General features: G+C 38.3%; 104 protein-coding genes, 1 other RNA gene, 6 pseudogenes, 2 riboswitches and 2 other annotated features (2 of these 115 cut by a window edge). Of the genes and pseudogenes, 17 read left to right on the top strand and 94 right to left on the bottom strand.

Going from position 1 to position 115343, the window contains the following annotated elements:
* The 9 genes from prmA to gpr form a co-directional block, all read right to left on the bottom strand.
* A protein-coding gene (gene prmA, locus M3206_RS00825) for a 50S ribosomal protein L11 methyltransferase (protein ID WP_251310611.1) crosses the window boundary here: on the bottom strand, positions 1 to 917 show its 5' portion. It extends 25 nt beyond the left edge of the window; the window shows 917 of its 942 coding nt (coding positions 1-917); it begins with the start codon at positions 915 to 917; its stop codon lies beyond the left edge, outside the window.
* 37 nt (positions 918 to 954) lie between these two features.
* Positions 955 to 2067, bottom strand: a complete 1113-nt coding sequence (dnaJ, locus tag M3206_RS00820; RefSeq protein WP_251310610.1) for a molecular chaperone DnaJ — start codon at positions 2065 to 2067, stop codon at positions 955 to 957.
* Between the two features lie 396 nt (positions 2068 to 2463).
* Positions 2464 to 4290 carry a molecular chaperone DnaK gene (dnaK, locus tag M3206_RS00815; protein ID WP_251310609.1) on the bottom strand — a complete coding sequence of 609 codons (1827 nt, stop codon included), beginning with the start codon at positions 4288 to 4290 and terminating at the stop codon, positions 2464 to 2466.
* Positions 4291 to 4319: 29 nt separating this feature from the next.
* Entirely contained in the window at positions 4320 to 4910 is a 591-nt protein-coding gene (gene grpE, locus M3206_RS00810; protein ID WP_251310608.1) for a nucleotide exchange factor GrpE, read from the bottom strand.
* Positions 4911 to 4934: 24 nt separating this feature from the next.
* On the bottom strand, positions 4935 to 5960 hold the full coding sequence (gene hrcA, locus M3206_RS00805; RefSeq protein ID WP_251310607.1) for a heat-inducible transcriptional repressor HrcA: 1026 nt from the start codon (positions 5958 to 5960) through the stop codon (positions 4935 to 4937).
* 80 nt (positions 5961 to 6040) lie between these two features.
* Complete coding sequence (gene hemW, locus M3206_RS00800) at positions 6041 to 7186, bottom strand: radical SAM family heme chaperone HemW (protein WP_251310606.1); 1146 nt, start codon at positions 7184 to 7186, stop codon at positions 6041 to 6043.
* A 70-nt stretch (positions 7187 to 7256) separates the two neighbouring features.
* Entirely contained in the window at positions 7257 to 9092 is a 1836-nt protein-coding gene (lepA, locus tag M3206_RS00795; RefSeq protein WP_285876621.1) for a translation elongation factor 4, read from the bottom strand.
* A 419-nt stretch (positions 9093 to 9511) separates the two neighbouring features.
* On the bottom strand, positions 9512 to 9856 hold the full coding sequence (locus tag M3206_RS00790) for a DUF3679 domain-containing protein (protein WP_251310605.1): 345 nt from the start codon (positions 9854 to 9856) through the stop codon (positions 9512 to 9514).
* A gap of 126 nt (positions 9857 to 9982) precedes the next feature.
* A complete protein-coding gene (gene gpr / locus M3206_RS00785) occupies positions 9983 to 11092 on the bottom strand; it encodes a GPR endopeptidase (protein ID WP_251310604.1) in 1110 nt (369 codons plus the stop codon).
* A 159-nt stretch (positions 11093 to 11251) separates the two neighbouring features.
* Here gpr and rpsT point away from each other — a divergent pair, with 159 nt between their 5' ends.
* On the top strand, positions 11252 to 11518 hold the full coding sequence (rpsT, locus tag M3206_RS00780; RefSeq protein ID WP_251310603.1) for a 30S ribosomal protein S20: 267 nt from the start codon (positions 11252 to 11254) through the stop codon (positions 11516 to 11518).
* A 146-nt stretch (positions 11519 to 11664) separates the two neighbouring features.
* Here rpsT and holA read toward each other — a convergent pair whose 3' ends face one another.
* Entirely contained in the window at positions 11665 to 12708 is a 1044-nt protein-coding gene (gene holA / locus M3206_RS00775) for a DNA polymerase III subunit delta (protein ID WP_251310602.1), read from the bottom strand.
* Positions 12709 to 12989: 281 nt separating this feature from the next.
* Between holA and M3206_RS00770 the strand changes: the two genes are divergently transcribed.
* The gene (locus tag M3206_RS00770) at positions 12990 to 13121 is read left to right on the top strand and encodes a YqzM family protein (protein ID WP_077359116.1); all 132 of its coding nucleotides are present in this window, start codon (positions 12990 to 12992) and stop codon (positions 13119 to 13121) included.
* Positions 13122 to 13162: 41 nt separating this feature from the next.
* Here the strand turns inward: M3206_RS00770 and M3206_RS00765 are convergent, their stop codons facing one another.
* From M3206_RS00765 to M3206_RS00755, 3 genes are all read right to left on the bottom strand, one after another.
* On the bottom strand, positions 13163 to 15388 hold the full coding sequence (locus M3206_RS00765; RefSeq protein ID WP_251310601.1) for a DNA internalization-related competence protein ComEC/Rec2: 2226 nt from the start codon (positions 15386 to 15388) through the stop codon (positions 13163 to 13165).
* A 66-nt stretch (positions 15389 to 15454) separates the two neighbouring features.
* Positions 15455 to 15910, bottom strand: coding sequence for a ComE operon protein 2 (locus tag M3206_RS00760; RefSeq protein WP_066291133.1), 456 nt, complete (start codon positions 15908 to 15910; stop codon positions 15455 to 15457).
* Positions 15911 to 15977: 67 nt separating this feature from the next.
* Entirely contained in the window at positions 15978 to 16604 is a 627-nt protein-coding gene (locus M3206_RS00755) for a helix-hairpin-helix domain-containing protein (RefSeq protein WP_251310600.1), read from the bottom strand.
* 96 nt (positions 16605 to 16700) lie between these two features.
* Between M3206_RS00755 and comER the strand changes: the two genes are divergently transcribed.
* Complete coding sequence (gene comER / locus M3206_RS00750) at positions 16701 to 17537, top strand: late competence protein ComER (RefSeq protein ID WP_251310599.1); 837 nt, start codon at positions 16701 to 16703, stop codon at positions 17535 to 17537.
* Positions 17538 to 17598: 61 nt separating this feature from the next.
* On the opposite strand, the gene M3206_RS00745 is transcribed toward comER, so the two are convergent.
* The 13 genes from M3206_RS00745 to M3206_RS00685 all read right to left on the bottom strand — a co-directional run bounded on the left by M3206_RS00745 (position 17599) and on the right by M3206_RS00685 (position 30276).
* On the bottom strand, positions 17599 to 18651 hold the full coding sequence (locus tag M3206_RS00745; protein WP_251310598.1) for a ribonucleotide-diphosphate reductase subunit beta: 1053 nt from the start codon (positions 18649 to 18651) through the stop codon (positions 17599 to 17601).
* Entirely contained in the window at positions 18641 to 20866 is a 2226-nt protein-coding gene (locus tag M3206_RS00740; RefSeq protein ID WP_251310597.1) for a ribonucleoside-diphosphate reductase subunit alpha, read from the bottom strand. Before M3206_RS00740 ends, M3206_RS00745 begins: the two co-directional genes overlap by 11 nt.
* A gap of 127 nt (positions 20867 to 20993) precedes the next feature.
* Positions 20994 to 21196: riboswitch (cobalamin riboswitch) on the bottom strand.
* A 69-nt stretch (positions 21197 to 21265) separates the two neighbouring features.
* On the bottom strand, positions 21266 to 22051 hold the full coding sequence (locus M3206_RS00735) for a 3-hydroxybutyrate dehydrogenase (RefSeq protein WP_251310596.1): 786 nt from the start codon (positions 22049 to 22051) through the stop codon (positions 21266 to 21268).
* 27 nt (positions 22052 to 22078) lie between these two features.
* Entirely contained in the window at positions 22079 to 23473 is a 1395-nt protein-coding gene (locus tag M3206_RS00730) for a GntP family permease (protein WP_251310595.1), read from the bottom strand.
* A gap of 310 nt (positions 23474 to 23783) precedes the next feature.
* Entirely contained in the window at positions 23784 to 25148 is a 1365-nt protein-coding gene (locus M3206_RS00725) for a sigma-54 interaction domain-containing protein (RefSeq protein ID WP_251310594.1), read from the bottom strand.
* 94 nt (positions 25149 to 25242) lie between these two features.
* Complete coding sequence (locus tag M3206_RS00720; RefSeq protein ID WP_251310593.1) at positions 25243 to 25983, bottom strand: class I SAM-dependent DNA methyltransferase; 741 nt, start codon at positions 25981 to 25983, stop codon at positions 25243 to 25245.
* Between the two features lie 2 nt (positions 25984 to 25985).
* On the bottom strand, positions 25986 to 26354 hold the full coding sequence (gene rsfS, locus M3206_RS00715; protein WP_251310752.1) for a ribosome silencing factor: 369 nt from the start codon (positions 26352 to 26354) through the stop codon (positions 25986 to 25988).
* Positions 26354 to 26941 (bottom strand): bis(5'-nucleosyl)-tetraphosphatase (symmetrical) YqeK, encoded by a 588-nt coding sequence (gene yqeK / locus M3206_RS00710; protein WP_251310592.1) that lies wholly within the window; start codon positions 26939 to 26941, stop codon positions 26354 to 26356. The genes rsfS and yqeK overlap by 1 nt, the downstream gene beginning before the upstream one ends.
* The gene (locus M3206_RS00705; RefSeq protein WP_251310591.1) at positions 26934 to 27512 is read right to left on the bottom strand and encodes a nicotinate-nucleotide adenylyltransferase; all 579 of its coding nucleotides are present in this window, start codon (positions 27510 to 27512) and stop codon (positions 26934 to 26936) included. Before M3206_RS00705 ends, yqeK begins: the two co-directional genes overlap by 8 nt.
* Before the next feature lie 12 nt (positions 27513 to 27524).
* Complete coding sequence (gene yhbY, locus M3206_RS00700; RefSeq protein ID WP_251310590.1) at positions 27525 to 27815, bottom strand: ribosome assembly RNA-binding protein YhbY; 291 nt, start codon at positions 27813 to 27815, stop codon at positions 27525 to 27527.
* A gap of 2 nt (positions 27816 to 27817) precedes the next feature.
* A complete protein-coding gene (gene aroE / locus M3206_RS00695; protein ID WP_251310589.1) occupies positions 27818 to 28645 on the bottom strand; it encodes a shikimate dehydrogenase in 828 nt (275 codons plus the stop codon).
* A gap of 15 nt (positions 28646 to 28660) precedes the next feature.
* Positions 28661 to 29764 carry a ribosome biogenesis GTPase YqeH gene (yqeH, locus tag M3206_RS00690; protein WP_251310751.1) on the bottom strand — a complete coding sequence of 368 codons (1104 nt, stop codon included), beginning with the start codon at positions 29762 to 29764 and terminating at the stop codon, positions 28661 to 28663.
* Positions 29761 to 30276 (bottom strand): YqeG family HAD IIIA-type phosphatase, encoded by a 516-nt coding sequence (locus tag M3206_RS00685; protein ID WP_251310588.1) that lies wholly within the window; start codon positions 30274 to 30276, stop codon positions 29761 to 29763. Before M3206_RS00685 ends, yqeH begins: the two co-directional genes overlap by 4 nt.
* A gap of 410 nt (positions 30277 to 30686) precedes the next feature.
* Here M3206_RS00685 and M3206_RS00680 point away from each other — a divergent pair, with 410 nt between their 5' ends.
* Positions 30687 to 30830 carry a sporulation histidine kinase inhibitor Sda gene (locus M3206_RS00680; RefSeq protein WP_251310587.1) on the top strand — a complete coding sequence of 48 codons (144 nt, stop codon included), beginning with the start codon at positions 30687 to 30689 and terminating at the stop codon, positions 30828 to 30830.
* Positions 30831 to 30849: 19 nt separating this feature from the next.
* Here the strand turns inward: M3206_RS00680 and M3206_RS00675 are convergent, their stop codons facing one another.
* A complete protein-coding gene (locus tag M3206_RS00675) occupies positions 30850 to 31266 on the bottom strand; it encodes a hypothetical protein (protein ID WP_251310586.1) in 417 nt (138 codons plus the stop codon).
* A gap of 177 nt (positions 31267 to 31443) precedes the next feature.
* Here M3206_RS00675 and M3206_RS00670 point away from each other — a divergent pair, with 177 nt between their 5' ends.
* The 7 genes from M3206_RS00670 to pssA all read left to right on the top strand — a co-directional run bounded on the left by M3206_RS00670 (position 31444) and on the right by pssA (position 37376).
* A complete protein-coding gene (locus tag M3206_RS00670) occupies positions 31444 to 33786 on the top strand; it encodes a Na+/H+ antiporter subunit A (protein WP_251310585.1) in 2343 nt (780 codons plus the stop codon).
* On the top strand, positions 33786 to 34124 hold the full coding sequence (locus M3206_RS00665) for a Na(+)/H(+) antiporter subunit C (RefSeq protein WP_251310584.1): 339 nt from the start codon (positions 33786 to 33788) through the stop codon (positions 34122 to 34124). Before M3206_RS00670 ends, M3206_RS00665 begins: the two co-directional genes overlap by 1 nt.
* Positions 34117 to 35589 carry a Na+/H+ antiporter subunit D gene (locus M3206_RS00660; protein ID WP_251310583.1) on the top strand — a complete coding sequence of 491 codons (1473 nt, stop codon included), beginning with the start codon at positions 34117 to 34119 and terminating at the stop codon, positions 35587 to 35589. The genes M3206_RS00665 and M3206_RS00660 overlap by 8 nt, the downstream gene beginning before the upstream one ends.
* A gap of 4 nt (positions 35590 to 35593) precedes the next feature.
* Positions 35594 to 36070, top strand: coding sequence for a Na+/H+ antiporter subunit E (locus tag M3206_RS00655; protein WP_251310582.1), 477 nt, complete (start codon positions 35594 to 35596; stop codon positions 36068 to 36070).
* On the top strand, positions 36067 to 36357 hold the full coding sequence (locus M3206_RS00650) for a Na(+)/H(+) antiporter subunit F1 (protein ID WP_251310581.1): 291 nt from the start codon (positions 36067 to 36069) through the stop codon (positions 36355 to 36357). Before M3206_RS00655 ends, M3206_RS00650 begins: the two co-directional genes overlap by 4 nt.
* Positions 36329 to 36682: a monovalent cation/H(+) antiporter subunit G gene (mnhG, locus tag M3206_RS00645; protein WP_425590689.1), complete on the top strand. Its 354-nt coding sequence runs from the start codon at positions 36329 to 36331 to the stop codon at positions 36680 to 36682. The genes M3206_RS00650 and mnhG overlap by 29 nt, the downstream gene beginning before the upstream one ends.
* Positions 36683 to 36830: 148 nt before the next feature.
* Entirely contained in the window at positions 36831 to 37376 is a 546-nt protein-coding gene (gene pssA, locus M3206_RS00640) for a CDP-diacylglycerol--serine O-phosphatidyltransferase (RefSeq protein ID WP_251310579.1), read from the top strand.
* Positions 37377 to 37437: 61 nt separating this feature from the next.
* On the opposite strand, the gene M3206_RS00635 is transcribed toward pssA, so the two are convergent.
* The 13 genes and pseudogenes from M3206_RS00635 to M3206_RS00580 all read right to left on the bottom strand — a co-directional run bounded on the left by M3206_RS00635 (position 37438) and on the right by M3206_RS00580 (position 51032).
* Positions 37438 to 39219 carry a M3 family oligoendopeptidase gene (locus M3206_RS00635; protein ID WP_251310578.1) on the bottom strand — a complete coding sequence of 594 codons (1782 nt, stop codon included), beginning with the start codon at positions 39217 to 39219 and terminating at the stop codon, positions 37438 to 37440.
* Between the two features lie 285 nt (positions 39220 to 39504).
* Entirely contained in the window at positions 39505 to 39786 is a 282-nt protein-coding gene (locus tag M3206_RS00630; protein ID WP_251310577.1) for an alpha/beta-type small acid-soluble spore protein, read from the bottom strand.
* A gap of 81 nt (positions 39787 to 39867) precedes the next feature.
* A pseudogene (locus M3206_RS00625) lies at positions 39868 to 40251 on the bottom strand (sigma-70 family RNA polymerase sigma factor); the annotation flags it as partial.
* 107 nt (positions 40252 to 40358) lie between these two features.
* Positions 40359 to 41867: a recombinase family protein gene (locus M3206_RS00620; protein WP_251310576.1), complete on the bottom strand. Its 1509-nt coding sequence runs from the start codon at positions 41865 to 41867 to the stop codon at positions 40359 to 40361.
* A gap of 234 nt (positions 41868 to 42101) precedes the next feature.
* Positions 42102 to 42326, bottom strand: a complete 225-nt coding sequence (locus tag M3206_RS19150; RefSeq protein WP_425590688.1) for a spore germination protein — start codon at positions 42324 to 42326, stop codon at positions 42102 to 42104.
* A 648-nt stretch (positions 42327 to 42974) separates the two neighbouring features.
* A complete protein-coding gene (locus M3206_RS00615; RefSeq protein WP_251310575.1) occupies positions 42975 to 43838 on the bottom strand; it encodes a hypothetical protein in 864 nt (287 codons plus the stop codon).
* An 11-nt stretch (positions 43839 to 43849) separates the two neighbouring features.
* Positions 43850 to 46261 (bottom strand): heavy metal translocating P-type ATPase, encoded by a 2412-nt coding sequence (locus M3206_RS00610; RefSeq protein ID WP_251310574.1) that lies wholly within the window; start codon positions 46259 to 46261, stop codon positions 43850 to 43852.
* Between the two features lie 78 nt (positions 46262 to 46339).
* Positions 46340 to 46546, bottom strand: a complete 207-nt coding sequence (gene copZ / locus M3206_RS00605) for a copper chaperone CopZ (RefSeq protein WP_251310573.1) — start codon at positions 46544 to 46546, stop codon at positions 46340 to 46342.
* Positions 46547 to 46561: 15 nt separating this feature from the next.
* Entirely contained in the window at positions 46562 to 46894 is a 333-nt protein-coding gene (locus M3206_RS00600) for a metal-sensitive transcriptional regulator (RefSeq protein WP_251310572.1), read from the bottom strand.
* A gap of 1019 nt (positions 46895 to 47913) precedes the next feature.
* Positions 47914 to 48375 carry a CarD family transcriptional regulator gene (locus M3206_RS00595; protein WP_251310571.1) on the bottom strand — a complete coding sequence of 154 codons (462 nt, stop codon included), beginning with the start codon at positions 48373 to 48375 and terminating at the stop codon, positions 47914 to 47916.
* A 446-nt stretch (positions 48376 to 48821) separates the two neighbouring features.
* The gene (locus M3206_RS00590; RefSeq protein ID WP_251310570.1) at positions 48822 to 49952 is read right to left on the bottom strand and encodes a polysaccharide deacetylase family protein; all 1131 of its coding nucleotides are present in this window, start codon (positions 49950 to 49952) and stop codon (positions 48822 to 48824) included.
* 366 nt (positions 49953 to 50318) lie between these two features.
* Positions 50319 to 50658 (bottom strand): annotated as a pseudogene (locus M3206_RS00585) (MFS transporter); the annotation flags it as partial.
* A gap of 254 nt (positions 50659 to 50912) precedes the next feature.
* Positions 50913 to 51032: an FbpB family small basic protein gene (locus tag M3206_RS00580; protein ID WP_251310569.1), complete on the bottom strand. Its 120-nt coding sequence runs from the start codon at positions 51030 to 51032 to the stop codon at positions 50913 to 50915.
* A 259-nt stretch (positions 51033 to 51291) separates the two neighbouring features.
* Positions 51292 to 51372, top strand: a riboswitch (glycine riboswitch).
* 158 nt (positions 51373 to 51530) lie between these two features.
* On the opposite strand from M3206_RS00580, the gene M3206_RS00575 reads away from it, so the two are divergent.
* Together M3206_RS00575 and M3206_RS00570 are read left to right on the top strand one after the other, a co-directional pair.
* The gene (locus tag M3206_RS00575) at positions 51531 to 52910 is read left to right on the top strand and encodes an amino acid permease (protein ID WP_251310568.1); all 1380 of its coding nucleotides are present in this window, start codon (positions 51531 to 51533) and stop codon (positions 52908 to 52910) included.
* A gap of 445 nt (positions 52911 to 53355) precedes the next feature.
* A complete protein-coding gene (locus M3206_RS00570) occupies positions 53356 to 55038 on the top strand; it encodes a NucA/NucB deoxyribonuclease domain-containing protein (protein WP_251310567.1) in 1683 nt (560 codons plus the stop codon).
* 327 nt (positions 55039 to 55365) lie between these two features.
* On the opposite strand, the gene M3206_RS00565 is transcribed toward M3206_RS00570, so the two are convergent.
* The 16 genes and pseudogenes from M3206_RS00565 to M3206_RS00495 form a co-directional block, all read right to left on the bottom strand.
* Positions 55366 to 55875, bottom strand: a complete 510-nt coding sequence (locus tag M3206_RS00565; protein ID WP_251310566.1) for a GrpB family protein — start codon at positions 55873 to 55875, stop codon at positions 55366 to 55368.
* Between the two features lie 502 nt (positions 55876 to 56377).
* Positions 56378 to 56743, bottom strand: a complete 366-nt coding sequence (locus tag M3206_RS00560; protein ID WP_251310750.1) for a cupin domain-containing protein — start codon at positions 56741 to 56743, stop codon at positions 56378 to 56380.
* A 489-nt stretch (positions 56744 to 57232) separates the two neighbouring features.
* On the bottom strand, positions 57233 to 58585 hold the full coding sequence (locus M3206_RS00555; RefSeq protein WP_251310565.1) for a glycosyltransferase family 2 protein: 1353 nt from the start codon (positions 58583 to 58585) through the stop codon (positions 57233 to 57235).
* A gap of 298 nt (positions 58586 to 58883) precedes the next feature.
* Positions 58884 to 59348, bottom strand: a complete 465-nt coding sequence (locus M3206_RS00550; RefSeq protein WP_251310564.1) for a DUF4188 domain-containing protein — start codon at positions 59346 to 59348, stop codon at positions 58884 to 58886.
* A gap of 171 nt (positions 59349 to 59519) precedes the next feature.
* Positions 59520 to 60656 (bottom strand): mannitol-1-phosphate 5-dehydrogenase, encoded by a 1137-nt coding sequence (locus M3206_RS00545; RefSeq protein WP_251310563.1) that lies wholly within the window; start codon positions 60654 to 60656, stop codon positions 59520 to 59522.
* A gap of 1 nt (position 60657) precedes the next feature.
* Positions 60658 to 61095, bottom strand: a complete 438-nt coding sequence (locus tag M3206_RS00540; RefSeq protein ID WP_251310562.1) for a PTS sugar transporter subunit IIA — start codon at positions 61093 to 61095, stop codon at positions 60658 to 60660.
* A 12-nt stretch (positions 61096 to 61107) separates the two neighbouring features.
* Complete coding sequence (locus M3206_RS00535; protein WP_251310561.1) at positions 61108 to 63207, bottom strand: BglG family transcription antiterminator; 2100 nt, start codon at positions 63205 to 63207, stop codon at positions 61108 to 61110.
* A gap of 218 nt (positions 63208 to 63425) precedes the next feature.
* Positions 63426 to 64841 carry a PTS mannitol transporter subunit IICB gene (locus M3206_RS00530; protein ID WP_251310560.1) on the bottom strand — a complete coding sequence of 472 codons (1416 nt, stop codon included), beginning with the start codon at positions 64839 to 64841 and terminating at the stop codon, positions 63426 to 63428.
* Positions 64842 to 65086: 245 nt separating this feature from the next.
* Entirely contained in the window at positions 65087 to 65314 is a 228-nt protein-coding gene (locus M3206_RS00525; RefSeq protein WP_251310559.1) for a hypothetical protein, read from the bottom strand.
* A gap of 128 nt (positions 65315 to 65442) precedes the next feature.
* A complete protein-coding gene (locus tag M3206_RS00520) occupies positions 65443 to 65880 on the bottom strand; it encodes a VOC family protein (protein ID WP_251310558.1) in 438 nt (145 codons plus the stop codon).
* 222 nt (positions 65881 to 66102) lie between these two features.
* Positions 66103 to 66483 (bottom strand): annotated as a pseudogene (arr, locus tag M3206_RS19065) (NAD(+)--rifampin ADP-ribosyltransferase); the annotation flags it as partial.
* A 552-nt stretch (positions 66484 to 67035) separates the two neighbouring features.
* Complete coding sequence (locus M3206_RS00510; protein ID WP_251310556.1) at positions 67036 to 67203, bottom strand: hypothetical protein; 168 nt, start codon at positions 67201 to 67203, stop codon at positions 67036 to 67038.
* Between the two features lie 266 nt (positions 67204 to 67469).
* Positions 67470 to 67919 carry a VOC family protein gene (locus M3206_RS00505; RefSeq protein WP_251310555.1) on the bottom strand — a complete coding sequence of 150 codons (450 nt, stop codon included), beginning with the start codon at positions 67917 to 67919 and terminating at the stop codon, positions 67470 to 67472.
* Between the two features lie 374 nt (positions 67920 to 68293).
* A pseudogene (locus M3206_RS19145) lies at positions 68294 to 68602 on the bottom strand (LysR substrate-binding domain-containing protein); the annotation flags it as partial.
* A 230-nt stretch (positions 68603 to 68832) separates the two neighbouring features.
* A complete protein-coding gene (locus M3206_RS00500) occupies positions 68833 to 69495 on the bottom strand; it encodes a Type 1 glutamine amidotransferase-like domain-containing protein (protein WP_251310554.1) in 663 nt (220 codons plus the stop codon).
* 188 nt (positions 69496 to 69683) lie between these two features.
* Positions 69684 to 71078 (bottom strand): aspartate aminotransferase family protein, encoded by a 1395-nt coding sequence (locus M3206_RS00495; RefSeq protein WP_425590687.1) that lies wholly within the window; start codon positions 71076 to 71078, stop codon positions 69684 to 69686.
* Between the two features lie 201 nt (positions 71079 to 71279).
* Here M3206_RS00495 and M3206_RS00490 point away from each other — a divergent pair, with 201 nt between their 5' ends.
* Positions 71280 to 72137 carry a MurR/RpiR family transcriptional regulator gene (locus M3206_RS00490; protein ID WP_251310552.1) on the top strand — a complete coding sequence of 286 codons (858 nt, stop codon included), beginning with the start codon at positions 71280 to 71282 and terminating at the stop codon, positions 72135 to 72137.
* 1002 nt (positions 72138 to 73139) lie between these two features.
* Here M3206_RS00490 and M3206_RS00485 read toward each other — a convergent pair.
* A pseudogene (locus M3206_RS00485) lies at positions 73140 to 73490 on the bottom strand (sigma-70 family RNA polymerase sigma factor); the annotation flags it as partial.
* A gap of 239 nt (positions 73491 to 73729) precedes the next feature.
* Between M3206_RS00485 and menA the strand changes: the two are divergent.
* Positions 73730 to 74620: a 1,4-dihydroxy-2-naphthoate octaprenyltransferase gene (gene menA / locus M3206_RS00480; protein WP_251310551.1), complete on the top strand. Its 891-nt coding sequence runs from the start codon at positions 73730 to 73732 to the stop codon at positions 74618 to 74620.
* 38 nt (positions 74621 to 74658) lie between these two features.
* Here menA and M3206_RS00475 read toward each other — a convergent pair whose 3' ends face one another.
* The 27 genes from M3206_RS00475 to M3206_RS00345 all read right to left on the bottom strand — a co-directional run bounded on the left by M3206_RS00475 (position 74659) and on the right by M3206_RS00345 (position 99697).
* Complete coding sequence (locus M3206_RS00475) at positions 74659 to 75450, bottom strand: glucose-1-dehydrogenase (RefSeq protein ID WP_251310550.1); 792 nt, start codon at positions 75448 to 75450, stop codon at positions 74659 to 74661.
* An 18-nt stretch (positions 75451 to 75468) separates the two neighbouring features.
* Positions 75469 to 76323 (bottom strand): GRP family sugar transporter, encoded by an 855-nt coding sequence (locus M3206_RS00470; RefSeq protein WP_251310549.1) that lies wholly within the window; start codon positions 76321 to 76323, stop codon positions 75469 to 75471.
* A 148-nt stretch (positions 76324 to 76471) separates the two neighbouring features.
* Positions 76472 to 76711 (bottom strand): YrhC family protein, encoded by a 240-nt coding sequence (locus M3206_RS00465; protein WP_251310548.1) that lies wholly within the window; start codon positions 76709 to 76711, stop codon positions 76472 to 76474.
* A 217-nt stretch (positions 76712 to 76928) separates the two neighbouring features.
* Positions 76929 to 78065 (bottom strand): bifunctional cystathionine gamma-lyase/homocysteine desulfhydrase, encoded by a 1137-nt coding sequence (locus M3206_RS00460; protein ID WP_251310547.1) that lies wholly within the window; start codon positions 78063 to 78065, stop codon positions 76929 to 76931.
* A 1-nt stretch (position 78066) separates the two neighbouring features.
* Positions 78067 to 78990 (bottom strand): PLP-dependent cysteine synthase family protein, encoded by a 924-nt coding sequence (locus M3206_RS00455; RefSeq protein WP_251310546.1) that lies wholly within the window; start codon positions 78988 to 78990, stop codon positions 78067 to 78069.
* Positions 78991 to 79002: 12 nt separating this feature from the next.
* Entirely contained in the window at positions 79003 to 79470 is a 468-nt protein-coding gene (locus M3206_RS00450; RefSeq protein ID WP_251310545.1) for an S-ribosylhomocysteine lyase, read from the bottom strand.
* Positions 79470 to 80171, bottom strand: coding sequence for a 5'-methylthioadenosine/S-adenosylhomocysteine nucleosidase (mtnN, locus tag M3206_RS00445; RefSeq protein ID WP_251310544.1), 702 nt, complete (start codon positions 80169 to 80171; stop codon positions 79470 to 79472). The genes M3206_RS00450 and mtnN overlap by 1 nt, the downstream gene beginning before the upstream one ends.
* Positions 80172 to 80187: 16 nt before the next feature.
* Positions 80188 to 80826 carry a class I SAM-dependent DNA methyltransferase gene (locus tag M3206_RS00440; protein WP_251310543.1) on the bottom strand — a complete coding sequence of 213 codons (639 nt, stop codon included), beginning with the start codon at positions 80824 to 80826 and terminating at the stop codon, positions 80188 to 80190.
* A gap of 255 nt (positions 80827 to 81081) precedes the next feature.
* Positions 81082 to 81690, bottom strand: coding sequence for a YrrS family protein (locus M3206_RS00435; RefSeq protein ID WP_251310542.1), 609 nt, complete (start codon positions 81688 to 81690; stop codon positions 81082 to 81084).
* Between the two features lie 79 nt (positions 81691 to 81769).
* Positions 81770 to 83530 (bottom strand): peptidoglycan D,D-transpeptidase FtsI family protein, encoded by a 1761-nt coding sequence (locus tag M3206_RS00430; protein ID WP_251310541.1) that lies wholly within the window; start codon positions 83528 to 83530, stop codon positions 81770 to 81772.
* Between the two features lie 268 nt (positions 83531 to 83798).
* Positions 83799 to 84275: a transcription elongation factor GreA gene (gene greA, locus M3206_RS00425; protein ID WP_251310540.1), complete on the bottom strand. Its 477-nt coding sequence runs from the start codon at positions 84273 to 84275 to the stop codon at positions 83799 to 83801.
* A gap of 147 nt (positions 84276 to 84422) precedes the next feature.
* Positions 84423 to 85064 carry a uridine kinase gene (gene udk / locus M3206_RS00420; RefSeq protein ID WP_251310539.1) on the bottom strand — a complete coding sequence of 214 codons (642 nt, stop codon included), beginning with the start codon at positions 85062 to 85064 and terminating at the stop codon, positions 84423 to 84425.
* 28 nt (positions 85065 to 85092) lie between these two features.
* Positions 85093 to 85737, bottom strand: a complete 645-nt coding sequence (locus tag M3206_RS00415) for an O-methyltransferase (protein ID WP_251310538.1) — start codon at positions 85735 to 85737, stop codon at positions 85093 to 85095.
* A 132-nt stretch (positions 85738 to 85869) separates the two neighbouring features.
* Positions 85870 to 86997, bottom strand: coding sequence for an endolytic transglycosylase MltG (mltG, locus tag M3206_RS00410; RefSeq protein WP_251310537.1), 1128 nt, complete (start codon positions 86995 to 86997; stop codon positions 85870 to 85872).
* A gap of 410 nt (positions 86998 to 87407) precedes the next feature.
* Complete coding sequence (locus M3206_RS00405; protein WP_251310536.1) at positions 87408 to 87707, bottom strand: DUF1292 domain-containing protein; 300 nt, start codon at positions 87705 to 87707, stop codon at positions 87408 to 87410.
* Positions 87708 to 87719: 12 nt separating this feature from the next.
* On the bottom strand, positions 87720 to 88148 hold the full coding sequence (gene ruvX / locus M3206_RS00400) for a Holliday junction resolvase RuvX (protein WP_251310535.1): 429 nt from the start codon (positions 88146 to 88148) through the stop codon (positions 87720 to 87722).
* Positions 88148 to 88426 (bottom strand): IreB family regulatory phosphoprotein, encoded by a 279-nt coding sequence (locus M3206_RS00395; RefSeq protein ID WP_251310534.1) that lies wholly within the window; start codon positions 88424 to 88426, stop codon positions 88148 to 88150. Before M3206_RS00395 ends, ruvX begins: the two co-directional genes overlap by 1 nt.
* Before the next feature lie 78 nt (positions 88427 to 88504).
* Positions 88505 to 91141 carry an alanine--tRNA ligase gene (gene alaS, locus M3206_RS00390; RefSeq protein WP_251310533.1) on the bottom strand — a complete coding sequence of 879 codons (2637 nt, stop codon included), beginning with the start codon at positions 91139 to 91141 and terminating at the stop codon, positions 88505 to 88507.
* Positions 91142 to 91197: 56 nt separating this feature from the next.
* Positions 91198 to 91415: a binding site (T-box leader), on the bottom strand.
* Between the two features lie 26 nt (positions 91416 to 91441).
* A complete protein-coding gene (locus M3206_RS00385) occupies positions 91442 to 92524 on the bottom strand; it encodes an AI-2E family transporter (RefSeq protein WP_251310532.1) in 1083 nt (360 codons plus the stop codon).
* A 55-nt stretch (positions 92525 to 92579) separates the two neighbouring features.
* Positions 92580 to 92759 (bottom strand): YrzQ family protein, encoded by a 180-nt coding sequence (locus M3206_RS00380; protein ID WP_251310531.1) that lies wholly within the window; start codon positions 92757 to 92759, stop codon positions 92580 to 92582.
* Between the two features lie 35 nt (positions 92760 to 92794).
* Positions 92795 to 92992, bottom strand: a complete 198-nt coding sequence (locus tag M3206_RS00375; RefSeq protein WP_251310530.1) for a hypothetical protein — start codon at positions 92990 to 92992, stop codon at positions 92795 to 92797.
* Between the two features lie 148 nt (positions 92993 to 93140).
* The gene (recD2, locus tag M3206_RS00370) at positions 93141 to 95471 is read right to left on the bottom strand and encodes an SF1B family DNA helicase RecD2 (RefSeq protein ID WP_251310529.1); all 2331 of its coding nucleotides are present in this window, start codon (positions 95469 to 95471) and stop codon (positions 93141 to 93143) included.
* Between the two features lie 13 nt (positions 95472 to 95484).
* The gene (locus tag M3206_RS00365) at positions 95485 to 96144 is read right to left on the bottom strand and encodes a tetratricopeptide repeat protein (protein ID WP_251310528.1); all 660 of its coding nucleotides are present in this window, start codon (positions 96142 to 96144) and stop codon (positions 95485 to 95487) included.
* Positions 96145 to 96312: 168 nt separating this feature from the next.
* Complete coding sequence (mnmA, locus tag M3206_RS00360) at positions 96313 to 97440, bottom strand: tRNA 2-thiouridine(34) synthase MnmA (protein ID WP_251310527.1); 1128 nt, start codon at positions 97438 to 97440, stop codon at positions 96313 to 96315.
* 40 nt (positions 97441 to 97480) lie between these two features.
* Positions 97481 to 98620 carry a cysteine desulfurase family protein gene (locus tag M3206_RS00355; protein ID WP_251310749.1) on the bottom strand — a complete coding sequence of 380 codons (1140 nt, stop codon included), beginning with the start codon at positions 98618 to 98620 and terminating at the stop codon, positions 97481 to 97483.
* A gap of 14 nt (positions 98621 to 98634) precedes the next feature.
* Complete coding sequence (gene cymR, locus M3206_RS00350) at positions 98635 to 99054, bottom strand: cysteine metabolism transcriptional regulator CymR (RefSeq protein ID WP_251310526.1); 420 nt, start codon at positions 99052 to 99054, stop codon at positions 98635 to 98637.
* Complete coding sequence (locus M3206_RS00345) at positions 98987 to 99697, bottom strand: YczE/YyaS/YitT family protein (protein WP_251310525.1); 711 nt, start codon at positions 99695 to 99697, stop codon at positions 98987 to 98989. Before M3206_RS00345 ends, cymR begins: the two co-directional genes overlap by 68 nt.
* A 154-nt stretch (positions 99698 to 99851) precedes the next feature.
* On the opposite strand from M3206_RS00345, the gene M3206_RS00340 reads away from it, so the two are divergent.
* Both M3206_RS00340 and M3206_RS18950 read left to right on the top strand, forming a co-directional pair.
* A complete protein-coding gene (locus tag M3206_RS00340; RefSeq protein WP_251310524.1) occupies positions 99852 to 101186 on the top strand; it encodes an AAA family ATPase in 1335 nt (444 codons plus the stop codon).
* 128 nt (positions 101187 to 101314) lie between these two features.
* Positions 101315 to 102103 carry an RsfA family transcriptional regulator gene (locus M3206_RS18950; RefSeq protein WP_349773983.1) on the top strand — a complete coding sequence of 263 codons (789 nt, stop codon included), beginning with the start codon at positions 101315 to 101317 and terminating at the stop codon, positions 102101 to 102103.
* A 376-nt stretch (positions 102104 to 102479) separates the two neighbouring features.
* Here the strand turns inward: M3206_RS18950 and M3206_RS00330 are convergent, their stop codons facing one another.
* The 10 genes and pseudogenes from M3206_RS00330 to secDF form a co-directional block, all read right to left on the bottom strand.
* A complete protein-coding gene (locus tag M3206_RS00330; protein WP_251310523.1) occupies positions 102480 to 103247 on the bottom strand; it encodes a tRNA threonylcarbamoyladenosine dehydratase in 768 nt (255 codons plus the stop codon).
* Positions 103248 to 103365: 118 nt separating this feature from the next.
* A non-coding RNA gene (gene ssrS, locus M3206_RS00325) (6S RNA) lies at positions 103366 to 103546 on the bottom strand.
* A gap of 89 nt (positions 103547 to 103635) precedes the next feature.
* Positions 103636 to 105414 carry an aspartate--tRNA ligase gene (aspS, locus tag M3206_RS00320; protein WP_251310522.1) on the bottom strand — a complete coding sequence of 593 codons (1779 nt, stop codon included), beginning with the start codon at positions 105412 to 105414 and terminating at the stop codon, positions 103636 to 103638.
* Between the two features lie 14 nt (positions 105415 to 105428).
* Positions 105429 to 106697: a histidine--tRNA ligase gene (gene hisS / locus M3206_RS00315; protein ID WP_251310521.1), complete on the bottom strand. Its 1269-nt coding sequence runs from the start codon at positions 106695 to 106697 to the stop codon at positions 105429 to 105431.
* Between the two features lie 161 nt (positions 106698 to 106858).
* Positions 106859 to 107086 (bottom strand) — a binding site (T-box leader).
* Positions 107087 to 107132: 46 nt separating this feature from the next.
* On the bottom strand, positions 107133 to 107306 hold the full coding sequence (locus M3206_RS00310) for a hypothetical protein (protein WP_251310520.1): 174 nt from the start codon (positions 107304 to 107306) through the stop codon (positions 107133 to 107135).
* Positions 107307 to 107371: 65 nt separating this feature from the next.
* Positions 107372 to 107815: a D-aminoacyl-tRNA deacylase gene (gene dtd / locus M3206_RS00305; RefSeq protein WP_251310519.1), complete on the bottom strand. Its 444-nt coding sequence runs from the start codon at positions 107813 to 107815 to the stop codon at positions 107372 to 107374.
* A gap of 23 nt (positions 107816 to 107838) precedes the next feature.
* On the bottom strand, positions 107839 to 110022 hold the full coding sequence (locus tag M3206_RS00300) for a RelA/SpoT family protein (RefSeq protein ID WP_251310518.1): 2184 nt from the start codon (positions 110020 to 110022) through the stop codon (positions 107839 to 107841).
* A gap of 154 nt (positions 110023 to 110176) precedes the next feature.
* A complete protein-coding gene (locus M3206_RS00295; RefSeq protein ID WP_251310517.1) occupies positions 110177 to 110689 on the bottom strand; it encodes an adenine phosphoribosyltransferase in 513 nt (170 codons plus the stop codon).
* 19 nt (positions 110690 to 110708) lie between these two features.
* Positions 110709 to 113060, bottom strand: coding sequence for a single-stranded-DNA-specific exonuclease RecJ (recJ, locus tag M3206_RS00290; protein ID WP_251310516.1), 2352 nt, complete (start codon positions 113058 to 113060; stop codon positions 110709 to 110711).
* 72 nt (positions 113061 to 113132) lie between these two features.
* A pseudogene (gene secDF, locus M3206_RS00285) lies at positions 113133 to 115343 on the bottom strand (protein translocase subunit SecDF) (it continues 4 nt past the right edge of the window).

Raw genomic sequence — 115343 nt, 5'->3', positions numbered from 1 at the left:
GCCACCCAGTCTTCCATTTCTAAGATCTCAACGATATGGAAACCTTGCTCCTCCAGCTTCGCTTTAACCTCACGCTTTTTCCCTTGTATGATTCCAGACGTAATGAAATAGCCGCCTGGTTTTAAAACTTTAGCCGCATCATCCACGAACAACAGAATAATTTCTGCGAGAAGATTCCCTACGATAAGATCAACAGGACCTGATATATCTTTTAGTAAATCATTTTGATCAACATGAACTTTATTATGCACTTTATTCAGCTTTACATTTAATCGAGCACTGGTCACAGCCACATCATCCAGGTCATAGGCATCTACCTTGCCTGCTCCAAGCATTGCAGATGCAATACTCAATACTCCAGAGCCTGTACCAACGTCAACTACGGTATCGCCTTCTTGAATATATTTCTCAATGGCTTGCAGACTCATGACCGTTGTAGGATGAGTCCCCGTTCCGAACGCCATCCCTGGATCTAGTTCAATAATTAACTCATCAGAGTTGACTGGAACGTACTCCTCCCAAGTCGGTGTAATTGTAATCCGTTTAGAAATCTTGACTGGTTTATAATATTTTTTCCAAGCAGTTGCCCATTCTTCTTCATTCACTTCGGATATTGAGATGGTATTCGCACCAATATCAATATCATATTTAACAAGGTTAGAAATAGCCTGCTTAATCTCCTCAACGGTTTCTCCTAAAAAACTATTTACGGGAAGGTATGCTTTTAAAATAACACCTTCAGAGGGATAGTCAGAAGGATTAAGCTGATAGATTTCACCAAATACGGATTGGCGCTCTTTTGAGAGGTCATCCACATCCTCGATCACAACTCCGCTTGCTCCTGCTTCATGCAAAATATTTGATACTGGTTCGACAGCTTCCTGCGTAGTGTGGATGCTAATTTCTGACCATTTCATCATATCAACTCCGTTTTTAAGATTAAGAAGGCTTTGTTTACTCACCTTTAAAAGCACGTTTTACTTTATCAAAAAATCCACCTTGCTGTTCATCTGGAAGACTTCCGCTTATTTCAGAGAAGTCTCGAAGCAGCTGCTTTTGTTTTTCGGTTAAGTTTTTCGGTGTAACCACTTTCACTTGAATATGCTGATCACCCTGGCCGCGTCCGTGAACATTCTTCACGCCTTTTCCTCTCAGCCTGAAGTTTGTTCCAGTCTGCGTTCCTGCAGGAATCTTCAGCTTAACTTTACCGTAGAGGGTCGGAACTTCTATTTCATCACCAAGTGCTGCTTGAACAAATGTTAATGGCATCTCGCAATAGATATCATCTCCATCACGCTCGAAAAATTCGTGCTCAGCCACTTGGAAAACAACATAAAGGTCTCCCGCAGGACCACCGTTCACACCTGGTTCACCATGTCCTGACATACGGATCTGCTGCCCATTATCCACACCAGCAGGAACTTTTACGGATAGTGTTTTATTCTTGCGTACTTTACCTGCTCCGTGACAAGTTTTGCATTTTTCCTTAATAATTTTTCCTTTACCGCTACAATAATGACAAACTCTTCTATTCACAATGCGTCCAAATGGGGTGTTCTGCTCAACGTTCAGCTGACCGCTTCCATTACAATGTGAACATGTTTCGGGTTTCGTTCCAGGTTTAGCTCCTGAACCGTGACATGTACCACATGTTTCTTCTGTTGGAATCTGGATCTCCGTTTCTTTTCCGAACACTGCTTCTTCAAATGAAAGGCGAAGACCATATTGAAGATCGTTACCTTGGCGCGGAGCATTTGGATTACGTCTTCCACCGCCTCCACCAAAGAACATATCAAAAATATCGCCAAACCCTTCAAATCCAGCTCCAGCCCCACCGAAACCTTGATTTGGATCAGTATGTCCAAACTGGTCATAGTGTGCTTTTTTCTGTGGATCGTTTAGCGTTTCATAGGCTTCTTTTACTTCTTTAAACTTAGCTTCCGCATCTGCCTCTTTGTTCACATCGGGGTGATACTGTCTGGCAAGCTTACGGTATGCTTTTTTCACCTCATCAGTAGAGGCGTTCTTATCCAATCCAAGTACTTCATAATAATCTCTTTTACTCATATTAGGACACTCCCGAATTCTCACATAAAAATTATCTTACCATTGAATATCACCTGACTCAAGACGAAACTGCAAACACTGAGGAGTCGTGAGTCTGTAATAAAACTTTTCTTAATTTGAAGATTTTTTAAAACCTTGGAAGTAACGTGATTTTTGTTCCAGATACTCGCTTTCCTGTGGCGGGCGGTGAGCCTCCTGCCGCTTTGCGCTGTTTAGGAGTCTCACCTGTCCCACTCGTCCCCCAGGAGTCTCGCATCTTACACTCCAATCACTTTTTCAACGAAGGGATACGAAATCAAACTCATCCCTCCGGATTCTTCTCTTTCATTCGATCCACTTGCTTCAGAAAAAAAGTCAAAGTCAAGATATCCTGACTTTGACTTTTACTGCTCGTTCTTATTTTTTATCGTCGTTTACTTCTTCATAATCAGCATCTACGATATTATCATCTTTTGCTTTTCCTTCTGCATCACCTTGTTGAGCTTGTGCTTGTTGTGAAGCTTGCTCATAAAGTTTAACAGATAGTTGCTGTACGATTTCGCTTAATGCTTCTTTTTCTTTCTTAATCTGTTCGATGTCGTTGCCTTCGAGTGCTTTCTTCAAGTTCTCTTTAGCTTCCTCAGCTTTTTTAACTTCTGCTTCGTCTACTTTGCCTTCAAGGTCTTTCAACGTTTTATCAACAGTGAATACAAGTTGATCGGCTTCATTTCTAGTATCGATCTCTTCACGTTTCTTCTTGTCTGCTTCCGCATTTTCTTCTGCGTCTTTTACCATACGTTCGATCTCTTCATCAGAAAGACCAGTAGAAGATTTAATCGTGATAGATTGCTCTTTGTTTGTACCAAGATCTTTCGCACGCACGTTTACGATACCATTTGCATCGATATCGAAGCTAACTTCGATTTGTGGTACGCCACGTGGTGCCGGAGGAATGTCTGTTAACTGGAATCGTCCTAAAGTCTTGTTGTGTGCAGCCATCTCACGCTCACCTTGTAGAACATGGATATCTACAGAAGTCTGGTTATCAGCAGCTGTCGAGAATACTTGAGATTTAGATGTTGGAATCGTTGTGTTTCTGTCGATCAATCTTGTAAATACGCCACCCATGGTTTCGATACCTAGTGAAAGTGGTGTAACGTCAAGAAGAACAACATCTTTTACATCCCCAGCTAGAACTCCACCTTGAATCGCAGCTCCAAGTGCTACTACTTCATCAGGGTTAACACCTTTATGAGGTTCTTTGCCAGTGAACTTTTTGATTGCTTCTTGAACAGCTGGAATACGTGTTGATCCACCTACAAGAATAACTTTATCAATATCGGATGGAGACATACCAGCGTCGTTTAGTGCTTGGCGTGTAGGTCCCATCGTACGTTCAACAAGATCTGCAGATAATTCTTCAAATTTAGCACGAGATAAGTTTACCTCTAAGTGCTTAGGTCCAGATGCGTCAGCTGTAATAAACGGTAAAGAAATTTGAGTTGTGGTTACTCCTGAAAGATCTTTCTTCGCTTTTTCAGCTGCATCTTTCAAACGTTGAAGTGCCATTTTATCTTGAGAAAGATCGATTCCGTTCTCTTTCTTAAATTCACTTACTAGATAATCAATGATAACTTGGTCAAAATCATCTCCACCAAGCTTGTTATCCCCAGAAGTTGATTTAACTTCGAAGAAACCGTCACCTAGTTCAAGGATGGAAACGTCGAACGTACCTCCTCCAAGGTCAAATACAAGAATCGTTTGGTCTTCATCTTTTTCTAATCCATAAGCAAGTGCTGCCGCAGTTGGCTCGTTAACGATACGTTCTACTGTAAGGCCAGCAATCTGTCCAGCATCTTTAGTTGCTTGGCGTTGTGCATCGTTGAAATAAGCCGGAACTGTAATTACAGCTCTTTCAACCTTTTCTCCAAGATATTCTTCAGCATGAGATTTTAATTTCTGCAAAATAATAGCTGAAATCTCTTGAGGAGTGTACTCTTTTCCTTCAACTTTTTCTTTATGGTCAGTACCCATGTATCGTTTAATGGACATAATTGTGTTTGGGTTTGTAACAGCTTGACGCTTCGCTACTTCCCCAACTAAACGGTCTCCATCTTTAAAAGCAACAACAGATGGTGTTGTACGGTTACCTTCCGGGTTAGGAATGACTACCGCTTCTCCACCTTCCATAACTGCTACACAAGAGTTTGTTGTACCTAAGTCAATACCGATGATTTTACTCATGTTTTTCCCTCCATTGTAATATGTAATTTTTATGCGTTTACTTTAACCATTGCAGGTCGAATGACACGATCCTTTAGCATATAACCTTTTTGCAATTCTTCAATAACCGTGTTTGATTCGTACTCAGAATCTTCCACTTGCATAACAGCCTGGTGCAAATTTGGATCGAATTTCTCACCGACTGCCGGTACTTCTGTAAGACCTTCTTGCTTTAGTGCATCCGTTAACTGGCGATACACCATATCCATCCCTTGGATCAAGGTCTTTACTTGTTCGTTTGCAGCTTCTGTCTTCAAAGCACGCTCAAAGTTATCTAGAGCTGGTAATAGTTGTTCGATCAGACTTTGAGATTTATATTTTAGGCTAGCTGCCTGTTCTTCTCTTGTGCGACGGCGGAAATTATCATAATCCGCTTGCAGACGAAGGTTCTTTTGGCCAAGTTCTTCAATCTTTGCTTCAAGCTCCTGAATTCGCTGCTGCTCTTCTGTCAGTGGTTCTTCTACAGTTTCTTCAGCTTTTTCTTCAGTCACGTTATCTTCTAGAACTTCTTCTGCTTCTACAGCTACTGTTTCATCATTTTGTTCAGTCTCTGTTTGATTTTGTGTCTCCTCTTTGTTCATGCTTTCACCTCCCTAAAAAATTCATTACTCAGAAAAATTATTTAATCGATTCGTCATTTCTTTTGACAAGGAATCTAGAAGAGATATTACTTTTCTGTATTCCATCCTTGTAGGTCCGATTAAAGAAATTGTTCCGATATGTTTACCATGCATTGTGTAAGAAGCATTGATGACACTGCAATCCTTCATCGCTTCATGCTGGTTCTCAGTTCCGATTTTTACCGTTACACCTTCTTCAGTCGAAGAAACGAGCTTTTCCATCAAGTCTCTTGTTTCCAAAAAGTCTAACAGTGGTCGTACCTTATCAAGATCTCTAAATTCTGGCTGGGAGAGCATATTCGTTTTCCCGCCATAAAACAGCTTTTCCTTTTTGCTCCAAAGGAGAAGCTGATCTAGGAATACACTAACATTTTGATAATCTTTCAGATGTTTTTTAAACACAGCCGTTAGTTCCATCTGAATTCTGCTGTTCAGCTCTACTAACCGTACACCTGCAAGTCTTTCGTTTAGAATATTAACAAGCTTCTCCAAATCGGACGGCTCGATAGAATTCGGTAGTACGATCTGTCTGTTTTCAACATGACCGGTGTTTGTTACAAATATCGCAACGGCCATTTGTGATGACAACGGAATGATCTGCATATGACGAAGTTTCATATCAAGAGCGTTCGGACCAAGAACAACAGATGTATAGTTTGTTAAATCTGATAAGATTTTTGCAGATTGGTCGAATAGCACTTCAGCTTCTTGAACTTTTGCAGTTGATAAAAGTTCAGTTGTCTCCATTTCGTTCGGTGAAACAAAGATGGAAGGCAGCAGGTGATCCACATAGAAACGATAGCCTTTCTCCGAAGGTATTCTTCCAGAAGAAGTATGGGTTTTCTCTAAGAATCCAAGATCCTCAAGGTCTGCCAGTTCATTTCGAATCGTAGCAGGACTGTAGGTAATGTCTTCTCTTTTAGAGAGTGTACGGGAACCTACAGGCTCAACATGCTTAATGTAATCGTCAATTAATACACGTAAGATATAGAGTTGGCGTTCCGTTAACATCCCATCACCTCGTTTGTTAGCACTCAACAGAAGCGAGTGCTAAATCTATAATATAAGGTACCAAAAGGTAGTCTTTGTTGTCAATCTAAAACTACCCCAATAAATTCTTGGAATACTTCGTTTCCTAGCGGCCGTCCATCTTCAGTAAGGAACAGTCTTCCATCCCGCGTTCCAAGCCAGCCTTTTTGTATCATTCTTTGGATAGGCTCCTTATATACTTCAAACATGGAATAACCGTACCGATCGATAAAGACATGGTCTGAGACACCTTCTTGTTTACGAAGACCCATAAACATTTCCTCTTCCATTTTTTCTGTAAGTGTCACCGGATGCTCTTCAATATAAGGAAATCCATGGTCCTCTATTAAGTTCATATACGGTTTTAATGGACCCGCGTTCCTTCTTCTTGTCCCTTCAACATAGCTGTGAGCGCCTGCTCCAATTCCGAAATATTCGTTATTGTTCCAGTATTGCAGATTGTGTTTGCTTTCAAACCCTGGAATGGCGAAATTACTAATCTCATATTGACGGTATCCCTTCTTATCCAAAGATTCGATTAAGTAATCATACATCTCTGCTTCAAGCTCGTGTTCAGGAAGAACAAGTTTCCCTTTTTGAGCCAGGTTGTAAAATACCGTTTTCTTTTCAATCTGTAAAGAATAGGACGAAATGTGAGGAACATCAAGCTCCAGAGCCTTGTCTACTGATTCTTTGAACATCTCCATCGTCTGTCCGGGTAGACCAAACATCAAATCGATAGACATGTTATCAATCCCTGCTCTTTTCGCCTCTGAAACTGTTCGATAAACATCCTCTTTATCATGTGTTCTTCCGAGTTTTTTTAATAGGGATGATTGAAAGGCCTGTACACCAATACTCAGTCTGTTAACACCATTCTCTTTTAACACTCTTATTTTCTCTTTTGTTGTTTGTTCAGGATTTGCTTCGACGGTGAATTCTTTAAGATTTTCACTTGAGAATACGTGATTCACATCTTGTAAAAACGTATTGAGCTGACTCTCACTTAAAGAGGTCGGAGTACCTCCTCCTACAAAGATCGTTTCCATACTATAGTTCGGAAAACGGGCAGTCGTGTTGATCATTTCTTTCTTCATCGAAATAAGATATTCATCTACAGGCTGCTGATGTATGAAAATTTTATTGAAATCGCAATAGTTACAAATCTGAACACAAAACGGAATATGGAGATATACAGCTTTAAGCAACCGATTCACCGCCTTTTCTCAAAAAATGAGGAAAGACCGCAGAATTCCCTTTGCGGTCTTTTCACTGCTTTTATTTGTTATTATTCGTGTCATCCATACGAAGCACTGCCATGAAAGCTTCTTGAGGAACGTCAACACGACCGATCGTTTTCATACGCTTCTTACCTTCTTTTTGCTTATCAAGCAATTTACGCTTTCGGGAAATGTCTCCGCCATAACATTTTGCTAATACGTTCTTACGCAACGCCTTAATGTTAGACCGGGCAACAATCTTCTGACCGATAGCCGCTTGGATAGGTACCTCAAACTGCTGTCTAGGAATAAGCTCTTTTAACTTTTCAACGACTACTTTCCCGCGCTCATAGGCAAAGTCTTTATGAACGATTACAGATAAAGCATCAATCTTTTCTGCATTTAGAAGTATTTCCATCTTAACCAGTTTTGAAGGCTTATAACCAATCAGCTCGTAGTCAAGGGATGCATATCCTTTTGTACTGGATTTTAACTGATCAAAGAAATCATAAACGATCTCAGATAGAGGGATCTCATACAATACGTTAACTCGATTGTTCTCCAAATAATCCATCGTCAGGAAAATCCCACGTTTCTTTTGACAGATCTCCATGATCGCACCTACATAATCATTCGGTGTCATAATAGATGCTTTTACATAAGGTTCTTCAACTACACTGATCTTCTGTGCGTCTGGCATGTTAGCCGGATTATCAACAACAATCTTCTCACCATCAGTCATCGTAACGTTATAGATAACACTCGGTGCAGTAGCGATCAGGTCAATGTTAAATTCACGCTCGATACGTTCTTGGATGATCTCCATGTGAAGTAATCCAAGGAACCCGCATCTGAAACCAAACCCAAGCGCCTGAGATGTTTCCGGCTCATATTGAAGTGCAGAATCATTCAGAACAAGTCGTTCTAACGCTTCACGCAGATCATTGTATTTTGCCGTATCTACCGGATATAGTCCACAGTAAACCATCGGATTCATCTTTCTATATCCAGGAAGCGGTTCAGTTGCTCCTTTAACAGCGCTCGTGATGGTATCACCGACTTGGGTATCGCCAACATTTTTGATCGATGCAGTCAGGTATCCAACATCACCAACTGTTAAAAAGTCTTTTTGAACGGCTTTAGGTGTAAAGACTCCGAGTTCAAGAACTTCAAACTCTTTCCCCGTAGCCATCATCTTGATTTTATCTCCGATTTTAACTGTTCCCTCAGCAATACGTATATACGTTACTACGCCTCGATAAGGATCATATAAAGAGTCAAAGATCAACGCTTTTAGAGGACCTTCAGGATCCCCTTGTGGAGCTGGTACCTTTTCCACAATTTGCTCTAAGATATCTTCAATACCTATTCCTGCTTTTGCAGAGGCAAGAACTGCATCTGATGCGTCAAGCCCGATTACATCTTCAACTTCCTGGCGAACTCGTTCTGGTTCTGCACTAGGCAAATCAATCTTATTGATAACTGGAAGAATCTCAAGGTCGTTCTCAAGAGCAAGATAAACGTTTGCAAGCGTTTGTGCTTCGATTCCTTGAGCAGCATCAACAATCAATAGAGCTCCTTCACAAGCAGCTAAGCTTCTAGATACCTCATATGTAAAATCTACATGTCCAGGCGTATCGATTAGGTGGAAGGTATAGACTTCTCCATCTTTTGCTTTATATTGAAGCTGTACAGCATTTAATTTGATCGTAATTCCACGTTCCCGTTCCAAATCCATGGAATCCAAAAGTTGTTCTTTCATCTCACGCTGAGTTAAGGCACTTGTTACTTCTAGAATACGGTCAGCTAGAGTAGACTTTCCATGGTCGATATGTGCAATAATGGAAAAATTCCGTATTTTAGATTGTCTTTTTAATTTCTCTTCTCTGTTCATTATACGTTCACTCCTACAATTTTAGGAAAAGTCACTAGCTTTGATTATAGCAATACAAGATACACCTTTCAATGACAACCTATAAAAATAGGGATTCAAACAAAAGGGGGTGACCCAATAGGTCCAATTACGATCCTTTTAGGTCATCCCCCACATGAGATTTTAGAATGGAAGGAAATCTTTGCATGGAAGTGTGACCGACCAACATCAGCCTTCCTTTTTTTATAAAAGTCCTATTGAAGTTTTACGGTACGTGTTTTTATATTTGTTACACGTTCGCGTAAGTTGTTCCACTTTCGCGCAGAGATATATTTTGCTTGGAATCATAAAAAAATCAGTAACTCGTGCATCAAAACGTCCTTTTTCTCTTACTTTCATATAAAAAGAGGCCAGAACTCAAAAGTTTAAAAACTTTTGAGTTAGCCCCCTGGTGAGAATACATCAAGCATTTCTTGAATGATAATACCCAGTACCGAAATCATGACACTGAAAGCTGACGAGATCCATGAAGTGAGTTTCTGACCAAATGCAGAGAAGACATTAAACGAATCGATCTTATTTAACGTTTCTTGTTTTGTTTTAATATCATGGTTTGATGCTTTTTTAACATCCGAAGAAATGTGATCATTCATGGATTCTATGCTCTCTTTTGAAGGAACTCCTTTAAGTTCATTCATCTCAAAATGCGCCTTTTGAATACCAAATAAGACACCGAATAAAAGCAGAGCCGTAATTCCAAAACACTTTAACATAAATTTCGTCATTTGGATTTCCTCCTTGTTTACAAGGATGTACCATTCAAATTTATGCAGCAGCTTGTCCAAACATGACTACTTAACTTCATATTGTCCTTTAGGCAGTAGCGAAATCTCGCTAAACACTCAGTATTTTTAATGTGTATAGGAAGAGGCATTTCCTTGATCGATCTGTCCATGAAGCGCCGTATTCAGTCCATTAGCTATAACGTTTGCCATATCCTCTATAAAGACATCCACTTCTTTCGGGGTAACCATCAGATTATGACCGATCGGTGCTAATACCTCCCGTATTAATCTAAGCTTCTCTTCTTCCTCCAAAACACCCACAATACCTAGGAATGACTTTCTGTGTTCTTCTCCAGGCAGATCTTCATCGGTTAAAATTTTCTTTTCGCCAAATGTCATACCGGCAGGAAGAAGTGATTTAGAAGGTTTATCTTTTTCATTCATCTCTCGTCCGAAGTGCTTTAAGATAAAATCGATTGTATCACTTGTAATGGTAGCCGCATCGACAACTGTAGGGATTCCAATTGAAATAACAGGAATACCGAGCGTTTCTTTACTTAATTCTTTCCGTTTATTACCGACTCCTGATCCCGGGTGAATACCCGTGTTCGAAACTTGAATGGTTGAATTCACTCTTTCGATCGACCGAGAAGCTAATGCATCAATTGCAATAACAAAATCCGGACTGACCCTTTTGACAATTCCATCGATGATATCACTCGTTTCGATCCCTGTGATTCCCATAACACCAGGAGATATTGCACATACTGGTCTAAAACCTTCTTCAACATTCTCTGGAGCCAGTTCGAATAAATGCTTCGTTATCGTCAAGTTCTCTACTACAAGCGGTCCAAGTGAATCCGGTGTAACATTCCAGTTACCTAACCCTACTACTAAGCAGGTATCGTCTTGTTTTACACCTTCCTCTCTTAAAAAATGATTAAAGTCCCTTGCAAAGACTTCTTGGACTCTTTCTTGAAGCTTCGAATCTTTTTCACGGATGCCCTGTACTTCAAAGGTGAGGTATAGCCCTGGTTTTTTACCTGTAGCTTCAGCACCTTTTTCATCGATCTCTACTCTTACACATTTGATCCCATCTTCGTCTCTTTCTTTTATTATGACCCCTTCAATAGAGCTTTTGTTTTCAACTTCTTCTTCTTTTAATAGCATATCGTGAGCTTCAATGGCTAAATCTGTCCGAACGGAATATGCTTGAAGATCTAAGTCTTTACCCATAATCTGCCACCATCCTTTAAAAAGTATTTTTGCCGCAACTGTTCCTTTTCATTCTTGTATTGCATTTAAATCGCGATTTTGATAGAATACTTTGTGTCCTATTTTTTGCAACGGAAAGCAATTTTGTTGCATCATGGTTCATTTAGGGAGGTGAATGGATTGGCTAATATTAAATCAGCAATTAAACGTGTAAAAACAAACGAAAAGCGTCGTGCTCATAACGCTTCACTTAAGTCTGGCATGCGTACTGCGATTAAAAACTTTGAAACACTTGCAGCATCAAACAATGTTGAAGGTGCTCAGGCGGCATTTGTTACTGCTTCTAAGAAGATTGACAAAGCAGCAAACAAAGGACTTATCCACAAAAATGCAGCTTCTCGCCAAAAGTCTCGTCTAGCGAAGGCTTTAAACGGTGTTAACGCATAAATAAAAGGATGAAACCTCAAAAAACGGCCTTACACCAATAGGTCGTTTTTTTATTTTTGCAGTTTTTAGCAGTTATAAAAAAGAAGCAAACCATCACAAGGTGGTTTGCTTCTTTTTTTCATTTAAACATGATAAATCCATTCCCTTTATACGAAGGAATTGCTTTGCTTCGCTTGAGAAAGTTTAATGATCTCCATTTCTAAGAGGAGCGTCTTATCCATCTGACCTGTTTTCATCTTATAATCCGTTTCCGCAAATTCATCCAGGCTATTCCTTAAAAAACTTTCATCAAATTGACTCGCATGCTTACTAGCTAATTTTACAGCGTAAGGATGCAATTTGAGTGCCGAGGCGATCTGTTTCTCTCCGTACCCTTTTTTTTGAAGTTCTTTCACTCCATTTATGATTCTAAACTGGCGTGTAATGAGTGCATGAATTTGGATCGGTTCTTGATTTTGTTTCATCAGATCATAAAAACTTCTTAATGCCGCTTCTGTACGTTTATGGACAACATGATCTACGAGAGCAAAAACATCGTCTTCTAACGTTCTGGCTACTAGCTCATCCACAGTTTCTCTCGTAATGGTTCCTTCATTGCCCACGAACAATGCCATTTTCTCCATCTCTTTCGCAAGTACTGACATTTTGGTTCCCAATCTTGAAAGGAGCAGTTCAGCGGCATCTGTTTCGATCGAAACATTTAACGATTGAGCTTCCTTATAAAGCCACTTTTCTGCAGTATCATTACTTAACTGAGAGACTTGTATGATCTCAGCCTGCGATTTTAACTGTTTGACGATTTTTTTCCTTTCGTCAAGCTTCTCATAGGGAACTACGACTACAAGCGTTGTATATTCTGCTGGATTTAGTATGTATTGTTCAAACACTTTGATGTCATGTTCGATCTTAGCCTTTTCTTTAGCCGCAGTAAGGAATGCAGCATTTTTCATAACAACAATCCTGCGATCACCTAAAAAAGGCATCGTTTCAGCATCTTCCATCACTTCCTGAACAGCTATTTCATCCAGGTTATGTACACTTAAATTGAAGTCTCTTTCATCGGGAGCTAACAAAGAGGAAATCGCTTGTATGGCTTCCTCAGCTAAGTAAAGCTCAGTTCCCCATATTAGGTAAATGGGAGATGTGTTTTTATTTTTTATGTTTTTTTTCAATGCATCGACTGTAAGCACCTTTTTCACCCCTCTTTAATCCTATGGCGAAAAGAAATGTTTTGCAAGCAAAAGAAGGAACAAGCGCTTGCCTGTTCCTTCATTTATGATGAACACTAACACACGAACTGTGTAGCTCCTGTGCTAGCTTTATTTAGGATATCCTATGCTGAAAATTTTTATTGGTGACAACGAATAGCAGCATTGGTAAGTTTTTGATAAAAGCATGAAAGAAAGCATTTTCAGTATGGATTTTTTGAAAACGATAACGTATACTAAAGATGGATTAGGAGGGCTGTCACATGAACCATTTTGAAAAAGATGTACAGAGCAAGCGTAACGACCTTATTGATTCCGGTGTAGGCTTTGTCGTTTCCTTTGGATTCTTTACAGTTATTTTTGCCATCGGGGTCATTCTTAAAGCAATTGCATAATACATAAAAAAGAGCCGAATCTTTATATTCGGTTCTTTTTTTTATTGAACAGAATGAATCTCCAAGTCCTTTTTGGAAACCTCAAAAATAATATCCCCATTCTGATCGGTTCGGTATATCGTAATCTTCTTCCTTTTCAATCGGGTCATGACATCTTTTGCGGGATGGCCATAAATGTTATTCCGACCGGAGCTTATAACCGCAAATTCAGGTTCTACCACCTTTAAAAATTGCTCAGTACTAGAAGTAGCACTCCCATGGTGTGCTACTTTCAATACATCTGCTCTCAACATCGAAAAATTTTGAATGATTTCGTGTTCTCCTTCCTTTTCTATATCACCAGTTAATAAAAACGAAGTATGATAAAGCTTTAACCAAAGTACAATCGATCTATTGTTTGATGATGAATTTCTCTCACTAGGATGCAGAACAAAAAATTGAGAATTACCAATCCCCCACTGCACTCCCTTTTTCAAACGGTTTATGGCAACCCCATTTCGTTTCCCTGATTGCATAACTTCCATTTCAAGTTTGCTTGCATTTTTGTTCCGGGGAAGATATAAAGTCTGAACAGGAAAATTCTTTAGTAAAAATTCCGCTCCTCCTGCATGATCCATATCAGCATGACTTAATATTATTCGATCAAGCTTTCTGATTCCTCTTCCTTTTATAAACGGGAGGACAACTTTTTTTGTGACATCATATTCTTCATTAGGCACTTCCCACTCTTCTTTCTCAAAAGAGACCGTTCCCCCAGTATCAATGAGAAACACCCCTTTCCGAAAAGGTAGCTCGATTAGAATGCTGTCTCCTTGACCAACATTAATAAAAGATACCCTAGCTGAAGGGTTCAAATAGGGAATACATACTTGCAGCACTATTACCAATAGAAACGGAACACAAAAACGAAACAGAAGGCGTTCGTTCCTTTCCCAGGCATAAAACACAAGGAGTATAGCTAAATTATAGGTGAAAAATAGCCATGTAGCCGGACGTCCCAGTAGAAGTGTCCCATTGACCAATTGCACCACTTCTAAAATAGAAACAGAACCTTCAAAAAGAAATTGAACCGGAATTTCCAGTAAATATAACGCACTGGGAATAAAGCATGAAACAGCTACTATAAAAACTGAAACGGGAAATAAAACAACAGATACAAAAGGAATATATAGAATGTTCATCGGAAGTGACCAGAGGGAGAATTCAAAAAAATGATACAAAATGATTGGAAATGAAAATAACGAGCACATAAAAGAAGTGATAAAGAGAAGTTGAGTGTTTGACCTGGTTTTAAACAAGGAGATCGATGTGATGAGAACGAACGTCATTAAAAAAGAAAGCTGAAAACCAAGATCAAATGCATAAAGAGGGTTCCAAAACAACATCGCGATAAAAACAAGAGACAATAATACGGCTGGATGGATCTTTTTTTGAAAGACGATAAAACATAATGCAAGCATCCCCATGGCTCCTGCTCGGACAATGGAGCTTTCACCGCCAGTTAATATTATGTAAACAGGAAGAAAAATGACGATACATACAAAAGCAAGTTCTTTTACCATACCCATTCTTACAAACACCAAATATAAGAAATACGACACAATACCTACGTTAAAACCAGAAACAGCTAATAGATGTGTTAACCCTAACTTCTGATAGGAATCCAGTGTCTCCGTTTCAATCTTCTCACGGTATCCAAAAACAAGAGCATTTATTAATCCTGCAGTATTTTGAGTAAAGTGAGCTTCTAATTGCTTTATACTTTTACTTCTCCAAACTTTAATTCTAATACTTACATTTTTCTTATCGACTTTTATACAACTGTTAGAATCTAATTGGGATGGTTCAAGAATCCAATGGATGTTTTTGTTATGCAAAAATTCCCGGTAATCCATACCATAATAATGAGACCGTGGTTCAGGTTCTTGAAGTGATCCATTCAGAGTACAGTTCATGCCGACCTCAAGGTGGTTTAACCTTTGTTTTTCAGCGGCTGAACTCATTTTGTACCGGACAACAAGAATTTCTCGTGAGGTTTTGTATTGAAAAGTAATCACTTTGCCGTTACTCTTAGGAATCGATTCTATCGTGCCTTGGAAATCGATTATATGCGGAGTATATATTGAGGTGTTTTTTTGTTCATACCATTGGTGGTAAAAAAAGAAAAGCGGAAGAAAGAGGAGAACAACAATCGCCTTACTTCTTAGCTGAAAAATGATTACGATAACCAGGAAAACAATAAGGACAATCCCAGTTACCGATATCATTTTTGAAGACCAGACTCCTGTTAGAGCAAAAAATGCACTAAGAACAGCAAGCCGTTGGTTCATCAATCAACTTGGTATAAAAGCTGAAGGAGGGATAGTCATTTCTACTTTCTCGACAGTCACTCCAGCTTCTTTAAACTGTTCAATACTATATGGATGATTTTTGTAATCTTCCCCGTAATAAATTTTCTTTATGCCGCTTTGAATGATTGATCGGCAGCAATGGAGACATGGAAAATGTGTGACATACATTTCAGCGCCATCGGTCGGAACACCAAACTTCGCACATTGAAGAAGAGCGTTCATCTCAGCATGAATCGTTCTTACACAGTGGCCATCTATTACATAACATCCTTCATCTATACAGTGGACACCGCCGGATATGGAACCATTATAACCCCCAGCGATAATCCGTTTATCTCTTACAATCGTCGCACCTACAGCTAAACGGGTACACGTACTCCGCAAAGCAAGCAGCTGGCTTTGCGCCATAAAGTATTCATTCCAGGAAATACGTTTCATTTCCTATCCCTCCTTGTTCTATAATCTATAGTGTAGACTCAGCAAAAAAGCAGGTCAACCAAAACCATTATCGGAATTTAATTTTATCTTTCCATTCTTCAATGGTTTTCTCCCCAATCCCCCGAACTTCTAACAGCTCCTCGATCGATTCAAAGGGACCAAATTCCTCACGATAGGAAATGATGCTTTGAGCTTTAGAAGGACCGATACCACTAAGTGTCTGTAGTTCAGTTAAGTCAGCGGCATTAATATTTAATGATTTTTCTGTTTCGATTTCCGGATCAGAAGATATGGATTGTACCTCTTCGCCTTTAGCTGCAACATAAATAATCATCTCATCCGTCACTTTCTCAGCCTGATTCACTGATCGCCATTCTGCTTCTTCCAAAAAACCTCCAGCTTTTTTAATTGCGTCAATTACGCGGTCTCCCTTGTTCAATTCATATACACCCGGTCTATTAACACTGCCTTGGACATCGACCATTATTGGACCTAAGCCAACTACTTCTTCCTCATTTTTTGTAGTACCAGAGTCAACCTTTTCTGTTTCATCTTTTACCAAAGGTAAGGGATCGGAGGAAGTTACTGTATCAGGAGGATGATTGATCTGATTGAAAATAAATATTCCTAATAATAGGAAAAGAAAAAAACCAACACCTGTCACCAAATTTAGATGCTTTTTCAACAGAATCACAAAAGTCACCCCTTTTTTAATTGAAGCATAACGTTACAAAATCATAATCAAAACTTCGAGCGCATAGATTTTAAGGTAGAGGAAGGAGGTTAAGGTATGAAGATCGGAATTATCGGGACCGGGAATATGGGAAGCGTCCTTGTAGCTTCTTTCATAGAATCTTCAGCCATTACCCCAACACGGTTAATGGTTACTAACCGCACCCTATCTAAAGCGGAAAGGCTAAAACATGCCTATCCAAAGATTAAGATCGGGAATAAACCAGAAGAAGTATTTCGGTTCGCTGATATCGTATTTATTTGTGTGAAACCACATGAATTTTATTCTTTGCTTTCAACCAATAAAAACTATATTTCTAAACATCAGTTGCTTGTATCGATTACAAGTCCTATTTCATGTGAACAGCTTGAAGACCTACTTGATTGCAATATAGCGAGAGCCATTCCAAGTATTAATAATCGAGCTTTGTCAGGGTCTTCTCTTATTTCGTTTGGCAGCCGCTGTCATCCTGATTATAAAGAAAAATTAATTACTCTTATGTCATTCATCTCAAACCCTTTGGAAATTGATGAGAACATCACTAGAGTGTCTTCGGATATCGCAAGCTGCGGTCCGGCCTTTATCGGCTATGTGCTGCAATGTTTAGTTAATAGTGCAGTTAACCAGACTGATATCACGAAAGCACAAGCTACTCAGTTAGCCAGTGACATGATCATCGGCATGGGTAAATTACTTGAGAAAGAAGTTTATACACTGCCTACGCTTATTCAAAAAGTATGTGTAAAAGGCGGTATTACGGGAGAAGGAATTAAGATCTTAAGCAATGATATGGATGAAGTGTTTGATAAAGTCATACAGCGAACTCATGAAAAATATCATGAAGAATGCGAAAAAGTTAATCAGCAGTTCGAGGTAAAAGAAGAACTAAAGTAATCTTATCTAGTCCATTATAAAAGACGGTAAAGAAAAAAGCCGGAATGAAAATCCGGCTTTTTTATAGTTCATCAAACCCATTATCGTCAGAAACCTTTGTGTACTGTCTCGATTTCTGTTCAAAAAAATCACTTTTTCCTGAATTAACATCGGAATATGCTTTAATCCAAGGAAGAGGGTTTTTCTTGTATTCTGGATATAATTTTTCAAATCCTAGCTCGTTTAATCGTTTATTTGCCATAAACTTAATATAGTCTTCCAAGTCATTGATATTAATTCCCTCGAATGATTCACCGATAATATAGTTGCTCCATTTGATTTCAAGTTCCGCTGCGGTTTTAAACGTTTCTTTTGCAAATTGTCTAAGCTCTTCATTATTAAGTTCTGAATAATCTTGCAGAACAGCTTTGAATATATTGCAAAACAAGTAAACGTGCAATTGTTCATCCCTGTTTATATAATTGATCATCGTAGAAGTAGATACCATTTTTTGATTTCTAGCCAAGTTATAAAAGAAACTGAAACCTGAATAAAAGTTTAACCCTTCCAAGATCACATCATAAATAATAGATTTAATGAACGTCTCTGGAGTAGGATTCTCTACAAAATCTTCATAGCCCCGTGCAATAAAATCATTTCTTTCACGCAATACTTCATCCGTTTTCCAGTATTCAAAGATTTCATCCTGTTTCCATTTAGGGACTAGGGAAGATAACACGTAAGAATAGGATTGATTATGTACAACCTCTTGAAAAGATAGGGTTGCCATAAGCGCTGAGAGACTAGAGTCTGTTAGATAGGCAGAAACTCGGCTCGAATAATCCGTTTGGACGCTGTCTAAGAAAGCAAGCAGTCCAATTATTTTATTGAATGTATCCTTCTCTTTTTCAGAAAGGTTCACATATTGTTTACCGTCACTGGACATATTGATCTCAAATGGTGTCCAAAAGTTTGACAGCATATTTTTATAAAGCGGATAAGCCCAAGAAAAACGGACGTCGTCCCAATTCAGGATATTTGAGCTATTTCCATTAATAATCTTTGTTGAAGCGTTCGGCGCACTGGTGTCATATATCTTTCTTTCTTGTAATTCTATGTTCTCTTTAACTTTCACAGCTTTCACACCCTTCAAGTTCGATTGATGTTGACCTAGTGTAATAAGTTGTTTTAAGTCCTTTTTCAAAACTAAGCAAATGAAGGTCCAGCAGGTCTTTTGCTTTTATATCATGAGTTACATAAAGATTAAACGAGATCGACTGATCAACATGTCTTTGTCTTGCTGCGTTCTGTAAAATACTCCATCTTTGATCAATATGAAAAGCTGATTTATAGAACCAAGCTGTCTCAGCGTTCAGATCTGGTGCCGTTACAGGTATCTTGTAGTTTTTCTTTTCTTCCGAATAAAACTTTTTAAAGATAGGATCAACACTTGGCGTTGAATTTGCGATGATTGACGTTGATGAATTAGGTGCAACCGCAATGAGATAACCATTTCTTATTCCTTGATCTTTTACTTTTTCAATTAGATGCTTCCATTTTTCAGAATCGTAATCTCTCTTTGTGAAATAATCTCCAGAATCCCAGTCTGATCCTTCAAATGCCGCGTACTTCCCTTTTTCTTTTGCGAGATCACTGCTCGCATTAATAACATGATAGTTAATCTCTTCATAAAGTTTATCTGCATAAGCGACAGCCTCTTCACTTTCCCACTTTACCCCCTCTTTTGCGAGAAGGTGATGCCAACCAAAGGTTCCAACTCCTATCGCTCTATATTTTTTGTTCGTAAGGACCGCCTGCGGAACATCTATAGAGTTATGATCTATCACGTTATCGAGCATTCTGACTTGTATGTCTATCACTCTCTTTAATACTTGATCTCCAACCACTCTTGCTAGAGAAAGAGAGGATAAATTACACACAACATAGTCACCCGGTGTTTTCCGAATAATGATCTCCCCGTCTTCCGTTTCTTCTGATTTAACGGTCGTTGCAGACATGTTCTGCATAATTTCCGTACAAAGATTAGATGCGTAAACCATACCTTTATGCGGGTTAGGATTCAGTCTGTTAACCGTATCTCTGTAGAACATAAATGGTGTACCCGTTTCAAGCTGTGATTTCATGATCCTTTTCATTATTTCGATCGCAGGCACACATTGCTTTGAAAGTCTTTCATCGCTGATGCATTCCTCATATCTTGTTCTGAAGCTTCCGTTTCCTTTTTCTTCATCATAAAAATCTTCCAGCGAATAACCTTTATAACGTCTTACTTCATGCGGGTCGAACAAATACCAATCTTCACGCCTTTCTACTTTTTCCATAAATACATCCGGAATACATACTCCTGTGAAAAGATCATGCGTTCTCATCCGTTCATCGCCATTATTTAATTTTGCGTCTAAGAACTCAAAAATATCTTTATGCCACACATCCAGATATACCGCAATCGCTCCCTGTCTTTGTCCAAGCTGATCTACGGAAACGGCTGTATTATTCAGTTGCTTCATCCATGGGATCACACCGGAAGAATTGCCTTTAAAACCTCGGATATCTGATCCTCTAGAACGAATTTTTCCAAGATAGACTCCTAGTCCTCCCCCACCTTTTGATACAGTCGCGGCATCTGTATTTGAATCAAAAATACCTCGAAGACTATCATCGACGGTATCTATGAAACATGAACTAAGCTGTCCATAACTTTTACCTGCATTCGCTAAAGTTGGAGTAGCCACGGTCATGTACTGATTTGAAAGTGCCCAATACGCTTCCTTTACAAGCTCCATCCGATGTTTCTGATCCTCATTTTTCATTAAGAATAGAGCGATCACCATCCATCGTTCCTGAGGAAGTTCATATAACTCATGGTTAAATCCTTTAGCAAGGTATCTATCAGCCAGAGTCTTTAATCCGATATATGTAAAAAGTTCGTCTCTTTCAGGAACAATCCACTTTTCCGCTTCTTTAATTTCATGAGCACTGTAAGAAGAGAGCAGATCTCGGTGATAGATCTTAAGATCAACTAAATGTTCAATAAGTCCATATAAATTTGAATAGGGCTGTTTCTCACCGAATCCTTTATTCTCCTGCACTTCTTCATATAGCTGCTTTATATAAAGACGAGCTGCTACAAACGTCCATTGTGGTTCTTCCATACTTAAGCAGTTCAAAGCTTCCATGATCAACTGTTTATAAAGCGATGACCGATTGGTGTTTTTTAACTCTAATTCTTTCGCTCTCTCTAAAAATCTTTCTCCCTCAAGCTCAGGAAATGATGCCACACAATCTGCCAGCCAATCCCTGAGACTTAAAGTCGTTAATGTATTTTCCATTTCAATACCACTCCTTAATAAAAATAAAAACCCCTCTTCATCGGGAAGAGGGGTTAGGAACGTTTAGAACACATACAAGACGATCGCTTGTGTTAAATACCGTTCTTTCTCCCAATCCCCGAGGAAAAGAAAACAGAAGATTCAGGCAGGTCTACTGGCTTATGCTTCATCCTACTCTGGGCCTTCCCATACAGCAGCCATTTAAATAGCTTACATATACAGTGGCAGTTCCATTTCGTCCACAATTACAGTTGCGGGGACAGCTTCGGCATCTAACCGAATTCCCTTTTAAGCCGGCATCATTCCGGCACCTAAGATCTCCATATATAGGTTTGTGATATTAACTTTGACACTAAATATAGTATTTGTCAATAAAAAAGTAGTTTCATAGACTCCTTTTTATTGCGCGGTATATCCCCCATCTATTACGATCGCTTGCCCAGTAACACCTTTCGCTTTTTCACTTGAAAGAAAAAGCGTATAATTTGCAATCTCCTGAACATCTAACAAACGTTTTTGAGGAACTAATGGATAAATAACTTCTTCTAAAACTTTTTCAAGTTCGACTTTACGAGTTTTTGCAAGGTCTTCAAGCTGGCCCCTTACAAGTGGGGTGTCTACATATCCAGGACAAACAGCATTTACCGTTATTCCGTGCTCCGCCCCCTCTAAAGCCGCTACTTTTGTTAAACCGATCACACCGTGTTTAGCACTATTGTATGCGGCCTTACCTGCAAAGCCAACCAACCCATTTATCGATGCCATATTTATTATACGACCAAAACCCTGCTCTTTCATGATCGGAAAAACATGTTTTGTTGCCATGAATGGTGCTGTAAGCATGACACTTAACAGCTGCTGAAATTTTTCAGTTGGAAATTCTTCTAGCGGGGAAACATATTGCAGTCCAGCATTATTGATCAATACATCAATTCGATTATAATGTTGAAGAGTTTCATCAAGTGCAACCTTCAAATTGTCTTCATCTGTTACATTACATCCTAAGCCTAGACAATGGAACCCCTTATTTGTAAGTTTATCTGCAGTGGCCTTAGCTTTTTCAGCATCTAAGTCACTGATCACTACCTTTGCACCATTTTCCGCAAAAGACTTAGCTAGCTCAAGCCCAATACCACTAGCTGCCCCCGTAATAAACACAACTCGATCCCGTACGAACGATTCCACTGATCTCCACTCCTTCTATCATTTAATTTACACGATCCCGACCATATAATAGAGTCCGATGATAACAAATACTGCGACCGTTTTAATAAGAGTCATGGCAAAAATATCGATATACGCCTGCTTATGAGTTAAGCCTGTTACTGCTAACAGTGTTATTACGGCTCCATTGTGGGGCAGTGTGTCCATGCCCCCACTCGCCATAGAAGCAACACGATGAAGAACCTCTGGATCGATTCCCAGCTTGTTTGCTTGCTCGATATAGGTTTCACTCATCGTTGCAAGTGCAATACTCATACCCCCTGAAGCTGAACCTGTAATACCCGCTAACGTCGTTGTTGTTACAGCTTCGTTTACTAACGGGTCTTTAATCGTATTTGACATGGCATTATTTACGGCTGCAAACCCTGGTAGTGCTGCAATTACTCCACCGAATCCATATTCAGATGCCGTGTTTAAAGTAGCGAGCAACGCACCACCTATAGATATATTGAGTCCTTTATTGAAATTATCTTTAATTCTTTTAAAAGAGAATAGCAACACAGTGATTATCCCAATCACTAAGGCTCCTTCAACAGCCCATACTGCAGCAAGTGCTGGAATCTGGATAGCCGGTACATCTTTCATTCCAATTGCTGAGAAATCAAATGTCTTGCCATAATATTTAGGAATGAGAACTGTAAACCACTTATTAAAGACACCAACTAATATAAGAGGCAAAATCGCGACAAAAGCATTTGGAAGATTCTCAGATTCAATTTTTTCAGGTTCATTGCTATGGCCTGTACCATATCCTTCACCTTTAGCAGCTGCCTGCCTTCTTCTCCATTCTAAGTAGATCATCCCTATTACAAAAACGAATAAACCACCTATAAAACCTAACCAAGGAGCAGCCCATGTCGTTGTTCCGAAGAATGATGTCGGAATAATATTTTGAATCTGTGGGCTTCCGGGAAAAGCATCCATTGTAAATGTAAAAGCACCGAGTGCAATGGTTCCAGGAATAAGCCTCTTCGGAATGTTTGCAAGTCTAAATAATTCCGCTGCAAATGGATAAAGCGCAAAAGCTACTACGAAAAGCGATACACCGCCGTAGGTAAGAATAGCCCCTACAAGTACGATAGCCAGCATAGCACGAGACGGTCCGATTATTTTGATCACAAACTGGGTGATTGACTTTGCGAACCCAGACATCTCAACGACTTTACCAAATATCGCTCCCAGTAAGAATACTGGGAAATACAACTTAATAAAACCTACCATCTTCTCCATAAATACACCCGAGAAAAACGGCAGTACATGTCCCGGTTCAGTTAGCAAAACAGCAAACAAAGCAGCGATTGGAGCGAATAAGATAACACTAAATCCACGATAAGCTACAAACATCAAGAAAAATAATGATAATAAAATAATAATAATTTCCATTTCAATCCTCCATTTCTAAGGTCAAATAACTAAGAATATAAAAGCGCTTACATTTTTATAGCTCTTTCTCCCTTCTCCTAAAATAACACCTATTGTTTCTATTGCAAGTTCTATGCCAATTAAAAACTGGCAGAACAAGGACTACGCTACTGACAATTTTCCGGGAAACCGGAAAATCATAACTTATAAATGAATCCATTCTATCCTTTTAGACGTTCTTCCCAAACAAGCAGATAAAAAAGTTAATAAAATGATCGATTCCGATAAAACGGAATAATCTTCCGCTTTATCGGAATTTAAAGTTTCGATTTTAAATGTTGTATTTTTTTATTTTATCGTATAAATTTGTTTTTCCGATCCCCAAAGCACTAGCTACCGCCTTAACATTTCCGTTCATCCTTTTCAAATAGGAACTAATGATTTTTTTCTCTGTTTCATGAACATAGTCCTTTAAGGATTTATGAGTTTCTTGAACTTCTAATTGTTCGCGAAGAAAGTCCGGAAAAACATCAAGAGAAATCTGATCGCTTTGTGTAAGCTGAATAGCAGCTTCAACAAAATTTTTCAGTTCCCTCGTATTTCCTGGCCAAGAATAATACAGTAAAGCTTCTTTAACATCATCGTCAATTTTTAGGATCCTTTTTCCCGTCTCCCTGCAATTAGATTTGATAAAGTTTTCGGCTAATGGCCAAATATCTTCTTTTCTATCACGAAGCGGTGGAATTTGAATCTGTAATACATTGATCCGGTAGAACAAGTCCTCTCTAAATTTATTTTCTTCTATTAGCTGTTCTAACGGTCTGTTTGTCGCAGCGATTACCCTAACGTTCACTTTTTGGGAACGTAATGATCCAACAGGCTCAACTTCTTTTTCTTGAAGAACACGAAGTAGTTTTATTTGCATATTTTGAGGCAGATCACCTATTTCATCTAAAAATAAAGTGCCGCCGTCTGCCATCTGAAACTTTCCTGGCTTTCCGCCTCTTTTTGCCCCGGTAAATGCTCCTTCCGCATAACCAAAAAGCTCAGATTCAAATAAGTGTTCAGGTACCGCTCCGCAATTTATTTTTATAAAGGGCTTAGCGCTCCTTTCACTCAACTGGTGAATACTATGGGCCAATAGTTCTTTCCCTGTACCGCTTTCCCCCCGGATTAGTACGGACAAATCACCACTTGCTATCGTTTTAACACGCTCTTTAATACTTCTGACTTCATCAGATACTCCTATAAAATCATTAAGAGTATAAGAGGCTCCGTTTAGTTCTTGCCATTCTTTTTTATAGAAATCAAGCTCATGCAAGAGGGCTTTTATATGAGAATTCATTTTCTTCCATTGTTCAGTATCTCTGAAGATTACAGTCCCTACAGCACCGATTACTTTTCCTTTATGAAAAATAGGGATGCGATTTGCGATCATATAATTACCCCTGATGAACTGCAGATCAGCAATCTCCACTCTCCCTTGAAGCACAGCTTTATGCATCCTTGTGTTTTCAATTACGTTAGTTACATGCTTCCCAATAACTTCACTTGGATTTTCTCCTAAAAACTCACAATAGGTTTTGTTCATGTATTGAACGATACCTTCATGATCCACAACCACAATCCATTCGTAAGCACTGTCAATAATCGTCTCTAAAATATTGTGTTTTAATAAAGGGTCATTATTCAACATGCATCGTTTACCTCATTTCCAGAGAACTATCGTGCTTTTAATTGTACCGTACAATATAAAATTTCTCATAAAAAAAGACAGCACTTAGCTGTCTTTACGATTTCTGGGCAATAAACAATATTCTTTCACTTTGTTCAGATGGTTTCTGATCTTCAAAATCTGCCGTTATGCTCAAAACTTCAAAGCGGCACTCATTTAACCATCTGGAATAATCATCCGTTGAAAACGTTCTTTGTATATGTAATTCATCGTACCGTTCATAATGATGATGATTACGTATAAAAAAGGATAGATCGTGCTCTACACTGTTCTCAAATTCACCTTGATAACAATGCCAAATGTAAGAGATCTCTTCATCGTTGCTACCAAAGGTACTCTCAATGAATACTTCATTGATCTTATGTATAGAATGCACATCAAAAATAAACAGACCTTCTGGTTCTAAATGATTCCATGCTGAAAGGAAGGTTTGTTTTACGTCTTCTTCCGTTAAAATATAATTAAGAGAATCGCATAGAATGGTCACACAATCAAATGTTCCCAGGCCTTCTAGTTCTCTCATGTCCTGTTGGAAAAGGGAAAGTGGAATATTTTCATTTTCAGCCTTTTCTTTTGCTACCATCAGCATATCTGAAGAGAGGTCAACACCAGTCACTTCATAACCTTCTTTGGCTAGCAAGATAGGCATCGAACCTGTTCCGCAGCCTATATCTAATAATCGTTTAGTATTCGGACGAAAAGCAAACACAGCATTATGAATGAATGACAGCCATTTTGAATATGGGGCATCTGCCATTAATTCATCATAAAGATAAGCAAACTTCTGGTAACTCATTATTACATGTTTTCTTGGGGTGCAAGAATTGCTTCGACATCTACTGTATTTGCATCTCCCCATAATTTCTCTAAGTTATAATAGCCACGGTCATCACGATGAAACACATGTACCACTACATTGCCAAGATCAATTAATACCCAGCGAGCATGATCATATCCTTCCATTCTCCGCAGCTGGATGTTGTTTTCGAGCGCTACATCTTTGAGTTCTTTTGATATTGCCTGAACTTGTTTTTCCGAATTACCATGACAGATCACAAAATAATCCGCGACTAGAGAAATTCCTTCCATGTCTAAAACGGTAATGTTTTCCGCTCTTTTATCGTCTGCCGTCTTAACCACTAATTCCATCAGACTTTTAACATTCATCAAATGCACTCCTCCTCGTTCTTATTTTGAGTCTCGTCCATTAGACCATTATACGTTTCAAGGGTTAACGGATAGATTTTTTGGTTTTGTCTCATCAAAAAATTTATTGTGTTTTTTACCGCCATTAAACAGGCTGTGTTCAAATCTTTTTCAGCTTCTTCCCTTACTTCATCTACTCCCGGAAATTGCCTGTTAGGTTCAATGTAATCCGCCAAAAAAATTACTTTTTCTAACGTGTTCATATTTGATTTACCCGTTGTATGGTAATAGATAGCACTTAAAACTTCTTTATCATATATCCCAATTTCCTTTTCTACTAAGAAAGCACCAACCGGAGCATGAAGTACTTCACTTCCATAATGCAAAAGATCTGGGGGAAGATTTTCATTTTTTACGATGTTACGCATTTCATCTTTAGGACGAAACTTTGCATAATCATGAAAGATGGCAGCAGTTTCTGTTTTTTTTAAATCTGCACCATACAGCTTTGCAAGTTTTAAACTTGTATCGAGTACACCTAGCGTGTGTACATAACGATGTTCGGTCAGATGTTTTTTAACTGTTTCTAGCGCCTTATCTCTATCCATAAATCCGGTGCTCCTCGATATACTTCCATACGTCATCCGTAACAAAATAACGAATATTACTTTTCTCTTTTGCTTTAGAACGAATAAATGTAGAAGATATTCCTATAGTAGGTACTTCTACAAGTTTTACATGAAACCTCTCCCAATGGTCATCGACTGGAAAACCTTCTCGGCCTACTCCAGCAAATTGGACAAGCTCCTTCAACTGGTCGATTTGATGCCAGCTGTCAAGCGAGTGCACCATATCTCCACCAATAATAAAAGTAAATTTTACACTTGGAAATTTCTCATTTAAAGAGCGGACCGTATCAATAGTATATGATGGACCGCTTCTCTCAAATTCAAGTAAAGAAAGGGAGAATTGATTATTGTTTCCAATCGTCTTCTTAACCATTTCGATACGATGATTATCAGAAACATCCTCGACTTTCTTCTTATGTGGAGGATTTGAAGCCGGCATCCACCACACTTCATCTAAATTCAGTTGTTTTAATGCTTCCTGGGCAATCATTAAATGACCAATGTGTGGTGGATTAAACGTTCCTCCGAAGAGACCAATATTTTTCTCCAAATTTCTCACTCCTTATGGGAGTTCAATACGTTTCTGATTAACAGATTCTTTATAAAGCACGATCGTACTGCCAATAACTTGTACTAACTCAGCTTTAGATCCTGTTGAAAGTTCTTCTGCGACTGTATCTTTATCTTCTTCACAGTTTTGAAGAACGCTTACTTTTATTAATTCTCGAGCTTCGAGTGCATCCTCTACTTGCTTAATGAGGTTTTCATTCACCCCACCTTTTCCTACCTGAAAAATAGGCTGAATATGATGAGCTTTTGATCGTAAAAATCTTTTTTGTTTTCCTGTAAGCATAATTACCTCCTGAGTTGTTCTATAACTGCTTCTTTCATTTTATCTGTATTCGGAAAAATTCCTGTCCATTTTTCAAATGCCATCGCACCTTGCATGACAAGCATTGAGACACCATTATCTATAATGGCGCCTTTATTTTCTGCTGATTGCAGCCACTTTGTCTGAAGAGGATTATAAACAATATCAGATACAACCGCATCTTCTTTTAATTGAGCTAGTGGAAGAGGCTCAGTATCCACATTTGGGTACATGCCTGCATTCGTAGTATTTACCAAAACATCAAAGCGGAAAAGTTCATTTTCCGCTTCCTTTAAGGATAAGGGTTCTATACATGAATGATTTAAATCTTTTACTAATAGAGCCAATCTCTCTGGTGAACGATTAGCAATAAAGAGTTTTTTCGGATTTTCTTTTAACATGGCATAAGCGATCGACCTCGCCGCTCCACCTGCTCCGATTAAAAGAATATTCAGCTCAGAAATTGGACGGCTGATTTTTTCTTTCAGTCCCAATAAAAAGCCTTTGCCATCCGTGTTATACCCAATTAGTTTCCCCTTCTTATTAACAATAGTATTAACCGCTCCTATCTTCTTTGCTTCAGGATCAATCTCGTCTAAAAAGGGAATTACTGCTACTTTATGCGGGATGGTAACATTACAGCCTGCATAATCACTCTGTTTGAAGTCATGTAAAAAAGAAGGCAATTCACTAGAAGTCACCCTCTTCTTTTCATACGAACCTTCTATTCCTGCTTGGATGAACGCTTCGTTATGCATGACCGGCGATAACGAATGTTCTATGGGGTCACCGATAACCAATGCTTTTATCATTAGAAAAAAGCCTCCTTAAATTAAGGATTTTCGAACCGTTACGGATACACCCTCTGGAGCGTAGAAAGCAACTTTAGCTCCTGCTTCAGGGAATGTAACCCATCCTAAACCCGAAATAACCACATCAGTTTTGCTTTCCTTAATCATCCATTCATAACGTTTAAGCTTTGGAAAGTTAGCTGCATCTTCTGGAGGAGCAAACATTTCACCAAGATGCTTTTCATATAGATCATCCGCTTTTTCAGTCTTCGTTCTATGGATGTTTAAATGGTTTGAAAAGTGACAAACAAAGGATTGTTTACCACCCTTCATATAATCCATCCTAGCTAGTCCACCAAAAAATAAAGTCTGCATTTCATTCAACTGAAACACAACGGGTTTAATTTCTTTTTTAGGCATAATAATGTTCAATTCTTTTTTCGATACATAATGAGCCATCTGGTGATGATTAATAATTCCGGGTGTATCATACAAATGACTTCTTCCATCGAGAGGGATATCAATCAAATCCAGAGTTGTCCCAGGGAAATGAGACGTCGTAATCAAATCCGACGTTTCCTCACCAAATTGTTTGATCAATCTGTTTATGAACGTAGATTTACCTGTGTTTGTACAACCTACTACATAAACATCTCTTCCTTGCCTATAATGGTCAATACTATTCGCTAACTCTTCAATTCCATAACCTTTTTCAGCAGAAATAAGCTGAACATCGATAGGCTTTAGTCCAAGTTCCTTGGCTTCTTTTTTCATCCAATGAATCACTTTGTTCGGATTTACGGATTTCGGAAGAAGATCGAGCTTGTTCCCTACAAGTAAGATTGGATTCTTACCTGCATAACGGTGTAGTCCGGGAAGCCAGCTGCCATTAAAATCAAAAATATCAACAATCTTCACAACGAGCGCATCTTCCTCTCCAATACTGGAGACGATTTTGCGATAATCATCATCTGATAAACTCACATCATGGATTTCATTATAGTGTTTTAAACGAAAACAGCGCTGGCAAATAGGCAGCTCTTTCGTCAATGCCGAAAGGGGTGCATATCCAAGCGCTTCTTTATCCTCCGTTTGTATGGAAATACCGCAGCCCACACATTTTACTTGTTCCAAACCTATTCCTCCCAATGAATCATGCCTTTTCGTTTCATCCAAGACAATATAATGCGTTCAATTTTACGGTTAAACCTTGTCCAGAATCCGTCATTGCTAGCGACTGGAACGACAAGAATCGTATGTAATCCTAATCTGTTTCCTCCAAGAACATCAGTAAGTAACTGATCTCCTATAACAACTACTTCTTCATTTTTTAATTTCATATCTTTTAATGCTCGTTTGAAAGCCTTGGTCATCGGTTTTCTTGCACTATAGATGAATGGGATCCCTACTGGATCAGAAAAACTTTTTACTCTATGCTGAGTATTATTTGAAACAATTGTTATTAAAATGCCTTTTTCTTTAATAGAAGTAAACCATTTTATCAATTCAGGTGTCGCTTCTGGCCGATCCCATTCCACGAGCGTATTATCTAAGTCCGTTATAATCCCTTTAACTCCACGTTCTACTAACATTTCCGGTGTAATATCCAATATATTTTGAACATGTTGATCCGGTAAAAAATGTTTTAACATTCTAGCACCTCTTCACATTTCCTTATGAACGTTTCTATTTTACCAGTAATATGAGGAAGAACAAACGGTTTTTCATCTTAATCAGACAAAAGAACTTCTTTTTCGCCTTTCGCTTAAAAAGTTTTCGACAAATTGTTCCCCTGCTCAACAATGTGGATAATCTTATTCACATTATCCACGCACTGTTTAGTTGCCTTTTTTTAAGATGTTAACATTTTACCCACAACTTATCCACCAAACACTGTGGATAAACGAACGATTGTTCTATTTTACAATACATGGTAAGCTTCATTTACATAAAACATTAACTTATCATTTTATGAATCCCATAGCATTTTAGACTACTTAAAATTAAGATTTTTCAAGAAAAAACAGGAGGTGACCAAGCCGTATATTCAGCGGCTGCATGTATGGAAAAACTTTCGGACGACCTGTTAATTGAATCTTACCTGAAAGCAAGAGAACTTAAACTAAGTAAAGACTTTATTCTACTTATAAAAAAAGAAATCGATAGAAGATCCCTGCATAATAGATTGCAGCAACTTCTAATGTAAATGGAATGGAGAGCGTAATTTACGCTCTTTTTTTTGTTCTCATCATAATTTCTGCTTTTCGATAATCATTCGGGTCGTAGGTTATCTCCACAGGAATCTTCCATTTTTCTTCCCATTGCTTTTTATATTGTTCACTTATTACTTGTGCCTTTTTTCGATGATAGGCCTTCATTTTAATGGCTACTAAATAATTTTTATCTTGTTTGATTACAATTGCATGTTTTACTAATGCGTCTCTCGTAATTTCATCTTTCATCTCTTCAGCTAGAGAGGTAGCGTTAAAAAAACCTATTTCAGAGAAACTTATATGTTTTCTGTAATATTCTCTCGGCTGAAAGACTGGACTGTCTTTGTCTTTTTTATAAACAGAATCGTTAAAACAGCCAGTTAGTTGAAACATTATGATTAGTATTCCGTATGTAATGAGAAGTCTCATTTATTATCACCTCTCAAATAGGTTAGGTATTTTTTGGGAAGGATATTCAATAGTTGAAGAAAACGAGATTTCCAGAGTGTTTTTTCCGTGAAATGATTTGCTAAAACGGAATGGTTTTGCTTACAATGAAGTGGACCCATGACGATTATTAGGTTTTAAGGAGGTTTAGCGGTTTTTATGCTGCATTACTACATACTGCTTCCTTTTTTAGCAGCACTTTTGATCGGTCTGCTTGCTAAAAAAGAGAACCGGATACATACTGGCTGGCTGGTATTGCCTGTTCCAGCACTTCTATTTATTATCTTTTGTTCAAAATTACCTGTGTTAGCGAAAGGAAAAATCGTTCATAGCACGGCAGATTGGATTCCATCTTTGGATATCCAATTAAGTTTTTATTTAGACGGACTCAGTATGTTGTTTTCGCTGTTAATCACTGGAATTGGTTCACTGGTGGTTCTTTATTCCATCTTCTATCTATCGCGAAAAGAACAACTCGTTCATTTTTATGTATACTTACTTTTGTTTATGGGTTCTATGCTCGGAGTTGTTTTGTCGGATAACGTATTTGTTTTATATACGTTTTGGGAATTTACGAGTATATCCTCTTTCTTATTGATAGGGTTTTGGTTCTACCGTGAAAGATCAACATATGGCGCACAAAAATCGATGCTTGTAACCGTGTTTGGCGGATTATCGATGCTTGGGGCACTAATACTCCTTTCTATCACAGCAGAGACCAATAGCATTCGGGAGATGATTGCAAACCGCTCACTAATTTTAGAAAGTGACCTATTCATCCCTATTCTTATTTTGTTATTGCTTGGAGCGTTTACTAAATCTGCGCAGTTCCCTTTTCACAGCTGGTTACCAGATGCGATGGAAGCTCCTACTCCAGTCAGTGCTTATTTGCATTCTGCAACGATGGTTAAAGCCGGATTATACTTAGTAGCACGTTTCTCGTTGATCTTTAGTGGAACCGATGCGTTCTTTATTATCGTTTCAGGTTTTGGTCTGATAACACTTTGTATAGGTTCAATTCTCGCTTCAAGACAAACCGATTTAAAAGGGATATTGGCGTATTCCACAATCAGTCAGTTAGGTATGATCATGGCAATGCTTGGATTTGGAACTGGTGTGGCTATTCTTGCTGCAATCTTCCATATTTTTAATCATGCTACCTTTAAAGGAAGCCTTTTTATGATTGCAGGTATTGTAGATCATGAAACCGGTACGAGAGATATACGAAGACTAGGCGGATTATATACCTTTATGCCCATTTCCGCTACCTTAGCGTTTATTGGTGCATTTTCAATGGCTGGCGTGCCTTTGCCGATCTTCAACGGATTCTTGAGTAAAGAAATGTTCTTTGATTCTTCATTGAAATTGGAACAATCCACCGGTCTTGCTGGAGCGTTTGCTGAGTGGATGCCTGTTTTCGCCGTTTTAGGTAGCATATTTACGTTTGTCTATTCCATGTATTTGGTGTTTGGTACATTCCTCGGTAAACAAAAAATAGATCAATTAGAGAAGAAACCACATGAAGCACCGATTGGAATGCTTTTATCACCAATCATCCTAATTATATTTGTAATTGGAGTCGGTCTCCTGCCGAACCTGATTAATGAACCGTTACTTGCACCTGCTGTTGCTGCTGTGACAGGAGATCTGCCACATACGCATTTGGCCTTCTGGCATGGTTTAAACGCACCATTCTATATGTCCTTACTTGTAATAGGTGTTGGAGCTTTGCTTGCTTATACATTAAAAAGATGGCAGCCAGTCTATAATATGATTCCTAGGAAATTTTCATCTGACCATTGGTATCAATCAATCGTCAATGGACTATTGAAGTCTTCTAAATCGATTACTTCATTTTATATGACAGGTTCATTACGCCTGTATCTTTCAATCATTTTAGTATTTTTGGTATTAACAACTGCCATTTTCATTTATCTCACAAATGGATTTATCCTCTCGTTTGATGATCTGGCTCCTATCACATGGCCGGAAGTATTGGTAGGCTTCGTCATGGCCGCTGCCGCAATTGCAACTATTTGGATGAATAAAAGGATAGCTGCGATTATTGTAGTTGGTGTGGTAGGTTATGGACTTTCACTGTTATTTGTATTCTTTAGAGCACCTGATTTGGCCTTAACACAGCTTATCGTTGAAACGATCAGTGTAGCTTTATTCTTATTATGTTTTGCTCATTTACCAAAACTAAAAAAATCAGATAAACGTCCATCAGAAAAGCTGATCGATTTAACGATTGCAGTATCAACCGGAGCTCTACTCACTATAGTTGCTATAGCCTCACATAGCTCTAAGACGTTCGATAGTATAGCAGAATACTTTGTCGATAATTCTTATAAACTAGGCGGTGGAGATAACATCGTAAATGTAATACTAGTTGATTTCCGCGGCTTGGATACTTTGTTTGAGATTACAGTTCTTGGACTAGCTGCGCTTGGCATTTTCGCCATGATAAAATACCGGGATAAAGGAGACATGAATCAATAATGGAAATTGTAATGTCTATACTTGCCGGAACTTTATTTGCGGCCGGCGTATACCTTTTACTACAAAAACAACTTATAAAAATTGTTCTGGGAACAGTGTTGCTTTCTCATGGGGCCCACCTTTTTATCTTGACGATGGGGAAATTAAACCGCGGTGCTCCCCCAATTCTGGAAAAAGGAATCACCGAGTATACGGACCCCCTTCCTCAAGCGCTAATACTGACTTCGATCGTAATTAGTTTCGGGATCACGAGCTTCTTGCTTGTACTAGCGTACCGGACATACCAGAGCAATAAGACGGACATGATGGATCAACTAAGGGGAACGGATGATGAGTAATTTAGTATTTTTGCCGATTTTTATTCCTTTGTTCGTTGGTGCTCTTCTAGTTTTCTTAAAGAACCGGCACCAACTGACAATAAAGATTTCATATTTGACTGTATTACTTAATTTAGGTCTATCTATATTCTTAAGTTATTTTGTGTTTACCCACCATCCGCTTGTTCTTGAAACTGGAGGATGGAAAGCACCTTTTGGCATAATCCTTGTAGCGGATAAACTCTCTGTTATTATGACACTCTCTGTAAATGTGATTGCTTTAGCTTCAGTAATTTTTGCATCCTCTTCTGTGACTAGCAAGATGACGAAGCATTATTTTTATCCCCTGTTCTTCATATTGATCGCTGGGGTGAGCGGTGCATTCTTAACTGGTGACCTATTTAACCTTTTTGTATTTTTTGAAGTACTCTTGATGGCTTCATACGGACTGATCATCATTGGAGGGTCTAAGCAGCAGTTTCGCGAATCAGTAAAATATATATTGTTAAACTTATTTTCTTCCATCCTATTTGTAACGACAGTGGCTTTCCTTTACTCCGTTACTGGGACAGTTAACATGGCACAGCTTGGTGAACGTGTAGCTGAAGTTGAGCAACAAGGAATACTAACGGGAATCGCGATCTTGTTGTTCGTGGTATTTGCCACTAAAGGAGCATTATTTCCGCTCTACTTCTGGCTTCCGAAGTCGTATATCGTTCCATCTCCTGTTGTCTCGGCTCTATTTGGTGCACTCCTGACTAAGGTCGGCGTATATTCGATGCTTAGAGTTTATACACTTATTTTCTCGCATAAACTTGAGTTAACGCATACTTTCTTCATATGGGTTGCAGCGATTACGATGCTGATTGGTGTGATAGGGGCTTTATCTACTTCAAATGTGAAGCTTATTATTGCCTATAACATTATGCCAGCGATTGGTTTCATGCTTCTTGGAATCGGTACATTTTCGGCTGAGTCACTTGCTGGGACGATTTATTACCTTATTCACGATATGGCAATAAAAGCTGCGTTGTTCTTCCTCGCTGGTTTATTAGTATGGCACGCAGGAACCTCTAATTTAAATAAAATGGGCGGATATATAAAAACATCCCCTCTTTTAGGCTGGATGTTTTTCATCGCAGCTCTCATCCTTGCTGGGATCCCTCCTTTTAGCGGCTTTATCGGTAAGTATCTTCTATTGAGAGGTGCTTTTGATGAGGAACATTATTTTGTGGCGGGGATCGGACTGTTATCAAGTCTGTTAATCTTATTTTCAGTTATCCGTATCTTTATCGGAGCATTCTGGGGAGAACTTAAAGAACCAAAGGAAAAAGTTAGGCGCTCAGGACTTGTCGCTTCTGGTTTATTAATCGCTATCTCAATCCTTCTTGGGGTGGGGGCGGAATGGTTCTATCCATATATCCAATCTGCAGCTGATAACCTTATAGATCCTCAAATCTATATTGATTTTGTTTTAAAGGAGTAGTTCGATGACATTTCAACTTATCTTAAATTTGCTGATCGCCGTCATATGGATGTTCTTATCTGAGAGCTACTCATTCGCAAGTTTCGTGGTAGGATTTGTGCTTGGGGCGGCGCTGCTGTATTTGCTTAATCGTTTTATACCTGATTCTTATTACTTCAAACAAGTAAAGGCGATTGGCTATCTAATTCTTCTATTCTTAAAAGAGTTAATCTTAGCCAATGTAGATGTTTTAAAGTGGGTATACAAACCGAAGCTTGATTTTCAGCCAGGCATTATTGCTTTGCCGATCGATGTTAAAAGAAATTGGGAAATCACTTTGCTCGCTAACTTGATTACTCTTACCCCAGGAACACTTTCTGTAGATGTTTCAAGAGATCAGCGATATATTTATATTCATGCCATAGACCTCCCTGATGTAAATGAAACGATTGTCGGCATTAAAGATACTTTCGAAAAAGCAATAAGGGAGGTAACACGATGATAGATTGGTTCTCGATGGTTGTTTATTCTTGTGTATTTGTGATAACCATCTCAATTCTACTTCTTTTATACAGAGCAATTGTCGGCCCATCGAACCCTGATCGAGTTGTTGCACTTGATACGATCGGCATTAACTTAGTTGCGATCACTGGTTTAATGGCTATCCTGTTAGATACCGTTCAATTGAACGACATCATACTGTTAATCGGTATATTAACATTTATTGCAACAGTCTCAGTTGCAAAATTTTTAGAAAAGGGTGTTATCATTGATCAAGATCGTGATTAGTTTCTTCCTTATCATAGGCACCTTTTTTATAATCTCTGGAACGATAGGTGTTCTTCGTTTTCCAGATGTATATTCAAGACTTCATGCAGCAACAAAGAGTTCTACATTAGGTGTTTCAGGTGTACTTATCGGAGCTGCAATCTATGTCTATTCAAATATGAATGTATTCAGCGGAAAGTTGCTCTTAGGTATCTTGTTTATCCTTCTCACAGCACCTGTAGCTGGCCATATGATCTCTCGAGCTGCCTATCGGACAGGCGTTCCATTATCTGAAAAGACTGTTTATGATCAACTTGAAAAAAAACAACATCAGGAAGATTTATAATAAAATCCAAGCATCCAAAATAATTTTTCCACTTTTAAACCATTTCTAATAAGCATATAATGAATAAAATAGTTATATACTTGTAAGCAACTAGACGAAGCAGGATATTCATATATCCTGCTTCGTGCTCTATTTAGGGAGTGATCGGATGTTTTTGATTGAAAGAGATCGTATTGATTCAATCATTAAGAAAGTTAAGGGACAAACTGCGAACTTCTTAACATTGATCAACTTATCACTTGGCGCGTTGGCTTTGTTATTCATGATGAATGGTAATTTAAAAATTGGATTGATCTTGATTTTTTTAGCAGGTTTGTTTGATCGTTTTGACGGGATGATCGCGCGAAAATTAAACATCGAATCTGAATTTGGTAAACAGCTGGATTCACTCTGTGATTTAATTTCATTTGGTATTGCGCCTGCCTTTTTAATCTATCAAGCAGCACTTCATCAGTTTGGTGTTCCTGGCATTATATTTACAATTATATTTATCGTATGCGGAGCCATTCGACTAGCAAGATTCAACATTACAGAGTTTACAGGATCATTTGTGGGTGTACCTATAACGGTTGCAGGTTGTTTAATGGCTGCAGCTTACCTATTAATTAACATCTTACCCGGATTCTTTTTTATGTTTCTCACAATCGGTCTCGCAATATTAATGATCAGTACGATTTCCATAGAAAAAAGATAAAAAACCGTAGCATGGTAGCTGCGGTTTTTTAATACGATTAGAGTGATAAGCTCGATATTTTTTATTTTTGAGTTAATTCAAGGAATTCCTCAACATCTTCAGCTGCTAATTCGATTCCTTTTAACCAGAAATCTTGCTTCGTAATATCGATTCCCAAGTGTTTTTGTGCTAATTCTTCTACTTCCATCTTTCCAGTGTCTTGTAAAAGCGCGATATATTTCTCTTCAAAGGCAGGTCCTTCTTCTTTCGCTTTGGCGTAGATCCCAGCTGAGAATAAGTATCCAAATGTATAAGGAAAATTATAAAACGGTACATCTGTAATGTAGAAGTGAAGTTTAGATGCCCAGAAATAAGGGTGATACTCCGCTAGAGCACCATTAAATGCTTCTTTTTGAGCTTCTTCCATCAACTCACACAGACGTTCTACGGATAATTGACCGTTCTTTCTTTCTTCGTACATTCTTGTTTCGAACAAGAAACGGGCGTGAATGTTCATGAAAAATGCTACAGAACGTTGCGCTTTATCTTCTAAAAGAGCAATCTTCTCCTCTTTTGTTTTTGCATTTGTAACTGCTGCGTCTGCAACGATCATTTCAGCAAAAGTAGATGCCGTTTCAGCAACGTTCATCGCATAATTTGTTGCGTAGTATGGTAATTCCTTTAACACATCTGAATGGAATGCGTGGCCAAGTTCATGTGCTAATGTAGAAACATTGTTTAGTGTCCCAGAGAACGTCATAAAAATACGTGTTTCCTTCTTAGTCGGGAATCCTGTACAGAAACCTCCTGGTCTTTTTCCAGCACGGTCTTCAGCTTCAATCCAACCTTGAAGGAAAGCTTTCTCTGAGAAATCCGCCATTTTAGGAGCAAGCGAGCGGAAATGTTCAACAATAAACTGCGCAGATTCATCATAACTCATTTTGCTGTTTGCAGATGAAAGAGGTGCGTCAACGTCGTACCAGCTCAGTTTTTCTAAACCTAGTAATTCTGCTTTACGGTCTAGGTATTTCACAAATATATCTTTTTGAGAAGAAATAGCATCCCACATGGCTGTAAGTGTTTCTTGTTTCATACGGTTTATCGCAAGAGGTTCTTTTAATGTTTCTTTCCAGCCTCTATGTTTATAGATCTCGTTTCGGAAGCCAGCAATGTGATTAAGTGAAGCTGCACAAAATTCCGCTTCATTATCCCATGCCTCTACGAACTTTTCAAATGTATCTTTTCGAATTTGGCGGTCAGGATTAGAAAATTTATTTTCTGCTTGACCTACTGATAATTCTTCTTCTTTACCATCGATCTCAACTTTAATATTTATTCTTCCTACCACTAGATCATATAACGTAGACCATGCATGGTATCCATCAACGGCAAGGTCATTGATTAAAGATTCTTCAGAAATACCTAATTTCTCCTTGGCGAGCATTCTTCTCTCATTTAGTGTGAATGCAATATCTTTAACCTCAGGTAGATTTACTACATCAGCCCAAGTATCTTCAGAGATTTCCATCAACTCTTTATCAAGAGCTGAACCTACATTAGAAAAAGCTGCATAAATAGATTCTAAACGTCCACGAAGTGCCATCGCCTTTTTATCATGAACATCTTGTGCGATCAAACAGCCAACAAATGATCCTGTTGTTGATAGCCTTTCAGACAAACGCTGCATGTCAAAGATTAAGTTTAAAAAGTTCTCGGTAGAAAAAGTAAACTCCTCCGTTTTTTTAAAGAGGGTTTTAACTTCTTCTTCCGCCCATTTTATTTCTGTTAGTAGTTCTTTTGAATCGCTTCCGCCAGGAAAAACAGAATCAAGTTCCCATGTCTGCCTCAAATCTTGTAGTAACATAATCTTCCCCCCCTATGTACGTATTTACATTCTTTTCTTATTATAAAAAATATTCAAACAAAAATCGACTATGAAGTTTATTTTTATTAATAATTATTTTTTTGCATAAAAAAACTCCCCGATTTGGAGAGATTTTTTATTTATTCTGCGATGGCGGCATAAATAAAATAGGCTAACATCACTACAAATGCTCCATACATAACAGCTTCCTGCATAACAACGCCTCCTGTTTTTTACCTATTCTATTCCCTGTTTTAATGATTTAAACCCGATATTCTTTATTTCTTAACGAGCTTGTTTACCTAAATTTGCTTTTGCCTGCTGAATGAGTGCTTTGACCATTCTTCCTCCGATTTCGCCTCCTACACGCCCTGCATCTTTTGAGGTAATCGTTCCATTATAGCCTTTAGCGAGTTCTACACCCATGTCTTTTGCGACAGAATATTTCACATCATCAGGAGATTGTTCCGAGACGTTGTATCCTGCTTCTTTCATTACTTTTGCTTTTAATTTATCTAATGCTTCACGTGCTTCTGGGACGACAGGCTGTCTTTTTCTTCTAGCCATTTTAAAAACTCCTTTTTTCTTTAGTTTGCCCGTAGCCAAAAATAAAAAGGCTGTAAATATTACCAGCCTTGTTTGAATGTATTATCTTTCCGTTTGCTGACGGCTTCTATAAAATTCATGAAACAATTTCATGAGCGCTCTCTTTTCAATGCGTGAAACATAACTCCTTGAGATCCCTAGCTGTTTAGCAATTTCTCTTTGTGTTTTTTCTTTTTGCAGGTCTAACCCAAATCGCCCGACGATTACTTCTTTTTCTCTGTCATCCAGTACATGAATATAATCATAAATTTTCTTTTTTTGCATCTTTAATTGGATCGCATCAACGACATCTTCCGTTTCTGCTTTCAAAACATCAATAAGCGTAATCTCATTACCTTCTTTATCCGTACCAATCGGATCATGCAGAGATACATCTTTCTTCGTTTTCTTCAGTGCTCGTAGATGCATTAGTATTTCGATTCTAATGTCAATAACATTGAGAAATGATTTAGGTTTTATTGGTGGATTCAATAAACGTATGAAGAGTCTGATTTAAGAAACAATCTTAAGTAGGATAAGATTCATTTGGATTTTTAGAACGTATTAATCTGAACGTGATCTTTAAATACTTTGATCTCTTTTACAACATGGCGAATGAGTGCTTTTTTATCCTCAAAGGTCAATTCTTCTTGCCCTTTTGACAAATAAAAAATAGCAGCTTCTTGCATTAAGTTCTTTCCATATATATGATATTTGTTCACTTTCATTCTTGTTTTCAGCTCGTTTAAGTCTTTTAGAATTCTCGCTTCTTTTTCTTTAAGATCTTGTAACGATTGCTTAATTTCTTCTTCAGAAATATCTAAGTCATGAGTGAATAAGCTCAGAAGTTTTTTACGGCCACCCTTTACTTTTTTGATTTCATTTTCAAGTCTTTCGATCTCAATCTTTTCAAAATCCATTGAAAGATCGCTTTGTTCTTTTTCAGTAGCTGCTACTATTTCATTAGGTTCATTTAACCATGTAAGTATTGCGTTCCATACTTCTTTCTCTAACTTTTCAACAGGGATTCTTTGACCACATCCAGGATGTTTTGCACCTGCATAATTTTTCTTATCCGTATAATAAAATACTCTTCTTCCCCAATTCGTACTTGTAACACCAACCATTGTATTTTTACAGTCCGCACATCGAATCAAGCCGCTTAATAAGTATTTTCTTTTCCCTTTTTTAGCCCACCTGCGTCTAGATTCACCCAGAAGCTTTTGAGCATGGTAAAACAGTTCTTCGTCGATAATGGCTGGACATTCAATTTTAATCCATTCCTCTTTTGGCCGCTCTGTCATAGGAACTCGATCTTCCTTGGGTTTAAACTTGTTACCAAGCATGCCTTCTGTGTTCCAACGATTTTGATAAAATTCACCGATATAAACACGATTTAGCAACAACTGTCTGATCACTTGACGGTGCCAAACTCTAGCTCCTCTTTTTGTCGGAACTCCTTTACTTGTTAAGTATTTCGCGATACCGTTAATACCTTCTACCATATGGTTGGGTTTAGTGAACAAGTCAAAAATAAGCCTAACAATTTTCGCTTCTTCTTCATTTATGATTATTTTTCCATTTTCTTTATCGTAATCATAACCATAAATCTGAAAGTTTCTCAGGACTTTCCCCTGTCTTGCTTTTTCTCTTCTGCCCCGGCTCATACGTTCATTGATCTTGGACTTCTCAAATTCCGCAATCGCACCTCGCATGCTATAAAAAAGGTTACCTTCAGGAGTTTTGTTATATTCGCCATTCACAAATACAAGCTCTACCCCACGTTTTTCAATCTCATCGGTAATGATCAGTTGGTTCATCAGCTTTCTGGAGAGACGATCAGGATCCAGGCAAATCACTTTTGTAATCATTCCTGCGCGTACATCGTTTCGGAGTCTTGTTAAGGCAAGACGGTCCAAGATTTCCCCGGAAACTCCCCGGTCAACATATTCGATGACATCATCAGTCTGTGCTTTCTTTCGGCATTCCTTGATCTGATCTTCCAGACTGAATCCTTTCTTCGCTTGTTCCTCTGTACTCACCCTTGCATAGATCGCAATCATTGAGCTTCTCCTTTCTGTATTTTTCCTTCAGATAAGAGTAGGAAGAATACCTGATCTTCCCAGCAGAGGTACCTTCAATGATTTTGATATGCATCCCACATCACCTCACTAAAAGGTATGCGTAGTGGGCTTGTTTACTTTCATGTTTAAATTTAATTGGTTTTTAATAAAAGGTAGAAACCCAGACAGCTTAAAGGCCCTATTAAAAAACGATATTAAAAAGACTTTTGTTTTTTAGAGATTGGTTGAATTATTACTATCATTTTTATCATTATCGATTGTAACCGTGTAGCTGGGTCCATTGCAGATTATTTTATTATTTCCAGTATTCAAACTTCCTGAACCTCCGTTGGCTTTAAAACTATGGTGGGGTGAAATTGTGAATGCATCTCCAAACGAAGCTACTGAATTGGGAGCTATCCGATTTATATTAATTCCTTTTGAAATGAGTGAAGACATATTTTTCCCCTTTCAAGCTTTTTGTAATTTTTGATTTTTCATTTGGTACTAAAAATTTCAATATAAACCATCAAGCGTACCATTTTTTATATTCCTTAGCCTAGAATTTAAGTTACAATATGTTTAATAAAAACAATTAGTTCCATTTTTATTAAGAATTGATGTAAGAAATCAAAAATAGGATTGATATTCCCTTACATTCAATCTTTTTGTTTAAGTAAGCACTAAATAATTTTTTCTTTTTACACAAGCATCTTTTGATTCCGGTGATGGAAAGCGTATTTCACTTTAATGCACATATTCATTCAATATTAAAAAAACAAAAAAGGAAGAGGTTCTTACCTCTTCCTCAGAACGTAGACAAACCCCATCTCAATTTTAAAATTGAGATGGGGTAAAAACACATCTAATCATTTCATTCTTGCTTTTGCTATTCAACAATCTAACCCATCTTCTGTTGCATAAGGTTTTTGTAGTATGAATTTTATTTGATAAACCTCGATCTTTAATTTCTTTTCGGACGGCATTCGAAATTTCCTCAGCGCCTTTTTTCATGCAGCTAGCTCCATTACACAATAACACGTGTTTTGAAACGCCAGATAATTCCATAAAATACCTCACCTCGTCCTGAGAAATCGAACGAATAACTCATTTTACTTCTACAACAAACGGATACACATTTACTTTTCCATTTATCTTAAATTCACCCCAAATTTTATAGATGCCTGGCCGGTCGAATTTTGTGGCAAACTTTGTATCTGTTTCTGATAGGGGGTGGACATGAACATATTTATCCCCACCTTCGTCTAGAATGACAACATGGCCAAGTGCACCGAGATATGGCTCAGGTTTTACGTTCTTCAAATCAAAATCTAGAACCATCTCTTCGTTTGATTTAAAGGTATCTGGATTCATTGTAACGGTATGACCATTAATTGTTTTTGTGAACGCGGCATCTGGTTTTATGGTTGCGTGTCCACCATGAGTACCACCGTTTCCAGCCTCAAAAGACAAAGGCTGGACTACGTAATTCTTATCTTTTGGTTTGATATCAACAAACGCTTTATAGTGACCATCTTTAAGTTGGTGCTGTATCACGAACACACCTTTGCCTTTATTGACTGGATGAAGATGATAATACTGCTGCAGATCATCATTCACAATGATCAAGTGCATCAGTTTCTCATGATTGATCTCTAATTCTTCTACTGGGTTCCCCTCTTTATCTTTCAATTCAATATGAATTAGATTGTTTTTGTAATGCAGAGTTGGTGTAATATCACTATTTTTTGATACATTACCGTGACTCTCACTATGGTCACCATGGCCATCACCGTGCTTTTCATTTTCTTTTGTATCAGATGAATCAGTTGTCTTCTGTTCTCCACCATGATTTGCATGTTCATTAATTGATGGTTCTGCATATTTTGCATATACCGAATAGCTCCCAATCACTATAACGAGTATCATTACAGCCGACAATGCCCACCTTAAAACAATATTGTCCTTCATAAAATCCCCTCCTAGAGTTTTACTTTTTGTAATCGAAGTGCATTCAGAACAACTGACACCGAGCTGAATGCCATCGCAGCTCCTGCAAGCCACGGCGCCAGAAAACCTAGTGCTGCTACAGGGATACCCAACACGTTATAAGCAAAAGCCCAGAAAAGGTTTTGTTTGATGTTTCGTATTGTCTTTTTACTCATGTAGATGGCATCTGCAATACTGTTAAGATCACCACGAATCAGAGTTACATCAGCAGCCTCCATAGCCACATCGGTTCCGGTTCCAATCGCCATCCCGATATCTGCAACGGCTAAAGCTGGAGCGTCATTTATCCCGTCTCCGACCATGGCTACTTTATTACCTACCTCCTGTAGCTTTTTCACCTCGTCTGCTTTTCCTTCAGGATGAACTTCAGCTATCACTTGTTCAATTCCCACTTGTTCAGCAATGTATTTAGCAGTTTGCCGATTATCTCCCGTAATCATGATGACTTTAAGATTCATTTCTTTTAATCGGGAAATTGCATCTTTTGATGTTTCTTTGATCGTATCAGCTACGGCAACAATACCTGCATATACTCCGTCTATTGATACGAGCATCGCGGTTTTACCGGCTTTTTCAAGCTCCTCCATCTTTTTATCAGGATCATTGATGATAATGTCGTTTTCTTTCATTAGTTTTCTTGTACCAATGAAAAGTGTTTTACCTGCAACTATGGCTTTAATTCCAAATCCAGGAATGGCATCAAAATCCTCCGAGTCCGTTAACTCGATCCCTTTATTGGTTATCCCTTGCACAATCGCTTGTGCTAATGGATGTTCAGAGTTTTTCTCTGCTGAACCTACGAGTTTTAATACTTCTTCTTCACTGAATGAAGGTTCCACAATGATATCTGTAAGTTCTGGTGTACCGTTTGTAACCGTACCTGTTTTATCTAAAATTATTGTATCGATTCGATGAGTGGTTTCTAAATGTTCTCCACCTTTAAATAAAATACCAAACTCAGCGGAGCGGCCAGAGCCTGCCATGATTGATGTTGGAGTCGCTAAACCAAGTGCACAAGGACAAGCTATAACAAGTACAGCAATCAATTTTTCAAGCGCAACAGCAAATTCTCCGGGACTCACCCAAACAAACCAGATGATGAAGGTAAGAATAGCTATGACTACAACTATAGGCACGAATACACCAGAGATTTGGTCAGCTAGACGTTGAATCGGTGCTTTCGAACCTTGAGCCTCTTCAACAACTTTTATGATTTGAGCCAAGGCCGTATCTTTTCCTACTTTTGTTGCCTTTATTTTTAAAAACCCGTTTTTATTAATGGTTGCCCCGATTACGGTATCCCCCACTGTCTTATCGACAGGTACACTCTCGCCTGTCAGCATCGATTCATCTACAGCTGAACGGCCTTCGATAATTTCACCATCGACCGGTACTTTATCACCGGGTTTTACATATACGATATCATCAGCTGCCACTTCTTCTATCGCTATTTCGATCTCTTTACCATCACGAACCACGATAGCGGTCTTAGCTTGCAGTCCTATCAGCTTCTTAATCGCTTCTGAGGATCGCCCTTTTGCTTTGGCTTCGAAAAGTTTTCCTAACACGATTAGCGTAATTAATACCACCGAAGTTTCAAAATACATTTCCACCATCCCTTGATTGGAACCGATGGAAAGGATTGATAGATACAGACTATAGAAATAAGCTGCAGACGTTCCAAGTGCTACTAGTACATCCATGTTTGCACTTCTATTCCGAAGCGCTTTATATGCTCCTATATAAAACTGTTTCCCTACAACAAACTGTACAGGTGTCGCGAGTGCCAATTGAACCCATGGATTCATGAACATATCAGGCAGATAGATGAAAGATGTAAACTCAAAATGACTAACCATTGCCCACAATAATGGGAATGAGAGAATGACAGAAAAGATGAATTTCCCTTTTTGTCTTTCGATCTCAACTGCCCTATGATCAACAGATTCTTTGTTACTTTCGTTCTTTAGAGATGCTCCATATCCTAATTGTTCTACCTTTTTAATCATATCGGAAACGGACACTTCAGAAGGGGAATATTGAACAGCACCTGTTTCCAGAGCTAAGTTGATGTTGGCTTTTACTACGCCCGGAAGTTTATTCAATCCCTTTTCAATCCTTGTTGCACAAGCAGCACATGTCATACCTGTCAGGTTAAACTCTGCCTTTTCAGTTACGACTCCATAACCAAGGTCTTGGATTTTTTTCTCGATATCAGAGACTTTTATGAGATTCGGGTCATAAGAAACAGTGGATTTTTCAAGAGCAAGGTTTACACTTGCTTTATCGACCCCTTCCAACTTGTTCAAACCTTTTTCAATTCGAATGGCGCATGCGGCGCATGTCATACCGGATATTTGCAATGTTGTTTCACTTTTATTCATAGTTTTCACCACTCCTCCCTTATACCCATACGGGGTATATTTAAACTGAAAAGAGAGCGTGCTATGATAGCACGCAATTTATTTTACATCGTAACCTTGATCATCGATGGTCTCTTTGATTTCATTTAGGTTTACTTTTGAAGAATCATATTCTACCTCAACGTTACCTTCTTTAAGATTTACTTTTGTTTGTGATACTCCGTCTAACTTCCCAACGCTTCCTTCTATAGCATTTACACAGTGATTGCAAGACATGCCTTCAATTTTTAATGTGATTTTTTCCAATTTAATCTCTCCCTATTATTTCATTAATTTTTTTACAGTAACAAGTAGTTCATCCAGCACTTCTTCGTCACCTTCTTGAATTCTCTCCACAACACAACTTTTCAAATGACCTTCAAGTAATATCTTACCTACACTATTTAATGCTGATTGTATAGCTGCAATTTGGGTGATCACATCGTCACAGTAAGTATCGCGATCAATCAATCCTTTAACACCTCGAATTTGCCCTTCTATCCGGTTCAAACGTGTAATCAAATTGCTCTTTATTTTATCTGAATGATGACTCTTCCGTTCATTCGTATCACAACATTGATCATTATTTAGATCATCTGGTTTAGCTATTTCCATCAGATAACCTCCTTTATTTAATTCAAATATTACTATACCCCCCTACCCTATGTAAAGCCTAAATTTAATTTTCTCATAACTTAGAATGAAGGAAGGACAAGGAGGGCTAAAATGTCAATTTACATTTTAGAAGTTTTAGTGATTTGCACTGCTGTACTTTTCGATCTTCTTTTTTATAAAGCTAAAGATTCCTTAATGAATAATAGGGTATATGTAATGGCTTACACTATGAGTATGGGTCTAGCCTCGGGATTTTATTTAGGTAAGTACTTTAAAAATAATTTGCTGTATGCCACACTATTTCTATTTTATTTAGTAGTCTGGCGGTTTTATTAATTGGTTCAAAACTCCATTTTTCATCTGATGGTTGAAGGGCTTTTTTCTGATATTATGGCTGGGATGATGATTTGTTGATTTTATGTTTACTTCTTTTGATTTCATTCCAATAAAAAAGATACTTATCTATTTCAAATAAGCACCCGCTCGTAATATAAGGTTAGCCAGAATTTCTGGTTGACCTTTTTGTTGAAGAACAATATTAACAATCGTTCTAGAAATTCTTCATTTTTATCGTTTACCATATAGTTATACTACCAACTCGTGTATCTTTTAAAAAAAGAAGATAAACAATTCCAATTTACTGTCACAATGGATGTAAGAAATTCTTAATGATAGAAGTGAGATTGATTGTTTTTTCCTTCTAGAAAAATAATCACTTAGATATACCTAAAACAATGAAAGCCCTACCTCTCTTCCATCCTTACGGCTCCTTGTCCGTGCCAGTGTGAATCAGTATTACAAATATTAAGTGACTAATATTGTCGAGTTTTTTGATAAAATTTCAAATGTTCGTAGAAGAGGTTTAAGAAAATAAAAATGGATTAAATTGTAGAAAAACAAAGAGGTTAATGTTCTAAAAGTAACTTTGAAGAGTTGAATGTCTTTGAAATACCTAATCATAATATCCCGTAAAAAGTAAAGATATTTTTTGGAAAGCATTATATTATCTATAATTAACCTTAACAGAAACTTTTTATTTGATTTTCAGTGATTCCTTCAATTACTTCAAGTTCACTAATCAAAAATTCATATGCATTATCCAACATTTTTTTTTCGCTTGTATTAAGTGCTTTTTCTTTCTTCATACGCATTAAATCACGTACAACTTCAGCACCTTCCTGTATTTTACCTGTTTTTAATTTGTCTGTATTTACTTTATACCTTTGTTTCCACGGTAGTAATCTATCTGATTCTCCATGCTGAAAAATGTGTATAATGTGTTTTAATGCACCTATATTAGTAACTGGTCGTATACTTGAACTCAATATTTTATGCGTAGGAATCATAACTTGCATATTACTGATTGACATTTTTATGACATAATACTGATGTTTTTCCCCTGGGAATTCTTTTTCTTCTAAGGCTTCAATTATACCTGCTCCGTGCATTGGATAAACAATGTTATCGCCAATTTGAAACATTTAATCCACCTCCATATTTGGTAACCTTATACAGCATACCACATATTAGGTTTTTTATCAAAAATTTTATAATATCATTTCTTTATTTTCGTTGTCAATAACTTTTTTCTAAAAATTTCAATCAAATACAATATCAAACGATAGGGAAGTGTAGGATTACCAATAAAGGGAAGATCTATTGGAAACCTGCCCTATTATGTTTGAAAAGGCTAACTTCGGTTATTCCATTGTGTTTACACTTATAGAAGTGTCGAGGGGAATGGAGAGTTACAATAATAGAAGCTTATGATCCAATGAAATGTATTGGTTAGTTCGCAAACACACGTACATATCAATGAAAAAACCGCAACGAATTCCGATGCGATTTAACCATGTGCTTACTTTTCAATAGAAAAAGACATTGTAGAGTTATGTTTTAATTAAAAAGCTTTTTAAAAATAATATGATTATTGGTATCTTAAAGGGTCAATGATCTCATCACTATTAAAAAATCGGGCTAAAATATCCTTTTGTTGTTCAAAAGCTACACCATCGATATGGACTCGATCCATCATGGCAAACTGATCGTTCGACTTGAGATAAGGATTTGGTCCTACAGAACATAAAATTGAAAACCCTTCATCCTGCAAGGCTTTGAACTTTTCATCTTCTGGCAAGACACTGGAGCCGAAAGGATAAATATAGATAGATGTCTTCCCTATCAACGGTTCGACTTCTCTTTTCCAACTAGCGGTATCAGAGCGTAACTTTTCCAAACTGATGTTTCTTGTGTTCAAATGTCCATAGCCATGTGATGCAAATTCCCAGCCATCCTGTTTTAATTTATTGACAACTTTCAAGGCAGTATCCTTTTCTTGAGGATAGCTGCTTTTTGTTAATTCATGTGTTTGGTACCCTAAGATTCCTTCATATCCGGTTAAAGCTAGTATGCCTCGTGCACCGTTAAAGGAAAAGTCAGGGTGCTCCTTTATAAAAGATTCCAGGATAGGTACGATTTCCTGTTCTCTTGAAATGGACTCGACCCCATTCAAATCCTTTGAATACGTAGCTATCTCGCCTTCATTATCTATAATTAATTTATAGGCATTTCCGTTTTCTCTCATATATTGATAGTAATTTAAATCATCAACAGAAAGGACGAGTGGCTTTTTGTTTTTAGGCAGTTTTAGTTCTTTTTTTTCGAGGATTGTTTTTCCATTCTTATCTTTTACATCAAACAGATCAGACATTTTGATCAAAATATAATTATTTTTGTAAAGTGATTCAATAATTTTATTAAACTCTTTTATAGTGATGAACCAGTCCTTGTATCCTTGAGACATGGCGTCACCATCAAACGCCAGCTCAGGATAAATAACAAGAGGATGAAAAAAAATATGTTCAACCGGACCTTTATACACTTCCAGTTCTTCATTTGTTATCGGATCAGGAATTATAGGTTTTCGGTTTTTGTTATCTATTATCACGACCTTTTCGTTCTTTTTCGGTTTTGTTTCTTCTGATATCGAGCCTTTACTTTGAATGGAACAGGCGGACATAAGTACCAATAATAAAAGCAGGAAAATAAAATTTTTCATATCGCACCCCATGTCTTAATCACTTGGTTTCTTGATTAGACGCATTAAGTAACCTTTCAGTTACAGATATGGGAGAAATCAGGAATTATTTCCTATATTAATCTTAGGAGTATAAACTATTAATCCCTATGTAAGACTGTGAGACTTCGAATCTGGTAATAGTTTTTGCTGTAAATCCCCTTTAAGTGACATCTAAATGCTCATACTAATGAACTAAACATGCATGGTTGGAAAACATTACAGTAACAGATCACTGCTGATGACTTTTTTATTTTTTTCCTTGAAGAAATGTACCCTATATTGAATTAATTGGTTTTAATAAAAACCCCTCTATACTGTCTTTCTTTAAAAGCTCTTCACCAGTTCTATTGCCTGCAAACACCTTCCGACAAGTGCTAACCAGAATGACTGTGAAACTAGACCGACCAGTGAACCGATCGCAAAAAATATCAATCCGAACGTCAGCAAATTTTTGAGCTTGTAGCTATCAGCTAACTTCCCGTAAGTCACTGTCCCAATTGCATAAATCAGAGCATACGCAGAAGAGAACCAACTTACTTGAGAGATAGAAAGATTAAACTCTTTACTAATATCTATCAGGGAGTACGATGTTAAACATTAATGCACTCATCGATGAAATGATTAGCGTAAACATTAATATAAGCATCAATTTCTCACCTGTTTGTTGCTGAACTTCCTTTTCCATCCCGTACACTCCTTTCGTTAACTTTGTTAAGAATAAGGGTTCTCTTATCCTTAACACACAAATTGCATATTGACTGTCTGTACTTACTTAATCATTGAGATTAAAATACATATCCTAATAGAAGTTCTCATCACAACTCCTTGACAACAACTAGATTATTTTTATATCCCTTACTACTAAGAAAAAGCAGCCGAAAGTTACGGCTGCTTTTTAAAATATACGAAATTCCAACACAAATATATAAGAGGTTTTAGTTAATTGTGTCTTGTTTCTAAACGCTTTTCAATACGCTCAAGCATCTTTTTATCTTGTAGTAGTTCTTTTTTATTTTTAACTACTAATTCTTTAAAGGAAATTAAATTCTTCTTTCTCATTATATTCACCTTCCTTTGCTTAAGCTTATTATATCCTGAACTTTCACCATGATTATCTTGAAATTGTTACAAATCATTGAATATTTAGAAAATTAAATGACCTATATCTTCCTTTTTTAGTACTCTTTCGTTACCTAATTATTATTCTTGACATAACATTCAACTAATACTAGAATTAATAACTATTCGACAATAGTTATACCTAACAAGAAAATTTAATCAATGCAAAGCTATGATTGCTATGGATCAGACTATAGCAGGAGCAGCTTCTGGAGAGACCGCGGTAAATTTGCGGCGCCGAAGGGTTCACAATCTCAGGCAAAAGGACAGAAGAGTACCAAGTATTTATTTGTCATGCTGAAAAAGTAAGCACAACAAACATTATTTGATATTCTTATGATCTAGAGATTGGAGGACCTCCAATCTCTTTTTTTATTGAGGAATTTATTTCTCACGGTTTCAAATTAAATTATTTATTGATTTTAAGGTGGGATTATTTTGGCACAACAACAAGGATTAAAAAGGGATTTATCAAATCGACACGTTCAACTCATCGCAATAGGCGGTACGATTGGTACGGGATTATTCTTAGGATCCGGTAAAGCTATTCAATTGGCAGGTCCTTCTATCATCTTTGCTTATTTAATCGTAGGGATTGCTATTTTTTTTGTTATGAGAGCGCTTGGAGAACTACTGTTATCTCAAGCAGGGTATGAATCATTGACCGACATCGCCGAAGACTACCTTGGACCTTTAGCCACGTTTGTAACAGGTTGGACATATTGGTTCTGTTGGATCATGACAGCGATGGCTGATGTGATTGCAGTTGGTGTATATGTGAAATACTGGTTTGATATCCCCCAATGGATACCCGCACTTATCTGCTTGATCATATTATTAGGACTTAATCTATTAACTGTTAAGCTTTTTGGAGAATTGGAATTTTGGTTTGCTTTAATAAAAGTAATAACTATTCTCGTATTAATTAGTATTGGGATTGTTTTACTAGTATTGGGATTAAAAACAGATGCAGGATCGGTCACGATTAATAATCTTTGGGAACATGGAGGGTTTTTTCCAAACGGAATCTCAGGCTTCTTACTCTCATTCCAAATGGTTATCTTTGCTTATGTTGGTGTGGAATTAGTAGGTATATCTGCAGCTGAAACATCTAATCCACGAAAAAATATTCCTTCGGCTATTAATAAAATTCCTTTAAGGATTTTATTTTTCTACGTTGGCGCTCTTTTCGTTCTATTATGTATTAACCCATGGACAGAACTAAATGCAGCAGAAAGTCCTTTTGTAAAAACGTTTGGTTTAATCGGAATTCCAATCGCAGCAGGAATTATTAATTTTGTAGTATTAACTTCAGCTGCTTCTGCTTGTAATAGTGGATTGTTTTCAACGAGCCGTATCTTATTTAGTTTAAGTAATCATAATCAGGGTTCATCCCATTTTGCAAAACTGAATAAAAATCATGTACCAGGAAATGCTTTATTTATTTCTACATTTGTTGTATCAGTAGGAGCTCTTTTAAGCAAACTTGTACCTGAACAAGCTTTTGCGATTGTGACAACCATTAGTGCGATTTGTTTTATTTGGGTTTGGGGTGTCATTCTTGTCTGTCATTTAAAATATAAGAAAACACGTCCCCAATTACAATCAAAATCAAAATTCAAAGCACCATTCACACCATTTATGAATTACGTTGTCCTGTCATTGTTTGCTATGATTCTTATTATTATGCTGTTCGCAAAAGAAACTCGTCCAGCCTTATTGTTAACTCCTTTATGGTTTATACTGTTATTAATCTTATATCGTACTAGAAAGCAAAAGGAAGATTCCGAGGTAACAGAAAACCAGAATATTATTTAATAGATGCGTTAAAAGCGATATAAATATTGTAGTGAACATATAATACCATGATCATCATTAAGATCAAGCACATTCCATGATAGGAATGTGCTTGATACTTTTCACTGATATTTTTTATACTCCACCCATTCTGTTCCTCTAAGCCAAATCCGTCTTTTACTATCTCTAATGGTTAATAGATGTTAATTTTACCTCAAAACTTATCATCCCCTGCTAGTTTTTGTGCAGAGATTACAGGTCTTTTGAAATGTTTTCCTTTTCCTATTTAAGTATTAATTTGTAAACATATGTAGGTGATTGGGATTAATTTCTTTGGTTTGCATTGTAAAATCCATTTTCCTGTAGTACCCTGTCGGCGATTTAATACTATTGACAATAGTAGAAGTAGTTCAATCGTTGTAAGAGAAGCCGTAATTACTTTAAACCAAAATTCGGGAGGGATTTGATGTCCAGGTTATACAAACATCTTATTTCAGTAGTTCTGTTGTTTTTGGTCGTCGGTTTAATTACTCCCCCACAAGCACAAGCATCTACCGATGGCGGAGTATATTGGCTCCAGAACGACAAGGAAACGATTGAAAAGGCAACTGAGTTAATGAAGCAAGGTAAGTCCATCGAAGAGTACGGGGTCAATCAGGACCAGCAGCAAGTAAAACAAGGATTCCAGTCTTTAGATGACTTGAGAAAGAAAGATCAAGAAAACAAAGCGAGCTATAATGCAAATATGTCGCCACCGATCAAAACAGCTGTTGGATGGGTACCGCCGGAATTCGATTATGATCACATCCAAACGGTCGAGGAATGCCGAAACAACCCGGATAGCAGTTCGGAAACAGGCTATATCAAGAATCGGTATTCGTTCTGTTGGTCTCATGTAGCGACTTATCAAATTCCTACAAAATGCTTTGGAGGGTTTTGTTTATACGAAGGCGTTCAGTTCCAGTTTACCGAAATAGGATATGGTTCTAACCAAAGTCGAAAAATGAGGGTCTTTTACTCAATTGATGATATCATGGTGACCGATCCATCTATGAACGGGGTAAAACTTGAAATCGATATGGTTTGTGAATCCAAATTAAATCCTGGTGATTGTAAAGAGAATCCTGACCAGCCACCAACTGAACGAACAATCGCCCAATGGAAAAATATAAACTTCAGCTCAGAAGAATTTCTCTCAGATGCACCTCCAGCGACCGATTCCAATCCCGATCGTGTGGGTTACATGGATTTCTGGCCTAAACTCACCATTAAACATGCACCAAGAAAATTCGTTAAAACGATTGATGGCATCAAGCAAACCGTCCGTTACGATTCAGCCAGATACATGTTCGCATTCCCTAACCAACATTTCTGGCAAGGTGCAGTTTTTAGCAAAGCAACACCAATCATGAATGTTCCGGTAACGAAACCCGAATTCTCCATGTTAGCGGAAGCCGGAGAACACTGGAAATTCGCGATGGATCATCCAGAACAGACGAAACCGAAATTCGTTGGAAAGAAAATACCTGGCGCTGTCGGTAAGAGCGCACTGACTCGTATGTATACGAAACGCCACCCCGAGGAATATAGCCAAAATCGCAACAAGACTAGAAGGGTATGTGACAACCTCTTCAAGGATGAGGATCGCACCGGTAAGGATTGTGACGAGTATCCGTTTGCTTCCACATGGGAAGGGTCTGCAACGAATGGATTGGACAACTTTTCGTTAAGACTCATCTCATCGGATTCCAATCAAGCTGCAGGAACATGGCTTGGTGCATGGTACGCATATGACCGTATCCTAGACGGAGACCAATTCCATGTCCAAGTTGAAGCGCCGGAAAAAATAGCGACGGTCCGATCGGAAGGACAACCCCAGGACGGACAGGATAACCGATCAAGTGATAACTTCACCATCGCAAACATCCCTCCTTACGCGACCAAGTTACAGTGGAAAATCGTCGACGGTCCTAAAGATGCGAAATTCGACGTTATGAAAGACATCAGCTTTGGTGTGGATGAAACGATCTTCTATGATCTACAAGATGGTTCTGAGACAGAAATCCAAAGGAGTGAAGATTTCTATATCGCCAGACCTGAAAATACCGATGGCGAGAGCTTTACCGTCGAAGTATATGCAATCCCTTAATTATGTAAATAATGTAAAAACGACCTGATTTTTTTAACGAATTCCGTTTTGGGAGAGAAAATTGCGAATAACAATGTAACTAACATATTTATTAGTATAGAATTCAACCACTAATTAGCCACATAAACGCAAAATAAAACGCTCAGAAATTACTCTAACGGGTTCTCTTTCGGAGTACAAAAAGTTAAAAAACGTAGAAAATCGCATATAAATTATCAAACGAAAAAGCACTGCAAATCGCAGTGCTTTTAGCATTTTTATTGATTACAATTGGACAGTGCTTTATTTAGCAATCGCACCCGGTTGCGGAAGAACAAGAATCTTAGTTTACTTCCAATCAACTGCTTTCTTAATTAATTCACCTACAAATTTCTCTTTAACTTCTTGATATTTATGCGTATCATCAGGGAACTGTTTTGCCAAAATCTTTTTAAGATCGCCGTAATTTTTTGCATCCTCTGGATTATTGATTAAGTAATCTTTAAATGATAAATGTGCGTCAATGTTTTTATTTCCAAGTTGAAAGATATGAATGTGATGAGACCTTTTATGTTTACCTTTTGTAAAGTATCTTCTTCCTGTTATTCCGTGTTCATTCTTTGGTTCATACCCTAAACACAACATTTCCTCATTGAATAGATTTACTTTCTCGATATCTTTTACAACGATTAAGATATCTATTATTGGTTTTGCATAGCCTACTGAAGGTATTGATGTACTACCTATATGGTAAATCTCAATTAGCTCATCTTTAAAAATTTCTTTGAGTTTATTTTCTTCTTTCACATATACTTTTCCCCATTCTTCTGTCCAAGGAAGTATTTCTGTCTTTCTCATCGCCACTTGCTCCTCCTGCAAAATTTTTATTTATTCAACAATCCTTCACGTTTGTTGAATAAGAACAGCATACTTTTAATCTAATTATATATTCGATTTAACTGTCGGCTAATCCTTTTCGCCAAAATAGGTAAGCCTTTTAACAGGTGAAATTACATACCAAAACGCAGTGTGACAGAAATTATTTTCATCCTACTAAAAGCTATGCGAATTACGGTGCTAATTCGAACACAAAAACTCAAAAAACGTTGATATAACAACAAAAATAAGCAAGTTAATTCATATGCGAATTTTTGTATTACTTTTTTCTGTTTTGTACTCCAAAAGAGAACCCGTTAAAATTACTCTGAGCGTTTTTATAATCTAACCTTTATTTAATGCAACCACAATCTGGCCCTTTTTATAAAAAAGTGCCTTTCTTATCACAGAAATGCACCCGTTTCTCGGGTAACTTATATGCCTTAATACTCACTTTAACCCAAACCATTGTCTATTCTTTTTGTTAAATCCATATATCGTTTTCAGCAGTTAGTTCCGAACTTGTTTCACCAGTATTGACTACACCTTTAGGCTCTACCAACATGATATGGCATTCCTTTTCTGCATATGGCTTATGCTCCACCCCTTTTGGGATCACATACATCTCTCCTGCGGAGAGTTTAACATCTCCGTCTCGGAACGCGATGACCATCTCGCCGTCTAAGACGATAAATACCTCATCGGTGTCTTTATGATCGTGCCATACAAAATCACCTAGTATCTTGACTAGCTTAAATTGATAATTATTCATTTCACCAATGACCTTTGGCGACCAATGTTCACTAAATCGGGACAGTTTTTCTTTTAGATTAATAGCTTGATAATCGATATAGATCCCCCCAGAAGTGTATACGTTTGATTTCGTTAGGGATAACATTCCTTAGCATATAGCCGATATCTTCAGGATCAAATAACATACAATTTTCTATCTCATTCAGAAGTTCAGTAGATATTGGCTTTCCCTACACCAAATGCTCCATTTATCATTACTATCATAAAAATACACCTCATAATAAATTGATTAATCCCAAATAAAAAACAAGGTTTTTAGTCAACAATCCTGCTACGTTTGTTATAAGGACTGCATCCTATTAATCCTAATTTATATATTCGATTTAGCTTCGTTTAATCCTTTATACACAATGGGTAAGTCAGTTAAACAGTGTTTTAAATACCAAAATGCAACGTGATAATTCTAGAATTATAAATGAACTAGGGGATAGCTTTATGAGCAATATGCAAGCAATTTATGAAGATCAATATAAAAAGCCCCGCATATGCCGGGGCTTTTACTATAGCAATCTATACTTTTTCATACCTATGCTGCGGTTTTCTCTTCAACTTGATATTTACGACCCGTTCTTGCGACTTTATTCCAACTTTTGTTGTTAAAGAAATAAGCGATAGTACCGTATACCACTGCCATTATGGTAATAAAACGATAGATGAATAGATCGAAAAAGATGGCCCGCAATACTTTACGATCTTTATCTTGAAAATAATAGCCGTGATAATCTGATAGAAATACAGCGAGGACATCATAGGCGTATCCCATAATAAAGATACATAAAGTGTAGATGATTAAAAAAGAAAGGGAGAATACTTCTCCAGTAAATAGATTAAAAACTAAAACAGCAGTCATAAAATAAACGGCGAGTGTACCTGAGATGAAACCTTCAAATAAATAAAAGAAGGATACGGGTTTTTTTAACAATGATTTTAACAAGAAAGGCAAGAAATAAAGTAAACAATCTACAAAAGCTTTTTGCCATCTAACACGCTGTTTAAATAGATCATTTACGGTTTCTGGCAATTCTGTATAACAGACTGCATCCGGAATTAAGGTTACTCTTCTGTTTTTCTTTTTGGAAATATACTGATGCATTTTCAAGGTAATGTCGATGTCTTCACCAATTGTTGATCGGTACCCACCCACATCGAGTAGAGCCTTTTTAGTAAAAATACCAAAAGCACCAGAAATAACGGCTAATGCGTGAAAGCGAGCTAATGAAACCTTGTTAACATAGAATGCTTTTAAGAAATCCAAGGTTTGGGCCTGCACCAAGAGGTTTGTATTACTTAAAGATAACCCATATAAAGGTTGAGCAGGTTTTGTCTGCAGAACGTGTACCATACCACCGGCAGCCACGACATTCTCATCCTGAAAAGTATCATTAACAGCCCTCAATGCATCATCGTTTAGAATCGTATCAGCATCGAGAGTAATAACAAGAGACTTGTCCGAATACTCAATCCCGGCATTTAAAGCATCTGCTTTACCCCCATTATATTTATCCACTACATAAATATGAGGATATAGTTCTGATTGGTAGACCATTTTCACTTTTTTATAAGGGAGTTCTTGTTTGACAGTCTTGTAAAAAGGTTTAAACTTCAACAGACTATTTAATAGAATTAGCGTTCTGTCCGACGAACCATCGTTAATGAAAATGACTTCTGAATCTCGATAGGTTAGTTGTTTCATACAGCTTACCGATGTCTCGATGATATCTTCTTCATTAAAGCATGGTATTAAAATACTGATACCTTTCTGGGCATTCGCCTGGAAGGGTTTTTTACTCTTCTTTTGTAAAAAAGGTAAACAATTAATCGAATGAATTACAGGGAACGCGATCGACAATATAAAGAAAAACAAAAGCAAAGAATCCAAGGTAAACCTCCTAGTTCCTAAACGTTATGTTCATATAACTTGGAGCTAGGTGACCCTTTTCTGTGGGTTAAAATTCATATAGATGGAATGTAAGGGTTTACTTTACAAAAACGTAATCTTTTTTCCTATAATTAGAAATGTTTAATAAAGATTAATATAATCGATTTGAAAATAAGTAAAATTAGATTTTTTGATTTGCTAGAGATAAAATTCGTGAGATGCATGAATTAAATAAAAAAAGCACTTCTCCTTTATGAAGAAATGCAACCACGATTGTTAAAGTAGTTATGTCTACCTACTATTTATTAATTCTCTCTCTAGCCGAATTCGTTTTTTTCGTTACTAGAGCTAAGGACTGTGCTTTTCCAAGTCCGAACCGTGGCATATTACTATATATGGATTCTGTATCATTTTTTGCGATTCTATAACTCTCATGAAAAATGCCAACGGTCCCATCGTTTCCTATTTTTTTATTAAAGTCTTTCCAAGCCCCCAAATGGGTTTTACCATGAGCATAGGCTTCGAGTTGATCAAAACTTCTCCAATATTGAATCAGGGTAACCGTTCTCCAACTAATAAGGAGCTCAGTATGAAGAAAACCTAATTGCGGATTTCGGTATAACTCTTTGATCATGGGGCCCATCGCTCTTAAAACAGGAATCCATTTATGGAAAGAGAAAAACTTATTGATACGCATACCTATGATAAACAATACGAAATCATCCTCTACTTCTGCTGTAAATCTTCCTTTATTAATTTTCATAAAAACATTCCCCTTTACGGTCTATAATGGTATAAGTTTACCTTAAATTAACAATAAATGGATGGGTATTTAGTTTTAGGTTATTTTCCTTAAATCAGTACTTCTTTTAAAAAAATGTCTTAACATAAAAAAGTGGCAACCTTTATAGTTGCCACTCATGTAAACCGATTCTTATTCTAACTCTTTTAAGATCAACTTCACTAAACGATCAGCTTCTTGCAGACCACAAACTTCTTGAACGGCTTCCTTCATACCATTCTCTTCGATCAATGCTTGCAGTTTTACAGCTTCTTCATCTTCAGGATAGTCATACTTAAGTGCAGCTGCAATACCCTTCACTAAATAGGTTGGCTCTTTTTGAAGATACTCCAAATATTGAACAGATGGATTCACCAGACGGTCGTTTCTTCCCAACTTACGTAATGGGCCGCGCGCCACTCGTGGAATTTCATCGTTTATATAAGGATTTGTAAACCGGCCGATGATCTTTTCAATATATTGCTGGTGTTCATCACTATTGAAGTTATATTTTTCAACTAAGACAGAACCTGTTTCTTGTAGAGCGTTTTTAACAATATCAACTACTTCCGGGTTTTCCATCGCATCTTTTATCGTCTTCATACCTGCTTGGTAGCCTGTGTAAGCTGCTACGGCATGTCCCGTGTTAACTGTGAACAGCTTTCGCTCGATATATGGCGTCAGGTCATCCACCCAAGTAACACCTTCAATACTCGGCACCTCACCAATCATGCTAGATCTATCAACTGCCCATTCAAAGAAAGGTTCAACCGAAACCATGAGCTTATCATCATTCACCTGATTGGGCACGATTCGATCAACCGCTGCATTTGGAAATGCAAAAAGTTTATCGAATTGTTTTCCCTCGCTGTCAGACAGTTTTTCATAAACTTTTTCCTTAAGAAATACACTCCCACCGATCATGTTCTCACAGGCAATAATGTTAAGAGGGTTATCTAATTTAACCCTTTTTCTTAATCCGTTCGTGATGGATTCAGAAATGATCGGAAGAACGTTTGGTCCAACGGCTGTTGTAACTAGGTCAGCTTCTGCAATCGCCTTAATAACATCTTCAGGATGCTGCATGCTGTTGATCGCTCTAACCCCTTTAACGAGGGTTTCCTTGCTCTCTTCATCAGCAAGAACAACGCGGTATTCTTTTCTTTCATTTAGAAGATTAACAACCTCTTCGTTAACATCAATAAAACAAACTTCATAACCAGCATCGGAAAGAAGGCTTCCGATAAAGCCTCTACCTATATTACCGGCTCCAAAATGTACGGCTAACATCTTAATTCACCTCTGAAAATAGTTCAAGAATCTCTTGTGCTGATTTAGCATTTACAAGCTTTTCGATGTTTTCTTCCTCTGAACATACAATCGCGATCTGGGATAGGATCTCTAAGTGTTCGTTGTCTTTTCCAGCGATTCCGATCAATACTTTTACAATATTACCGTCACCGAAGTCAACTCCGCTTGGAACTTGTAGAATAGATAGTCCTGATTCGTTCACAGACTTCTTTGCATCTTCTGTTCCATGAGGAATTGCAACAAAGTTACCCATGTATGTTGAAGTTAGCTCTTCACGCTCAAGCATCTTTTCGATATATGCCGCTTCCACATACCCTTTGTCTACTAAAACTTGCCCTGTGCCTCTAATCGCTTCCTCTTTGTTCGAAAAGTTTTGATTCAATAAGATGTTTTCTGCTGATAAGATTTCTTTTGCCATTTCTAAACACTCCTATATTTCTGATTTGGATTTATATAATTCTTTACATTCCATAGCCATTAGGTCCAGGATTTCATTTTCGGAACCATTTTGAAAAACATTTATGGATTGCTTGTCCCTAATAATTAAGGAACTGATGTTGCTTAGGACCTCTAATGACTCCTCTGTTGTGTCAAGTGGTGACAACATAAGCAGAATGGTATCCATTCCAACTTTAGATCCGTCCATTCCATTAACGGTTATGGGTTGTGATAATCGTGCTATCGTAAAACTGATCTCATTGATTAGATCGCTTTTTGTATGATACAAAGCGAGTGATGTTCCCGGAATTCCGAGCCCACCCGTCTTTTCCCTATCTAAAAGAGTCTGGACGACACCATTTATTTCACTTACAGATCCTTTATCTGCTAGCGGCTTTATTAAAACCTCTAAAGCATCTGAAACAGAAAGTCGTTCGGTGATCTTTAACATGTTGTACTGATTTAGAAGTTTTGAGATCGCACTGGCGTATCGTTGTATTTTGTCTATTTGATAGATGAAATCTTCAGAACTTATATTCTTATTAACCTTTTGTTCCCTATCACGTTTAATTTTTCGGATTCCCTTTTTTTCAAGTAAATGCTTCTTAACCCTTGCGATTTCATGATTTGAGAGCAATGGGCTGACTAAAAGATAATCATGATTATAATTGTTCAAGCCAACAGTCGAGATTATCAAGTCAAAGTCATCCTTTGCAATGCGATCAAGTTCAAATAGTGATGCACTTTCTGTTTTTAATCCTGGAATTTCACGCGCTAGTTTCGTTGATAATATTTTAGATGTTCCGATCCCGCTAGAACAAACCACCAATGCTTTTAACTCTTTGGTTTCCTCTTTGTTGATAAGAGCTGAAGCAAAGTGCATGACGAGATAAGCAATCTCCTCTTTCGGTACAGTCATATCCGGAAAAATCTCTCTTACGCCTTTTTCAAGGACCACGAATAAGTCACGGTAATCCGTTTCAATCCGAGAGAGCAGTGGATTAGATATTCCCATCTTCTGCTTTAGCCTGTATAATGCAGGCCGTAAATGTGCGACTAATCCTTGAAAAAGAGAAGGGTCATTGGTTAAGTCAAATTGGATTTCTTTACTAACGAACTGTATTAACTTTTGAGCAAGCATCCCTACTTGAAGAGCGGATTCTTCAAATAAGTCATCAGGTGACTTACGGATTTTAGCTCCCATCAGGTGCATGGTGATATACCCGATTTCACCTCGAGGGATTTCCAGCTGGAACACCTCTTCTAATCCGGTCACAATTTTTTCTGCTAACTTAAATTCCTTAGACTCACTTAAACTCTTAAGATGCTCATCATCAAACTTGATCAATTCACCCTGTTCAATTCTCTCGATGGCAAGTGCCAGGTGGATCACTAATCCGATATATGCACTATCAGCGATCGTGTAAGGCAGGTCTTTTTTGATCTGTTCGACCTGCTTCTCTATGATCAGGATTTTTTTCTTATTAACGAGACCTAACAGGCGTTCAGTAATGGTATCAACCGTTTTAGAAGCCTTCTTTTGAATGGTCTCCTTGAGAAGCGAAACAAGATCGAACTCGTTAATGTTCTCATAGATCAGCTTGCTCATCGCTCTGCGTTTTGCGGTTTCTGATCCAATAATTTCAACACCATATCCACGTTTTCGTAGAACCGTTAATTCAAAGGGATGTAATCGTTCTTCTACCTTATCAAGATCATGGCTGATCGTTGCAATCGTCACATTCATGTCGTTCGCTAATGCTAGGAGTTTGACTGGCTCTGTTGCTTCAAGAAGTTCAGAAAGTATAATAATTTGCCTTTCCTCTGGTGTATATTCGTTATGTGCGAGGTTGAACATAAACAGTTCCAGCTTCTCTTTTGCTTCTTGATCTCCGGTGATTTGAATCCCGATCCCTGACTTTTTATGAAGCTGCAATCCATACTCTTTTAAGATATCTTCCACACCTTTTAAATCACGATGGATCGTTCTGGCACTGACAGATAACGCTTCTGCAATCACCTTAACGGTAGCGCCTTCATCTCTTGTAATTAAAAATTCGAGTATTTTTCGTTCTCTCGCAGATATATACATCCCTTTTCACTCCACTTCATCAATGATCATTTTGTTAGTATGAGCAAAAGTTGATGACAACTATTATTTACACTTCTAATGATAGTGTGTTATAACCCTTGATACAACAATAGCCAGATATAATTTAGTCAAGTTAGTTGTTGCCATTTCTAAATTGAGTAGTTTTATCAAAAAAAGTGTTGCTCCCACCCAATAGGCAAGAGCAACAAATCTAATCATTATTTTAAATTTTTAATGAGCTCATCATATTTTGGACTGTTTAAGAAATTATCAACAGAAATATGATGGGCAGTTGGTAACTTTTCTTTAGCTCGTGGTGTCAGATCTTTATGTGTAATGACAATATCGGCATCACTTGGAATGTTATTGATGGATGTGTTTGTAATATCGATTTGAAGATCCGCTTTTTTCGCTTTGTTCTTCATGATCGATGCACCCATCGCACTTGAACCCATGCCTGCGTCACATGCAAAGATAATCTTATTAACGTTGTCAAAGCTAAATTCTTTTTCTTCGTTATCCTTTTGTAGAGCTTCTCCAACCGAGCTTTTCTTGCCTTTCATTTCTTCCATCTTAGCTGTCGCATCCGAAAGGTCTTCTTCTTGTTTCTTGCTGGTTTTTAAAATTAATGAAGCTACCGCAAATGAAACAGCTGTTGCTACAAGTACCCCTAGTAATACACCAAGGTGATTCCCACCTTTTGGAGTCATCGCCATAAGGGCGAAGATACTTCCTGGAGAAGGAGGTGCTACAAGTCCTACATTCATTAATGTGAACGTAAACACACCACTGATTCCTCCTGCGATCGCAGCTAAGATCAGCATCGGCTTCATCAGGACATACGGGAAGTAAATCTCATGAATTCCACCAAAGAAGTGAATGATTGCAGCACCTGGTGATGTCTGACGAGCAGTACCCTTACCAAATACCATAAATGCTAACAGGATACCAAGTCCCGGTCCGGGATTGGATTCTAGTAAGAATAAAATTGATTTCCCAGCTTTAGCTGCTTCATCAGCACCGAGCGGGCTAAGGATTCCATGATTGATTGCATTGTTTAAGAATAAAATTTTGGCTGGTTCTATAAAAATATTTGCCAGCGGCAGTAAACCAGCATTAACGATTACTTCTACACCAGCAGCAAGTGTTTTGTTTAAAGCAACAACTACTGGTCCAATCGTCTTAAATGCTACCAAAGTTAGGATCCCACCTAAGATACCAGCTGAAAAGTTGTTGACCAACATTTCAAAACCTTGTTTAACTCTTGGCTGGATCACTTGGTCCGTTTTCTTAATCAACCATCCGCCTAAAGGTCCCATAATCATAGCACCAAGGAACATCGGAATATCTGATCCAACAATGACCCCCATCGTTGCGGTAGCCCCTACTACCCCACCACGGCCATCGTATACAATTTTCCCACCTGTATAACCAATTAACAGTGGAAGCAAATACGTAATCATTGGGCCGACAAGTTTAGCAAAATCCTCATTAGGTAACCATCCTGTCGGAATAAATAGCGCTGTTATAATTCCCCATGCAATAAATGCACCGATATTAGGCATAATCATACCGCTTAAGTAACTTCCAAATCGCTGTATGCGTACACGAACATCAGGTTTTGTGTTCGACATATTTATAACTCCTCTCATAACTAAATGTATCAATGGTTCTGTTTCTCTTATAAATTTATAATACGTTTACATAAAAACGGTTTCAATTTAAAGAAAAGCACACTTTGTCGATTATCATGTTGTCATAATTTAATAACGGATTTTCAAATACGAAATTTCATCAAAACTGATGAACCTTCAAATGTTTAATATATGAAATAAAAAAAGCGTATTCCAAATTAGGTGGATACGCTTCTAGTCTATTATTAATGACTTTTAGTTGGTCCAGCTTTATAATAATAGATTTCAAGTACAAGTGTTGCGGTAATGGCAGTTAAAAATAATGCCCATTCTTGCAAATTAACACCTGCCAATAACCCTAATAGTATCGTTGTACATCTTCCCAAAATCTTTTTATTGCTAATTACAAATACCATAATTCCAATTATTCCTACGACGATCGTAACCAATATAATCAAAGGTAGTAATTCCATTATTTACTCCTTTTTATGAATTTATCTTATTATCCAAACTGTCCGCAAAAAACTATCACCTAATTTCCACAGTCGCTCCCGATAGTTTTAAGAAGAAATCTTTATAATCATATAAAATGCCATTCAATTTATTTGATTTTCTCTGCCAACTCTAAAATAATTCCCTCTGGACCACGAACGTAGCATAACTTATAACTTTCTTCATATTGCTGTATATCACTAAAGATTTCCGTACCCTTCTTTTTCAACTTAGCAACAATAGCTTCAATATCTTCAACAGCTAAGCAAATATGGCTGATGCCTAGTGTGTTTGCTAAAGGTTGCTGAATATCTCTTCCATCTGACGGCGAATAATATTTGACTAGCTCTATCCATGCTTGACCATCTGGCATCCCCAATCCTACACAAGCCGTTTTAACATCATTTAGCCCCACTATTCTGTCCAACAGTTCTCCATCCATTTCCCATTCCGCTTGTACTTCAAGTCCTAAATCAAGAAAAAATGATTTCGCCGCTGAAAGATCGTTTACATTTATACTCACATGATCTATTCTATTGATTCTCATATCGAGTACCTCCCTTCTGATATATTCAATACTTGTATTCACATAAGGTTTGTTTGAAACTTAATTTCGCTTTTTTCAGAAAATCCAACAGATCTGCTACATTTATTTGTTCAATAACTTCATCAAAAAGTGAATTAATCCTTCTTGGATCAACGCACCCTTCGTAATATAGTAATTGTTGCAAACAAAAAAAATAACTAACTTACTCCATTTGATATATGCTCAATTAATAATTTCGCCCTTGTTTTTGGCTAAATTTTTGCGCCATTCACTTCGCTCCGTAGTCGTCAGTTTCGCCCAATCAGTTTCTTCACCAATAATTCTTAAAGGTTCTTGAGAACGATATGATCGTGTTAAGTTACCCGGGAACTTTTTGTCGGTAACGTTTGGGTCGTTTTCAAATTCACCTGTTGGTTCTATTTTATAAACTCGTTCTCTTCCTTCTCCTTTTGCTAATGTTGCTGCGAGTCCTGCACCATTGGGATTAGCTGTGAAATAAATGTGATTCATTTTAAGACCAGCTTTGTAATTTGAATTTCCACCCGGTGTTAGCAAATCACCAACCTGTAAATCTGCCTTTGTTCCATGATAAAATGGACCTTGATCAGAAGGTGCACCAAGATATGAATTTGACGATGCATAATTTTTTTTTGCATTTTCAGAATCCCCCAACTCCTCATAGCATTTGGCAATGTTTAAATATAAGGTTGAGTATGCACTCTTTACATTCTCGTTATTTATATTTTTTGCACAATGTAAAGAGGTTTCCATCCATTTCAATTTGTCTGTAATACTTTTTTGTATACGAGCCAAATGATAAGCTGCAATAAACCTTTCATAGTCATCTTTTGCTTCGTGCCAGGCTTGATGAAACATCGTGGTGGCCCCTTCAACATTTCCGTCATCTTCCATGTTCATCCCACTTATACAGAGTTTAATAACGACGTTGTTTGGTTCAAATTTTATATTCATCTAAGCTTACCTCCAATTAATGAAATCAAATTTTTGATCGGAATTTCTCCAAATGAAAAAAGCTAATGATGATTGTTCAACTAAACTGCTCCGTTAACAAATTCTATAAAAATAGCGTTAACCCCTATAAGATTAACGCAACCTTCACAAAAAAAAGGGAATTTGTATTCAGATAGACAAGAATCATTGATTATCTTTTTTATTAGGTTTTTTGGAAATAAATATCCAACCAAATATACCACCAACTGCAATTCCAAAAATAAGCTTTGAAGCTATATTGTCAAACAATAGAAATCCAACAGTTGTCATCATCGCAATGAATATTAGTAACCAATACCAATCTGTTTTCATCCATTACACCTCCTTCTTCTAAATATGGATACGTTCATTCATAAGAATGCACTTACTTTAACTAATTGTACGATTTTAATTTAAATAAGTTTCCAACCAATTCGAAGGGACATTATTCAACAAACTGCTACGTTGTTGAATAATGTCCCTAAAAAAGACGTTAATTCTTTTTTGATTACCGCACTGGATTATTGATGATTTCCATCCTTCTTGCCTTTTTATTCGATCTTGGATTTCATCCCTAATTTCTGGTCTCAACATCCTTACTATAAAGCCTCCCATTCGCTTAACAGCATTACATCTTTGTCCGTCTTTTTACCTTCTGGCAATAAGCAAAGAAACTCCAATGAGTTTCCGTCAGGGTCACGAAAATACAAATTGGCGGTAGGTGTCCAAGTTTGCACCATGGGTTCTGTCGGCTCCAAACCAAAAGCCGCCCTCGGTTCAATCCCTTTTTCTAATAACCATTCCCGAGCGTTCTTGATCTCCTCATAACCAATCTTAAAGGCAAAATGACTCGTGTGAAATTCTTGTTCCGGCACTTCCCATACCCCTAACATCTGCTCTTTTTTTTGATTTTTATCAAACCAGAAGAAGGCTACCCTTCTCTCCTCTATCGTATAAGCGATATCCATGCCAAGCTTTTTATAAAAATCCACGGCTACTTCTAAATTCCTTGTTTTTACATGAGTTTCATATAACGTCCCAGGCATCATGTTGAAGTTATCCCCCTTGCTCTTTATTTTCTACTTAATCATTTCTCTAAGATTAGCCATTCTCCTACTTCTAAAAATAATCCCTTCCATTCTTTCCTAACTAATATTCCCAAATGCAGGATCCGTCTCGAGTAACTTAATCTCTTGACGGAGAAAGAAAATCATAACTTAACTATAACTTGTACTTCCTTTTTAACCCAGGATAGTTTCATATGATGGAGAAATCAGCTCTTGTAAATTAACTTAAAGAGACTCCACAATCTAGCCTTTTCATTAAAAAGAGTGCATTTCTTATTACAGGAATGCACTCGATTTTAGGGCTTAATTATTTAAATGAACATTTAACTTTTGGCATCCAGACTTTCTCCTTGATATCATTTAGCGAAATGCTCGATAAGCAAGTCACGAAACTTACGTGCTGCTAAAGATAAATAACGTTTTTCGGACCATGCTAACTGATAGGTACGCTGACAAATAGGCTCTATGATACGTAAAGGGTGAAAGGAGTTATCTTTTTCTAATAAAGTTTCTAACCAGAACGCAACTCCAATCCCCGACTTAACCAATTCTATTAATGTCTTAGAGTCATCTGTTTCACAGGCAATATTTGGTGTAAACCCGGCCTTCTGACATAATTCATCGGTGTCTTCGCGGAAAGAATGACCCTTTTTAAAGTGAATAAAAGGCTCATTCGCTCTATATTTTCATAAGAATCAGTTGTTTCAACTAATAGACCAAGTATCATATCTTCTTTAATCAAGGAGGTATGATAAAAAACCGGCTTTTTATTTAAACTTCAACATTCTGGCCGGATGCGGAAGATGTATTTCCTCTTAGATCGACGCACCAATTAGCATAAATGAAACATCTAGATTGCTATACAATGAATTTACCCTTTAATCTGAAGAGATTTTCAAGGCGAGAATAGCTTCCAATGCCCTTCAGAGATAACTTCGACTTCTTCATCGACTACTTTAATGGCGGTATCATCGTTAATGGCATATGCCGGCCCCTTTATCTCGGCTGCCCACCTCTCTGCGGCAGCCATGGTGTTGTCCGGCAGCATTGGGTGATCAAGGTGTGGGAACATGGCAAAATCAACAAGACCAAGCGCTTTATCCTCACCATCTGGTGGAGTCCAGCCAACAAAAATTTCACCAATTTCAGGTGCCATCACCATACTACCAGCACTCATTCCCACATATACTGCGCGTAGAGACGGTAAGAGCTCTGCTAACCCAGATTCTTGCATCCAATGGCTTAGGTAGAGAGTGTCGCCTCCTGAAACCAACAGGACGTCCGCTTCCTTTACGAGCGGTACCCAGCGCTCTTTGTCAATGCTTGGCAACGCAGTGAGTTCTAGCACGCCAACTGACTTCCAACCTAAATTAACCATTGGGTGCTCGGTATTCCCGCTAATGAACTTCCAAACTTTCACGCCTGGTCCGCCTCCTCCATACATTGCAGTGGGGATGCACAGTGCAGTGGAATCTGGAATGGGCTTGTCCAACATATCAACTAGCGCGTCGTGTATGCTTTTGTTATTAACGCCTGCAGATGTGAGGAGAAACTTCATAACATCAACTCCTTATTCGTTGGGTATTGCTGTAAAAGGTTTCTATATCTCAAAGATGATTCCTCTATTATTTTTAAATATTTGTTTACGGTTCACTTGCCAAATTAAAATAAAAAAAGATGCACTTCCCCATAACGGAAAATGCACCTTTCGTAATTATGATTTGATACGGAACTCAGAATTAGTTGTTAAAACATCTCTGATAACACGGCATCGTATGCTTCTAGAGTTTGATTCAACTCTTTTTCTCCATGAACGGTAGCCAAGCTGTATCGGTTTAAAGGCTTCGTATAGATTCCTTTTGAAAGTAATCCAAAATCGAGCTCTTTTCTTAGCGAGAAATTAGCATCTTGCAAGTCTCGATAGTTCATCACTTTTTCCTTTTCTGTCATGACTACGTTAAAAATGGATCCCTGACCGATACATTGCATCGCAACTCCACGACGTTTAAACAGATCCTCTATCCCATGTTTCAATCTTTCCGTTATAGTAAAGACCTGTTCGATCTCTTGTTCTAAAACTTCTATTGTCTTTAGTCCAGCCGCTAGAATCGTAGGGTGCCCGTTATAGGTTCCGCTATGAAAAAGGACATCTTTGGCACTTGATCTTTTACTTTGGCTGCTGTCGAACACATCTGATGAGGCAGTAGGTGCACTAACCATCATAATATCTTCCTTACCGCCAACGATTCCTACAGGAAACCCGCCACCTACTACCTTACCTAGAGCTGTAATATCTGGATCGATCTCGTAATATCCTTGAGCTCCCCCAAGTCCTAGACGAAAACCAGTTTTCACTTCATCAAAGATTAAAAGAATGTCCAGCTCTTCTGTTATTTTTCTAAGACCTTTTAAAAACTCACGCTCCGCTGGAATAAAACCTCCTTGGATAGGTTCCAGGATGACCGCTGCAATCTCATCTTTTTGTTTCTTTAAGATGCTATATGTGTGCTCGAGGTCATTAAAAGGAAGGGTTACTGTTTGTTCTGCATAATAAGGATCGATCCCTTTTGATTCTAATACAGAGTTTGGTTCGTGCTGTTCTCCTGCTTCTTCTAAAGAAGGATTAACGCTTAATAAAACTTGATCATACCCACCATGATAATGTCCTTCAAACTTGGCAATCTTATATTTACCGGTATACGCATACGCTAAACGCAATGCCAATAGAGTTGCTTCTGTTCCTGAATTGGTATATCTAACCTTATCCATACTTGGATACAGTTCTTTTATTTTTTTGCCCATATCCATTTCTAGTTGATGGGGAGTACCGAACAACATCGTCCCATCTGTTTCTAGTTGTTCTTGAATAGCTCGAATAACTTGAGGATGTCCATGGCCAAGCATTAAAGCACCATATGAAAGGAGGTAATCTACATACTCGTTTCCGTCTTTGTCATATAAATAGGCTCCCTTCCCTTTTTCCATAATAACGGGATACGGGTCAAATGATTTGATATTCGCTGTTACACCACCTGGCATAACGTCCTTTGCCTCTAAGAAAAACTCTTTTGATTTTGTAGTTTTGCTCTTAAATTCATTCAAGTAGTTGCTTTTTTGCTTGATCACTTTTAAGACCTCCATTTATGAAATAAAATTGTTTTTTCTTTAAAGTCATGAAATTTTTATTTCATTATAGACAAAAGGATGAGACTTGTGAACCCATATTTAATAAAAAAACAAAAAAGATTTCACTAAATCGAAATTATGAAATGTTTATTTCACTTTAATTATGTATTATAATATTCCATACTAATTAAAGTTATGAACAAAAGAGGTAATGATATGGATCAAATCAATGTATATAAATTAATCGCTGAGAAGAAACCGGCTATGAGCAAAGCCCAAGAAAAACTAGCTTCTTATATCATCAATAATCCGAATACCGTTCCGTTCTATAACGTAGCTACACTCGCAAAACAGGCAGGAGTTAGTGAGGCTTCCGTGGTACGTTTTGCCGTATTTTTAGGATATTCAGGATATCGTGAACTGCAGACCCAGATGCAAAACTCTGTTCAGCGACAACTAACAACGAAAGACAGATTAAAAATGTCTTCCGAGCTATACGAGGATTCAAGCCAGACGATTTATAAAGTGTTTGAAGATGATATCGCGAATCTAAAATCAACTATGGAAAACTTAGATTCAAAAGCATTAGTAGAGGCAGTAAATCACTTGCTAACCGGAAAAGAAATATATATTTCAGCCAATCGAAGTGCAGCTTCCATTGGATTATTTATGCACTACTATCTAGATCTTATTCTAGAGAATACGATTTTACTCGGACCTGTTGAAAATAAACCGGAACAGTTAATACGGTTGAGTAAGAAAGATGTAGTAGTTGGGATAAGCTTTGCGCGTTATACCAAGAGTACTGTTAACATGATGTCATTTGCTAAAGAGCGTGGAGCAACTACGATTGCAATTACCGATAACCTTCTATCACCCATCGTTCCTTATGCGGATGTTGTACTCACTGCATCCAGTCAAGTGCCAACTTTCTTTGATTCGTTTGTCGCTCCTTTGAGTCTTATCAATACACTTCTCGCCTCAGTAGGAAAGGAACGTATGAAAGATGCTGAAGATCGGCTTGAAAAAATGGAGGAATTCTGGGAAAGATTTGATACGTTTTATTCTAAATAATATAGGCTGCTATAAATGTTCCAAAGGGTTACGTTTGGAGGTGCTTTTCTAAAAATATGCACCGAATGACAGTTCTTATGACATCTCAAATGGCATATATAAAAGCAAAAATCGCCCCAAAACTGGGCGATTTTTCTTTGTTATAAATTCCTGCTCTTTTTAAACTAAAGCTCCCTTTTGTTTAAGTACAATTTTTCACAAATAACCCTATTAATCTTGAGATAAATAATCCAATTTCTTTCAGAAATTCTTCAATAATATAATTGGAACCTATATTGCTCAACATTTTATTAAAGAATTTTATATCAACTTCGTCACCATACAAATCTTCTCCGTTAGGGAAATAAGCATTCCTACTGCTGTTGTAGGAACGCCCCCTTTAGTTGAAGAAGGAACGCTGCAAACTAATAGGGTAATGTAGCACTTTACTTCTTGGATAAATAATATCTTGAATTAGCAAAAAATATGGTTCCAAAAAGAAACAACATAACTATAAACCAACTTGCAATAGCTGCATAATCACCTTTGAAAACAAATTCACTCGTTAAAGTAACAAATACCATAATTGCCATAACAACATATAAACCTATTAAATGCTTCATTAGTTAGATCACCATCCTTATTACGACTTATTTGTCTCCCTTAGTTTACCAAATAAACCCAACTATTTAAACTATCCTGCCCGTTAGTTAATTAGGAAAAGGATATTGCGGCAGAATCCAAGTGGCATTGGAATTGACAGCTATTTTGACACTACATTTTAAGGGTACAATACTTATTGTCCAATATAAAATATTAAGTCAATTGCTATGTCAAAAATGATGGAAGTGGCTAAAAAACCTTAATAAATAAGGAAAATGACGTGTGCAAATTCTCACGTCATTCTTTTTGCCATTTATCAATTAAGCACCCGAAAACGGAACCCTTTATAAATGTTCAGCAGTCTGCTTTTTTCTTATGTAAGAATCAACTAATACATTCTTCGTTATAATCATGCGATACTAATGACATTAGAATCTCATTTTCAATGCAGCGTGCTGCATAAGTCGCAAGCTTCGTTCCTTTTCCTCTAGAATAGCTCTCAATCGCCTTAATCAATCCTATCGTACCGATAGAAATTAGATCTTCCGTATCCTCACCTGTATTTTCAAACTTTTTTACAATATGAGCTACCAAACGTAAATTGTGTTCGATCAAAAGCCCTCTTGCTCTTTCATCTCCATTTGCCATATCTTTTAAGTACTGCTTTTCTTCATTCTCAGACAGTGGCTGGGGGAACGCATTGTTTTTAACGTATGAAACAAAAAGCATGACTTCTTTGAAAAAATAGGCCAACACACCTACTAATGACATAACAGCACCTCCAAGACATTTCTTCCTCCTTAAACTTTATGCGAAGCTGGGCTCGGGTGTGTCTGTACATATCAATTGGACTTTTTTATTTCATTCGGGAAATTGATGAAGAGGATGGTGTATAAGAAGGTGATGATTCGAATCCAGTTAAATAAATTGGTAATTTTTCATAAGGGTAATTTATGTGTACACTTTCACAAACTTTTATTATAATAATAGTTGTAAAGGGGGAAACACAAATGATACATCCTAAGGTCATTTTCGCTTCTACAAGACCTTATTCGTTAACAGCATCAATCATTCCTGTCCTTTTTGGAACGATTTTAGCATTACAATGGACAAGCATCAATTGGACTACATTCTTACTCACACTCATAGGTGCTGTATTTTTACAATGCGGGACAAACCTTGTAAATGATTATTTTGATCATGTTAAAGGTGCAGATATTCCAGGTTCATTAAGTCCTTCTGGTGTTATTGATCGAAAAGAAATGACACCTCGACAAGTTTATATTACCGGACTCATTTTCTTTAGCTTAAGTATTATTGTGGGACTGATTTTAACTGCATTAACAGGACCAGTAGTTCTCTTTATTGGTATTCCATCATTATTAGTCGGCTACTTTTACACAGCAACACGGTATGCATTAGCATATAACGGTTTAGGCGAGGTAGCTTCTGGCAGCACGCTAGGAATTCTAGCGGTGGTTGGTTCTTTTTATACACAAACGCTTAACCTGAACATGGAAGTCTTCTTAGCAGCTATACCGAATGCGCTTCTTGTTATGGCCATTCTACATGCCAACAATCTTCGAGATTTTGATACGGATAAACAGATTGGCAAAACAACGATAGCAGGATTGATCGGTAGGAAAGCATCTCGTATCGAGTTCTATGTCCTCATGCTTGGGACTTATATTAGTTTAGTTGCTCTAGTATTTTTAAATATCTTACCGGTATGGAGCCTTATTGCTGCAATAACGCTGCCGATTGCGTTAAAAGGACTACAGATTGCTGTATCTACGTGGGAAGCTAAACAGCTTAACAAAGCACTAGGATTAACAGCTATGCTTCACATGGCTTTTGGCATCCTTCTATGCATCGGAACATTAACAGGTATCCTATTGTAAAAAAAAGACATCCTCCTATAATCGGAGGATGTCTTTTTTTATCCTTTTCCAGCTTGAAATCCAGGGTACAGTGTCATTCCGCCATCCGCGATCAATGTTAATCCTGTAACATAGCTCGCTTGGCTTGACGCCAGCCAAACCGCTGTTGCTGCAATTTCTTCAGGCTCACCTATATACCCCATCGGAATGAGTTTCAAAACTCCTTCTTTCTGTTTTGGATCTGAAAATTTTTCAGCATTGATCGGGGTGTTAATTGCACCTGGAGCGATGCTGTTGATTCTAATCTTCTTTGGTGCATATTCTAAAGCAAGTGTTTGTGTCATCAGCTTGATACCGCCCTTACTTGCTGCATAATGTACAAAGTGCGGCCACGGGATGATTTCATGCACACTTGACATATTGACAATCGATCCCTGAATATCATGTTCTAGAAAATAATCAATCGCTTCTCGGCATCCTAGAAATTGACCAGTTAAATTTGTAGATATTACTTTGTTCCAATCTTCTAATGTCAGTTCGTGTGAAGGTACCTCGTTTTCAATTCCTGCATTATTGACCATCACATGAAGTGAACCGAATTCTTCTACCGCTTTTTTTATTAAGTTCTTAATATCTCCCTCTTTGGTTACGTCTCCCTGCACTGCAATGGCATTTCCGCCGCGCTGCTTAATTTCTTCTATAATTGCATTTGATTCCTTCGATTGCTTATCTGAATGATAATTAATGACAACATTTGCTCCCTCTTGACCAAAACGAATTGCACAAGCTTTCCCAATACCTGTAGCTGCTCCTGTAATAATTACTGTTTTTCCTTCTAAATCTGGATACATACAACCCACTCCTCTTATTTACGTTTTTGTAAATCCTAACATTACACCGCCTAGGATGATCAGTACACAACCTGAGATAACCCATATGACTTCCTTTTTACTCCGTTTTTCACCTAGTATAAAAATCCCGCCTAGAGTTGAAATAATAATCCCCGTTTGTGATAAAGAAAAACTTGTTGCAATTCCGATCAAAGGTAATGCAAGCAATAGCGTTAAGTTTCCCGTACTCCAGATCAAGCCTGTCAAAATGTTTCTCATTGAGTACTTATTAAACGGCTTATGTTTAAAAGACATCACCAATGCTCCTATAAACATACCTATCGCTTGAGGAAGAATTGCCTCCCACCCGTTTATTTCAAACCATCTGATCAGTACGACGTATGTAACATATCCGACAGTTGAAATTAAAAGAATCGTGATTCCTTTTTTGAAATTTTGGTTTTCTTTTTCATTTGCCTTCTTACTTCTACGGGAAGTCAGCAATGCCCCAGCCACAATCGCGACGATGGCAGCAAGTCCGATCATAATCTCCGTCGTTGTTTTCCATTCATGAAAAACAAGTACGCCAAAGAGTGTTGTGCCAAACAATTGCATACCTGTTGATAAGGGAACAATCTTTGAAACCCCTAAATAATCGACACTCGCAAATTGATTTCGCTGACCGATTACCCAGAAGATTCCCGAAATCACTCCGATCGCAAACACAGCCATGTTAAGGTCAGGCTGAACAATAAAGAATGCTACAAGGGAAAACAGTAATGCTCCAAGTGTCATCCCAAAGGTTTGGCTATGGAAGTCACCTCCGAGTTTTTCACTGACTAATACAATACTTCCCCAGCAAACTGCTGTAATTAATGCCCATATGATACCCAATAAAACCACTTCTCTCTTTCTATAAATTGTTAAAACTTAGTATGACCTTTTACGGTTATTGAGTATTCATACCCCTATTTACAATTCCTAAAAACAAAAATACCGCCCTTTTTAAAGGACGGTACGTGAAATTTTATTATTGTTTTACTTATTTCGCAATTTCTTGTAATTGCACTTTGCACTTTCTAACTACATTGTACATAAGTGCGGTAAAGCCTAAACACATTAGTGAAGCGATACCTAAAGTCATCGATTGGGTAAAGTTTTTGTCTTCCACTGGAAGGACTAATCCTACATAGAAGAATGTGCTTACTGCCAACAAAATAAAACCAAAGCGCTGGTAGTCAGCTATCTTTTTTTGAAGTTCTTTTTCTAGTTTGTTTGTCATGCAGCTACCTCCTAACCTCTATAAAAAGAATAACATAGGTAAGTCAGCTACCTGCCAAGCACTTTTTGACAATCTCGTGAAGAAACTATGGCAAAATCGTGATAAAAAAAAACGATTTAAGTCCTAATTATTGGTATTAAAAACGGATTGATTTCTGACTTAATATCTCTTTAAAATAAGCGAAAAAAAGAGCAGACGCAGCGTCTGCTCTTCCTATTTAGTTTTCTAATGCATTCTTTAAATCTTCAATCAAGTCTTCTGCATCTTCAATACCTACAGAGATACGAACCAAACCATCAGTGATTCCTAGTTCTGCTCTGCGTTCTGCTGGAATAGAAGCATGCGTCATTCTTGCTGGAACGGAGATCAAACTTTCAACCGCTCCTAAGCTTTCAGCTAAAGTGAAGTACTTTACTTTTTTAAGGAGTTTATCAGCGTTCTCTTGGCTTCCAACATCAAACGATACCATACCGCCAAAGCCGCCTGACTGTTTTTTTGCGATCTCGTGCTGAGGATGATCTTCAAGACCTGGATAGTAAATTTTTTCAACAGAAGGATGCTCTTTTAAGAAATCAACAATTTTTTTTGTGTTGCTCTCATGAGCTTCCATTCTTAAACCTAATGTTTTAATCCCTCGGATTAATAACCAAGAATCCTGAGGTCCTAATACACCGCCAGTAGAGTTCTGTACGAAGTGCAAGTCTTCCCCTAGCTTGTCGTCGTTTACAACGACTAGACCTGCTACAACGTCACTGTGGCCGCCGATATACTTGGTAGCTGAATGCAAGACGATGTCAGCACCAAGTTCGATCGGATTTTGCCAATAAGGTGTATTAAATGTATTATCCACCATAAAGAGAAGATCTTTAGATTTCGCCCATTTCGCCGCTGCTTCAATATCAGTCACTTTTAATAATGGGTTTGTTGGTGTTTCAACGTAAAGAGCCTTTGTATTCGGCTTTAATGCCGCTTCGATTTGATCCAAATCCGTTGTGTCTACAAACGTAGACTCAATGCCAAGGCGGTTCAATACTTTTGACATGACACGGTAAGTCCCGCCATATACATCATCCGTTAGGATGACGTGGTCTCCAGAATCACACAGCATCATAACAGCTGTTATAGCAGCCATACCTGAACCAAAAGCGAAACCTCGCTTTCCACCTTCAAGATCTTTAATCAACTCTTCTAGTGCATGACGTGTTGGGTTACCTGTTCTTGAATATTCGAATCCTTTATGCACACCAACATCATCTTGCTGATATGTGCTTACCTGATAGATCGGATAGACTAACGCTCCTGTATTTTTATCAGAAGGAATGCCTCCGTGGATTAATTGGGTTTTCCTTTTCATATCAGACGCCTCCTTCATAAATTTTCTTGCTTAAATATCGCTCTGAGCTGTCTGGGAAAATCGTTACAATAATATCACCTTTTTTGGCTGACTGCGCTTCTAATAAAGATGCATGCAAGGCTGCACCGGAAGAACTTCCAACTAAAAGTCCTTCATTTCTCGCAAGCTCTGCTACACGTTTGAACGCATCAGCATCTGTTACCGTGTGTATGCTGTTAAAATAGGAGGTATCCATATATTCAGGAAGAAACTCCATTCCGATTCCTTCCGTCTTATGCGGGCCGGATTCTCCCCCGTTTAATATTGATCCTTCTGGTTCAACAATTACAGTCTTAACATTAGGATTTTTTTCTTTTAAATAGCGAGCAGTTCCCATAAACGTTCCGCCCGTTCCTGCTCCAGCCACAAAAACATCCACTTTACCATCAAGATCTCTCCAAATTTCAGGACCTAACGTCTTGTAATACGTTTTAGGGTTATCTGGATTTGAGAATTGTGCAGGAGAAAACGAATTTGGAATCTCATTTAAAAGTTCCTTCGTTTTCTTTATTGCCCCTTTTATGCCTTCTGATGTTGGAGTATGAATAATCTTTGCACCAAGAGCTTTCATAAGCTCCTGCTTTTCAATACTGAACTTTTCAGGGATCACAAAACAAACATTGATTCCTTTTTTGATCGCAGCAAGTGCGAGACCAATCCCCGTGTTACCTGCAGTGGGTTCAATGACGGTTCCGCCAGGTTTAAGTTTTCCAGACGAGAGCGCACTTTCTAAAAGCTCTACACCTAATCTGTCCTTCACACTGCCACCTGGGTTCATGAACTCCAATTTTGCAAAAAGGCGCACTCCTTCTGGAAGAGAAAACTGTGTGATCTCCATAAGAGGAGTATTGCCGATCAGTTCATGGACATTCTTATAATACTTCATTTTAAAAGCCCTCTATTCAGCGAATACAACATGCCATTCATCTTTTTTAGCAAGCATCTTACGAGCGATCTCTTTAGCACCTTCAAGGCTGTGGTTTGCTGCCCATCCGCACTGTACTTCATTACACGCAGGTACTTCTGTTGCTTCTAATACATCGTTAAGCGTTTTTTCTAAAACTTTTAGGATTTCATCGTAGTTATCATGGTTGATAACAGATAAATAGAAACCTGTTTGACAACCCATCGGACTGATATCCACAACAGTAGAGTGGTGATTACGGATGTTTTCTGCCATCAAGTGCTCGATGGAGTGAAGACCTTCCATCGGCATGTGATCTTTATTAGGCTGGCAGAAACGGATGTCATATTTATGAATGACATCACCGTTAGCTCCAGTAGTCGTACCAGCTAAACGGATGTATGGGGCAACAACTTTAGTATGATCAAGATTAAAGCTTTCAACATTCATTTTTTTAGTCATTATGATTTCAGCTCCTCTACGATTTTTTGAACAAGTTCTGCGGAATTTTTTGATGCCGTTTCTAAAAACTGGTCATACGATACACGCGCATCTTTACCGGCAATATCTGATAACGAACGGATAATAACAAATGGGACGTTAAACTGGTAACATGTTTGAGCGATTGCGGCAGCTTCCATCTCCGCTGCATACAAAGTTGGGAATTTCTTACGTATGTCTTCTACCCTCTCATGATCACTCATAAACGAATCACCTGATGCGATCAATCCTTTAGCAACTTGGATCTCTTCCACACGAGCGCCTGCTTTTACAGCTGCTTCTACGAGTGTTTGGTCCGGCATGTAATTTGCAGGCATCTGAGGAACTTGCCCGTATTCGTACCCAAAGATCGTTGCATCTACATCGTGATGGCGAACATCTGTGGAGATTACAACATCGCCAACGTTTAGATCTGCATGAAAACCGCCTGCAGATCCTGTATTTATGATAGCATCTGGCTCATACATCTGAATCATGAGTGTCGTTCCGATCGTCGCGTTAACTTTTCCGATTCCGGATTTTAAAAGTACAACTTCCTGACCGTTTAAAGATCCTTTATAGAATTCACAGCCTGCAAGCTTTTTTTCCTGAAGCTCTGATAGCTGCTCTCTTAAAAGAACAACTTCTTCTTCCATCGCACCAATAATTCCAATTCTCTTCATCTTAATTCTCCAATAACTATTTTTTTACCGCTTCCATTAACCAGACGTACTCATTTAGCTTTTCAAATGAGACTTCAAAATCGTGCTTTTTAAAAATGTCATCGAGTACCTCTAGTGTTGTATAGTATTCCGTCTGTAAGTCTTTTAATAGATTTAAATAACCCTGCTTTTTTACTTTTTCATGACGTTCTATTTTTTCTGATTCGTGAAGGAATGCGGTATCTGCAAATACAATTTTACCATCTTTTTTAAGCAGCTGGCTATAGTGTCTGATAGCCGTGTCTTTTTCATCGTCTGTGAGGTGATGAAAAGCATACGTACTAACAATCGTATCGATCTCTTTATCTAGTTTAGGGAATGACAAAAAGTCACCGTCATGTAGTTCTAATTGCGGATTTCGTTTAAGTGCTTTTTCACGCATCCCTTTAGAAGGTTCGATCCCTATGACCGTTTTACCTTTAGAAAGCAGTTTTTCGCTTAAATTACCTGTTCCTACGCCAAATTCTAACACCGTCTTGCCAGATCGATTTACCACCGTCTCTAGAATATGTTCATAGTTATGAAATACTTCCTTGTATTCTACTTCCCCTCCAGCTACTGTTTCATCATAAGAAGAAGACCACTCATCAAAAAGCTCTATAAACTCTCGTCCCATTTTAGTCACTCCAAATATTAAAATATATTATTCCTATCAACATACTATGAATTAAATGATTACAGGTTCCAAATTACCACAATTTCGTAATATTATCAAATGTATACACCTGTAAATGATTCATTTTTTGTTAAAATTTATAACCCATATAGTGGCACCAGCAAAACGATTTATTCCGAATTGAGAAAGTGTGCTTGTTTGTAATATAAGACGAAAAAAAGACAACCTTATTGGAGCAGGTTGTCTAAATTATCTTTATTGAACTTGGGTTACACTAGTTGGCTGCCATCCCTTTTCAGGAATCCATTGCAGAACCACATCGTATTTAACCTTTTCCGTTTTAGATTGTACCGTTCCTTTTGATAGATCAGGACCTCCGCCATTTCCAAGCCAGAAGATGGTCATTTGATCTTCTGGGATGTTTGTAGCGTAAGAAAGTGCCTGAACCATCTCTTTCCAGTCTTGAGACTGTGAGTCATATGATTTCTGATGAGGTTCAGTTTGTGAAGTTCCGATTGGTGACCAAGGACCTTCAGGACCTCCGCCTTCTGGTGTTTCACTATCAGGTGGAGTTTCTTCTGTATTTGTTTCTGTATCTTCTTTCTGATTTTCAGACTCATCAGAAGAACTATTCTGATCCCCTTTATCTGATTCCATTTCAATCGAAGAATCTTCTTCTTTTGTTCCCTGATTGCTCTCCGTTTGTTCACTATCTGATGTTGAGGCCGTTTTATTATCATCACCAGAGAAAAGATTGAACGCAACCACAACAATAAGCAAAAATACCAACCCGATAGCTATGTTCAGAAATCGATTTTGTTTTCGCTTTTCTAATCTCGATTCATAGCGCTGATTTCGTTTCATGTTATCCTCCCCCAGTAAATAAGCTCATTCTATTTTACCATGAGCTTCCTGATTGGAACACTTTTTCCTTCTTATTCTCTCAATCTTCTTCTTGGCTGTCTGAAATCTCCATAACTCTCTTTGCGATATCAGCATAAACAGACATCGTTCGGTTAAGTGTACCGTGTTTCATATCCACTACGACTAAAGCAAATTTAGGTTTGTCCGCTGGAAAATAACCTGCGAACCATTTATTAAAAACGTTCGATTTATCACCCTTCTGTGCTGTTCCCGTCTTCCCCGCTACTTGAAAAGGAAGTGATTGCAAAGTGTGCCCTGTCCCTTTTTCATCCCTTACCGTTTTAACCAGTAAAGATTGCAGCCTCATGATCGTATAAGGCGACAGCGAATCCTTTTGGCCCATATGGTCTTTAAATGCGACCAATTCCGTACCGTTGGCAAAATTCACTGATTTAGCAGCTTTAACTTCCGACCATTCACCTCCCCTTGCAATAGTAGCCATCATATTAGCAGCTGCTAGCGGAGTAATTTTGACATCCAGCTGCCCGATGGCGGTCTGAGATATGGCGAGTGGTGATTGATAATCCTGAATCTTTTTATTAGAATTTCTGATCTGTCCTCGTTCTTCCTGATAAAAATGTGAAAAGTCATCATAGTGGTAGATTTGTCCTCTCCACCCATTTAGATCAAGAAGACCTAGTTTAGAAGCATAATCTTCAATAAAATCAGGATCTTCCCCAGCCATTTCATTGGCGAGATCGCCAAATGTCTTATTGCAGCTTTGGGCAAAACTATCCTCAAAATTTAACATACCTAACTTTCTTTCATCTTCTTTTCCATAGATGTTTACATTACAATCATAAAGTGTATCGTTTTGAACCTTGTTTTTCTCAATTGAAGCGGCAGCTGTTACTATCTTAAAGATTGAACCAGGAATTTGATGACTAGTCATCTTGTTTTCGTGTTTATAGATCGTCTCACTATTAAATACTGGCCGGCTCGCCATTGCAAGAAGTTCACTCGTTTCTACATCAAGCAATACAGCGCCTCCTGCTTCAAGTTCATGCTCACTCAAATATTTTTCCACAGCTTCTTGCATTTTTTTATCAATAGTTGTTGTCACATGTAAAGGGTACAGCGGATTTGTCTGTGCACGATATTTAACATCCAGTCCAAATAAAGGATTACCTTGCCTGTCTACATGATAAATAAACTGCGTTTCACCTTCAGAAATCAAAAAAGGATCAAACGTAAATTGCATACCATTTTTACCGGTTTTGGTTGATGTGCTTATGGTTCCTTTTTCTAATTTATCTCTATACTTTTCCTTTATTAAATCCGGGTCTTCTCCGACAGCCCCGATCACATGATTTGCAAAAGGAAGAGGTTTTCTTTTGGTGACAAGCTGTGCATACAAGCCCGGGATTTCTAATTCATTAATCTGATTCATCTGCTGAAGAGTCAGCTCTTTAGGAAGCATTAAAGCAGCAGGTTTTTTCATGCTTAAAATCATATTTTCTATTCTTTCCGAGGGAATGTGAAGGATATTTGATATTGTGTTTACTGGCCAGTCCTTTGTATAGAGACTGGGGAACACAACAACTTGAGGTTCTACATCTGTAGAAAGCAGTTCACCATTGCGGTCTAGAAAATAGCCTCTCCCATCATTAATCGTAAAACGGTGAGTCCGCTGGTTTACACTTTCTTCAATTAAATTTACATGGTTTTTTGAAAAGGATTTGGTTGAAATAAGCTGTATATCTGCTAAACGGTAGATCAGACCGATAATAGATATTAATATGATCACACCTGCAGCGATTGTTCTTTTACGAGATAACAATGTGGTCACCTCCCTAACCACATTTTCGCCTCATCTCTACCTTCTTAAACAACAGCTGTTGAGGGTGAACCCTGTCAGCCTTCTTTTTTGGATCAAAGATCTAAATGGAGTTTTCACGGTACGTGTTCTTATAATCTGTTATTTTACAAACCAGCACGTATCTGGTTTTGATTCATTCCACTTTTCCCCTTCGGTTCATATAAAAAAGGGGCTTAAACTCAAAAGTTTTTACACTTTTGAGTCAGCCCCTTTCTTCACGTTCATTCATTTATTTTACTTCAAGAATAACTACGTTGATTTCTCCGCCAGGTGTTTGAACAGAGACCTTGTCACCTGGTTTTTTACCTAACAAACTTTTAGCCATTGGAGAATCGTTAGAAATTTTACCTTCAAACGGATCTGCTTCAGCACTTCCAACGATAACATAGGTCTCTTCATCCCCATCAGGAAGCTCTTTAAACTTAACAGATTTCCCAATGGAAACGTTATCAGATTGGTCTTTATTATCTTCTATAATCACTGAATCACGAATCATCTTTTCTAATTGAACAATACGCGCCTCTACAAACGCTTGCTCGTCCTTTGCAGCATCATACTCAGAGTTCTCAGAAAGGTCACCGAAGCTTCTTGCTACTTTTATTCTTTCAACAACTTCTTTTCTGCGTTCTGTTTTTAAATATTCCAATTCGTTTTCTAATTTTTGCTTACCTTCTAATGTCATATAGTGTTTTTTCTCGTCTGCCATGTTTATTCACTCCTTCAATAATCAGTACCCTTGTTACGTTATATGAAAATTCCGGCAGGGTATGTATAAAAAATAGGACAATAGTTGAATGCCATGCCGTTTAAAGAAAAGATTACCCAAGTATACCGAAAAAATGAGGAGAGTTCCTCATTTTTTCAATAATGCTTTCTCTTCTAAAATGGTTTTTATTTTTGTAACCATCAAATCTATTGCAACACGGTTTTGACCGCCTTCTGGGATAATAATGTCTGCGTACCTTTTTGTAGGTTCGATAAACTGATTATGCATCGGTCGCACCACTGAAGTATATTGATCGATTACTGATTCTAAAGTTCTGCCTCGGTCACGTATGTCACGGACCATTCTTCTGATGATTCGTACATCAGCATCAGTGTCGACAAATAACTTTATGTCCATCAAATCACGTAAACGCTCATCTTCGAGTATAAGTATACCTTCCAATATAATGACATCTTTAGCATCAACTGGGATAATTTTATCACTTCTTGTATGTGCTGTATAGTCGTACACAGGTTTTTCAATCGATTCATAGGCAAGAAGTGATTGAATATGCTGGATCAATAGATCGTTATCAAAAGCGAGTGGATGATCATAATTCGTATTCAACCGCTCTTCCATTGACTTCTCAGATTGGTCTTTATAATAAGCATCCTGCTCAATAATAAGGATCGACTGATTCGCAAACTGCCTATAGATCTCTTTCGCTACCGTTGTTTTACCTGATCCGGACCCGCCTGCAACCCCAATTACGATAGGTTTTTGTGCCATTTTACTACTCCTCCAAACTACTCTACCTTTAGGTTTTTCGTATGCTCACCATCATACCATCTCCTACCGGCAAGATTGAAGAATAATAATCAGGATGCTGCATGATATATTCATTAAAGCTTCTAATTTTTTTCACGAGAGAACGCAGCCTTCTGCTCTCTAAGCCTTTTTCATCCGCGACATAGCCCCTAAAGAGTACGTTATCTGTAATGATCATACCGTCTTGTGACAGCATTGCAGAATAATGATCAAAAAAGTTTTGATACTGCCCTTTTGCTGCATCGATAAAGATAAAATCATATGATGCATATTGTTCTACTTGACTCTGTAATTCATTCGCATCACCAAGCAATAAGGTTATTCTATCATTGAGTCCTAGTGCGTTTACGTTTTCTTTTGCTATATTGTACCGTTCTTCATCTCTTTCAATACTTACTATTTCGGACGTCTCATTCGCAAGAGCCATCCTTATAGCAGAATAACCGATTGCTGTACCCACTTCGAGAATTCGTTTAGGGGATTTAATCCTGATATAAGATAATAAGGTCTCCATACCTGATAATTCCATGATCGGTACATCATGCTCTTTCGCATATTGCTCCATTTTTAAAAGATGTTCAGAGCGTGTAGGGATTAAATTTTCTAGATATTGGTTCACACTATTTGAGACCAAAGTAACACGCCTCCTTCACACTAACCCGGTATATTGTAACATAATCTTTTTGTGAAGGCGAGAGGCCAGGATATTACCTATCATTGAAAACATTATAAAAAGGATACTATATGTCAGTATCCTCATAAAACATTACTGCTCTTTATGCCATACTTTCCATTCATCTTTATATTTCTGGTAAATGGCATGGTGTTCTTGCAGGGTTTTCGTATAGATCACTTCTCCGTTCGGTCTTGCATAGAAGAATAGTTCTTCCATCTTAACGGGCTTTAAGGCAGCTTCAATTGACTTTTCTCCTGGAGATGCAATAGGACCAATAGGAATTCCTTTATAGCGGTACGTATTATAAGGAGAATCGACTTTAAGGTGCTCATATAAAACCTGTACACCAAAATCTTTTCTAGCATATTTAACCGTTGGGTCAGAATCCAACTTCATATCTTGATCTAATCTATTATGAAAAACACCCGAGATTTTTTTTCGATCCTCTTCACGTTGAGACTCTTCTTCAATAAGAGAAGCTAACGTAATGGTTTCAAATACTGAATATCCGCTTTTCTTCATGTCACTCTCATACTTAGCAATAACAATTGAAGACTGTTCAACCATTTTATCTACGATATCTTTCAACTCAGGCTTCTTTTTGTCAAAATCATAGGTCGCAGGAAACAAGAATCCTTCTAACGGATAATAGAGTCCCTCTTTGTAAATATCATCTGGTATATTCTTATATTTTTTAGACAGCTCTTTTAAGAAAGTTCGGCCCTTCATCACTTTTAAAACTTCTTCTTTTTTATAACCTGTTTTTGTACTTATTTCTCCAGCAATTTGAGGAACATTATACCCTTCTGGAATGGTTAAAGTGAGTTCTGGTTTTTTAAATAACTTCCCTTCTTTAAGAGCAGCGATAATTTCGGTAAGGTTCATGGATGGAGACAGTTGATAAACTCCTGCTTGAAAATTGCCTTCTCCCGTAACACGTGTATACAGTTTAAAGAACTTTCCGCTGTTAATAACTCCTTTTTCCTCTAGCTCTTCTCCGATACTCTCAGCATTAGAGCCGATTGGAATCTCAACAGTGACACTCTCTTTATTCGCTGAATCCATTGCTCCCAAATTCTTATTATAGTAAAAATATAGAATTCCAGCCGCAAGGACAATCACTGTTACAAACAAAGCAACTATAGTTAAAATGATGGATTTTTTACGTTTCTTTTTCTTATTATCTATGTAATTCCCAGAAGACTGGAGTTGTATCATCCTTTTTCCCCCTTCCATCTGTTTAATTATACTTTCGCTTGCAGAAATTGTCGAGATTAGCAGTAATAACAAAAATAGGATAACCCTCGAAGAGTCATCCTAACACATGTTTAGTTAAGTAAAGAATAAATTTTAGATTGCTACGAAATGATTTTATTTCTTCTAAAGGTTCACTGCATTGGGCATTTTCTGAACATCGATGCAAGTTGATTGGAGCGTAAGGTGGCCGACTCCTGCGGGACGAACAATCAGGTGGAGACTCCTAATGGCGCAAAGCGGCAGGAGGCTCCCCGAGGAAAGCATGCAACCTGGAGCGGAAATCAACTACTTCCAAAACCTCCAATGTAATCACAAAGTAATCGCGAAAAAAGCACAAAAAAGCTGCCAATAATATGGCAGCCATCTTACAATTATTCCGTTTCGTACTCATCATCTTGGAACGTATTTAGCATTTCCTCGATCATATCCCACTCTTCGTCCGTTTCAAGAGGGAATAAAGCAAGATCATCATCTGCTTCTCCCTTTTCTTCATAACGGAAAGGGAATACTTCTACTTCATCCGTATCGTCATCTTCAGAATCAGATACAGGAATAGTTACCATGTATGATTTTCCAGTCTGGTCAACATCAAATTTGAAGAGTACTTCAAACAGGTTTTCATCACCGTTCTCATCCGGAATAATAATACGCTCGCGTTCTTCTTTTGCCATTATAGGCTCACCTCAATTTTTATTTTTTTGGCTATCCATATATCCTTGCAGAATGATAACAGCAGCTAGTTTATCAATGACCTGCTTACGTTTCTTTCTGCTTACATCAGCGGATATAAGAGTACGTTCAGCTGCCATTGTTGTCAGCCTCTCATCCCATAGGATAACCGAAAGACCAGTAAGACTTTCAATTTCTTTCGCAAAGTTTTGGCAAGCCTCACCGCTGGGGCCGATCGAACCGTTCATATTCTTTGGCAGGCCGATCACCACTGTGCCGATTTCATACTCTGAAATCAGTTCTTGAATTCTTTTTAAGTCTTCTTCAGGATGGTTAGGACGCCTTCTGATTGTTTCTACGCCTTGTGCTGTCCAGCCAAGCAGGTCTGATACAGCAACACCAATCGTTTTTGTACCGACGTCCAATCCAAGTATTCTTGTCATTAACGACTGCTTCCTTCTTTTTGGTTTAAAAGGTAAGATTTTACGAGCTCTTCGATAAGCTCGTCCCGCTCAAGTTTACGGATTATACTTCTCGCATCATTGTGACGCGGAATATATGCCGGATCACCTGAGAGCAAATAACCAACAATCTGGTTGATCGGATTGTAGCCTTTATCCTGCAGGGCGTCATATACAGAAAACAGGACAGTTTCAACATTTGTCTTATATGCATCATCTTCGTTGAAATTAAACTTCATCGTCTTGTCCATTGAACTCACTTGCGAACACCTCTTTCTGAAGATCTCCCTTAAGGGACAAATTAGTTATTTTCTCTATTGTACATGATAGATGAACGCTTAGGAAACCGTTTTAATCAATTCAACTGCAGAATCTATGCCTTCTTCTAACTTTGCAGGGTCTTTTCCGCCTGCTTGTGCCATGTCCGGACGACCGCCACCGCCACCGCCGCAACGAACAGCGACTTCTTTAACAAGGTTGCCTGCATGGTATCCTTTTGATACTAAATCTTTTGTAACCCCAGCAACAATATTTACTTTCCCTTGGTTTTCAGCACCTAAAATAACGATTCCGCTCTGAAGTTTGTTCTTTAGGTCATCCACGATCGAACGTAAACCATTCATATCAGAAGCACTCACTTTTTTCGCGATTACGGATACTCCGTTAATCGTTTGCACTTCGTCAACGAGACTTCCTGCTTCAAGGTTTCCAAGTTTTGCTGTTAAGGATTCTTTCTCTTTTTGCAGCTCTCGAATTTGTTCGTTCAGAGCATCAATACGCTGAGGAACATCCTTAAGATTTGTTTTTAGTTTTGCAGCAGTATTTTTTAACAACTGAACTTGGCCATTCATCAATCGATAAGCTGCTTCTCCGGTTACTGCTTCAATACGTCTTGTACCAGCACCGATTCCTGATTCTGATACGATTTTAAACAATCCGATCTCAGCCGTGTTGTTCACATGACATCCGCCACATAACTCCAAGCTGTAATCTCCTACTTTGACTACACGAACGGTCTCACCGTATTTTTCTCCAAAAAGGGCCATTGCTCCCATAGCTTTTGCTTCGTCAATGTTTTTCACCATTTTTTCAACAGGAATGTTCGCCCACACTTTTTCATTTACAATCTCTTCAATTTTCTCTAGCTCATCTGCAGAGATACTTCCAAAGTGAGTAAAGTCAAAACGCAGTCTGCCTTCTTCAACAAGTGAACCCGCTTGATTGACATGTGTTCCTAGTACATCTTTCAATGCCTGATGAAGCAAATGCGTAGCTGTATGGTTTTTCACTACTTTGGCACGTGTATCTCGATCGACCACTACGGAGACTTGCATATTATTTTCTAATACACCTTTTTCTACACTTACCGTATGCAGATTTTGTCCGTTCGGAGCTTTTTGTACATCTTTCACTAGCAATTGAAGGTTATTTCCTGTAATCGTTCCTGTATCAGCGATCTGGCCTCCGCTTTCCGCATAAAATGGCGTTTCATCAAGGATAACTTGTGCCTCGTCCCCTTCTGAGACCATGGAAACTCGCTCGCCTTTTTGCAGGACTTCAAGGATTCTTGCTTCTCCGCTCAGAGACTCATAACCTGTAAATTCACTTTTCACCGTGATGTCTGAAAGAACACCGCTTTGAACCTGCATGCTGTCAACTTCTTGTCTTGCAGCACGTGCACGTTCGCGCTGAGCTTTCATTTCAGATTCAAAACCTTCTTGATCAACTTCCATCCCATTTTCAGCTGCATATTCTTGTGTTAATTCAAATGGGAATCCAAATGTATCATAAAGCTTAAATGCATCTTTACCAGAAATCACAAGATTGTTCTCTGATTTTTCTTTTGAGATGACATCTTCTAGAATCGCTAAGCCTTCGTTAATCGTTTCATGGAAACGTTCTTCTTCTGTTTTCACAACTTTTTGGATAAATGGTACTTTTTCTTTCACTTCTGGATAGAAATCAACCATGATATCCGAAACAGTCGGTACTAATTCATACATGAAAGGCTTATTGATGTTGATCTTTTTAGCAAAACGAATTGCTCTTCTGATCAATCTTCTTAAGATGTAACCTCTTCCTTCATTTGAAGGAAGTGCATTATCGCCAATCGCAAAGCTTACCGTACGAATATGGTCTGCGATAACTTTAAATGCGGTATCACTTTCAGGGCTTTGTCCATAAGACGTATTTGAAAGTTTCTCTGTTTCTTTGATGATTGGAAGAAAAAGATCCGTTTCAAAGTTCGTCTTTGTATCTTGAATAACAGATACCATTCTCTCTAATCCCATACCTGTATCGATGTTCTTCTTTGGCAGCGGAGTGTACGTGCCGTCTGGATTATGGTTAAACTGAGAAAATACAAGATTCCATACTTCAAGGTATCTTTCATTCTCTCCGCCAGGATATAATTCAGGATCTGATGGATCGTTTCCATAAGACTCTCCACGGTCGTAAAAGATCTCCGTATTCGGTCCACTTGGGCCTTCTCCAATATCCCAGAAATTCCCCTCCAAACGAATGATACGCTCTTCAGGAAGTCCTACTTGTTTTGTCCAAATGTCAAAAGCTTCATCATCTTCAGGATGGATGGTAACAGAAAGCTTCTCTGGATCAAACCCGATCCATTTTTCACTCGTTAAGAACTCCCATGCCCAAAGGATCGCTTCCTCTTTAAAATAATCACCAATCGAAAAGTTTCCTAGCATTTCAAAGAAAGTATGATGTCTTGCTGTGATTCCGACGTTTTCGATATCGTTTGTACGGATTGATTTTTGAGCATTTGTGATGCGTGGATTATCAGGAATCACACGACCGTCGAAGTATTTCTTAAGTGTAGCTACACCACTGTTGATCCAAAGCAAAGTCGGATCTTCATGTGGAACGAGTGAAGCACTCGGTTCAACACGATGGCCTTTTTCTTGGAAAAAATCGAGGAACATTTGTCTAACTTGAGCTGAAGTCAACGTCTTCATTGTTTTCATTCTCCTTCTAACGTTTTTGATAAAATAAAAAAACTCCCATCCCAAAAAACAGGGACGAGAGTTTGAATTCACGCGGTACCACCCTGGTTACATGCAGAGAGCATGTCACCTCGATTACAGCCTTAACGCGGCATAACGGCAGATTTTCCTTCTGCACTCCAGAGTAGCTTTCCGCTTTCCTTCTTTCTAAAACACCTTTCAGCCAATGGATGTTTCTCTCTTTAGAAAGGAACTAAAACGTACTTATCTCTTTCAACGATTTTTGTTCTTCTAGCGTTAGTATACGTTTATTTATTCTGCCTTGTCAATCGGATTCCTTAATCGGTGTTCCCTAATGTGGACAATGATGACTTTTAATACACTAAATACCGGAACAGCTAAGATCATCCCAGGTACTCCAGCAAGTTCACTCCCTAACAGAAGGGAAAAGATGATAAAGACAGGATGGATGTGCAAATTCTTTCCGACAATGAACGGTCCTAAAATATTGCCTTCAATAAATTGAAGAACAAGCATGATTCCTATTGTGATCCAAACCATCTTCCAAGATATAGTCAGCGCAATTAAAATCACAGGAACCGCACCCAAAATGGGCCCGAAGTATGGAATGATATCTGTTATAGCGATCACGATTCCTAGGAGAATCGGATAAGGCATTCCTACAACCCATAAGGCAACCATGGCTGCAGCACCAAGAATCGCTCCTACAAATAGCTGTCCTCTGATATAGCCTCCAAGCGATTCATCAATATCTTCTAAAAGGTGCTTCCCTTCATGGCGAAACCTGCGTGGTGTAATATACCAGGCAGCTTTTTTAATTTTTTCAAAATCGTTTAAAAAATAAAACACAAGAAAAGGAACGACGATAATGACGAAAAAGTAGTCAGTAATCTTTCTTAAAGAAAAAATAGCATTGGTTAGAACGTTCTGTGCGCTGATCTCCATCTTATCAATATATTGTTCAATTTTGGAGTGAAGGGTATATGGAAGAGCTGACGTTCCTTTGTCAACTCTCGTTAAAAGCTCTTTATAATCTTTTGAAAGAGCTGGTACATTTTCTAACAGCTCTTTTAATTGAACAACAAAATACGGAAAACCCTTTGCGATGCCATACCCTACTCCTCCAAAAAATAAAAGGTAAATCGTTAAAATCGCTACAAATCGAGGAACGCCTCTCTCATGTACATATTCTACAAGAGGATGAAGCAGGTATGTAATCAACGCGGCAAGAAAGAAGGGCAAGAACACTCCTTTGAGTGCTGAAAGGAATGGCTGATATAAAGGATTTAACTTCATGAGAAGGAATAAACATAAAAATAGCAATAAAAGAAGTACAAGCCGGTAAATCCATTTGATTTGATTTTCCTTTGTCATTCTTCCTCACCCTTTTTGTAAAAAACCCCGTCTTCAAACAGACGGGGAGTACGTTTTAATAAATGGCTTTTGCGATGCGCTTTCGAATTTTTTTGGCGCGCCTTGATGACCAAAGGTCGCCAATATCCGAAAAATTCATGTTCATTCTGGACATTCTTGACATCCTTCTATTTCTCACCGCAAATGCCGCCGCTCCAATACCAAGTGCGAAAAGAGAACTCATCGTCCTATTCATGCTTTATCACCTCGACATCAGAGTTATAAAAAAACTTAGGAAGTACTTTCTCTATAAGTCAGGTCACGATCTTCGAATAAATCGTCGAGTGAAGTTAATGAGCCGTCTTCTTCCACTTGATGTAGGGACAGTCTACCTTTTACAATGGAAAGCTCAATAAAACAGTTCCAGCAATAGTACTGGTTCACCCCGATTTTCCCAATATCTTTTCGGCTGCAGTTCGGACATTCCACTTGCTCTCTCTCCTTTAAATTTACTTTTACAAGGGTGTCCTGAAATTTGCCAAAATATACGCAAGAACTGGATTTGAAGGGGCAACCTGCCTATAGATAAAAAAAGAAATGTTCCATTAGATGATGAATATCATCCCTTAGAACATTCCTAGTTTGTTTCGTTAAAGAGTGTATCATTCGTAATTTCTTTTTCCAGTATGGTTTCTTGAAGCCTATGTTTGAGACCAGAATATCTTTCAGATTCATCTGACCGTTGTACAGCCCAAGAGAACGCTTCTTGTTCTCCACATAAAATTAAATATTCTTTACTCCTTGTGATAGCCGTATAAATAAGGTTGCGTTTCAGCATTCTATAATAACTTTTGACAATAGGAAGGATAACAATTGGATATTCACTGCCCTGAGATTTATGAATCGAGCAGCAGAAAGCATGTGTAAAATGATTAAACTCACTTCTTTTGTATGTCACTTCGATTTCATCGAAGCTAATAACAATCTGATCTTCTTTGTCTGTGTTCTCCCTTGCATAAATAATGGCTACAATCTCACCAATATCTCCGTTAAAAACATTATCCTCAGGCTGGTTAACAAGCTGCAGCACCTTATCCCCTTTCCTGTAAAAAACATCAGCAACCTGCAGCTGACGCTGTTTTTGTTTTTCAGGGTTGAATAATTGCTGAAGTTCACGGTTTAGCCTATCTATGCCTACTGGACCTTTATACATGGGAGCTAGCACTTGAATATCTCTAGCTGTATAACCTTTTTTTATGGCATTTTCACACACTTGAATGATGGCTTGAAAAACCTGCTCTCCAGAACATGCAAAAAATCGTCTGTCTTTTTGTGGAATCATCAAGTCCTGAGGCAGATTTCCTTTTTTCATCTCGTGGGCTAAACGGATGATTGAAGAACCTTCAGATTGTCTGTAGATATCAATCAATCGCGTTTGCGGAATATAGTCGCATTCGAGCAGATCTTTTAGCACTTGGCCCGGACCTACAGAAGGAAGCTGATCCTCATCGCCTACAAAAATGATTTGAATATGCTGTGGAAGTGCCTTTGAAAGTGAGTATGCTAGCCAGATATCGACCATCGACATTTCATCCACGATCAACAACTTTCCTACGATCGGATCATCTTCATTTTTTTCAAAATGCCCTGCACCTCTCCAACCCAACAGACGGTGGATGGTATGAGCCGGAATATTCGTGGATTCCGTCATCCGCTTTGCAGCACGACCTGTAGGTGCTACTAATAAGACAGGAAACGGTTCCTTTTTTCCTCGATAATCTTCTATGTTCAAACTTACACCATGAATCTCGCTATAGAGTTCTACAATTCCTTTTATAACTGTTGTCTTACCTGTTCCAGGGCCGCCGGTGAGCACCATGATGGGAGAAGTTAACGCTTTTTTTATGGCCTCCTTTTGACTTTTTGCATATTGGATATTCAGCCTTTTTTCTAAACGTTCAAGTTCCGTTTCAATCTGCTCAACAGGTATATCATAATCCGTACTTTGACTATGTAAAAGCTGATTGATTTTTTGGGCGAATCCTCGTTCAGCAAAATAAAGAGATGGCAAATATACGACATCTTCCTTTAAAATGAGTCTTTTTTCAGCTTCCATATCTTGAATTTCTCTGAAAATACTCATCTCATCAACCGTATCTTTTCCATCGGCCAAAAGCTTTCTGACATCTGTTAAAAGCTCTTCAACAGGCAGATACGAATGACCTAGCTCTGTCCCCTGATCTCTTAAAAGAAATTGGCAGGCCGCTTGGATACGTTCTGGATGGTTTACCTGCATACCGTTGCCTTTTGCTATTTCATCTGCCCGATGAAATCCAATACCCGGTACATCCTCAATAAGACGGTACGGTTCATTCTTCACTACAGAGATGGATTGATCCTGATACGTTTGAAAGATCTTCATCGCCAGCTGAGGTCCGATTCCATAAGGCCGTACGGCCATCATCACCTGATCCAACCCTCTGTTCTGCAGCAGGGCTTCATGTAGATTTTTTGCTTGTTCTTCCGTTAATTTTGGAATTTGGCTTATGTATTCCGGAAATTCTAAGAGCTTCGTAATTGCGTCATCCCCCATGACTTCCACGATATGTTCAGCCGTTTTCTTCCCTATCCCTTTAAACAGGTCGCTCGATAGATATTGAACCATCGCTTCTCTCGATTGAGGTATCTCTTTTTTAAAATATTCAACTTCGTACTGCTTCCCATATTTGGGGTGATCTTTGAATTTCCCATAAAACAGATACCGTTCATCCTCCCTTAATGGAGGGAGGATGCCAGTTATCATGACTTCTTTTTCATCATAATTTTCATTTGTCTCTTTTATTCTAACCCGTGCAACCGTATAAAGACTTTCTGATTGATGATAAATGGTGGAAATCAGTTTTCCTTTTATAAAACGGTTTGTTAGAGACGTTTCATCCTCTAGGTTAAAGGAAGGCTGCTGTGCCATAAAGCATCCCCTTTTAATGTTTTGTATTCTTACTTTCGATATTCCGTTTGCCATTCCCTGCTAAATAATGATCCGGCTGAATTTCTAAGGCTTTATCAAAAGCTTCAAGAGCCTCACCGTTTCGATCAAAGTAGCTTAAACAGACACCTAAGTTGTACCAGGCGTCAGCATGTTTTTCATCCTTCTTTGTTACTTTTTCGAATGTACGCATAGCAGATTCTACATCACCAATTCTCCCCTGACAGAGGGCAAACTGAAAAAGTGCTTCATGATCATCTGGGTTCAGCTCGGTTGCTCTCATCATGTATGGAAATGCTAATTTGTTCTCACCAAGTGAGACGAGTGACATGCCTGCCATGAAATAGGTGTCCGCATCTTGCAATCCGCCTGTTATCGCTTCTTGAAAGAGCTTGGCTGCTTTTGAATACTGTTCAAGATGATAGCATGCAATGCCTGCACCATATAGAGCGGCAGCAGCATTCTCATCAAGTGATAATGCTTTATCAAAAAAATTTATCGCCTTTTCATGCTCATGTACCGCAGAGAGCAGATTTCCGAAATTAATATAATGAACAGGATTTTGAGGATCGGCTTCAATCATCGCTTCGAGGCTTTTCGCCGCTTCTTCAAATTTTCCTTTTTTTAAGTATTCAAGACCTTTTGAAGGTTCCATATCCATACCCCCATCTTTATTTCCTTCCAAAGTATATCAAATCAGGCTAGGATTCGCACAGAGTTCTTTCATAAAACTCGGGAAGCATAGAGCATATGCATCTTCTTAGCAAAAAAAGCTGGCGTTCAGTATGATTCCAACTGATTCGCCAGCTTTTCCTTAATATAATTATAGATATGTGATCGCTTCTCCATTTTTATAAACCGTATCGATCGTTGCTCCGCCTAAACAAACTTCACCATCATAAAAGACCACCGCTTGTCCAGGAGTGATCGCTCTTTGTGGTTCATCAAAGATCACGTTAAGCGCGCCGTTCTCCAACACATGAACAGTTACTCCCATGTCAGGCTGGCGGTATCTAAACTTTGCTGTACATTTGAATTCAGATGGGACAGACTTATCGGAAACAAAACTAGGTTTTACTGCCGTCAAGCTGTCTGAGTAAAGTTTTTCGTTATGAAAACCTTGTTCAACGTACAGTATGTTGTCTTTTAAATTCTTACCAACAACGAACCAAGGATCTCCGCTTCCGCCAATTCCGAGTCCATGCCGCTGACCGATCGTATAATACATTAATCCGTCATGTTTTCCTTTGACTTCCCCGTCTAGCGTTTGCATCTCTCCTGGTTTTGCCGGCAAGTATTGACTTAAGAACACTTTAAAGTCTTTTTCACCAATAAAACAAATACCAGTAGAGTCCTTCTTCTTAGCGGTAGCAAGTCCTGCCTCCTCGGCGATCTTACGGATCTCAGGTTTCTTTAACTCACCGATCGGGAACAGAACCCTTTTTAGCTGTTCTTGTGAAAGCTGGTTAAGGAAATACGTTTGATCCTTATTTTCATCAACACCGCGAAGCATTTTAACTTCACCATCTATTTCAGCTACACGTGCATAATGACCTGTAGCTACAAAATCTGCACCTAAATTCATTGCATGCTCCAAGAATGCTTTAAACTTGATCTCCTTGTTGCACATCACATCAGGATTAGGTGTTCTTCCTGCTTTATATTCTTCCAAAAAGTACGTGAATACTTTATCCCAGTATTCCTTTTCAAAATTCACAGCGTAATATGGAATGCCGATCTGGTTGCAGACCGCTATCACATCGTTGTAATCTTCTGTTGCTGTACAGACGCCATTCTCATCGGTGTCATCCCAGTTTTTCATAAAGATTCCGATAACGTCATACCCTTGTTCTTTTAGTAAAAGTGCGGCAACTGAAGAGTCCACACCGCCACTCATTCCAATAACTACTCGTGTATCTTGAGGTGCCTTTTTGTTTGATTCAGTTTGCATATTGTCCACCTCATTTCTTTCATATGACAAACATTGTAACTTATTTTATTAAACGTTTCACGATTTTTGCTGTCTCGCATGCAGCATACTCGATATCTTCTATATTATTGCCTAACCCAAAGCTAAATCGAACAGATGATTTCGTGCGTTCATCTTCTCCAAACATAGCAGCCAATACGTGCGAAGGCTCATGTGAACCAGCCGTACAAGCGGATCCGCTTGAAGCTGCAATCCCTGCTATATCCAAGTTGACTAAAAGCACTTCCGTCTTTATTCCAGTAAAGCTGACATTTAGGATATGGGGAAGAAAGTATTCGTTACTGCCATTCTCTAAATAATGGATGTCTTCTTCATTCCATATTTTTTTCATCGTATCTCTAAAGTTCATGTAGTTGGAGAATCGTTCTTCCCGTTCTTTTATCGATAATTCGGCGGCTTTACTCAGTGCTGCGATTCCTGCTACATTCTCCGTACCGGCACGGCGTTTTCGCTCTTGCTCTCCGCCGAATCCTTGTGGTAGAAAGGGGACCGATTCTTTTACATAAAGGAAGCCTGTCCCTTTTGGACTATTGATCTTATGTCCGGAAGCACTCAATAGATCTACGTTCAATTCTTCAACATCTATAGAAATCAGGCCATATGCCTGAACCGCATCGGTATGAAAGATGATCTCCTTCTCTTTTAACAAGCTGCCGATCTTTTTGATGTCCTGAGTTGTACCTGTTTCATTGTTGCCATACATGATAGAAACAAGAATCGTTTCGTCTTTAATAGACGTCTTAAGTTCATCAAGAGAGATTCTTCCGTCTTTATCTACTGATAAATACGTAACTTCAAACCCTCTTCTTTCAAGCTCTTGAAAGGTATGCAGAACAGCATGATGCTCTACTCTTGTAGTGATTACATGTTTTCCTTTTTCCATTAATGCAGAAGTGGTTCCAAGTATAGCAAGGTTATCACTTTCTGTACCACCACTCGTAAATATAATTTCGTTTCTAGTGGCATTAATAGATGAAGCGATTCGTGTACGCGCATCATCAAGAACTTTACGTGCACGTCTACCGTATTGATGTATGCTAGAAGGATTTCCAAAATGATCCGTTAAATATGGGATCATCTCTTCAATCACTTCAGGATGAACGGGTGATGTTGCAGCGTGATCCAAATAAACGTTTTTCATCATCAAAATCCTTCCTAAATATAAAACATGTAGGCGTCTTGTGCACCTTCATCTTCATAGTTCGCTAAATCCTCTAACGTAGTTGAATCTAGAACATCCTTTACAGCATCTCTGATTTTAATCCAAAGGTTACGCTTTGCTGGTTCTTCATCATCCATCACCTCTACAGGAGAAATCGGCCCTTCTAGTACACGAATGATATCTCCTGCCGTAATGGTCGAGGCTTCTTTAGCTAAAATATAACCCCCGTATGCACCTCTTATACTTTTTACTAAACCTGCGTTTCTTAATGGCGCGATCAGCTGCTCAAGATAATGTTCTGATAGATTGTGTTCTTTCGCAATATGTTTTAAAGCTGTGGGACCATCACCTGATTTCTTCGCTAATGCCATCATGATGGTTAATCCGTATCTTCCCTTTGTTGATATTTTCATATTGTTCACTCCGTTCTAAGACAAACTTTACTGCATTTTGACATAAAGGCAATGTTCTTCCCACGATTAAACCGATCGTGACACAAAACAAAATTGTTCCATATGAAATAGGACCATTCAACACCCAGCCGAAAAACAGAACTGTTAACTCCATAAATAATCGGATCCTTGAGACTTTCATTCCTGACTTTTCTGTTAAGGCAAGCATCAGACTATCCCTTGGTCCTGCTCCACGATTAGAGGAAATGTAAAGACCGATACCAAAGCCTAAGATTAGTATTCCGATTAAAAGATAAAACCATCTACCTGCTAGCGTGATCGGGCTATGAAAAATGGGGAGCCATAAATAAAAATCAATAAACAGACCGACACAGATCATATTTAAAAAGGCTCCTATTTGTGGAAACTTCTTTGTCAAAAGCGCAGTTGCTAATATAACGAAGAAACCCATAATGATCGACCAGGTTCCTATCGTTAAACCAAACTGTGAAAACAGGCCGATGTGAAGTACGTCCCATGGAGCACTTCCGAGCTCAGCTTTTATCATTAATGCAATTCCAAAGGCCATTATAAATAAGCCCACAAAAAAAACAGACCATTCAATCAGAAATTTGACCGGTCTTGATGGCTTTGGGTCTTTCATTCTGCAAATCCTTCCTGGCTGAAGCTTTTTTTAGCAACCGAAAATAAAATCTAAAGATTATTATAACACGAAATAGTTGCATCTTGCATGAAGGACTAATGTATAGTATTGTCATATGACAATTAAGAACACGTGTACGGAAGGATGAATATACATGGACTTGTTTTCCTATAAAGATGAAAGTTCACATTCGTTAAAACGCCCTCTAGCCAATAGGATGCGGCCTCGAAAGATCCAAGAGTTTATTGGCCAGGAACACATTGCAGGAGAAGGCAAACTCTTAAGGAGGGCGATCGAAGCAGATCAACTGACACCGATGATCTTTTTTGGTCCTCCAGGTACCGGAAAGACTACCCTGGCAAGGATCATTGCGAATTCAACATCTGCCTGGTTCGAACAATTAAATGCTGTAACCTCAGGAGTAGCTGATTTAAAAACCGTCATGAATGCTGCAAAAGAACGACTTTTATTAGAGGATAAAAAAACCGTTCTTTTTATCGATGAGATCCATCGGTTTAACAAGAATCAGCAAGACGCCCTTCTTCCTTATGTTGAAGATGGAACCGTAATCTTAATAGGTGCTACAACGGAAAGTCCGATGTTTGAGATCAACCCGGCACTCTTGTCGAGATCCAGATTATTCCGCTTTGAACCTTTAACAGATGAACATATCGCTAAAATCATTGAACAAGCATTGAATGATGATGAAAGAGGATATGGAAGGCATCCCGTGAAGATGCAAAAAGAAGCAATCGATCACATCGTTTCAATTGCTAACGGCGATGCCCGTACCGCGCTGAATGCTGTGGAGCTCGCAGTACTCACCACAAAGCCCGATAAGAACGGTGACATTAACATTACACTCGAAATCGCAGAAGAATCCATTCAGCAAAGAGTCTTGCAATATGATAAAAAAGGAGACAACCATTATGATACAGTCTCTGCCTTTATTAAAAGTATCCGCGGTTCAGATCCCGACGCAGCCCTTTACTGGCTTGCTAAAATGGTCTATGCCGGTGAAGATCCACGTTTTATAGCACGACGTCTGATGGTCCATGCTGCAGAAGATATTGGTCTGGCTGACCCAAACGCTTTACTTGTTGCCCAAGCAGCTAGTTATGCAGCAGACTTTATCGGCATGCCTGAAGCAAGAATACCACTTGCAGAAGCAACCCTGTATTTAGCAACCGCTCCAAAAAGCAATAAAGTTATTTTAGGAATTGATAAAGCCTTAGACGCTGTAAAAAAAGAAAAAACAGGGCTTATACCGATCCATCTGCGTGATGCCCATTATAAAGGGGCAAAGGAATTAAAACATGGTGCCGATTATAAATACCCTCATAATTTCGAGGATGGCTATGTACCACAGGAATACTTACCTCAACACATGCTTGGAAAATCATTTTATGAACCAACAGAACGAGGCTACGAGAAAAATATCAAAAAAAGATTAGACTATTTCAATAACCGCAAGAAAAATGGTGAGTAAATCTATCATTCTTTTAATACTCTTATCAAACTAGCAAATTTTTTATGCTTTTGCGTATAGGATTCTTTCTCTTTGGTAAACATGAAAATATTAAACGATATTTTTTAAAAGCTAAGGAGAGGATTCACGTGTCAAAAATCAGACAGGACGCTTGGTCAGAAGAAGACGATCTGCTATTGGCCGAAACGGTATTGCGCCATGTCCGTGAAGGAAGTACACAGCTTCATGCCTTTGAAGAGGTTGGAGATAAATTAGAACGGACGAGTGCTGCAGTTGGTTTCAGATGGAACGCGATCGTCAGAAAAAAATATGAACAAGCTTTAAAGATTGCTAAAAAACAAAGAAAAGAGCGGCAGCGCGCTCTGGCTAAATCTCAACAGCAGTCTAAAACTGCATCAAAGCCAGCCATTCAGCCTATTAAATCACCACAGATCCATGATGATGAAACCTACCATCCTGAGGAATTCTTTAAAACTCCTTATACGTTTGATAGAGGAACAGCTGGGTCTGCAAATGGGCTCGACTCGCAGCCTGCTGCATCAACAGTGAACAATATTCCAGCTGCATCTGCCAATTCAACTTATCAAGCACCACAACCTAGTAAACAAGAAGAATTAACGTTAGATGAAGTAATAGACTTCCTAAACGGCTTAAAAAGAAATGGGATGTCGAGTGGAAAGCTTGTACAGGAAAACATGGAATTACGTTTACAGATGAACGAATTACTTCAACAAAATAAAGTAATGAAAGAACAGTTGGCCGTCCTAGAGAAAGAACATCAGACTGTTCAAGAAGATTATCAAGCTCTCATTCAGATTATGGATCGAGCAAGGAAGATGGTTTTGTTTCAGGATGAAGAAACCAATCAAAGTTTCAGAATGGATAAAAACGGCAACTTAGAGAAGCTGGCGAAGTAAAATAAGGAGCTAGAACTTAAAAGTGTAAAAACTTTCGAGTTCTAGCTTCTTTTTTTATCATATGAAGAGAAGAAAAGGACGTTTTGATGAATCAAAAACAGATGGGGTACTGAATTTGAAAGATTACAAGCAAATGTGAGTGTCTTTCAAGCGGTTTTTCGTTAATAGGAAGACTTGCATCATCAAGTTTACGCGAAAATCACCCCATTCCTGCGCGAAGATCAATATTTTTGCGCGTAGCTCGACGATACTGCGCGGTTCTCGAAAATTTTGCGCGAACGTGTAACAGATTTAAAAAAACGTACCGTAAAACATTTATTGAATATAAAAAAAGCTGACGTTAGTCAGCCCTTTTTACATATAAATTAAAACGATTCTATCTGATTCTTTCCACTGTTATGTTGTTCTTTTCGATTATTTTATTAATTACATAACCAGCCATGTACAACCCTGAGACAGATGGAACAAATGCGTTTGAGGATGGCGGCATTTTCGCTTTACGTATCCCTGGTGCATTCTCAGGAACGATTTCTTTTCTGATCTCTTCGCGAATCTGAATCGGTTTTTCATCTGAGAATACAACTGGAATCCCTTTTGTAATTCCTTCTTTTCGTAAGCGTTGGCGGATAACCTTTGCAATCGGATCGTAACTTGTCTTAGAGATATCTGCGATCTGAAGCCTTGTTGGATCCATCTTATTTGCAACACCCATACTTGAGATAATCGGAATGTTGCGGTTTAAACATTCCTTCATAAGATGAATTTTATAAGAAATCGTATCTGACGCATCAACGACAAAATCTAGTCCGTATTCAAAGATTTGTTCATATGTCTCTTCCGTATAAAACATCTTTAAGGCGATAACTTCACAATCTGGATTGATTAACGCAATCCGTTCTTTCATCAAGTCTACCTTTGGTTGTCCTACTGTATTAACAAGTGCGTGTATTTGACGATTAACATTTGTGATGTCTACATCGTCTTTATCTATAAGAATTAGGCGTCCTACACCTGATCGAGCAAGAGCTTCTGCTGAAAAGGAACCCACTCCGCCAATTCCGAGTACAGCAACCGTTGTGTTTTTTAGAACGTTAATTCCATCTTTTCCTATCGCAAGTTCATTTCTTGAAAATTGATAAAGCATCTTGTTTGAAATCTCCTTTCAACGTGCACATGGATAAAAAATATGCATCTTTATCAGCATATCCATTTTCCAATACAAAATCAATACGCTTACTCGGTATAATTCAGACACACAAAAAATGAGCCCCAAAAATGCCGTCTTCCCTTAGTTTTGAACCTGCTCTCGCAGGTGGGTGCCCTGTTTCGCATTTTGTCCGTCCCCTATCTTTCAGGGCATGGACGCCGTGAGAAAACACAAGCTCCCTAGTAAATAATGTTGGCTCAAAACTTTCGGGTTGTTGACGGTCATCATAGGACCCATCGTTTAAATAAATACTATCATAGGAAATGAGAACTTACAAGACAAAATGTGTCTTTGTAAAAACAATTCTTATTTTTCTAAATTTTCATTAATTTGACTCTTGTTTTACTTTTAATCCTAAATGCAGTTCTTCCAATTGCTTCTCGCTAACTGGAGAAGGAGCATTCGTCAATAGACATGATGCCGACGCGGTTTTAGGGAATGCGATCGTGTCTCTTAAGTTTGTTCTTCCAGCAAGAAGCATAACCATTCGGTCTAATCCAAGTGCAATACCGCCATGTGGAGGAGTACCATATTCAAAGGCATCCAGTAAGAATCCAAATTCTTCACGAGCCGCTTCCTCACTAAACCCTAATGTTTTAAACATTTTTTCCTGTACATCACGTTGGTAAATACGCTGTGATCCTCCACCTAACTCATATCCGTTAAGAACGAGGTCATAGGCTTGTGCTCTCACTTCAGCTGGGTTTGTATCCATGAGATGAAGGTCTTCTGTCTTTGGCATTGTAAAAGGATGGTGCAAGGCCACGTAGCGCTCTGCGTCTTCATCAAACTCTACAAGCGGGAAGTCCACGACCCATAAGAAGTTGAATTTTGATTGATCGATCAAACCAAGATCTTTTCCAAGTTTTTGGCGAAGTGCTCCTAAGCTGTCAGCAACTACAGATGGTTTATCCGCTACAAACAACAGAAGATCTCCTTCTTCAGCATTTAATGCAGACTGAAGATTCGTACCATCTTCTTCATTAAAAAATTTGGAGATCGGTCCTTTAAGACCTTCTGCTTCTACTTTCATCCATGCAAGACCTTTTGCTCCATATCGAGCTGTAAATTCAGTCAGGCCATCGATATCTTTTCTGGAATAATCAGCAGCTTTACCTTTTACATTTATCGCTTTTACTTCTCCGCCATTCTCAACAGCAGACACAAATACTTTAAAACCAGATTGTTTTACAAGATCAGAAACATTGATGAGTTCAAGTCCAAAGCGTGTATCAGGTTTATCTGAACCAAAGCGGTCCATCGCTTCCTTATAAGTCATTCTTGGGAATGGCTTTGGAACATCTACACCTTTTACTTGTTTAACCAATCCTGTCATCATTTCTTCCATCATAGCAAGAAGCTCTTCTTGTCCCATGAAAGATGTTTCGATATCGACCTGAGTAAATTCAGGCTGACGGTCTGCACGCAAGTCCTCATCTCTAAAGCAGCGTACGATTTGATAATATTTTTCGAATCCTGAAACCATTAAAAGCTGTTTAAATAGTTGTGGTGATTGCGGCAACGCATAAAATTCTCCAGGGTGTACTCTGCTTGGTACAAGGTAATCACGGGCGCCTTCAGGTGTGCTTTTCGTAAGCATCGGCGTTTCCATTTCCATAAACTCATCCTTTTCAAGGAAGTTTCGGATATAACGAGTCACTTCGTGTCTCATTTTCATCGTATCCTGCATCACGGGACGGCGAAGATCTAAATAACGATATTTAAGTCGAACATCTTCTGTGATATCAATATCTTCACTAATTGAAAAAGGAGGCGTTTTTGCACTGTTAAGGATTGTAACTTCTTCACCAGAAATTTCAATCTTACCTGTACTCATTAAAGGATTCACGGTACTTTGATCTCTTTCAAGAACCGTCCCTGTAACAGTAAGTACATACTCACTTCTTACCTTTTCAGCTGTTTCTAATGCTTCCGCAGAAACTTCAGGTGAAAATACGATCTGTACCACCCCAGAGCGGTCACGCAGATCAATGAAGATCAAGCCGCCGAGATCACGTCTTTTTTGAACCCAACCTGTAATTTTAACTTTTTCACCTATATATTGTTCAGTAATTTTTCCACATTGATGTGTGCGATATTCCATAGATGTTGTCCTCCTTATTTTCCTTGCTTAACAAACGTGCTTAATTCTTCGATTCGAACCTCTTTTTGTTCCCCAGATTCCATGTTTTTCACATTAATGATTCCTTTAGAGAGTTCTTCATCTCCCAGAATGGCAACAAATCTTGCTTTCAGTCGATCCGCAGCTTTAAATTGAGCTTTCATTTTCTTATCTAAGTAATCTTTATCACTTTTAATACCAGCGTTTCGAAGGTCATTTAAGATCGAAACCGACTTCTTCTTTGCTTCATCTCCAAGTGCCACCACATAACAATCAAGTTCTTCATGAGTTTCCAATGTTACGCCTTCCGCCTCAAGCGCCAAAAGAAGACGTTCAAGACTCATCGCAAACCCAATGCTTGGTGTGGCAGGTCCGCCTAGGTCTTCAACAAGACCATTATATCTTCCGCCACCGCTTAATGTTGTAATTGCACCAAAGCCCTCAGCTTCGCTCATAATTTCAAAGGCTGTATGATTATAGTAATCGAGACCTCTTACAAGCGTAGGATCGATAACGTACGGAATGTTCATGTCATCTAAAGATGTCTTCACTTGATCAAAGTAAGCTTTAGATTCCACATTCAAATACTCTAGAATAGAAGGAGCAGATTTCATTAGTTCATGGTCACGATCTTTTTTACAGTCTAGAATCCGAAGCGGATTTTTTGTCAAACGGTTTTGACAATCCGAACAAAACTCTTCAATCCTAGGTTCAAAGTGAGCAATCAGTGCATCTTTATGAGCCTTTCTGCTGTCTGCATCACCAAGCGTATTGAGTACTAAGCGAAGCTTCTTCAATCCTAGTTCTTGATAGACCGTCATAGCGAGAGAAATAACCTCTGCGTCAATTGCCGGATCAGCTGAACCCATTGCCTCGATTCCAAATTGAACGAACTGTCTGTACCGTCCTGCTTGTGGTCTTTCGTATCGGAACATCGGCTGAATGTAATAGAGCTTTACAGGCTGTCCTGGAAGACCGAACATTTTATTTTCAACGTAAGAACGTGTAACAGGTGCTGTTCCTTCTGGACGTAGCGTTAAACTCCGGTCGCCTCTGTCCGTGAAGGTATACATTTCTTTTTGAACGATATCCGTTGAATCCCCCACTCCTCTTTGAAATAAATCGGTATGTTCAAAAATAGGTGTGCGGATTTCCTTGTAATTAAATCTTGCGGAAACTTCCTTTGCTTTTTCCTCAATGATCTGCCACTTTTCTACTTCTCCCGGGAGAATATCCTTGGTACCCCTTGGAATATTAATACTCATTTCATTTCATCCTCCGATTTTTTAATAATCATCAAGGGCTTTATTTGTCATCCTCTCGTATTCTTCTGTTTCTTTTTGCAAGTTACAGAAGCCTTAGAAGCATGCACTATAACAAATAAGCCAAATAAAAAACTCCCGTCTCTCATGAAATCATCGATTTCATAAGGGACGGGAGTTCCCGCGGTGCCACCCTGCTTCGAAGCCAAAAAGCTTCCTCATTATGCAAGTAACGATTGCCCACGTGTAACTCTACTGAGTTGAATCTAACCGTTCGAATTAAAACCTATGAAGTGTCTTTCACTTTATCATCAGGGAGAAATGCTTCCAGCCGCGGCATTTCCTCTCTTACCCTGTGGGGTAAAGCTACTTTTCTCCGTCAACAGTTTTATCATTTTTGGAATTGTAGATTATCATACGTTTCAAAGGGGCTTCATGTCAATAGTTTTCTCTTTTTATTTTTTTCTTCAGCTGATTGACCTGATGAAGATCTAATCCGAATTCTTCAGCAAGTTCCATATCATTTGCTGTTTTTTCTAAAGAAATAAAATCATGAAAACAAACCTGTTTCCACTGTGATACCCCTTCTATACCCTTGCGATTCTGTCTCATATAAACCCTCCGCCTTTTTTGGTTAGTCTGTCCATCAAGGCGAAGGTTTCATTCATTTCGTTTTCTTAAACTCTTGAGTCCATGATTAGCGTAACAGGGCCGTCATTCGTGAATTCAACATCCATCATTGCACCAAAAACACCTGTTTCTACATGTACTCCTAAAGTCTTGATCTTTTCATTAAAATAATCATAAATTTGTTTCGCATGGTCTGGCTTAGCAGCTTCCATGAAATTTGGCCGCCTGCCTTTTTTGGTATCCCCATATAACGTAAATTGAGAAATAGAGAGGATACTTCCTTCTGTATCTTTTAATGATAGGTTCATTTTCCCGCTCTCATCTTCAAAGATACGTAAATTAATTATTTTTTCCGCCAAGTAAATTGCATCTTTTTCTGTATCTTCATGAGTGACGCCTACTAAAAGCACCAAACCTTTGTCTATATGTCCTTTTACTGCAGAGTCTACAGAAACAGACGCATTTTTGGCTCGCTGAAGCACGATTTTCATATTGAGGTCACTTCCTATAACGACTATTGCATAATACGCCTTACAGCATAAATGTCTGGGATCCGTTTGATACGTTCTACAACTTTTTGCAGATGACTTACGTTATGAATAGAGATAGACATACTGATCGTAGCCATCTTGTTTCGATCAGACTTCCCGCTTACAGCTGTAATGTTTGTCTTTGTTTCCGCAACGGCATGAAGGACTTCATTAAGAAGACCTCTTCTGTCAAAACCGTTAATCTCAATGTCAACATTATAATTCTTTGGCTGTTCTAAGCTGCCTTCCCATTCAACAGGAAGCAACCGAACTTGGGCATCTTCATTGTGGACGTTGACACAATCTTTACGATGGACTGAAACGCCCCGCCCTTTCGTGATATAACCAACAATTTCATCTCCAGGTACAGGGTTACAACACTTAGATAAACGAATTAACATGTTATCGATGCCCTTAACCACGATGCCTGAGTCGGTTCTTCGCTTCACTTCAGGCTTATCTGACGAATCTCTGATTGCATCCAGAAGTTCTGAATTATCAGGATCCTGCTCTTTTTTCCTACGTACTTTATCTGTTAAACGAGTAGCGATTTGTGCTGCGGTTATGCCATTATAGCCAACCGCCGCATACATATCTTCCTCACTTGAAAAGTTGTACTTTTGAGCAACATACTGCAGATTTTCAGTCGTGAAAATTTCTTTTAAATCGTAACCGCGGTTCTTGATTTCTTTTTCAACAAGCTCTTTCCCTTTAGCCACGTTCTCTTCTCTTTTTTCGCGTTTAAACCATTGGCGAATCTTATTCTTCGCATGAGAACTTTGTGTGATTTTTAACCAGTCCTGGCTCGGACCATAAGAATGTTTACTTGTCAGAATCTCAACGATATCTCCGGTTTTCAATCTGTAATCCAGTGTGACCATCTTACCGTTAACTTTGGCACCTATACACCTGTTTCCGATCTCCGTGTGGATACGATACGCAAAATCAATCGGAACTGATCCTGATGGGAGTTCATAAACGTCCCCTTTTGGAGTAAAGACAAATACCATATCTGAGAATAGGTCTACTTTTAATGATTCCATAAACTCTTCAGCATCTACAACATCGTTCTGCCATTCTAAGATTTCACGAAACCAAGTCAGTTTGTTTTCAAAAGAACTGACAGGAGCTTTTGTTGCGCCTTCTTTATATGCCCAGTGTGCAGCTATCCCGTACTCTGCTACTCGATGCATATCAGCTGTTCGGATCTGAACTTCCAGCGGATCGCCTTTTGGCCCGATTACTGTAGTATGAAGCGATTGATACATATTTGCTTTAGGCATCGCGATATAGTCTTTGAAACGGCCAGGCATCGGTTTATAGCAAGTATGAATAATACCAAGGGCGGCATAACAATCTTTAATATTCTGGACGATAATTCGAACAGCGAGAAGATCATAGATCTCATTAAACTGTTTACCTTGCTTCGCCATCTTCCGGTAGATGCTGTAAATATGCTTTGGTCTTCCAGATATATCAACTGTGATATTGACTTCTTTCAACTTGGATTTCATCTCGTCCATTACTTGCTGAACATACTCTTCACGTTCAGCTCGTTTCTGCTGCATCAAATTTACGATTCTATAATATTGTTGCGGATTTAGGTATCTCAAAGAAACGTCTTCTAGTTCCCACTTTATCGTCGAAATACCGAGACGATGAGCGAGTGGAGCGAAGATCTCTAAGGTTTCGTTTGCTTTTTGTATTTGTTTTTCTTTAGGCATATGTTTTAGCGTACGCATGTTATGAAGACGGTCAGCGAGCTTAATTAAAATACAGCGTATATCCTGTGCCATCGCAACAAACATTTTTCTATGGTTCTCTGCTTGCTGCTCTTCTTTAGACTTAAACTTAATCTTTTTAAGTTTTGTCACACCATCAACCAGCATGGCTACTTCTTCGTTAAATTGATTGGAAATGTCCTTTAACGTGATGGGTGTGTCTTCAACGACATCATGAAGAAACCCTGCCGCTATTGTTACAGGATCCATCTGCAGGTTCACCAGGATACCTGCTACTTCAACAGGATGGTGGATATACGGCTCTCCGGATTTTCGGTATTGTCCTTCGTGCGCATCTTTTGCGTATTCATAAGCCTTGGTTATAAAAGCGATATCGTCTTTTGACAGATAGCTTTCCGCTTTTTGCAACACTTGCTCAATCGTCATGGAATCACCTTACGTTGTCATTGTATATTGCTTCTATTATCGTTAAATTAAACCCTCATGTAAAGCGAAATACGAAATTTGTCGAATGAATGGGCAATTTTTGTGACAAGAATGTAAAAAAGAGCACAAAATCCGTGCTCTTTCTCTTTATCTCTTAGTATTGGGTTAATGTGAAAATATCATAACCCTTTAGTTTGCTGCGGCCATCTAAGTAGGTTAATTCGATCATGAATGCAATCCCCGCCACAATACCGCCAAGCTGCTCAACAAGTTTGATCGTAGCTTCGATTGTTCCGCCTGTTGCCAGCAAGTCGTCTGTAATTAAAACTTTTTGCCCTGGCTTGATCGCGTCTTTATGCATCGTAAGTACATCCTTGCCATACTCAAGACCATAATCAACTTTGATTACTTCACGAGGAAGTTTTCCTTCTTTACGAACTGGTACAAATCCTAATCCAAGCGTGTATGCAACCGGACAGCCTACGATAAAACCTCGTGCTTCAGGTCCTACGATTACATCTACATCTTTTTCTTTTGCATATTCTGCAATATCATCCATGGCTTGTTTGTATACAGCCCCATCTGACATTAGTGAGGTAATATCTTTAAAGTGGATTCCTTCGATTGGGAAATCATTTACTACTGAAATATATGGCTTATAATCCATGAATCTTTTCCTCCTGAAATTACAAACTCGCTTTTGGACGAGCTCGCTCTGCAAACCAGCTTTTTAGTGAATGATAGGAAGAATAAACAAGCTGATTTTCGATATCTGCCTGTTCAAACTTTCTTTGGTATGTTTCAGAACGATCAAGTTCCTTTTTGCCTGGTTCACGATTTATAGTAATTACACCATCGTCTATTGTAACAAAATCCAGCTCAAAAAACACCTGTGACATAAAATCAATTGTTTCTTTTGACCATCCTTTCCACCTTGCCAGCTCTGCACCATCCTTCTTAGCATTGAACTGTTTCCGTTTAGCTAAGAACCCGTAATACCATTTAAAGTGCTCTCTTGTCGGCAATGTTGTAAAAAAGTGATCTGTGTTTTGGTGAAATACAGCATAAATCCTAGCAGGTTCGCCTTTTGTCTCAAGGACTTCAGCAAACTTTGCCAGTGATACAGGTACATCTAAAAAGACAACATATTTATCGATGAAAAAATCGTTAGGAAGTTCTCCTAACTCTTCACCCATTATTGTTTGTGGTAAAACGTCATCTAGTCCAAGTTCCGTTAAGGTATCATCGTTAAAAGCAATATAGTATGTTTTTGTTTTTGGCAAACCTTTCAGCCTTTTTCCTGCATCTTTTAAACCTCGATAATCAAACAGCTGAAAATGGGAAACGGATAGATCTTCTAAAAGCATCTGAGGTTTCCTGTATCCGTTCCATTCGTTCACCTGTATTTGTCCAACGAGTGAAAGCGTAGAATAAGGCGTAATCTCATCAAGTAAGTTGCCTTTTTGAAATCCAATACAATCTAGAACCGTCATCTCCCCATTTCCGACTTGTAATTTCAGATGGTTCGATTGGCTTCCTATTTTTTTCATCTCTCTGATCGGTACCTCTTCAACAAGGACCCTAGGCGAAGGATTACCAACTCCAAAAGGAGCAAGTGTACCAAGCATCTCCACTGTATCTAGCGAAACCTCATCTAAAGAAACGGTTAGGTCGATCGTTGTCACTGGCAAGAAATCCTCTGGTTTTAGTATTTCTCTTGCCTGTTTTATCAACCGCTCCCTGAGAGTATCCACATCATCAATCGACAGCGTCATACCTGCAGCCATGGGATGCCCTCCAAAATGAGGGAGGATATCTCTTGACTCTGATAAATTTTCAAACATATCAAAGCCATGTATGCTTCGTGCTGAACCTTTCGCCGTTCCTTTTTCAGGATCCAAACACAACACGATCGTCGGGCGATAAAATTTCTCTACAATCCTTGAGGCAACGATTCCGATTACACCCGGGTTCCAATCTTCTTTCGCAAGAACAAGCACTTCATTCTTTTCAGGCGGATAACGCTCTTCTACCATCGCAATCGCTTCTTTTGTGATTTCATTTACGATCGCCTGGCGTTCTTTATTCACGCTATCAACCTCTTTTGCTAGCATCGCTGACTGGTCACGATCATTAGAAGTAAATAACTCAACTACTGGCATCGCTGAACCTAGCCTGCCTGCTGCATTAACACGAGGACCAACTGCAAAACCAACATCTTCTGCAGTTAATTCTTTTTCATAAAGTCCTGCAACCTTCAAAAGTTCCTGCAAGCCTATCTTATCTGTTTTGGATAAAGCTTCGATTCCAAGTTTAGCTATGATTCTATTTTCATCAACTAATGGAACAAGATCTGCGATGGTTCCTATACAAGCATAATCAAGCAAGTGCATCGGCGGGTTTCCAAGCAAAGCATGAGCGACTTTAAACGCTACGCCTACTCCAGCAAGACCAGAAAAGGGATATGTACATCCCGGCTTTTTAGGGTTAATGATGCTATAGGCGTCCGGCAGTACAGGCGGAGCTTCGTGGTGATCAGTGATGATAAAATCAAGACCGATTTCTTTTGCTACTGCTGCTTCATTCACTGCTGAAATCCCGGTGTCCACTGTTACGACAAGTGTATATCCGTCATCTTTTGCTTTTCTGAGAGCAGGCTCGTTTGGACCATATCCTTCTGTGAAGCGATTCGGAATATAGTAGTCAAACTGCGCACCAAGATCTTTTAGTGCATGGTACATAACCGTCGTACTGCTTACACCATCTGCATCATAATCACCAAAAATAAGAATCTTTTCATTCATTTCTACCGCTTTATGTATTCGATCAACACTTTCTCTCATACCATCTAACAAAAATGGATCATGAAACTGATTAGTATCTATCTTTAAAAATGCTTGAGCTTTCTCTATTGAATCGATTCCACGCATCGCTAATAGATTTGCAATCAATTGCGGAATATTCATTTCTTCCGATAACCATTTTGCCTTCTCTTCCGAAGTTTCTTGAATCTTCCACCTCGTTCTAGGCTCTAGCATAAAAATCACCTCTTAACCTATTCATTATACAAAACAGGATAAGAGGTGACAATTTATGAATCAATATTTGCTTTAAATTTCTGGTTCCGCCTCGACAGGACGTGATCTTTTCTTTTTTAACTGACGTGATTTCATAACATACCACAACTGAGAAGCGATAAAGATAGAAGAATACGCACCAAAAGTAAGACCAATCAGTAAAGCAATCGAGAAGTTTCTGATCGAATCCGCTCCAAAGAACAACAATGCAACCGCTGCAAAGATTACTGTTATAACTGTATTAATAGACCGGGTTAACGTCTCGTGAATACTTCTGTTTACGATTTCAGCTAATTTTTCTTGCGTTTTTACCTTCTCAAGTCTCATATTCTCCCGTATACGGTCAAAAGTAACAATTGTATCATTAATGGAATAACCAACAATGGTTAATACTGCCGCAATAAACGGAAGATCGACTTCAATTTTTAAAATACAAAAGACCGCAATAATCATAAATGCATCATGTAATAATGCGATAACTGATGCAACAGCCATGCTCCATTCAAAACGGAAGGCTACATAGATAATGATTCCAATCGAAGCGATAAGCACTGCATAAAACGCGTTTTGTGCAAGCTCTCGGCCAACCATTGGCGTAACGGTGCTGATACTTGGTGTTTCACCATACTTTTCTTCCATATGTGTGTTGATTTTTACTATTTCTTCTTTTGATAAAGCCCCTTTAAAAGCAACATTTGCTTGATCATTCTTTCCAGCAAGAACGACCGATTCAGGTTCAAGGCCAAGTGACTCAAACTCTTTTTCTACACTTTCATTTGTAAGTGTTTCATTTGCTTGAATGTTTACTCTTGACCCACTTTCAAAATCAATTCCTAATTTCAATCCTGTTACTAACAAGAAAATGATTCCTATTGCTGCCAGGAGAGCAGAGATGATGAAGTAAAGGTTTCTGTTTTTTACAAAGTCGTATTTAAAGCTCACGGATGTCACTCTCCTTTACACCGAACAAACCAGGCTTTTTATCCATGATTCGGGACTGTACCCATAAACCTAGGAATAGTCTTGTTCCAAAAACGGCAGTTATAAAGCTTGCTAATACTGAAATGATTAATACGAGAGCAAACCCCTTTACAGAACTTGTACCATAAGCAAATAAAACAGCGGCTGCCAGGATTGTCGTGATATTCGCATCAAAAATGGTCGTGAACGAACGGCGGTTACCAGCTTTAAAGGAACTTAAAACGGACTTCCCACTTCTTAATTCTTCTTTGATTCGTTCATATGTGATGATATTGGCATCCACCGCCATACCTACTCCAAGAATAAGAGCGGCTATACCAGGAAGCGTTAATACCCCGTTCATCAGGTAGAAAATAGCGAGGATCAGCCAGATGTAAATGGATAGCGTTATAACGGCAATAATTCCAGGTACTCGATAGTAGATCAGCATGAACAAGAAGATAACAGCTATACCGATAAATCCTGCAAAGATTGTTTGGTCTAAAGCTTTTTCTCCAAATTTTGCACCAACTGAAGTGGAATAGACTTCATCTAGTTTTACCGGAAGCGCTCCGGCATTTAAAATTTTCGCCAGACTTTGTGCTTCTTCAACGGTGAATTGACCGGTTATGGTTACATCTTTCTGAGTCAGGACTTCATTAACATAAGGGGCAGATATATATTTGGGCTCTTTTCCAGCCATCTCTTTTTTGACTTCTTCTTGAAAGGAGTCCCCTTTTTCATAATCCAGCCAGATGACTAAACGATTTTCACCTTGTGGCTGGCGTTTTAATACTTCTTCCGTTACTTTAGCAAATTTATCTGCATCTTTAAGTTTTAAAGATACGATGGGTTTATTACTATTTGGTTCAAAAGTTTGCTTTGCACCATTACCCTGTAGATCCGATCCATCCAGGAGCACTTTATCATCTACATCACGAAAAGTTAATTCAGCTTGTGTAGACAATAGTTCACGAGCTTTGTTCTGATCCGTTACACCTGCAAGCTGTACACGAATTCGGTTGTCTCCTTCGATCTGAATCTCAGGTTCAGAGACACCTAATACGTTTATACGGCTGTTTAACGCTTCAACCGTACTCTTTAACGTTTCCTGTGTAATTTTTTGATCTTTTTTCACAGGTTTTACATCGTAAAGCACTTCGAATCCGCCTTGGAGATCTAGCCCAAGTTTTGTACCTTTTACGATCTTTTCCGTTGTAAGCCCACAAAGTGCTGCAAACATGATGAGCACAACAAAAAAGATAACAATCTTACTCCTTTTTA

This window comes from Fictibacillus phosphorivorans (assembly GCF_023715845.1).
GTDB classification, from domain to species: Bacteria; Bacillota; Bacilli; order Bacillales; family Fictibacillaceae; genus Fictibacillus; species Fictibacillus phosphorivorans_D.
The sequence above is the reverse complement of the archived record's forward strand: the minus strand, read 5'-3'. Positions and strand labels throughout refer to the sequence as shown.

What these genes read in the sequence shown, in the direction of transcription:
- dnaJ (WP_251310610.1), bottom strand. Translation starts at nt 2,067, where the DNA reads ATGAGTAAAAGAGATTATTATGAAGTACTTGGATTGGATAAGAACGCC.
- dnaK (WP_251310609.1), bottom strand. Translation starts at nt 4,290, where the DNA reads ATGAGTAAAATCATCGGTATTGACTTAGGTACAACAAACTCTTGTGTA.
- grpE (WP_251310608.1), bottom strand. Translation starts at nt 4,910, where the DNA reads ATGAACAAAGAGGAGACACAAAATCAAACAGAGACTGAACAAAATGAT.
- hrcA (WP_251310607.1), bottom strand. Translation starts at nt 5,960, where the DNA reads ATGTTAACGGAACGCCAACTCTATATCTTACGTGTATTAATTGACGAT.
- lepA (WP_285876621.1), bottom strand. Translation starts at nt 9,092, where the DNA reads ATGAACAGAGAAGAGAAATTAAAAAGACAATCTAAAATACGGAATTTT.
- M3206_RS00790 (WP_251310605.1), bottom strand. Translation starts at nt 9,856, where the DNA reads ATGACGAAATTTATGTTAAAGTGTTTTGGAATTACGGCTCTGCTTTTA.
- gpr (WP_251310604.1), bottom strand. Translation starts at nt 11,092, where the DNA reads ATGGGTAAAGACTTAGATCTTCAAGCATATTCCGTTCGGACAGATTTA.
- M3206_RS00770 (WP_077359116.1), top strand. Translation starts at nt 12,990, where the DNA reads ATGAACCATTTTGAAAAAGATGTACAGAGCAAGCGTAACGACCTTATT.
- M3206_RS00765 (WP_251310601.1), bottom strand. Translation starts at nt 15,388, where the DNA reads ATGATATCGGTAACTGGGATTGTCCTTATTGTTTTCCTGGTTATCGTA.
- M3206_RS00760 (WP_066291133.1), bottom strand. Translation starts at nt 15,910, where the DNA reads ATGAAACGTATTTCCTGGAATGAATACTTTATGGCGCAAAGCCAGCTG.
- comER (WP_251310599.1), top strand. Translation starts at nt 16,701, where the DNA reads ATGAAGATCGGAATTATCGGGACCGGGAATATGGGAAGCGTCCTTGTA.
- M3206_RS00740 (WP_251310597.1), bottom strand. Translation starts at nt 20,866, where the DNA reads ATGGAAAATACATTAACGACTTTAAGTCTCAGGGATTGGCTGGCAGAT.
- M3206_RS00730 (WP_251310595.1), bottom strand. Translation starts at nt 23,473, where the DNA reads ATGGAAATTATTATTATTTTATTATCATTATTTTTCTTGATGTTTGTA.
- M3206_RS00725 (WP_251310594.1), bottom strand. Translation starts at nt 25,148, where the DNA reads ATGTTGAATAATGACCCTTTATTAAAACACAATATTTTAGAGACGATT.
- M3206_RS00720 (WP_251310593.1), bottom strand. Translation starts at nt 25,983, where the DNA reads ATGAGTTACCAGAAGTTTGCTTATCTTTATGATGAATTAATGGCAGAT.
- rsfS (WP_251310752.1), bottom strand. Translation starts at nt 26,354, where the DNA reads ATGAATGTTAAAAGTCTGATGGAATTAGTGGTTAAGACGGCAGACGAT.
- yqeK (WP_251310592.1), bottom strand. Translation starts at nt 26,941, where the DNA reads ATGGATAGAGATAAGGCGCTAGAAACAGTTAAAAAACATCTGACCGAA.
- yhbY (WP_251310590.1), bottom strand. Translation starts at nt 27,815, where the DNA reads ATGCTTACAGGAAAACAAAAAAGATTTTTACGATCAAAAGCTCATCAT.
- aroE (WP_251310589.1), bottom strand. Translation starts at nt 28,645, where the DNA reads ATGATAAAAGCATTGGTTATCGGTGACCCCATAGAACATTCGTTATCG.
- M3206_RS00685 (WP_251310588.1), bottom strand. Translation starts at nt 30,276, where the DNA reads ATGTTAAAACATTTTTTACCGGATCAACATGTTCAAAATATATTGGAT.
- M3206_RS00680 (WP_251310587.1), top strand. Translation starts at nt 30,687, where the DNA reads ATGGAAAAACTTTCGGACGACCTGTTAATTGAATCTTACCTGAAAGCA.
- M3206_RS00675 (WP_251310586.1), bottom strand. Translation starts at nt 31,266, where the DNA reads ATGAGACTTCTCATTACATACGGAATACTAATCATAATGTTTCAACTA.
- M3206_RS00670 (WP_251310585.1), top strand. Translation starts at nt 31,444, where the DNA reads ATGCTGCATTACTACATACTGCTTCCTTTTTTAGCAGCACTTTTGATC.
- M3206_RS00665 (WP_251310584.1), top strand. Translation starts at nt 33,786, where the DNA reads ATGGAAATTGTAATGTCTATACTTGCCGGAACTTTATTTGCGGCCGGC.
- M3206_RS00660 (WP_251310583.1), top strand. Translation starts at nt 34,117, where the DNA reads ATGAGTAATTTAGTATTTTTGCCGATTTTTATTCCTTTGTTCGTTGGT.
- M3206_RS00655 (WP_251310582.1), top strand. Translation starts at nt 35,594, where the DNA reads ATGACATTTCAACTTATCTTAAATTTGCTGATCGCCGTCATATGGATG.
- M3206_RS00650 (WP_251310581.1), top strand. Translation starts at nt 36,067, where the DNA reads ATGATAGATTGGTTCTCGATGGTTGTTTATTCTTGTGTATTTGTGATA.
- pssA (WP_251310579.1), top strand. Translation starts at nt 36,831, where the DNA reads ATGTTTTTGATTGAAAGAGATCGTATTGATTCAATCATTAAGAAAGTT.
- M3206_RS00635 (WP_251310578.1), bottom strand. Translation starts at nt 39,219, where the DNA reads ATGTTACTACAAGATTTGAGGCAGACATGGGAACTTGATTCTGTTTTT.
- M3206_RS00630 (WP_251310577.1), bottom strand. Translation starts at nt 39,786, where the DNA reads ATGGCTAGAAGAAAAAGACAGCCTGTCGTCCCAGAAGCACGTGAAGCA.
- M3206_RS00620 (WP_251310576.1), bottom strand. Translation starts at nt 41,867, where the DNA reads ATGATTGCGATCTATGCAAGGGTGAGTACAGAGGAACAAGCGAAGAAA.
- M3206_RS19150 (WP_425590688.1), bottom strand. Translation starts at nt 42,326, where the DNA reads ATGTCTTCACTCATTTCAAAAGGAATTAATATAAATCGGATAGCTCCC.
- M3206_RS00615 (WP_251310575.1), bottom strand. Translation starts at nt 43,838, where the DNA reads ATGAAGGACAATATTGTTTTAAGGTGGGCATTGTCGGCTGTAATGATA.
- M3206_RS00610 (WP_251310574.1), bottom strand. Translation starts at nt 46,261, where the DNA reads ATGAATAAAAGTGAAACAACATTGCAAATATCCGGTATGACATGCGCC.
- M3206_RS00600 (WP_251310572.1), bottom strand. Translation starts at nt 46,894, where the DNA reads ATGGAAATAGCTAAACCAGATGATCTAAATAATGATCAATGTTGTGAT.
- M3206_RS00595 (WP_251310571.1), bottom strand. Translation starts at nt 48,375, where the DNA reads ATGTTTCAAATTGGCGATAACATTGTTTATCCAATGCACGGAGCAGGT.
- M3206_RS00590 (WP_251310570.1), bottom strand. Translation starts at nt 49,952, where the DNA reads ATGAAAAATTTTATTTTCCTGCTTTTATTATTGGTACTTATGTCCGCC.
- M3206_RS00580 (WP_251310569.1), bottom strand. Translation starts at nt 51,032, where the DNA reads ATGAGAAAGAAGAATTTAATTTCCTTTAAAGAATTAGTAGTTAAAAAT.
- M3206_RS00570 (WP_251310567.1), top strand. Translation starts at nt 53,356, where the DNA reads ATGTCCAGGTTATACAAACATCTTATTTCAGTAGTTCTGTTGTTTTTG.
- M3206_RS00565 (WP_251310566.1), bottom strand. Translation starts at nt 55,875, where the DNA reads ATGAGAAAGACAGAAATACTTCCTTGGACAGAAGAATGGGGAAAAGTA.
- M3206_RS00550 (WP_251310564.1), bottom strand. Translation starts at nt 59,348, where the DNA reads ATGAAAATTAATAAAGGAAGATTTACAGCAGAAGTAGAGGATGATTTC.
- M3206_RS00545 (WP_251310563.1), bottom strand. Translation starts at nt 60,656, where the DNA reads ATGTTAGCCGTACATTTTGGAGCCGGTAATATAGGTAGAGGCTTTATC.
- M3206_RS00540 (WP_251310562.1), bottom strand. Translation starts at nt 61,095, where the DNA reads ATGGCAAAAGAAATCTTATCAGCAGAAAACATCTTATTGAATCAAAAC.
- M3206_RS00535 (WP_251310561.1), bottom strand. Translation starts at nt 63,207, where the DNA reads ATGTATATATCTGCGAGAGAACGAAAAATACTCGAATTTTTAATTACA.
- M3206_RS00530 (WP_251310560.1), bottom strand. Translation starts at nt 64,841, where the DNA reads ATGTCGAACACAAAACCTGATGTTCGTGTACGCATACAGCGATTTGGA.
- M3206_RS00525 (WP_251310559.1), bottom strand. Translation starts at nt 65,314, where the DNA reads ATGGAATTACTACCTTTGATTATATTGGTTACGATCGTCGTAGGAATA.
- M3206_RS00520 (WP_251310558.1), bottom strand. Translation starts at nt 65,880, where the DNA reads ATGAGAATCAATAGAATAGATCATGTGAGTATAAATGTAAACGATCTT.
- M3206_RS00510 (WP_251310556.1), bottom strand. Translation starts at nt 67,203, where the DNA reads ATGAAAACAGATTGGTATTGGTTACTAATATTCATTGCGATGATGACA.
- M3206_RS00505 (WP_251310555.1), bottom strand. Translation starts at nt 67,919, where the DNA reads ATGATGCCTGGGACGTTATATGAAACTCATGTAAAAACAAGGAATTTA.
- M3206_RS00500 (WP_251310554.1), bottom strand. Translation starts at nt 69,495, where the DNA reads ATGAAGTTTCTCCTCACATCTGCAGGCGTTAATAACAAAAGCATACAC.
- M3206_RS00495 (WP_425590687.1), bottom strand. Translation starts at nt 71,078, where the DNA reads ATGGAGGTCTTAAAAGTGATCAAGCAAAAAAGCAACTACTTGAATGAA.
- M3206_RS00490 (WP_251310552.1), top strand. Translation starts at nt 71,280, where the DNA reads ATGGATCAAATCAATGTATATAAATTAATCGCTGAGAAGAAACCGGCT.
- menA (WP_251310551.1), top strand. Translation starts at nt 73,730, where the DNA reads ATGATACATCCTAAGGTCATTTTCGCTTCTACAAGACCTTATTCGTTA.
- M3206_RS00475 (WP_251310550.1), bottom strand. Translation starts at nt 75,450, where the DNA reads ATGTATCCAGATTTAGAAGGAAAAACAGTAATTATTACAGGAGCAGCT.
- M3206_RS00465 (WP_251310548.1), bottom strand. Translation starts at nt 76,711, where the DNA reads ATGACAAACAAACTAGAAAAAGAACTTCAAAAAAAGATAGCTGACTAC.
- M3206_RS00460 (WP_251310547.1), bottom strand. Translation starts at nt 78,065, where the DNA reads ATGAAAAGGAAAACCCAATTAATCCACGGAGGCATTCCTTCTGATAAA.
- M3206_RS00455 (WP_251310546.1), bottom strand. Translation starts at nt 78,990, where the DNA reads ATGAAGTATTATAAGAATGTCCATGAACTGATCGGCAATACTCCTCTT.
- M3206_RS00450 (WP_251310545.1), bottom strand. Translation starts at nt 79,470, where the DNA reads ATGACTAAAAAAATGAATGTTGAAAGCTTTAATCTTGATCATACTAAA.
- mtnN (WP_251310544.1), bottom strand. Translation starts at nt 80,171, where the DNA reads ATGAAGAGAATTGGAATTATTGGTGCGATGGAAGAAGAAGTTGTTCTT.
- M3206_RS00440 (WP_251310543.1), bottom strand. Translation starts at nt 80,826, where the DNA reads ATGGGACGAGAGTTTATAGAGCTTTTTGATGAGTGGTCTTCTTCTTAT.
- M3206_RS00435 (WP_251310542.1), bottom strand. Translation starts at nt 81,690, where the DNA reads ATGAAACGAAATCAGCGCTATGAATCGAGATTAGAAAAGCGAAAACAA.
- greA (WP_251310540.1), bottom strand. Translation starts at nt 84,275, where the DNA reads ATGGCAGACGAGAAAAAACACTATATGACATTAGAAGGTAAGCAAAAA.
- udk (WP_251310539.1), bottom strand. Translation starts at nt 85,064, where the DNA reads ATGGCACAAAAACCTATCGTAATTGGGGTTGCAGGCGGGTCCGGATCA.
- mltG (WP_251310537.1), bottom strand. Translation starts at nt 86,997, where the DNA reads ATGATACAACTCCAGTCTTCTGGGAATTACATAGATAATAAGAAAAAG.
- M3206_RS00405 (WP_251310536.1), bottom strand. Translation starts at nt 87,707, where the DNA reads ATGGCAAAAGAAGAACGCGAGCGTATTATTATTCCGGATGAGAACGGT.
- ruvX (WP_251310535.1), bottom strand. Translation starts at nt 88,148, where the DNA reads ATGACAAGAATACTTGGATTGGACGTCGGTACAAAAACGATTGGTGTT.
- alaS (WP_251310533.1), bottom strand. Translation starts at nt 91,141, where the DNA reads ATGAAGACGTTGACTTCAGCTCAAGTTAGACAAATGTTCCTCGATTTT.
- M3206_RS00385 (WP_251310532.1), bottom strand. Translation starts at nt 92,524, where the DNA reads ATGACAAAGGAAAATCAAATCAAATGGATTTACCGGCTTGTACTTCTT.
- M3206_RS00380 (WP_251310531.1), bottom strand. Translation starts at nt 92,759, where the DNA reads ATGAATAGGACGATGAGTTCTCTTTTCGCACTTGGTATTGGAGCGGCG.
- recD2 (WP_251310529.1), bottom strand. Translation starts at nt 95,471, where the DNA reads ATGGCACAGCAGCCTTCCTTTAACCTAGAGGATGAAACGTCTCTAACA.
- M3206_RS00365 (WP_251310528.1), bottom strand. Translation starts at nt 96,144, where the DNA reads ATGGAACCTTCAAAAGGTCTTGAATACTTAAAAAAAGGAAAATTTGAA.
- mnmA (WP_251310527.1), bottom strand. Translation starts at nt 97,440, where the DNA reads ATGCAAACTGAATCAAACAAAAAGGCACCTCAAGATACACGAGTAGTT.
- M3206_RS00355 (WP_251310749.1), bottom strand. Translation starts at nt 98,620, where the DNA reads ATGAAAAACGTTTATTTGGATCACGCTGCAACATCACCCGTTCATCCT.
- cymR (WP_251310526.1), bottom strand. Translation starts at nt 99,054, where the DNA reads ATGAAAATATCAACAAAGGGAAGATACGGATTAACCATCATGATGGCA.
- M3206_RS00345 (WP_251310525.1), bottom strand. Translation starts at nt 99,697, where the DNA reads ATGAAAGACCCAAAGCCATCAAGACCGGTCAAATTTCTGATTGAATGG.
- M3206_RS00340 (WP_251310524.1), top strand. Translation starts at nt 99,852, where the DNA reads ATGGACTTGTTTTCCTATAAAGATGAAAGTTCACATTCGTTAAAACGC.
- M3206_RS00330 (WP_251310523.1), bottom strand. Translation starts at nt 103,247, where the DNA reads ATGCTTTATCAATTTTCAAGAAATGAACTTGCGATAGGAAAAGATGGA.
- aspS (WP_251310522.1), bottom strand. Translation starts at nt 105,414, where the DNA reads ATGGAATATCGCACACATCAATGTGGAAAAATTACTGAACAATATATA.
- hisS (WP_251310521.1), bottom strand. Translation starts at nt 106,697, where the DNA reads ATGAGTATTAATATTCCAAGGGGTACCAAGGATATTCTCCCGGGAGAA.
- M3206_RS00310 (WP_251310520.1), bottom strand. Translation starts at nt 107,306, where the DNA reads ATGAGACAGAATCGCAAGGGTATAGAAGGGGTATCACAGTGGAAACAG.
- dtd (WP_251310519.1), bottom strand. Translation starts at nt 107,815, where the DNA reads ATGAAAATCGTGCTTCAGCGAGCCAAAAATGCGTCTGTTTCTGTAGAC.
- M3206_RS00300 (WP_251310518.1), bottom strand. Translation starts at nt 110,022, where the DNA reads ATGACGATTGAGCAAGTGTTGCAAAAAGCGGAAAGCTATCTGTCAAAA.
- M3206_RS00295 (WP_251310517.1), bottom strand. Translation starts at nt 110,689, where the DNA reads ATGGATTATAAGCCATATATTTCAGTAGTAAATGATTTCCCAATCGAA.
- recJ (WP_251310516.1), bottom strand. Translation starts at nt 113,060, where the DNA reads ATGCTAGAGCCTAGAACGAGGTGGAAGATTCAAGAAACTTCGGAAGAG.